Origin of the sequence: Roseibium aggregatum IAM 12614 (genome assembly GCF_000168975.1) — a bacterium.
In the GTDB taxonomy this organism is placed as follows: domain Bacteria; phylum Pseudomonadota; class Alphaproteobacteria; order Rhizobiales; family Stappiaceae; genus Roseibium; species Roseibium aggregatum.
Genome location: NZ_AAUW01000003.1, coordinates 228155 through 338747 on the forward strand (window position 1 = coordinate 228155; position 110593 = coordinate 338747).

Annotated in this window: 105 protein-coding genes, 1 tRNA gene, 1 pseudogene and 1 riboswitch (1 of these 108 only partly in view); of the genes and pseudogenes, 53 read left to right on the forward strand and 54 right to left on the reverse strand. The window is 60.1% G+C overall.

What is annotated here, in order from left to right; genetic code table 11:
- The 3 genes in view from SIAM614_RS05550 to SIAM614_RS05560 are tightly spaced (at most 10 nt apart) and all read right to left on the reverse strand, a layout consistent with a single transcriptional unit that may run on beyond the window.
- Window positions 1-701, reverse strand: partial view of an MlaD family protein gene (locus tag SIAM614_RS05550; RefSeq protein WP_006932732.1) — the beginning only. The gene continues 1306 nt to the left of window position 1, outside the view; only the first 701 of its 2007 coding nucleotides appear in the window; its start codon is at window positions 699-701; its stop codon lies beyond the left edge, outside the window.
- A gap of 10 nt (window positions 702-711) precedes the next feature.
- Window positions 712-1521 (reverse strand): ABC transporter ATP-binding protein, encoded by an 810-nt coding sequence (locus SIAM614_RS05555; protein WP_040439320.1) that lies wholly within the window; start codon window positions 1519-1521, stop codon window positions 712-714.
- 7 nt (window positions 1522-1528) lie between these two features.
- A complete protein-coding gene (locus tag SIAM614_RS05560) occupies window positions 1529-2677 on the reverse strand; it encodes an ABC transporter permease (protein ID WP_006932734.1) in 1149 nt (382 codons plus the stop codon).
- 126 nt (window positions 2678-2803) lie between these two features.
- On the opposite strand from SIAM614_RS05560, the gene dgcN reads away from it, so the two are divergent.
- Both dgcN and dgcA read left to right on the forward strand, forming a co-directional pair.
- Complete coding sequence (gene dgcN, locus SIAM614_RS05565) at window positions 2804-3817, forward strand: N-acetyltransferase DgcN (protein WP_006932735.1); 1014 nt, start codon at window positions 2804-2806, stop codon at window positions 3815-3817.
- Window positions 3814-4797: an N-acetyl-D-Glu racemase DgcA gene (dgcA, locus tag SIAM614_RS05570; protein WP_006932736.1), complete on the forward strand. Its 984-nt coding sequence runs from the start codon at window positions 3814-3816 to the stop codon at window positions 4795-4797. Before dgcN ends, dgcA begins: the two co-directional genes overlap by 4 nt.
- A 134-nt stretch (window positions 4798-4931) precedes the next feature.
- On the opposite strand, the gene SIAM614_RS05575 is transcribed toward dgcA, so the two are convergent.
- Window positions 4932-6116: an MFS transporter gene (locus tag SIAM614_RS05575; RefSeq protein ID WP_006932737.1), complete on the reverse strand. Its 1185-nt coding sequence runs from the start codon at window positions 6114-6116 to the stop codon at window positions 4932-4934.
- A 119-nt stretch (window positions 6117-6235) separates the two neighbouring features.
- Between SIAM614_RS05575 and SIAM614_RS30450 the strand changes: the two genes are divergently transcribed.
- Window positions 6236-7366 (forward strand): protein phosphatase CheZ, encoded by a 1131-nt coding sequence (locus SIAM614_RS30450; protein WP_006932738.1) that lies wholly within the window; start codon window positions 6236-6238, stop codon window positions 7364-7366.
- Window positions 7367-7761: 395 nt separating this feature from the next.
- Here SIAM614_RS30450 and SIAM614_RS05585 read toward each other — a convergent pair whose 3' ends face one another.
- The 4 genes from SIAM614_RS05585 to SIAM614_RS05600 form a co-directional block, all read right to left on the reverse strand.
- Window positions 7762-9096, reverse strand: coding sequence for a globin-coupled sensor protein (locus tag SIAM614_RS05585; protein WP_040439321.1), 1335 nt, complete (start codon window positions 9094-9096; stop codon window positions 7762-7764).
- Window positions 9097-9504: 408 nt separating this feature from the next.
- A complete protein-coding gene (locus tag SIAM614_RS05590; protein ID WP_040439322.1) occupies window positions 9505-10485 on the reverse strand; it encodes a threonine ammonia-lyase in 981 nt (326 codons plus the stop codon).
- Window positions 10486-10728: 243 nt separating this feature from the next.
- On the reverse strand, window positions 10729-11778 hold the full coding sequence (locus SIAM614_RS05595; protein ID WP_040439323.1) for a glycosyltransferase family 4 protein: 1050 nt from the start codon (window positions 11776-11778) through the stop codon (window positions 10729-10731).
- On the reverse strand, window positions 11775-12578 hold the full coding sequence (locus SIAM614_RS05600) for a UDP-2,3-diacylglucosamine diphosphatase (protein WP_040439324.1): 804 nt from the start codon (window positions 12576-12578) through the stop codon (window positions 11775-11777). The genes SIAM614_RS05595 and SIAM614_RS05600 overlap by 4 nt, the downstream gene beginning before the upstream one ends.
- 283 nt (window positions 12579-12861) lie before the next feature.
- On the opposite strand from SIAM614_RS05600, the gene SIAM614_RS05605 reads away from it, so the two are divergent.
- Window positions 12862-13641, forward strand: coding sequence for an SDR family oxidoreductase (locus SIAM614_RS05605; protein WP_006932746.1), 780 nt, complete (start codon window positions 12862-12864; stop codon window positions 13639-13641).
- 530 nt (window positions 13642-14171) lie between these two features.
- Here the strand turns inward: SIAM614_RS05605 and SIAM614_RS05610 are convergent.
- The 4 genes from SIAM614_RS05610 to SIAM614_RS05625 form a co-directional block, all read right to left on the reverse strand.
- A complete protein-coding gene (locus tag SIAM614_RS05610; RefSeq protein WP_324293994.1) occupies window positions 14172-15518 on the reverse strand; it encodes an OmpP1/FadL family transporter in 1347 nt (448 codons plus the stop codon).
- A 591-nt stretch (window positions 15519-16109) separates the two neighbouring features.
- The gene (locus tag SIAM614_RS05615; RefSeq protein WP_006932751.1) at window positions 16110-17216 is read right to left on the reverse strand and encodes a TRAP transporter substrate-binding protein; all 1107 of its coding nucleotides are present in this window, start codon (window positions 17214-17216) and stop codon (window positions 16110-16112) included.
- A 1-nt stretch (window position 17217) separates the two neighbouring features.
- A complete protein-coding gene (gene thiD / locus SIAM614_RS05620) occupies window positions 17218-18024 on the reverse strand; it encodes a bifunctional hydroxymethylpyrimidine kinase/phosphomethylpyrimidine kinase (RefSeq protein ID WP_006932753.1) in 807 nt (268 codons plus the stop codon).
- Window positions 18025-18060: 36 nt separating this feature from the next.
- Entirely contained in the window at window positions 18061-18834 is a 774-nt protein-coding gene (locus SIAM614_RS05625; RefSeq protein WP_050789327.1) for a hydroxyethylthiazole kinase, read from the reverse strand.
- A 68-nt stretch (window positions 18835-18902) separates the two neighbouring features.
- Window positions 18903-19013: riboswitch (TPP riboswitch) on the reverse strand.
- A 206-nt stretch (window positions 19014-19219) separates the two neighbouring features.
- Between SIAM614_RS05625 and SIAM614_RS05635 the strand changes: the two genes are divergently transcribed.
- Together SIAM614_RS05635 and SIAM614_RS05640 are read left to right on the forward strand one after the other, a co-directional pair.
- Window positions 19220-19456 (forward strand): Lrp/AsnC ligand binding domain-containing protein, encoded by a 237-nt coding sequence (locus SIAM614_RS05635; protein ID WP_040439407.1) that lies wholly within the window; start codon window positions 19220-19222, stop codon window positions 19454-19456.
- Between the two features lie 21 nt (window positions 19457-19477).
- On the forward strand, window positions 19478-19885 hold the full coding sequence (locus SIAM614_RS05640) for a hypothetical protein (protein WP_006932759.1): 408 nt from the start codon (window positions 19478-19480) through the stop codon (window positions 19883-19885).
- A gap of 234 nt (window positions 19886-20119) precedes the next feature.
- Here SIAM614_RS05640 and SIAM614_RS05645 read toward each other — a convergent pair whose 3' ends face one another.
- From SIAM614_RS05645 to SIAM614_RS05655, 3 genes are all read right to left on the reverse strand, one after another.
- A complete protein-coding gene (locus SIAM614_RS05645; RefSeq protein ID WP_229597945.1) occupies window positions 20120-21160 on the reverse strand; it encodes a DMT family transporter in 1041 nt (346 codons plus the stop codon).
- Window positions 21161-21391: 231 nt separating this feature from the next.
- Window positions 21392-22654 carry a peptide antibiotic transporter SbmA gene (gene sbmA, locus SIAM614_RS05650; protein ID WP_006932762.1) on the reverse strand — a complete coding sequence of 421 codons (1263 nt, stop codon included), beginning with the start codon at window positions 22652-22654 and terminating at the stop codon, window positions 21392-21394.
- Window positions 22655-22849: 195 nt separating this feature from the next.
- Window positions 22850-25147: a xanthine dehydrogenase family protein molybdopterin-binding subunit gene (locus SIAM614_RS05655; RefSeq protein WP_006932763.1), complete on the reverse strand. Its 2298-nt coding sequence runs from the start codon at window positions 25145-25147 to the stop codon at window positions 22850-22852.
- 466 nt (window positions 25148-25613) lie between these two features.
- On the opposite strand from SIAM614_RS05655, the gene SIAM614_RS05660 reads away from it, so the two are divergent.
- Window positions 25614-26558, forward strand: a complete 945-nt coding sequence (locus tag SIAM614_RS05660) for an IS110 family transposase (protein ID WP_006932765.1) — start codon at window positions 25614-25616, stop codon at window positions 26556-26558.
- Between the two features lie 312 nt (window positions 26559-26870).
- Here the strand turns inward: SIAM614_RS05660 and SIAM614_RS05670 are convergent, their stop codons facing one another.
- The 4 genes from SIAM614_RS05670 to SIAM614_RS05685 all read right to left on the reverse strand — a co-directional run bounded on the left by SIAM614_RS05670 (window position 26871) and on the right by SIAM614_RS05685 (window position 30199).
- Window positions 26871-27932: a succinylglutamate desuccinylase/aspartoacylase family protein gene (locus tag SIAM614_RS05670; protein ID WP_006932768.1), complete on the reverse strand. Its 1062-nt coding sequence runs from the start codon at window positions 27930-27932 to the stop codon at window positions 26871-26873.
- A complete protein-coding gene (rimK, locus tag SIAM614_RS05675) occupies window positions 27929-28834 on the reverse strand; it encodes a 30S ribosomal protein S6--L-glutamate ligase (protein ID WP_006932769.1) in 906 nt (301 codons plus the stop codon). Before rimK ends, SIAM614_RS05670 begins: the two co-directional genes overlap by 4 nt.
- A gap of 90 nt (window positions 28835-28924) precedes the next feature.
- On the reverse strand, window positions 28925-29398 hold the full coding sequence (locus SIAM614_RS05680) for an ATP-dependent zinc protease family protein (RefSeq protein WP_157139688.1): 474 nt from the start codon (window positions 29396-29398) through the stop codon (window positions 28925-28927).
- A 213-nt stretch (window positions 29399-29611) separates the two neighbouring features.
- Complete coding sequence (locus tag SIAM614_RS05685; protein ID WP_006932776.1) at window positions 29612-30199, reverse strand: VOC family protein; 588 nt, start codon at window positions 30197-30199, stop codon at window positions 29612-29614.
- 193 nt (window positions 30200-30392) lie between these two features.
- On the opposite strand from SIAM614_RS05685, the gene SIAM614_RS05690 reads away from it, so the two are divergent.
- Entirely contained in the window at window positions 30393-31367 is a 975-nt protein-coding gene (locus tag SIAM614_RS05690; RefSeq protein WP_208983903.1) for a DMT family transporter, read from the forward strand.
- Between the two features lie 29 nt (window positions 31368-31396).
- Here SIAM614_RS05690 and SIAM614_RS05695 read toward each other — a convergent pair whose 3' ends face one another.
- Window positions 31397-32035, reverse strand: coding sequence for a hypothetical protein (locus SIAM614_RS05695; protein ID WP_006932780.1), 639 nt, complete (start codon window positions 32033-32035; stop codon window positions 31397-31399).
- Window positions 32036-32172: 137 nt separating this feature from the next.
- Between SIAM614_RS05695 and SIAM614_RS05700 the strand changes: the two genes are divergently transcribed.
- Window positions 32173-32838 (forward strand): helix-turn-helix transcriptional regulator, encoded by a 666-nt coding sequence (locus SIAM614_RS05700; RefSeq protein WP_006932782.1) that lies wholly within the window; start codon window positions 32173-32175, stop codon window positions 32836-32838.
- A gap of 85 nt (window positions 32839-32923) precedes the next feature.
- Here the strand turns inward: SIAM614_RS05700 and SIAM614_RS05705 are convergent, their stop codons facing one another.
- Window positions 32924-34594, reverse strand: a complete 1671-nt coding sequence (locus SIAM614_RS05705) for a long-chain-fatty-acid--CoA ligase (protein ID WP_040439327.1) — start codon at window positions 34592-34594, stop codon at window positions 32924-32926.
- Between the two features lie 303 nt (window positions 34595-34897).
- Window positions 34898-36055 carry an AAA family ATPase gene (locus SIAM614_RS05710; protein ID WP_006932785.1) on the reverse strand — a complete coding sequence of 386 codons (1158 nt, stop codon included), beginning with the start codon at window positions 36053-36055 and terminating at the stop codon, window positions 34898-34900.
- Between SIAM614_RS05710 and SIAM614_RS31870 the strand changes: the two genes are divergently transcribed.
- Complete coding sequence (locus tag SIAM614_RS31870) at window positions 36045-36209, forward strand: hypothetical protein (RefSeq protein WP_157139689.1); 165 nt, start codon at window positions 36045-36047, stop codon at window positions 36207-36209. The genes SIAM614_RS05710 and SIAM614_RS31870 overlap by 11 nt on opposite strands.
- 77 nt (window positions 36210-36286) lie before the next feature.
- Window positions 36287-36820, forward strand: a complete 534-nt coding sequence (locus SIAM614_RS05715; RefSeq protein WP_006932786.1) for a hypothetical protein — start codon at window positions 36287-36289, stop codon at window positions 36818-36820.
- A 9-nt stretch (window positions 36821-36829) separates the two neighbouring features.
- Here the strand turns inward: SIAM614_RS05715 and ade are convergent, their stop codons facing one another.
- On the reverse strand, window positions 36830-38551 hold the full coding sequence (ade, locus tag SIAM614_RS05720) for an adenine deaminase (RefSeq protein ID WP_006932788.1): 1722 nt from the start codon (window positions 38549-38551) through the stop codon (window positions 36830-36832).
- Window positions 38552-38915: 364 nt separating this feature from the next.
- On the opposite strand from ade, the gene SIAM614_RS05725 reads away from it, so the two are divergent.
- The 8 genes from SIAM614_RS05725 to eda all read left to right on the forward strand — a co-directional run bounded on the left by SIAM614_RS05725 (window position 38916) and on the right by eda (window position 49610).
- The gene (locus tag SIAM614_RS05725) at window positions 38916-40238 is read left to right on the forward strand and encodes an ROK family transcriptional regulator (protein ID WP_040439329.1); all 1323 of its coding nucleotides are present in this window, start codon (window positions 38916-38918) and stop codon (window positions 40236-40238) included.
- 24 nt (window positions 40239-40262) lie between these two features.
- Entirely contained in the window at window positions 40263-41279 is a 1017-nt protein-coding gene (locus SIAM614_RS05730; protein WP_006932791.1) for a sugar ABC transporter substrate-binding protein, read from the forward strand.
- An 81-nt stretch (window positions 41280-41360) separates the two neighbouring features.
- Window positions 41361-42443: an ABC transporter permease gene (locus tag SIAM614_RS05735; protein WP_006932793.1), complete on the forward strand. Its 1083-nt coding sequence runs from the start codon at window positions 41361-41363 to the stop codon at window positions 42441-42443.
- A complete protein-coding gene (locus tag SIAM614_RS05740) occupies window positions 42419-43216 on the forward strand; it encodes an ATP-binding cassette domain-containing protein (RefSeq protein ID WP_006932794.1) in 798 nt (265 codons plus the stop codon). Before SIAM614_RS05735 ends, SIAM614_RS05740 begins: the two co-directional genes overlap by 25 nt.
- Before the next feature lie 1152 nt (window positions 43217-44368).
- The gene (locus SIAM614_RS05745) at window positions 44369-45316 is read left to right on the forward strand and encodes a carbohydrate kinase family protein (protein ID WP_006932795.1); all 948 of its coding nucleotides are present in this window, start codon (window positions 44369-44371) and stop codon (window positions 45314-45316) included.
- Window positions 45317-45414: 98 nt separating this feature from the next.
- Window positions 45415-46890, forward strand: a complete 1476-nt coding sequence (zwf, locus tag SIAM614_RS05750) for a glucose-6-phosphate dehydrogenase (RefSeq protein ID WP_006932796.1) — start codon at window positions 45415-45417, stop codon at window positions 46888-46890.
- A 139-nt stretch (window positions 46891-47029) separates the two neighbouring features.
- A complete protein-coding gene (edd, locus tag SIAM614_RS05755; protein ID WP_006932797.1) occupies window positions 47030-48850 on the forward strand; it encodes a phosphogluconate dehydratase in 1821 nt (606 codons plus the stop codon).
- A 121-nt stretch (window positions 48851-48971) separates the two neighbouring features.
- Window positions 48972-49610: a bifunctional 4-hydroxy-2-oxoglutarate aldolase/2-dehydro-3-deoxy-phosphogluconate aldolase gene (eda, locus tag SIAM614_RS05760; RefSeq protein WP_040439331.1), complete on the forward strand. Its 639-nt coding sequence runs from the start codon at window positions 48972-48974 to the stop codon at window positions 49608-49610.
- 99 nt (window positions 49611-49709) lie between these two features.
- On the opposite strand, the gene SIAM614_RS05765 is transcribed toward eda, so the two are convergent.
- From SIAM614_RS05765 to SIAM614_RS05775, 4 genes are all read right to left on the reverse strand, one after another.
- The gene (locus tag SIAM614_RS05765; protein ID WP_006932799.1) at window positions 49710-49907 is read right to left on the reverse strand and encodes a CsbD family protein; all 198 of its coding nucleotides are present in this window, start codon (window positions 49905-49907) and stop codon (window positions 49710-49712) included.
- Window positions 49908-50114: 207 nt separating this feature from the next.
- On the reverse strand, window positions 50115-50966 hold the full coding sequence (locus SIAM614_RS05770; protein ID WP_040439332.1) for a PRC-barrel domain-containing protein: 852 nt from the start codon (window positions 50964-50966) through the stop codon (window positions 50115-50117).
- A 25-nt stretch (window positions 50967-50991) separates the two neighbouring features.
- Entirely contained in the window at window positions 50992-51156 is a 165-nt protein-coding gene (locus SIAM614_RS31875) for a hypothetical protein (protein ID WP_157139691.1), read from the reverse strand.
- Between the two features lie 129 nt (window positions 51157-51285).
- Complete coding sequence (locus SIAM614_RS05775) at window positions 51286-51894, reverse strand: PilZ domain-containing protein (protein WP_157139692.1); 609 nt, start codon at window positions 51892-51894, stop codon at window positions 51286-51288.
- A 241-nt stretch (window positions 51895-52135) separates the two neighbouring features.
- On the opposite strand from SIAM614_RS05775, the gene SIAM614_RS05780 reads away from it, so the two are divergent.
- The 6 genes from SIAM614_RS05780 to SIAM614_RS05805 all read left to right on the forward strand — a co-directional run bounded on the left by SIAM614_RS05780 (window position 52136) and on the right by SIAM614_RS05805 (window position 56300).
- Complete coding sequence (locus tag SIAM614_RS05780) at window positions 52136-52927, forward strand: delta-class carbonic anhydrase (protein WP_006932802.1); 792 nt, start codon at window positions 52136-52138, stop codon at window positions 52925-52927.
- Between the two features lie 149 nt (window positions 52928-53076).
- Complete coding sequence (gene pgi, locus SIAM614_RS05785; protein ID WP_040439333.1) at window positions 53077-54699, forward strand: glucose-6-phosphate isomerase; 1623 nt, start codon at window positions 53077-53079, stop codon at window positions 54697-54699.
- A gap of 232 nt (window positions 54700-54931) precedes the next feature.
- Window positions 54932-55201: a glycine zipper domain-containing protein gene (locus tag SIAM614_RS05790; protein WP_023000610.1), complete on the forward strand. Its 270-nt coding sequence runs from the start codon at window positions 54932-54934 to the stop codon at window positions 55199-55201.
- A 50-nt stretch (window positions 55202-55251) separates the two neighbouring features.
- The gene (locus tag SIAM614_RS05795; RefSeq protein ID WP_006932811.1) at window positions 55252-55521 is read left to right on the forward strand and encodes a glycine zipper domain-containing protein; all 270 of its coding nucleotides are present in this window, start codon (window positions 55252-55254) and stop codon (window positions 55519-55521) included.
- 43 nt (window positions 55522-55564) lie between these two features.
- A complete protein-coding gene (locus SIAM614_RS05800; protein WP_006932813.1) occupies window positions 55565-55834 on the forward strand; it encodes a lipoprotein in 270 nt (89 codons plus the stop codon).
- Between the two features lie 193 nt (window positions 55835-56027).
- The gene (locus tag SIAM614_RS05805; protein WP_006932815.1) at window positions 56028-56300 is read left to right on the forward strand and encodes a glycine zipper domain-containing protein; all 273 of its coding nucleotides are present in this window, start codon (window positions 56028-56030) and stop codon (window positions 56298-56300) included.
- Between the two features lie 218 nt (window positions 56301-56518).
- Here the strand turns inward: SIAM614_RS05805 and ald are convergent, their stop codons facing one another.
- A complete protein-coding gene (ald, locus tag SIAM614_RS05810) occupies window positions 56519-57658 on the reverse strand; it encodes an alanine dehydrogenase (protein ID WP_006932817.1) in 1140 nt (379 codons plus the stop codon).
- A 182-nt stretch (window positions 57659-57840) separates the two neighbouring features.
- On the opposite strand from ald, the gene SIAM614_RS05815 reads away from it, so the two are divergent.
- Together SIAM614_RS05815 and SIAM614_RS05820 are read left to right on the forward strand one after the other, a co-directional pair.
- Window positions 57841-58311: an Lrp/AsnC family transcriptional regulator gene (locus tag SIAM614_RS05815; RefSeq protein WP_006932818.1), complete on the forward strand. Its 471-nt coding sequence runs from the start codon at window positions 57841-57843 to the stop codon at window positions 58309-58311.
- Window positions 58298-59335, forward strand: coding sequence for an SMP-30/gluconolactonase/LRE family protein (locus SIAM614_RS05820; RefSeq protein ID WP_006932820.1), 1038 nt, complete (start codon window positions 58298-58300; stop codon window positions 59333-59335). Before SIAM614_RS05815 ends, SIAM614_RS05820 begins: the two co-directional genes overlap by 14 nt.
- 263 nt (window positions 59336-59598) lie before the next feature.
- On the opposite strand, the gene SIAM614_RS05825 is transcribed toward SIAM614_RS05820, so the two are convergent.
- The 4 genes from SIAM614_RS05825 to trhO all read right to left on the reverse strand — a co-directional run bounded on the left by SIAM614_RS05825 (window position 59599) and on the right by trhO (window position 62709).
- The gene (locus SIAM614_RS05825; protein WP_006932822.1) at window positions 59599-60543 is read right to left on the reverse strand and encodes an IS110 family transposase; all 945 of its coding nucleotides are present in this window, start codon (window positions 60541-60543) and stop codon (window positions 59599-59601) included.
- 332 nt (window positions 60544-60875) lie between these two features.
- Window positions 60876-61106, reverse strand: coding sequence for a hypothetical protein (locus tag SIAM614_RS05830; RefSeq protein ID WP_006932823.1), 231 nt, complete (start codon window positions 61104-61106; stop codon window positions 60876-60878).
- Between the two features lie 82 nt (window positions 61107-61188).
- Window positions 61189-61776 (reverse strand): hypothetical protein, encoded by a 588-nt coding sequence (locus SIAM614_RS05835; RefSeq protein WP_006932824.1) that lies wholly within the window; start codon window positions 61774-61776, stop codon window positions 61189-61191.
- A 120-nt stretch (window positions 61777-61896) separates the two neighbouring features.
- Entirely contained in the window at window positions 61897-62709 is an 813-nt protein-coding gene (trhO, locus tag SIAM614_RS05840) for an oxygen-dependent tRNA uridine(34) hydroxylase TrhO (RefSeq protein WP_006932825.1), read from the reverse strand.
- A gap of 391 nt (window positions 62710-63100) precedes the next feature.
- Here trhO and SIAM614_RS05845 point away from each other — a divergent pair, with 391 nt between their 5' ends.
- The 3 genes from SIAM614_RS05845 to SIAM614_RS05855 all read left to right on the forward strand — a co-directional run bounded on the left by SIAM614_RS05845 (window position 63101) and on the right by SIAM614_RS05855 (window position 66342).
- Entirely contained in the window at window positions 63101-63628 is a 528-nt protein-coding gene (locus tag SIAM614_RS05845; protein ID WP_006932826.1) for a PAS domain-containing protein, read from the forward strand.
- On the forward strand, window positions 63603-64934 hold the full coding sequence (locus SIAM614_RS05850) for a methyl-accepting chemotaxis protein (protein WP_157139693.1): 1332 nt from the start codon (window positions 63603-63605) through the stop codon (window positions 64932-64934). The genes SIAM614_RS05845 and SIAM614_RS05850 overlap by 26 nt, the downstream gene beginning before the upstream one ends.
- A 133-nt stretch (window positions 64935-65067) precedes the next feature.
- A complete protein-coding gene (locus tag SIAM614_RS05855) occupies window positions 65068-66342 on the forward strand; it encodes a malonyl-CoA decarboxylase (protein ID WP_006932828.1) in 1275 nt (424 codons plus the stop codon).
- A 22-nt stretch (window positions 66343-66364) separates the two neighbouring features.
- Here SIAM614_RS05855 and SIAM614_RS05860 read toward each other — a convergent pair whose 3' ends face one another.
- Genes SIAM614_RS05860 through SIAM614_RS05870 form a run of 3 tightly spaced genes read right to left on the reverse strand, consistent with a single transcriptional unit; the run spans window position 66365 to window position 70044 of the window.
- Entirely contained in the window at window positions 66365-67348 is a 984-nt protein-coding gene (locus SIAM614_RS05860) for an FAD:protein FMN transferase (RefSeq protein ID WP_006932829.1), read from the reverse strand.
- A complete protein-coding gene (locus SIAM614_RS05865) occupies window positions 67348-69567 on the reverse strand; it encodes a PepSY domain-containing protein (RefSeq protein ID WP_006932830.1) in 2220 nt (739 codons plus the stop codon). The genes SIAM614_RS05860 and SIAM614_RS05865 overlap by 1 nt, the downstream gene beginning before the upstream one ends.
- Before the next feature lie 15 nt (window positions 69568-69582).
- The gene (locus tag SIAM614_RS05870) at window positions 69583-70044 is read right to left on the reverse strand and encodes a DUF2271 domain-containing protein (RefSeq protein WP_006932831.1); all 462 of its coding nucleotides are present in this window, start codon (window positions 70042-70044) and stop codon (window positions 69583-69585) included.
- Window positions 70045-70189: 145 nt separating this feature from the next.
- Between SIAM614_RS05870 and SIAM614_RS05875 the strand changes: the two genes are divergently transcribed.
- Both SIAM614_RS05875 and SIAM614_RS05880 read left to right on the forward strand, forming a co-directional pair.
- Complete coding sequence (locus tag SIAM614_RS05875) at window positions 70190-70846, forward strand: response regulator (protein WP_006932832.1); 657 nt, start codon at window positions 70190-70192, stop codon at window positions 70844-70846.
- The gene (locus SIAM614_RS05880; RefSeq protein ID WP_006932833.1) at window positions 70843-72207 is read left to right on the forward strand and encodes a sensor histidine kinase; all 1365 of its coding nucleotides are present in this window, start codon (window positions 70843-70845) and stop codon (window positions 72205-72207) included. The genes SIAM614_RS05875 and SIAM614_RS05880 overlap by 4 nt, the downstream gene beginning before the upstream one ends.
- Before the next feature lie 198 nt (window positions 72208-72405).
- On the opposite strand, the gene SIAM614_RS31880 is transcribed toward SIAM614_RS05880, so the two are convergent.
- Window positions 72406-73191, reverse strand: a complete 786-nt coding sequence (locus SIAM614_RS31880) for a hypothetical protein (RefSeq protein WP_157139694.1) — start codon at window positions 73189-73191, stop codon at window positions 72406-72408.
- Window positions 73169-73885, reverse strand: a complete 717-nt coding sequence (locus SIAM614_RS05890; RefSeq protein WP_006932835.1) for a hypothetical protein — start codon at window positions 73883-73885, stop codon at window positions 73169-73171. Before SIAM614_RS05890 ends, SIAM614_RS31880 begins: the two co-directional genes overlap by 23 nt.
- Before the next feature lie 696 nt (window positions 73886-74581).
- Between SIAM614_RS05890 and SIAM614_RS05895 the strand changes: the two genes are divergently transcribed.
- The gene (locus SIAM614_RS05895; RefSeq protein ID WP_006932836.1) at window positions 74582-74989 is read left to right on the forward strand and encodes a hypothetical protein; all 408 of its coding nucleotides are present in this window, start codon (window positions 74582-74584) and stop codon (window positions 74987-74989) included.
- Window positions 74990-75117: 128 nt separating this feature from the next.
- Here the strand turns inward: SIAM614_RS05895 and SIAM614_RS05900 are convergent.
- Window positions 75118-75193 (reverse strand) — tRNA-Lys (locus SIAM614_RS05900).
- A gap of 710 nt (window positions 75194-75903) precedes the next feature.
- Between SIAM614_RS05900 and SIAM614_RS05905 the strand changes: the two genes are divergently transcribed.
- The 3 genes from SIAM614_RS05905 to SIAM614_RS05915 all read left to right on the forward strand — a co-directional run bounded on the left by SIAM614_RS05905 (window position 75904) and on the right by SIAM614_RS05915 (window position 79318).
- Window positions 75904-77679, forward strand: a complete 1776-nt coding sequence (locus SIAM614_RS05905) for an acetolactate synthase 3 large subunit (protein WP_006932837.1) — start codon at window positions 75904-75906, stop codon at window positions 77677-77679.
- A 29-nt stretch (window positions 77680-77708) separates the two neighbouring features.
- Complete coding sequence (ilvN, locus tag SIAM614_RS05910; RefSeq protein WP_006932838.1) at window positions 77709-78281, forward strand: acetolactate synthase small subunit; 573 nt, start codon at window positions 77709-77711, stop codon at window positions 78279-78281.
- A 224-nt stretch (window positions 78282-78505) separates the two neighbouring features.
- Window positions 78506-79318, forward strand: a complete 813-nt coding sequence (locus SIAM614_RS05915) for an arylamine N-acetyltransferase family protein (protein WP_006932839.1) — start codon at window positions 78506-78508, stop codon at window positions 79316-79318.
- 62 nt (window positions 79319-79380) lie between these two features.
- Here SIAM614_RS05915 and SIAM614_RS05920 read toward each other — a convergent pair whose 3' ends face one another.
- Window positions 79381-80124: a hypothetical protein gene (locus SIAM614_RS05920; RefSeq protein WP_040439335.1), complete on the reverse strand. Its 744-nt coding sequence runs from the start codon at window positions 80122-80124 to the stop codon at window positions 79381-79383.
- A gap of 276 nt (window positions 80125-80400) precedes the next feature.
- Between SIAM614_RS05920 and serA the strand changes: the two genes are divergently transcribed.
- Complete coding sequence (gene serA, locus SIAM614_RS05925; RefSeq protein ID WP_006932841.1) at window positions 80401-81645, forward strand: phosphoglycerate dehydrogenase; 1245 nt, start codon at window positions 80401-80403, stop codon at window positions 81643-81645.
- An 84-nt stretch (window positions 81646-81729) separates the two neighbouring features.
- Here serA and SIAM614_RS05930 read toward each other — a convergent pair whose 3' ends face one another.
- Window positions 81730-82989, reverse strand: coding sequence for a GGDEF domain-containing protein (locus SIAM614_RS05930; protein ID WP_006932842.1), 1260 nt, complete (start codon window positions 82987-82989; stop codon window positions 81730-81732).
- 259 nt (window positions 82990-83248) lie between these two features.
- On the opposite strand from SIAM614_RS05930, the gene SIAM614_RS05935 reads away from it, so the two are divergent.
- The 6 genes from SIAM614_RS05935 to SIAM614_RS05960 all read left to right on the forward strand — a co-directional run bounded on the left by SIAM614_RS05935 (window position 83249) and on the right by SIAM614_RS05960 (window position 88181).
- A complete protein-coding gene (locus SIAM614_RS05935; protein WP_006932844.1) occupies window positions 83249-83713 on the forward strand; it encodes a thiol-disulfide oxidoreductase DCC family protein in 465 nt (154 codons plus the stop codon).
- Window positions 83706-85415 carry an SDR family oxidoreductase gene (locus SIAM614_RS05940; protein ID WP_006932845.1) on the forward strand — a complete coding sequence of 570 codons (1710 nt, stop codon included), beginning with the start codon at window positions 83706-83708 and terminating at the stop codon, window positions 85413-85415. The genes SIAM614_RS05935 and SIAM614_RS05940 overlap by 8 nt, the downstream gene beginning before the upstream one ends.
- A 118-nt stretch (window positions 85416-85533) precedes the next feature.
- Complete coding sequence (locus SIAM614_RS05945) at window positions 85534-86283, forward strand: pyridoxine 5'-phosphate synthase (RefSeq protein ID WP_006932846.1); 750 nt, start codon at window positions 85534-85536, stop codon at window positions 86281-86283.
- On the forward strand, window positions 86283-86867 hold the full coding sequence (locus tag SIAM614_RS05950) for an HD domain-containing protein (RefSeq protein WP_006932847.1): 585 nt from the start codon (window positions 86283-86285) through the stop codon (window positions 86865-86867). Before SIAM614_RS05945 ends, SIAM614_RS05950 begins: the two co-directional genes overlap by 1 nt.
- A 57-nt stretch (window positions 86868-86924) precedes the next feature.
- A complete protein-coding gene (locus tag SIAM614_RS05955; RefSeq protein ID WP_006932848.1) occupies window positions 86925-87548 on the forward strand; it encodes a LysE family translocator in 624 nt (207 codons plus the stop codon).
- A 90-nt stretch (window positions 87549-87638) separates the two neighbouring features.
- Window positions 87639-88181, forward strand: coding sequence for an NADPH-dependent FMN reductase (locus SIAM614_RS05960; protein ID WP_006932849.1), 543 nt, complete (start codon window positions 87639-87641; stop codon window positions 88179-88181).
- A gap of 24 nt (window positions 88182-88205) precedes the next feature.
- Here the strand turns inward: SIAM614_RS05960 and SIAM614_RS05965 are convergent, their stop codons facing one another.
- The 3 genes from SIAM614_RS05965 to SIAM614_RS05975 all read right to left on the reverse strand — a co-directional run bounded on the left by SIAM614_RS05965 (window position 88206) and on the right by SIAM614_RS05975 (window position 90740).
- Window positions 88206-88838: a DUF1826 domain-containing protein gene (locus SIAM614_RS05965; RefSeq protein ID WP_006932850.1), complete on the reverse strand. Its 633-nt coding sequence runs from the start codon at window positions 88836-88838 to the stop codon at window positions 88206-88208.
- Complete coding sequence (locus tag SIAM614_RS05970) at window positions 88835-90049, reverse strand: GTP-binding protein (RefSeq protein WP_006932851.1); 1215 nt, start codon at window positions 90047-90049, stop codon at window positions 88835-88837. Before SIAM614_RS05970 ends, SIAM614_RS05965 begins: the two co-directional genes overlap by 4 nt.
- Window positions 90050-90260: 211 nt before the next feature.
- Window positions 90261-90740, reverse strand: coding sequence for an Lrp/AsnC family transcriptional regulator (locus tag SIAM614_RS05975; RefSeq protein WP_040439337.1), 480 nt, complete (start codon window positions 90738-90740; stop codon window positions 90261-90263).
- Window positions 90741-90882: 142 nt separating this feature from the next.
- Here SIAM614_RS05975 and SIAM614_RS05980 point away from each other — a divergent pair, with 142 nt between their 5' ends.
- Complete coding sequence (locus SIAM614_RS05980; protein ID WP_006932853.1) at window positions 90883-91899, forward strand: 1-aminocyclopropane-1-carboxylate deaminase; 1017 nt, start codon at window positions 90883-90885, stop codon at window positions 91897-91899.
- Between the two features lie 73 nt (window positions 91900-91972).
- Here the strand turns inward: SIAM614_RS05980 and SIAM614_RS05985 are convergent, their stop codons facing one another.
- From SIAM614_RS05985 to SIAM614_RS06005, 5 genes are all read right to left on the reverse strand, one after another.
- Window positions 91973-92587, reverse strand: a complete 615-nt coding sequence (locus SIAM614_RS05985; protein WP_006932854.1) for an MliC family protein — start codon at window positions 92585-92587, stop codon at window positions 91973-91975.
- A gap of 172 nt (window positions 92588-92759) precedes the next feature.
- Window positions 92760-93557, reverse strand: a complete 798-nt coding sequence (locus SIAM614_RS05990) for a siderophore-interacting protein (protein WP_006932855.1) — start codon at window positions 93555-93557, stop codon at window positions 92760-92762.
- 233 nt (window positions 93558-93790) lie between these two features.
- Window positions 93791-94285, reverse strand: a complete 495-nt coding sequence (locus tag SIAM614_RS05995; protein ID WP_006932858.1) for a YHS domain-containing (seleno)protein — start codon at window positions 94283-94285, stop codon at window positions 93791-93793.
- Window positions 94286-94435: 150 nt separating this feature from the next.
- Window positions 94436-95044, reverse strand: a complete 609-nt coding sequence (locus SIAM614_RS30455) for a TetR-like C-terminal domain-containing protein (RefSeq protein WP_050789328.1) — start codon at window positions 95042-95044, stop codon at window positions 94436-94438.
- On the reverse strand, window positions 95037-95405 hold the full coding sequence (locus SIAM614_RS06005) for a darcynin family protein (RefSeq protein WP_006932861.1): 369 nt from the start codon (window positions 95403-95405) through the stop codon (window positions 95037-95039). Before SIAM614_RS06005 ends, SIAM614_RS30455 begins: the two co-directional genes overlap by 8 nt.
- A gap of 156 nt (window positions 95406-95561) precedes the next feature.
- Between SIAM614_RS06005 and gatC the strand changes: the two genes are divergently transcribed.
- From gatC to mdoH, 7 genes and pseudogenes are all read left to right on the forward strand, one after another.
- Window positions 95562-95849 (forward strand): Asp-tRNA(Asn)/Glu-tRNA(Gln) amidotransferase subunit GatC, encoded by a 288-nt coding sequence (gatC, locus tag SIAM614_RS06010; RefSeq protein ID WP_006932863.1) that lies wholly within the window; start codon window positions 95562-95564, stop codon window positions 95847-95849.
- A gap of 14 nt (window positions 95850-95863) precedes the next feature.
- Window positions 95864-96337 (forward strand): GNAT family N-acetyltransferase, encoded by a 474-nt coding sequence (locus SIAM614_RS06015; RefSeq protein WP_006932865.1) that lies wholly within the window; start codon window positions 95864-95866, stop codon window positions 96335-96337.
- 12 nt (window positions 96338-96349) lie between these two features.
- Window positions 96350-97834, forward strand: coding sequence for an Asp-tRNA(Asn)/Glu-tRNA(Gln) amidotransferase subunit GatA (gene gatA, locus SIAM614_RS06020; protein ID WP_006932867.1), 1485 nt, complete (start codon window positions 96350-96352; stop codon window positions 97832-97834).
- 444 nt (window positions 97835-98278) lie between these two features.
- Window positions 98279-99388: pseudogene (locus SIAM614_RS06025) on the forward strand (NAD(P)/FAD-dependent oxidoreductase).
- Between the two features lie 201 nt (window positions 99389-99589).
- Complete coding sequence (locus tag SIAM614_RS06030; RefSeq protein ID WP_040439339.1) at window positions 99590-101182, forward strand: glucan biosynthesis protein; 1593 nt, start codon at window positions 99590-99592, stop codon at window positions 101180-101182.
- On the forward strand, window positions 101179-101553 hold the full coding sequence (locus SIAM614_RS06035; RefSeq protein WP_006932877.1) for a hypothetical protein: 375 nt from the start codon (window positions 101179-101181) through the stop codon (window positions 101551-101553). The genes SIAM614_RS06030 and SIAM614_RS06035 overlap by 4 nt, the downstream gene beginning before the upstream one ends.
- A 1-nt stretch (window position 101554) precedes the next feature.
- Window positions 101555-103309, forward strand: coding sequence for a glucans biosynthesis glucosyltransferase MdoH (gene mdoH / locus SIAM614_RS06040; RefSeq protein ID WP_006932879.1), 1755 nt, complete (start codon window positions 101555-101557; stop codon window positions 103307-103309).
- 99 nt (window positions 103310-103408) lie between these two features.
- Here the strand turns inward: mdoH and SIAM614_RS06045 are convergent, their stop codons facing one another.
- From SIAM614_RS06045 to SIAM614_RS06060, 4 genes are all read right to left on the reverse strand, one after another.
- Window positions 103409-103759, reverse strand: coding sequence for a ribbon-helix-helix domain-containing protein (locus tag SIAM614_RS06045; RefSeq protein ID WP_006932881.1), 351 nt, complete (start codon window positions 103757-103759; stop codon window positions 103409-103411).
- A 250-nt stretch (window positions 103760-104009) separates the two neighbouring features.
- The gene (locus SIAM614_RS06050; protein ID WP_006932883.1) at window positions 104010-104603 is read right to left on the reverse strand and encodes a DJ-1/PfpI family protein; all 594 of its coding nucleotides are present in this window, start codon (window positions 104601-104603) and stop codon (window positions 104010-104012) included.
- A 554-nt stretch (window positions 104604-105157) separates the two neighbouring features.
- Window positions 105158-105928, reverse strand: coding sequence for a class II aldolase/adducin family protein (locus SIAM614_RS06055; protein ID WP_006932886.1), 771 nt, complete (start codon window positions 105926-105928; stop codon window positions 105158-105160).
- Complete coding sequence (locus SIAM614_RS06060) at window positions 105925-107055, reverse strand: TauD/TfdA family dioxygenase (RefSeq protein WP_006932887.1); 1131 nt, start codon at window positions 107053-107055, stop codon at window positions 105925-105927. The genes SIAM614_RS06055 and SIAM614_RS06060 overlap by 4 nt, the downstream gene beginning before the upstream one ends.
- Window positions 107056-107224: 169 nt before the next feature.
- Between SIAM614_RS06060 and SIAM614_RS06065 the strand changes: the two genes are divergently transcribed.
- Window positions 107225-108124: a LysR substrate-binding domain-containing protein gene (locus SIAM614_RS06065; protein WP_006932888.1), complete on the forward strand. Its 900-nt coding sequence runs from the start codon at window positions 107225-107227 to the stop codon at window positions 108122-108124.
- Between the two features lie 84 nt (window positions 108125-108208).
- Here the strand turns inward: SIAM614_RS06065 and SIAM614_RS06070 are convergent, their stop codons facing one another.
- Window positions 108209-109336 carry a transporter substrate-binding domain-containing protein gene (locus SIAM614_RS06070; protein ID WP_198137264.1) on the reverse strand — a complete coding sequence of 376 codons (1128 nt, stop codon included), beginning with the start codon at window positions 109334-109336 and terminating at the stop codon, window positions 108209-108211.
- A 221-nt stretch (window positions 109337-109557) separates the two neighbouring features.
- Window positions 109558-109998, reverse strand: coding sequence for a L,D-transpeptidase (locus tag SIAM614_RS06075; RefSeq protein WP_050789333.1), 441 nt, complete (start codon window positions 109996-109998; stop codon window positions 109558-109560).
- A 268-nt stretch (window positions 109999-110266) separates the two neighbouring features.
- Here SIAM614_RS06075 and SIAM614_RS06080 point away from each other — a divergent pair.
- Window positions 110267-110593 (forward strand): TetR/AcrR family transcriptional regulator (locus SIAM614_RS06080; protein ID WP_006932891.1); only part of this gene is annotated, 327 nt, incomplete at its 3' end.

A 110593-nucleotide genomic window follows, 5' to 3' on the forward strand; every position in this document is an offset into this window, starting at 1 on the left:
GGCACGGCGGCCAAAATGCGCTCGCCTTCCTGTACCAGCGTCTCAAGACGGGCGGACAGGCTGGAGAATGCCTCTGATGCCTTGCCGATGCTGGCCATGAAATCCTTCACGCCATCGGAATTGGCTGCCAGCGCAGCGGAAAACGTCTCGGCGTTGTTGACGATCTCGGTGATTGCCGGTCCGTTGTCCTTGAGCAGGTCATCGACCGTCTTCATGGTCGAATCCGCACGCTTCAGCACATCGCGCGCGCCATCGACGATATCGTCGAAGAAGGACCGTTCGGCATAGATAACCGGAATATTGTCCTCATCCTGATCTTCATTCGAGCTGAGCAGAAGAGGCGATTCGGACGATCCGCCGCTGAGATCGACATAAGCGACACCCGTCAGGCCGGTGAAATTCAGCGTTGCCTTGGTGTCCTCGCGCAAAGGCGTGGAGGGCTTGATGCCGATGGTCGCCACAACCTTGGTCGGATCGCCCGGCGCAAAGTCGAGCGATTTCACATCGCCCACCTTGATGCCGTTGAACAGCACCTGCCCGCCCACGGGAAGACCCGTTACAGGCCCGGGATAGACAATTTTCAGTTCAACATTCTGCCTGGAGTCCGCGGTAACGGCGAGCCAATACACAAAGCCGAACGCACCGATCAGGACTGCCACCATGAAGGCACCGATCAGGATATAGTTCGCGCGGGTTTCCATTCAGTCCAACCTATGCTCGGCGCAGGGCACGTTCACCCCTGAAGTAAGATTTAATCCAGGGATCATCATTTTTCATCATGTCGTCCATCGTTCCGATGGCCAGAACCCGCTTTTTCCCAAGAACAGCAATCCGATCGCAGATAGAATGCAGACTATCAAGATCATGGGTGACCATATAAACGGTCAGTCCGAGGGTCGAACTGAGATTTGCAATAAGCGAATCAAAGGCCGCCGCCCCGATCGGATCAAGTCCGGACGTCGGCTCGTCCAGAAACACCAAATCCGGGTCGAGTGCAAGGGCACGGGCCAGGCTGGCTCTTTTGATCATGCCCCCGGAAAGTTCTGACGGAAGCTTGTCGGCAGCATCTTGCGGCAAGCCGACAAGTTCCAGCTTCAAGGTTGCAAGCTCGTCCATCAACTGCGGAGAAAGCTTCAGGTGTTCCCGCATGGGAACCTGAATGTTCTGTTTGACCGACAGCGAGGAAAACAGCGCGCCCTGCTGAAAAAGCACGCCCCAGCGGCGCTCGATGGCCGTGCGCTCCTTCGCTGTTGCGGTCGACAGGTCGTGCCCGAACACCGAGATCTTTCCGGTTCGCCGCGGCGTCAGGCCCAGGATTGTGCGCATCAACACCGACTTGCCAGTCCCCGACCCGCCAACGAACCCCAACACCTCACCCCGGCGTACATCCAGGTCGAGATCCTGCAGGATGATCTTGGAACCGAACCCGACCGTGATATCGCGCACGGACAGGACGTTGTCCGAATCCTCTCCCGTCGAGGTGGTCTCTCTTTCAGGCGTGGCGCTTTGGCTCTGCGTCATCGGTTGGTCAAACTCCAATCGCGGCAAAGAAAATGGCGAAGAAACCATCCACCACGATGACAAGAAAAATGGCTTTCACCACCGACATGGTTGTATGGCGGCCAAGAGATTCGGATGAGCCTTCGACCTTCAATCCCTCCACACAGGCAATCAGGCCGACGATCAGCGCCATGAAAGGTGCCTTCACGAGGCCCACAACCAGCGTATTGATGGTGATGGCTGCCTGCAACTGGGTCAGAAAGGCGGCGGGCGGAATGTCCAGATACGCCCAGGTCACCATCCCCGATCCGAAAAGGGCTGCGAGGTCGGAAATGAAGGTGAGGATAGGCAGCGCAATCATCAGCGCCAGAATGCGCGGCAGCACCAGGACTTCGGTCACGCTGAGGCCGATCACGTGCAGCGCATCGACTTCCTCCTGCATCCGCATGGCCCCCAGTTCCGCCGTGAAGGCGGACCCCGAGCGGCCTGCCACCATGATGGCGGTCAGAATCACCCCGATTTCCCTGAGCACCAGGATGCCGGCAAGGTCGACCACGAAGATGTCGGCCCCGAATTGTCTGAGGTAGAAGCCGCCCTGCTGCGAGATGATGGCGCCGATGAGAAAACTCATCAGGGCGACGATCGGCACAGCGCCGATGCAGCTCCGGTCGAACTGAACCGCGATCGATATGCTGCGCAGCCGTTTGGGCTGCAGCAGAACCGTCGACAAAACCAGGCCGAGGGAGCCCAGAATATGCAGCATCGCCAGAGCGTCGTGATAAACATCGACCATCTGCCGGCCGGTGGCTTCCAGAAAGCCGGCAATGGAAAACCCGCCCGGATCCGGTTTCCAGCTTGGCGGATGGTGGTTCTCGATCTCTTCGAACAGGGTCTTTCGGACGGGGGAAACACCGGACAGGCCAACCTTGCGTCCCTCGAATTCCAAGCGCCCGCGCGTGCGATGGATCAGCCAGGCGCCGCTCGTGTCCAGGTGTTCGATCCTTGAAACATCAATGCAGGTGAGCCGTTTTTTGTCGAGGGTGAGGCCGTTCAGCTCTCTTTCGGCGTCGGCAATGGTGCTGACGGTCCAGTCACCGGAAAGGGCAAGGTACTGTTCATCAGGCCCATCCGCCTCCAGAGCCGATTTCGGCGCGATGTTTTTTTCCAAGAATGCCATTCCGGCTGGCTGCCCTCTTGCCGCTGGTTCACCATCCCCCGTATACCTGATGGAGAAGTTCAATACCAACCGTCATTCACCATGAAGTTGGTATCCCCCTCCAGCAGCCACTTGAAAGCTCTATCCATGGAAATTGCACGTCCTTACCTGTTGTTTCTCGGTGATGTTCCCGATGCCCTTGCCGCCAAGACCGCCATTGGCATTGTAGACTGGCGCAAGGACTGGTGCCTGGGCCAGGTCCGCATGCCGGGCTGCGCCGCCGACACCGGCCTCACCGACATGTCGATTGCACAGGGGGCGGAAGCCGGCGCCAAGACGTTCATCATCGGGGCCGTAAACGCCGGTGGACGTTTGCCGGAACATTGGGTCGAATCCGTCGTTGAAGCTCTCGACGCAGGTATGGACGTGGCCTCCGGCCTGCACGTGCGCCTTGCCAGTGTGCCGGCGATCAAGGAAGCCGCCGAGCGCAACGGCCGCCAGCTTCACGACGTGCGCCACAGCGACATGGCGTTTGCCACCGGCAAAGGCACCAAACGCGCAGGCAAGCGCATTCTGGCCGTCGGCACCGATTGCTCCGTCGGCAAGAAATACACCGCCCTTGCCATGGACAAGGCCATGAACGACCGCGGCTACTCCAGCACTTTCTGCGCCACCGGCCAGACCGGCGTGTTCATTTCCGGCCGCGGCGTCGCGCTCGACGCGGTGATTGCGGACTTCATTTCCGGTGCCGCCGAATGGATCTCGCCCGAGACCGATCCCGATCACTGGCAGATCATCGAGGGCCAGGGCTCGCTGTTCCACCCGTCCTTTGCCGGGGTCACGCTTGGCCTTCTGCACGGCTCCCAGCCGGACGGCTTCATCGTCTGCCACGAACCGACCCGCACCAAGATGCGCGGTGTCGAAACGCCGCTGCCGACGATCCAGCAGGTCATCGACATGACGATCGCCTGCGGCAAGCTGACCAATCCGGACATCCGCTGTGTCGGCATTGCGGTCAACACAACCGCACTCGATGACGACGAAGCCCTCGCGTATCTGGCCAAGATCGGCGAAAAGCATGGCCTGCCCGCAACCGATCCGGTGCGCTACGGCATGGAAACCATCGTCGACAAGGTTTCGGCCGAATTCGGTGCGCCATGAGCCTTGAGGTCAGCATCGAGGCACAACGCTTCGAAATCGCGGGAGGTTTCAGGATCTCCCGCGAGACCCGCACCCATGCCCAGGTCATCGTCGTTACCCTGAGCGACGGCACCGCGACCGGCCATGGCGAAAGCGTGCCCTATCCGCGTTACGGCGAATCGCTCGAAACCGTGCAGACTCAGATCGAGGAAATCGCGCCTCTTTTGAAAGACGGCCTCAACCGGGAACAGCTTCTTGAGGCTATGCCCGCGGGAGCCGCCCGCAACGCCGTCGACTGCGCCCTTTGGGATCTGGAAGCCAAGCGCACCGGAAGATCTGCGACAGACATCGCCGGTGTCGGACCGTTGAAACCCGTCACCACGGCCTTCACCATCAGTGTCGATACGCCGGACAAGATGGCTGAAAAGACGCGGGCCGCTGCTCATCGCCCGCTGTTGAAGATCAAGCTTGCGGGCCCCGGTGACGACGAGCGGATTGCCGCCGTGCGCCTTGCCGCCCCCGACAGCACCCTGATCGTCGACGCCAACGAAGCCTGGGACGAAAGCTGTTTCGAAACCAACATGGCCGCCTGTGAGGCTGCAGGCGTTGCCCTGATCGAGCAGCCGCTGCCATCGAAGAACGACGGTCTTCTGGCGGGGCTTGAAAGGCGTGTGGTGATCTGCGCCGACGAAAGTCTCCATCCGGGCAAGAGCATCGACGGACTGCGCGCGAAGTATGACGCGGTCAACATCAAGCTCGACAAGGCAGGCGGCCTGACGGCTGCACTGAAGCTTTTCGATGATGCGCGCGCCCAGGATCTGAAAGTCATGGTCGGCTGCATGCTTGGCACGTCTCTGGCCATGGCACCCGCAGTGCTGATAGCCCAGAAGGCGGATTTCGTCGATCTCGACGGGCCGCTGCTTCTGGCCGAAGACCGCTCGCCGGGCCTGAAGTTCGAAGGCAGCACCCTTTTCCCGCCTCAGCCGGAGCTGTGGGGGTAAGGTAAAAAGCCTGAATGAAAACGAAAAACGCCGGCTCCTGTGATCAGGACCGGCGTTTTTAGTGGCCTGCGTATCCCGAGTTTTAGAAGTGGCAACAATCTCGTTTCAGCGCAGATCGTCAGCTTATTTCAGTGTTACTCCGCCGCCATGCGCTTTCGCAGCATCGGCGTCATGGCCAGCGTCAGCAGGGTGCCTATTGCCGCGACCACCGACATCACGAAGAAGGGCCAGTCCGGATTGATCTCGTAAATGGCACCGGAAACGCTGAGACCGATCGCCATCTGGATGCCCACGGACGTTGCCAAAAGCCCCTGCCCCGTTCCCGCCCACCGGCTGGGCACGACCCGCGCAAGAATTGCCACAGCCCCCAGATGCGCCGCACCGAAAGAAAGGCCATGCAACGTCTGGAGGGCGGCCATGGCAGAAACCGTATCTGCGAAGGGAAACAGCAGCCACCGCACAGTGGCCGCCGCGCCGGCTGCCAGCAGGAAGAGCGGCGGATCGAACCGTTGCGCCAGCTTTCCGGCGACCGTGAACAGGGCGATTTCAGCCGCAACGCCTGTTGCCCACAACAGACCGATAGCAAAATCCGGAACGTCCATGGCCTGCCAATAAAGCGTGCCAAAGCCGTAGAAGGCAGAATGGCTCGCCTGGTAAAGGCCGAGCACCACCAGCAATGGCCAGAACCAGACGCTTTTGAAAGGCGTGTCCATGTCGTCGTCGTCAGATCCAGTTCCGGCTCCTGACGTGGCGCTCGCGTCACGCCGCTTTTGGCGGGGAAGCGACATGGCAACAGCTCCTGTTGCGAGCGAAGCCAGGCCCACGGCAACGACGATGAGCCAGGATGTGCCCTCTGCAGCCAGCGAACCTCCGACAATGCTGGCGACCACAAAACCGGCCGAACCCCACAGCCGCATGCGCGCATAATCGGCCCCGGTATTGCGCTGAACATCCAGCGCATAGGCATCGCTGAGCGGCACCACGGGTGCATTCATGACCATGTAGCCGATCACCGCGATGGACAGGAACACAAGCCCAAGGGGGAGAAAATACAGACCGATGAAGGTTGCCGCCGCCAAGGAGTAGATCAGGATCGACAGACGGCGCTGGCCGGTACGGTCGGAGAGATTCGACAGAAGCGGGCTTGCCGCGATCCGGGCAATGGTGCCTATCCCCAGAACAAATCCGATTTCGGCAGCCGTCAGCCCGCGAAAGCCGAGTACGACCGGAATAAACGGCAGAAACAGGCCAACGCCGAAGAAATGGCTGGCGAACAGGGCCGAGACACGGCTGCTGATGCTGGAACGGTCGAGCGACATGGGATACCGGGCGTGGAACCGCCCTAAAAGGATGTTAACGATTTCCGCCTTACCTTAGGGCGAAGTTGTCCGTGTTACGGCAATAAACGACCCTTAGGCAAGTTGAGAATCGCGTCCACATGAAAGCGGCAGCAGCACAGGAACAGCCGGAGCTGATCGGCGAAGCCGAATATCAGACTCTCGAACAGACCCTGATGGAGTCCGATCGCGGGCGCAGGTTCCTGAAAGAGTTCCTCAATCGCAACAAGACACCGGAAACCACCGAGATCCTGACTGCGATTGGTCGGCTTGAAAAAATGATGACCCGGCAACGCAAGGTGCCGGACCTCGACAAGATCCGACTCGACATTGCGGACATGCACGAGGCCATAGAGCGCACCAAGGCGGAGATTGCCAACATCAAGGCGGAAGGCGAGGAAAGCAACCGCTTTGTCGACGCCTCTCATGAACTCGATGCCATCGTCACCCAGACCGAAGGCGCGACCCAATCCATCCTGGAAGCCGCCGAGCAGATTCAGGAAAAGGCATGGGTCCTGCGCGAGAACGGTGCCGAGGATGCGGTCTGCGACGACATCGATGCCAAGGCGACCGAAATCTTCATGGCCTGCTCCTTCCAGGATCTGACCGGCCAGCGGACGAACAAGGTGGTCCAGGTGCTGCGCTACCTTGAAAGCCGCATCAACCTGATGATCAACATCTGGGGCATCGAGGAAATGGACGCCGACGCGACGGCCGGTCCTGTCGACAATCGCCCGGATGCTCATCTCCTGAACGGTCCGCAGCTTGCTGGCGGCGTTTCCCAGACCAACGTCGATGAGCTGATGTCCGTGAGCGACGATGTGTTCGACGCCGCGCTGAAGGAAACCGGCGTCGATGAGAGGGCGCCGGAAGCCCCAACCCATGCCAGCGCAGCAGACGTCGATGCCATCATGGCGACCGAGTCCGACGTCGATGACATTATGGCCGGCGGCGATGAGCCCATGGATGCGGCCGCCATCGACGACATGTTCGCCTCAGCCCCCGCGGCCGAGGAAGAAGAAGAAGACGAAACCGAACTCGCCGGTGCAGATCCGGACGCCACCCTGGACGAGGCTGCCATCGAACGCCTGTTCGACAGCGAAGTCGGCGATACCGCCGACGAAGCCGAAGCCGATGCGGAATGGGAACTGACCGAGGAAGTCGCCGAGGAAGATGGCGAAGACCCGCTGAAGCAGCTCTCCGAAGCAGAGCGTCAGGCCCTTTTCAACTAAGGCCGGATCTGACAGCAAATTCGAAAAAGGCGCCCACTGCGGCGCCTTTTTTGTGTCTTCGGCTATCCTTAGGCCCCGGCACGACCTTTTAAAGACTCAGGCAGGGAACCGGTGCCGAAGAGAAAAAGGTACGTGACCACAGGGATCACAGCCTCCCCGATCCGGCTCGCGCTGCGCTTGTCCGGGATGACGATGGAGGGGAAAACCATGGAGGCATCGCAGGTCCAAGTGCCGTCACTGCGCTCGTGTTGCTCCCCTTACGAGGTCATCCCGGACGCAGCAAAGCGGAGATCCGGGATCGGGGCACCGAGGCGTTTGGATTGAAGCCACCAAGTCCCGGCAAAAGGCCGGGACAAAAATCAGGTGGCGAACCGCAACGGAGTGCCGGCCAGGTGTCAGGGCCGGGAGTTTATCTTGGCGAAGAATTGTTCCGCCTGCTGGCCAAGCTGACCGGCCTGATCCCTCAACGCCGCCGACATGTCCTGAATGGTGACAACGGCCCCTTCGACATTTTCAACCGACCCGCGCACGGCAGTGATCTCGTCGGTAAAGGCCTGGGTGCCCTGCGCGGCGATCTGGACGTTGGAGGAAATTTCGGCGGTTGCCGCTGCCTGCTGTTCCACGGCCGATGCAATCCCGGTCGCGATTTCGGACAGTGCACCGATGATCGACGTGATGCCGTCGATATCCTGTACCGACTGCTTCGTGGCCTGCTGGATGCTGGCCACCTGTTCGGTGATTTCTTCCGTTGCCTTGGTGGTCTGGCTGGCAAGTTCCTTGACCTCGGCGGCAACGACCGCAAATCCGCGCCCCATTTCTCCGGCGCGGGCCGCCTCGATGGTGGCGTTCAATGCCAGCAGGTTGGTCTGTGCCGCAATTTCGGAGATAAGACCGATCACCGAACCGACCTGATCCGCAAAGCCGGCAAGCTTCGTGACGGAATCGTTGGTGCTGCGCGCGCCTGCCACGGCCTTGATAGCCATTTCGCGCGACTGCTCCGCCTGACGGCCGATCTCGAGGATCGACGCGGACATTTCCTCCGTTGCCGTCGCGCTGGATTGCACACCGCTCGCCGTCTCCGCGGAGGTATTATCCATCATGACCATTCGTTCGCCAATGGCGCCGGTTTCCCGGCGCAGACTGCCCGAAGATGCCTCAAGCTGTTCGGAGGCCGTGCCGAGAGTACCGACCGTACCGCCGAGCACATCCTGAAATTCCTGGATGGCTGCCTTCAGTTCGGTCTCGCGCCCGACCGCATCGGTCACCATTTTCTCGTGATAGGTGGAGATCGCCACATCCATGTCGAGCATGACCAGCTTCGTCATCACCTGCACTGCCTGCAAGCGCTTGCCTGAGGACATGAAGCGCTTCGTCAGGATCATCTCTGTGAGCTGTGTCAGGGCGAAGGAATAGCCACCGATGTACCAGCTTGGATCGAGACCGATCCGTTCATGGGTAAGGCCGATCTTCACCGCCCGTTCCTGATAGGCTTCATCGGGGCCCGTTGCGAAAAGGCCTTCCCAATGGCTCATCTGCGCTTTCACCAGGCGGGCCTGCTGATCGCCGACAAGCGCCGCCAGATGCGGAACGGTTTTCACATGCGTATAGAACTCGTCCAGAATCTTCGGCAAGGCATCCTTGATCGCCGGCCAGACGGACTGCGCCAGCGTCCGGTCCTCATCGGTGTAACGGAAAAACTTCAACCGATCTTTCAAGGTGTTAGTCTGCATGGATGCCCCTTGGAACAGCTCGGAGACGGCCGGGAAGCCGGCCTCATGAGCTGATCGCTTTACAGTTACCGGACCGCCGGGCCTTGCCAGTGAAAAGGCACGGGATCCCTACCCAATTCAGCGTGTGTCGCCCGGCCTCTTTCAAGCCTCTGCGGACTTTTAAAAGGCAAAAGACGGCGAACCGCGCCATGTTTGATGCATCGGGAACGCTGGCAATGACCAGATGATGAAAGGAGAAGACGCTGCAGCGTTGCTGGCAATGCCCACTGCAATTGGATCTTCGGCAATCCCGTTCACATCGTCCCGACGAAAATGCAAACAGACCGCCGCACCGGATGGGCTCTCCCACCCGGCGTCGGCAAGCCATGCTTGTAGACCCCGCTCTAGCGAATAGGCCCTAAGGGTGCGTTAACGGGACAGCGCCGTCATCAGCATTTGTGGATCTATGTTTCCGCCAGTCAGCACGATGCCTACGGTCTTGCCTCTGAAAGGCAGCTTTCCGGCCAGCAAGGCTGCCAGTGCAACAGCACCTCCCGGCTCCACGACAAGCTTCAATTCGGTAAAGGCGAAAGCCACCGCCGCCAGGGCTTCCTCATCGGTGACGGTCACGCCCTCGCCTGCGACGCGTTGCAGGATCGAGAAACCGATATCGCCCGGCGAATCAGACAGGAGCGCATCGCAGATGGACCCGGTCTTGACCGGGTTCGACAACCGCTCGCCCGCTTCCAGAGACCGCTTGTAATCGTCAAACAAGACCGGCTCAGCCGTATGAAAGACCGTCCCGGGCGATTTGCTTTCCAGGGCCAGTGCAATGCCGCTGGACAATCCACCGCCGCCTGTACAGGCCAGCACATCGTCCAGGTGAAGGCCCAGCGCTGCTGCTTGAGCAGCCATTTCCAGCCCGACAGTACCCTGCCCTGCGATCACACCGACATCGTTGTAGGGGTGGACAAATGTCGCTCCGGACTCGGAACACAGATCTCCAGCGATCGCATCGCGGTCTTCGGTCTCCCGGTCGTAGGTGATGACGGTCGCTCCGTAGCCGCGCGTCCGCTCCAGCTTGATCCTGGGAGCGTCGGACGGCATGACGATGGTTGCGGGCATACCCAGCAACTGCGCGCTTGCAGCAACGCCTTGAGCGTGATTTCCGGACGAACAGGCGACCACCCCCTTGGAGCGGTCTGCTTCCGGAATGAGGCTTAGGCGGTTGAAGGCGCCGCGAAACTTGAAAGAGCCGCTGCGTTGCAGATTTTCCGGTTTGAGGACAACGGTGGTCCCGGTCATCTCGTCGAGCAAGGGATGGCGCAGCAGCGGTGTTACCAGCGCCTCGGCACTGATCCGCTCCGCCGCAGCTTCCACATCCTCGATGGAAACCGTGTTACCAGCCATCTTCGAACCTGCTTCAGACACAGGCAGCGATTGCATATTCGTCATCGGAACTCGCTCTAAACGTCAAACAATTGCTCGCAGGCCCCGCCACAGCAGGGCACTGGGCAATGCCTCGGCCCATTTCAAGGCCGGGTTTCGATGCAAGTGTTTTCACAGGAAAGCGGGCAGTTCCAGCGGGAACTTGTCTTGGTGTCAATTTCGTGCACTGGTCCGCGCCGTGCCTTGGAACACCCGGTCAGCGGCCTATTCGGCGGCGCTTCCCTGCACTGAACGGCCGTTGAAAATGTCCTGTGCCTCGATGCAATTGTCCAGGAACTGACGAGCGCTGGCAGCCCAAGTGTAGTTCATGGCAATCGCCCGGCAATGGTCGCGCGGAATATCCAAGGCCGCTTCCGCTGCTTCGCGCAGGTCCTCGGACAGCACACCCGCTCCCGTATCGCTGATGACGTCGAGCGGGCCCATCACCGGGAAGGCGGCAACCGGTACGCCGCAGGCCAGTGCCTCCAGCATCACGTTGCCGAAGGTGTCGGTGAGGGACGGAAAGACGAAGACATCCGCGTCCGAGTAGTGTCTTGCGAGATCCTCGCCGACCTTCGACCCGGTGAAATGCACCGCCGGATACTCCCGGCGCAGATTGTCGAGCTGGGGGCCGTCCCCGACCACCACCTTCGATCCCGGCAGGTCGAGATCCAGAAACGCCTTGATGTTCTTTTCGATCGCAACCCGGCCGACATACATGAACACAGGGCGCGGCAGATCGGCAGGCAGCACGGAGCCCTCGTAGGGCTTGAACTGCTGTTCATCGACCCCACGCGACCAGCGCATGAGGTTGGTAAAACCTCGGTCGCGCAGATCCTGTTCCAGCGACCGCGTCGCAACCATGCAGCCGCAGCCGGAATTGTGAAACCGGCGCAGCCAGCTATAGGACCACGTCAGCGGAACCGGCAAACGAGCCGACACATATTCCGGAAACCGGGTGTGGTAGCTGGTGGTGAAGGGGCGCCTTGCCTTTTTGGCCACGCTTGCCGCCAGAAGGCCGAGCGGGCCTTCCGTTGCAATGTGAAGATGCTCGCAGCCGTAATCCTCGATCTTGCGACGCACGATGCCCCGGTGGGTCAGAGACAGGCGGATTTCCGGATAGGTCGGGCATGGCAAGGTGGTGAATTCCTGAGGGGACAGGAATTCGACCCGCACGCCGATCTTTTCCAGTTCCTCTGCCGTCCGCTCCAAAGAGCGAACCACTCCGTTTATCTGGGGATGCCAGGCATCCGTCACAATCAAAATGGAACTCATGCGGCGACCGGCGCTTCCTTGGCTTTCGCCGGCACGGCCTCCACCTGGGTACGGTCCACCCATCGGATCACCTCAAATGTTCCATCGTGGTGCTCGGCAACTGCAGTGCAGCTTTCCACCCAGTCACCCGTATTGATGTAGTGAATGCCATCCAGATCGCGATCCGCAGCATGGTGAATATGCCCGCAAATGACCCCATCGACACCCTGCCGGCGTGCCTCGTCGGACAGAGCCTCCTCGAAACGGCCGATGAAACTCACCGCATTCTTGACCTTGAGTTTGGCCCAGGCGGAAAGCGACCAGTAGGTCAGGCCAAGGCGGCGGCGCACCATGTTCACCCAGGTGTTGATACCGAGCGCGGTCACATAGGCCTTGTCGCCAAAGAACGCCAGCCACTTGGCATGGCGGATCACCACGTCGAACTGGTCGCCGTGAATGACCAGATAGCGTTTGCCGTTGGCTGCCTCGTGAACGATGCTGTCAGTCACTTCGACACCGCCAAAATGGGTACCGAGGAAACTGCGCAGAAACTCGTCGTGATTTCCCGGAATATAGATGATGCGCGCGCCCTTGCGCCCCTTGCGCAGGATCTTCTGCACAACGTCGTTGTGAAGCTGCGGCCAGTACCAGGACCGCCGCAAGCGCCAGCCATCAGCGATGTCACCGACCAGATAAATGGTCTCGGCTTCATTGTCCTTCAGAAAATCCAGCAGCATATCCGCCTGACAACCGCGCGTGCCGAGATGGACGTCGGAAATAAACAAGGCCCGGTAATGCCGCGATGCCTCAGCGGTAGACATAGCACTTCTCCAAATTTCCTTTGGAGCGCTATAGACGCGATTCAAGTATCACTATTATGACAAATGGCAGGACTTCCCCGACGGCGCCTGTTTTCAAGCTTGATGATTAACGCCGGAACTTACCGGGAAAAAGGCAACTCGCAGATCACCAGCCGGTTCGCCAATACTCTGCCGGGAGCCGGCTGACATTCTGCCTGCCTCCTCCAACGGCCTTATTGCCATTTGACAGCATCCGCTATTGCCAGCCACAAAGCCTATCCAAATTGCAGCAAGGAGATCGCTCATGGACCTCGGCCTCAAGGGCAAAAAGGCAATCATCTGTGCGTCGAGCCGCGGCCTCGGTAAGGGCTGCGCGCAAGCGCTGGCGGAAGCGGGCTGCGACATCGTCCTGAACGGTCGCAACGAAACGGTTCTGGAAGAAACCCGCTCGCAGCTTCAGAACCTCTACGGCGTGAGCGTTGCCGCTATCGCAGCCGATGTTTCCACCAGAGAAGGCCAGGAGGCGCTTCTGACCGCCTGCCCGAATCCGGACATTCTGGTCAACAACAATGGCGGCCCGCCCCGGCGTGACTATTCCGAGCTGGACCGTGAGGCGCTTCTGGAAGGTGTGGTGCAGAACTTCGTCACCCCTATCGAGCTCATCCAGGCGGTCGTTCCGGGAATGAAGGAACGCGGCTTCGGCCGGATCGTCAACATCACCTCGCTTTCGGTGAAAATGCCGATCGAAGGGCTCGATCTGTCCAGCGGAGCACGGGCGGGGCTCACTGCGTTCCTGGCTGGTGTCTGCCGTCAGCTTGCACCCCATGGTGTGACGGTCAACAACCTTCTGCCGGGCAAGATGGACACCGACCGGCTGAAGGGCGGCTTTGAGCGCGCCGCGCAGCAGAGCGGAAAAAGCCTCGAGGATGTTCGCGCGGCTCAGGCTGCTGAAATTCCGGCGAGACGTTTCGGCTCGGCCGAGGAATTCGGCCAGACCTGCGCTTTCCTGTGCTCCCGCCACGCCGGCTACATCACCGGCCAGAACATCCTGATGGATGGCGGGCTCTATCCGGCGGCATTCTAAGGGGCTGCCCAAACAAAAAAGGCCGGCGCGATTGCCCCGGCCTTTTTTCGTCATATCAGCGGGCCTCCTGACCTTCCCCGAACTCAGCCAGTCATTCGGGACACGGTGCAACGGAGATCTCAGTATCGCTGTGCCCAGTTCCACGAAAATGGGACGAACGACAGAACTCCTGCATTCGAAAGACCTTTGCCTCCCCGATCCCGGCTCTCGCTACGCTCGGCCGGGATGACTACACTGTGGAACGTCCTTGCTGAATGAACCTGAAACGTTCGTCTTGGCATTGGGACCGTTAGCTCCCCCTACCCCTCGGCTGGTCATCCCGGACGCAGCGCAGCGGAGATCCGGGATCGGGGAGCCGAACGCCTGTGCGAGGAACTTCTCAAAAAGACCTCTGCAATCAAGAAGGCTTCTGCATCACCTCCCTCACCTCTTGCGCCAGCCAGGCTGAATGAGAATGGAGAGTTTTTCTTCAAGCAAAAAGGCCGGAGCATATGCCCCGGCCTTGTTTCTATTTGTCAGCAAGCTTCCGCTCAGTAGGTATACCTGAGCGCAGCCGAGATGATGTTCACCTGGCTGTCGACCTTGCCGGTGTAGGTACCGATATTGGAATTGTAGTCCTGGTGGTTGCCCGAGATATCGATCTTGGTATCGGCCGGGATCAGGTGCGAGTAGCCGATGTCGAAGGCGAGATTTTCAGACGGAGACCAGGTCATACCGGCCGACAACCACAGACGGTCGTTATCCGGCAAACGTGTGGAACGAATGGCCTCGTCGATCGGCGAAAGCTCGTAACCAACACCTGCGCGCAAGGTAACCTGCTGATTCCAGTTGTATTCGCCGCCTACCGAGAAGAACCAACCGTCGTCATAGTTGAATTCGAGGTTGGGCAAACCGGTCGGGTTGGTCGTCGCCGTGCCACCATCGCTGCTCGGATGCACGGTCTTCAGGCGGGACCAGTTGGTCCATTCAACCGTACCGGCGATCTTGAAGGTATCGTTGATGCGGTGACTTGCCGAAAGGGTAACGGTTTCCGGCGTGACGACTGTCGCCTCGATACCCGCACGATTGCCTGAAAAGGATACCGGGGTCATGCCGGCAAAAAAGCGCCCGCCCGGATTGGTGTAGGAACCGTCGAGATTATTGGCCACTGCGGACCGGTAGCCGAGACCGATCTCGGTCCCCTCCCAAGGCCGCACGGTCAGACCGGCAGTGACGCCGATGCCATAGCCTTCTCCCTTGAACTCGGTCGTCGCCGCAGAGGTGGAGAACGGATAGGCCGATTTCAGCCGAACTTGCAGATACTGCGCCTGGACCCCGACACCGACAGCGAACATGTCGTTGATCTGATAGGCGATGGCCGGATTTACGTTGACCGAGAACACTTCGGACGACCGGGAATAATACTGGCCCGCCCAGTTCTGCTCCGGTTTTGTGCTGAGCCCGAACGGCGCGTTGACGGCAAGGCCGAACACCACTTGATCGTTGAAGCGGTAAGCTGTGTAGGTGGACGGTACCCAGGCATCCGATGCAATGTCGCCACTGCCTGCGGTGCTGGTCGTCGCACCATTGACGGTTGTCAGCGCTCCGGGTGTAAAGGTTCCGTCAATATCGGACTCAGGCATGATGAAAGAACTGTGCGATTCAACCGTGAGCCCTTTGCCCGCACCAATCAGCGTTGCCGGGTTCCAGAACATCGAGGAGATGGACTCACCCGTCGTTCCGTTCCCCGCGAAAGACATTCCCTGGTAATAGGCACTCTGTTCTCTCAGTGCGAACCCACCTGCGAACGCTGAACTCGCAACCATTGATAGAACTACGGCTGTAGAAGCAAGTAGAACTGATTTCTTGTTTACCCACGGCATTAAGTTTCCTCCCATCCCCTAGCCCCCGGATGTTCCATGACTACCGGAGACAGGATTTTAGGAGAATGCCGTTCGTTTCAACCGCATATTTACGTCAGTTCGGCGGACGGTTTTTCATGCTGCAATGCGAAATACGCACCAATTTTCGAAGGCAATGCTGGCGGAATGTTCAAAACACTTCAAAAAGGACAAGTTCAAAGTGTGTTCGTTATAGAACCGACACACTTTCGAACATTTGCCTAAAAAACAGGCAGTCAGAATGTCAGTTTCCGATAACGTAATTTAACGTTGAATCGTTGCGGCTTTGCCACAGATCTCGCAACGGAATGTGGATGGTTTGTAGGACAAATCCTTTGGTATTCCTTGGTAAAAACACCAATCAGCTTCCTAAACGGAAACCGAACTGACCGAATGCAGGCTCGCGATTGCCTGCCTCAAAAAGACATTTTGTCAGGAAGTTTTCCTGCGGATGGCACATTCGTTTCGCTTGGAAACAGTCCATTTCCGGTCCGCTGGTTTCAAAACACAAACCGGTCGGTTGCAACGGTTCGCAACAAGAGTAGCTGCGGAGTGCCAATATGCAGTCCGCAGCCGTGACACGCAGGTCTAACCGTCCCGGGCTTCCAGGAAACGGCGCATGGCAACGTCGCTCCAGGGAGCCAGACGAGCCCGGGCAGCCATGTGGCTGTCGTAGATGCTCTGGCTGAGCGCGTCCTTGCTCGCGAATTCCGCCAGCACCTCGGCCGAAGTCACGCGCAATGCGTCCAGAACGTCATCCGGATAGGGACGCACGATGACGCCGTCTTCTTCCTGCAACAGCTGCAGCGCGCCGGCATTCTCCCAATCGCTTTCGGCAAGCGAGCGGCCGTTTTCTGCCTTGCAGGCTTCCAAAACGATTGCGCCCAGATCTTCCGGCAGGCCTTCCAGCGCCACCTTGTTGAACAGCGCTTCGCCGGTGCCATTGGGCTCATGGAACCCGGGTGTATAATAGGATTTGGCAGCTTTCTGGAATCCCATTGCCCGGTCCGACCATGGCCCCAGGAATTCCGTTGCATCCAGCACGCCGCTATCCAGCGCCTGGAACAACTCACCTGGCGGCAGACTGATGGGCGTTGCCCCGAGCCTGCGCATCACCTCGCCGCCAAGACCCGGCATGCGGATCTTCAGCCCCTTGAGATCGTCCAGAGTGGTGATCTCGCGTTTGAACCAGCCCCCCATCTGGACGCCGGTGTTGCCGGCCATGACCGGGCGCAGTCCGAAGGGGGCATAAAGCTCATCCCAAAGCGCCTGACCGCCCCCCTGTTCGATCCAGGTGATGTGTTCATGTGGCAGCAGGCCGAAAGGGATCGCGGTGAAATAGACCGAGGCCGGGATCTTGCCCTGCCAGAAAAACGAGGCCGTATGCGCCATCTGCGCCGTGCCCGCGGAAACCGCCTCGAACACGCCCAGAGCCGGCACCAGTTCACCGGCGGCATAAAGCCAGACGCGCAGCCGGCCGCCGGACATCAGCTCGATCCTGTCCGCAATGCGCTGTGCGGTCATCCCGGGTCCCGGCAGGTTCTTCGGCCAGGAGGTCACCATTTTCCATTCCAGCGTCGCCTGCTCCTGCGCCAACGCTGGCGCGGCCAAGGCGCTGGCTCCGGCGGCTGCGGAAGCCCCCAGTAGTCCGCGCCGGCTGATCCGTCCGGCTTCGGTCTTTGGCTGATCGGTCATCTCACTTGCTCCAGAACGCGTGGAAATGATGGACGGGCCCGTGACCGCTACCTATGTGCAGGGTATCGGCGGCGGCGATTGCGGCCTGAATATAGGATTTGGCGGACCGCACGGCCGCTTCCATGTCCTGTCCCTTGGCGAGACCCGCGGCAATGGCTGATGACAACGTGCAGCCGGTGCCATGCGTGTTGTCGGTCTTGACCCGGTCGGACCGGAGCCAGATCGTATTGCCTTCACGGTCCAGCAGGAGGTCAGCACTTTGCTCGCCGGCCCCATGCCCGCCCTTGAGCAGAACCGCATTGGCTCCAAGGCCGAGCAGACGCTCGGCCTGTTCGTGCATCTGGGTTTCGTCAGCCGCAACATCGCCCTGCAACATGCGCGCGGCTTCATGCAGGTTCGGCGTCACGATGTCGGCCAGCGGCAGCAACAGGCTGATCAAGGTGTCCACGGCACTGTCCGCCAACAAGGGATCTCCGGACGCTGCCACCATCACCGGGTCGAGCACCAATGCCCCCGTCTCGAGCGTCTGCAACCCTTCCGCCACCGCCTCGATCGTATCGAAACGAGACAGCATGCCGATCTTGGTTGCCTTGACGGCCAGGTCGGAGAAAACTGCCGTCATCTGGGCTCGTATGAAGTCCGGCGGCACATCGTGAATGGCGCTGACACCAAGCGTGTTCTGCGCGGTCAGTGCCGCAATGACGCTCGCGCCATAGACACCATTGGCGGAAAAGGTCTTGAGATCCGCCTGAATACCGGCTCCGCCGCCGGAATCCGATCCTGCAATGGTTACCGCGATTGCGGTCATGAGAGCCTCCTGGAGAAGATGGACGACAAGCGCGCGTCAGCCGGTCTTGAGACGGGCTTCAATGTCGCGGTCGGTTAGGGAATAAAGCGCGTCGAGCAATTCCGGCACCAGACTGCCCGGTCCCGCCGCCCGGCTGGCGGCAATTTCACCGGCTATGTTGAAGACGGACAGTCCGCAGGCAGCTGCCAGCGCCCGGTCGTTTTCGACACTCAGGAAGGCCGCCAGAACCGCGCCCCCGGCGCAGCCGGTGGCCGTCACGCGGGACATCAGTGGATCGCCGTTGCGCAACAGAAAATCCTCGCCGCGGCTTTCGATCCTGTCTTCCGGTCCGGTGACGGCAAACACCGTTCCGGCCTCGATCAAGGCATCGACATCCGCCCGTTCCGGCAGAAGGGCGGCAAGTTCTTCCGAATTGAGCCGCACCAGATCCGGCTTCGAGCCCAACAGCTCACGCGCATAGGCGCAGCGCACGGGCGACCGGTTGACGAAAACCGGATCGACACAGATCGGCCGGCCAGCCTTTTTTGCGGCTTCCATCGCAAGCGGAATGGCCGCGCGGCGCTCCTCATCGAGCGTGCCGAGGTTCACCAGCAGCGCATCGGCTCCACCCGCGAAGGCGGCAACTTCCTCCCTTGCGATGGTCATGGAGGGGATGGCACCGAGCGCCAGCAGCACATTGGCGGTGAAGCTCTGCGCAACCGCATTGGTGATGGTGTGAACGCGCGGCGCTTTCTGCCGGACCCGCTCCAGAAGGGAGAAGACCAGATCGGCGCTGAGCGCCTGCGTGGATGCGGCGACGGACAAGCTCATGACGGCTCTCCTGTGAAAGAAAGCCCGTTGCCGGTCTTCCCGGTTGGACATGTTGTGGAAAATGGTGCGTGCATCATGATCTCAAATCCCTCCGCCGGTATCAGCCGGATCAGGTTCAAGGAGTTGGCAGGCGGCCTCTCAGCCCGGTCCTGGATGGCCGGGCACCCCCATGAGATGTTTGCACTGCTAACAAGGTGGCAGCGCGAATGCAAGACCCGGCCTGTACGGGGCGGCTACTCGGCAATTGACTGGCGCGGGGAGATGGGCGATGTCCTAGTCTGCTTTTGTGAATCTGTCGCCCGGCCTGTTTGGAAAACCGAATGGGCCGGTGAACGGTTCAGGTGACACGCTCACCCCCTTCAAACACCAACTGCCGGAGCATCCCATGGTACCGTTTTTCGTGATGATCAAATGCCAGTTGGGCAAGACCTATCAGGTTGCCGACGCAATCGCCGATGCGGAAATTGCGTCCGAAGTCTATTCCACCTCCGGCGATTACGATCTTCTGGTGAAATTCTATGTCGAGGATGGTTCGGACATCGGCCATTTCGTAAACGAGAAGGTCCATCCGATCGACGGCATTCAGGACACCAAAACCATCATAACCTTCAAAGCTTTCTAAGGTCAGATCCGGACAGTTTCCATGCAGCTTTTCAAATCCGCAGCCCTTTGCCTGAGCCTTGCTCTTGCCCCTCTCAGCACCACCGCATCCGCGCAAGGCATGCCGCCGGAGCAGATCAAGCAGATCCTGGATCTGACCAAGGCCAACTGGGTGTCTTTCCGAGACTGGCAGGGCCAGGAGCTGATCTATTTCACCCACCTGGAATCCTGGAAGTGCGGCATCGATTATGTCTTCTACGGACTGAACGACGACCCGATTGACCAGGAATGGCAGCTGGATGCCTGCGACCCCGACAACCCGAATGTCGTGCTCAAAGACAAGCCTTACCTGGAACTTCCCGCCGGTTCGGCCCAGTCGATCAACGTGCAGCTCATCTTCAAGGACGGCACCAAGAGCGCTGTTGAGCGGTTCGAGTACAAGCCGCAGTAAAGTCTACTGCGCGCGCCCCTCACCTCCGTCATTCCGGACAAGTGAGGCAAAGCCGAACGCCGATCCGGAATCCAGACATATTTCGCGCTTTATGCGCGGCAATATCTCAAAGAAAGAAGCGTTTGCTTCGCTCACACTGAAGTGCTGGATTCCGGATCGGCACGCAGCATCGCTGCGCATGTCCGGAATGACTGAGGAAAGGCGGCGTCGCCTGCCTTCTTGTCTCTCCCCCCCCTACGAACGCGAAGGCGAAGAGGCCCGGCGGGCTTTCGTCCGGTCCAGACCGAGCTTGTGTTCGCGATAGATGACGAAGATACCGGCGGCAATCACGATCAGAGCCCCCAGCACGACGGCAGGCAGCGGTGTTTCGTTGAACACCACCCAGCCGACAATGATCGCCCACAGCATGTTGACGTAGTCGAACGGGGCGATGGTGGAGGCATCCGCAAACCGGTAGCTCTGCGTGAGCAGGATCTGGCCGACACCGCCTGCCAGACCGATCAGCAGAAGCAGACCGGCCGTGGGCAGGTCCGGCACGATCCAGGCCTGCCCCGGCAGCAGAAATCCGAGCGGCAGGGTGAGCAGAGACAAAATGGAAGACATGCCTGCGAACCAGGTAACGATGGTCGACGTGCGTTCCGTCTCGCACAATTTGCGCACGGTAATCATGGCAAGCGCCGCGAAGCCCGCGCCGGTAAGTCCGATCAGGGCACCGATCATCGAATCGTTGTCCAGCCCTGCATCCCCCAGATGCGGCGACAGCACCACCAGAATGCCGACAAAACCGACACAAACTGCGCTCCAGCGGTAGACCCGAACCTTTTCGCCAAGGAGAAAGAACGCCAGCACCACCACGAAAAGCGGCGAGGCGAAGCCGATGGCCGTCGCATCCGGCAGGGGCAGCAGGGAAAGTGCGGTGAAGCCGCAGACCATCGCCGTCAGCCCGACGGACGCCCGGGTCAGATGCCCCAGCGGATTGGCCGTTCTGAAGGCGAGCCCCAGCTCCCGGCGCATGGCCACCATGATCAGCACCGGAAACAGCCCGAAGAAATTGCGCGCGAACACAAGTTCACCGATCGGCACCTGTTCGGCAGCGATCTTGAGCGCCGTTGCCATGACGAAAAACACCATGGTGGACGCAACTTTCAGGGTTATTCCGATAAGGGGGGCCTGCCGGGTCATCCCGGTGGGCGCCGGAGGTCCGGATAAACGGGACTTCTGGCTCAAGAACGCCATGACAACTTCCAGGCCCGGCTTTTCAAAGATAAATCCCACGGTGTACCGGTCCAAAAACCGTGGGAAGAACCAGTGCGACTGGCCCTTCGAGTGCAGCAGATCAAGAATTGTCCCGCGTACAGGGTGTGCGTAGGCGGGAAGGAGGTGAAGGGCCAACAGTATTTGAGCAAACGAGGCTTACGGCAAGCCCACTTGCAGGAAAATTGCCGCACGCTCAAAAGACCGGCGGCAATTCTTCACGTGTGAACGCTCCGTCCGCAGGCCTCAGCCTCAAAGCCGGGATTCTTTTTCCGCCACTAACCTTGCAAGTTCTTCCGGCGACATTCTCTCGTGCTCGGCAATCGAGACCTCAAAACCCTTCAGACGTTTGTAGATGGACAGAAGCTCGATGATCGTCGTCCAGGAATTGACCAAGTACTGGAACGAATTCGACACCTGGCCGAAGGCGGTCAGGATCTGTTGCAGGATGCCGTAGGTGATCGCGCCGGAGACAATGGTGGGTACAAGAATGAAATAGGTGAACAGGTTATCCGCCTGAAGATAGATGCCTCTGGCCAGATTGAAGTAGAGGTAGTGGCGGTATAGCCGGAAATAGTTCTTGCGAACGTTGGCAAACAGTTCCGTCAGCGTGATCGGCTGCGCCCTGTGCTCGTAGTCCTCTCCGTAGACCAGCTCCTTACGATAGGCCGCCTCGACGCGTTGGTTGTGAAACTCAAGCCCTGGCAGCTTGATACCGACAAGCGCCAGCAGACCCGTGCCGAACAGCGACCACAAGATCGCCGCCGTGAACAACGGAGCCGGAATGGCTCCGACGATCGGCAGCTCGGAGACATAACTCGACAGCGACAGCAACACGGGCAGGAAGGCGATCAACGTCATGACGGAGTCGATCATTGCGACCCCAAGCCCTTCCATGATCGCGGCAAAACGCATCGTATCTTCCTGGATACGCTGCGAGGCACCTTCGATGTGGCGAACCTTCGACCACTTTTCGACATAGTAATCGTTCATCGCCGTACGCCATCGGAAGACGTAGTGGCTCACGAAAAACCGGGTAAAGACATATAACACGACCTGAAACGCCACGATTTGCACGAACACAATCATGAGCGAATAGAAGTCCCAGGCCGTAACGCCTTTGTCGCCTGGCAACGCGTTCTGCAGCGTATCGCCGAACGGTCTGCGCCAGTTGTTGATGGCGACCGAAACCTGCACCGAATAATAGGTCGAGAAGATGATCGCGGACGATCCCCAGACGGACCAGATCTGCCAGCGATGGTTTCTGGCGAACATCCACCAGAAGCCGCCGAAGAGGACCGTGCAGATGAAATAATAGCAGTAAAACCAGATGAATTCTGGCGAAACGAAAAACCCTGGCCCAACAATTTCCTTGGGATCGGTTTCGGAAACGCCGAAGCCGAGCGGACCACTCAACTCATCTGCGAAACCGTACCAGAAAGCGACGGTCACAATGGTCCACAGCAAAGCCGAGGTAAAAAACAGCTTCGGTCTTGGAAAGAAGGATTGAAACACAGGCGACAGTCCTGTTCTTGGGGATCTACGATTCTCGCGCACCGATGAACAGCAAGATTGCGGCAAGAACCGGATTATTCATACGGTTATTTAAAAGAAACCACAGACACAATCACGAGACCCCGGCTTTACCGGCGTCAACTTCCACCCGGAAAGAATAAAGGCGCCTGGAAAGGGCGCCTTTTTCAGTCTTCGTTACTTTGCTGCCTGGATGGCTTCCCACACCCGCAACGGCGTTGCCGGCATGTCGACTATCTCGCTGACCCCTGCTCCATCCTTCAGGGCCTTCTGCACGGCATTCATGATCGACGCGCAGCCACCGATGGTACCGGCCTCGCCCGCGCCCTTGATGCCCATGGCATTGGTGGTCGAGGGAACGTTGCGGGTTTCGAAGTGAATGTCCGGCAGGTCGGCCGCGCGGATCATGCGGTAATCGAGCAGCGACGCCGTCAGAAGCTGTCCGTCTTCATCGTAGATCGTCTGCTCGCACAAGGCCTGGCTGAGTGCGGAGGCTGCTCCGCCGTGAACCTGACCGGCCAGAAGAAGCGGGTTCACCGTGACACCGAAATCATCGACGATCACATAGTTGACGATGGCAACGTCTCCCGTGTCCGGATCGATTTCCACTTCACACACATGGGTGCCGTTCGGATAGGTCGCTTCGGCCTGTTTGACCTCTTGGCGGGCCGTCAGCGTTTCGCCCGCGCCTGCCGCAATCTCCGCCAGCGTCACCTGCTGGTCGGTTCCGACCACACGAACCATGCCCCCGTCGAGTTCAAGATCTTCGATCCCGGCTTCCAGCCGGTCGGCAGCGAGTTCCTTCACCTTCTTCACCAGCGCAATGCCAGCATCGCGAACGGACGGCAGGCCGATGGGAATGGACCGGGACCCGCCCGTGCCGCCGCCCTTGCGCACCCGGTCGGTATCCCCCTGGATGACGGTGATGTCCTCGATGGTAATGCCGAACTGCTCAGCGATCACCTGGCTGTAGGCCGTCGCATGGCCCTGGCCGTTGGTCTGCGTGCCGATCAAAAGCGTCAGCGTGCCCTTGTCGTTGAGCTCCAGCGTGGCTTCCTCGCTGCCGGGGAAGGCGCACGCCTCGATATAGGAACAGATGCCGATCCCGCGATACTTGCCGTTCTTCGCGCTGTCGTCCTGCCGGGCCTTGAAGCCGTCCCAATCGGCAACTTCGAGAGCCTTCTGAAGGTGCCCGGAAAACTCGCCGGTGTCATACATGCGCCCTGTCTGGGTCGTGTAGGGCAGTTGCTCGGGCTTGATGAAGTTGCGTTTGCGGATTTCAACGGAGCCGAGGCCGGTTTCCTCACCCGCCTTCTCGATCAACCGTTCGATCAGATAGGCAGCTTCCGGGCGGCCGGCGCCGCGGAAGGCGTCGGTCGGCACAGTGTGCATGTAGACACCCTCGACCTTCGCGAAGACGGCCGGGATATCGTACAGGCCGGAGGTCATGGACGTTCCGACAAAAGGAATGAACGGGCCGAACTGATGCAGGTAGGCGCCCATGGCGGCCTTGACGTGCACCTTCAGACCCAGGATCCGACCGTCGGCATCCAGCGCCAGTTCCGCGTGGGAGACGTTGTCGCGGCCATGCGCATCGGTGACGAAGTGGTCCATGCGCTCCCCCGTCCAGCGCACCGGCCGGCCGAGTTCACGGGCCGCGATCATGCTCAGCGGATATTCGCGGTAGCAGAACATCTTGGTGCCGAAGCCGCCGCCCACTTCCGGCGTGATCACCTGCAGTTTTTCAGTCTCGAGATCCAGAATGCCGCAGATAATGTCGCGCAGTCCATGACCGCCCTGGGTTCCGACGGTCAGCTTGAAGCGCTCGCTTGCCGCATCGAATTCGGCAACGCAGCCGCGCAGCTCCATGTAGTTGGCGACGATCCGGTTGTTGACCACATCGATGGAGACGACCTTGTCTGCCTTGTCAAAGGCGGCATCGGTCTTGGCCTGATCGCCCTGCCCATAGGTAAAGGCGACATTGGTGCCGAATTCCGGCCAGACCTTCACGGCATCGGGAGCCAGAGCGGCTTCAATCCCGACCACCACTTCCAGCGGATCATAATCGATTTCCAGCATCTCGGCGGCATTTTTGGCCGCATTGACATCGTCAGCCACGATGAAGGCAATGGCATCGCCCACGTAACGCACTTCATCGGAACACAGCACCGGCTGGTCGGGCGCTTTGAAACTGGAGCCGTCGATCTGTTTCGGACGAGCCTGACAAGGCATCTTCCGGCCTTCGAGTTCAGTGCCGGTCAGCACCAGACGGACACCCTCCATCTCGCGAATCTCGTCCACATTCCCAAGGCTGATGCGCGCATGCGCCATGGCGGAGCGAACGACGACACCATGCAGGCACCCCTCCGGCATGTAATCGCCCGTATAGATGCCCTTGCCCGTAATGAGCGGCTCATCTTCCTTGCGGCGCAATGGGGCACCAACACCGAATTTCGGAGTGACCATCTGGTTCATGAATCTGGACCTGCTTTTTTTGGGAAGACTTTCCCTTGGGAAACATCCACGCGCCGGGAGCGCCGGTTTCCACCAACATAATGCCCGAAAGCCGACGTGGCCAGAGCTTTGGGCAACTCAGTTTCGTAGAAGTGTTTTTCCAGCCGAGCGACTGGTGCCGAGACGGGTTGCTCTACACCCGGTCCTCGCGGCTCAAGCGGGCGGGCCACAAGAGCATCCTTACCTTGAAAAGACGCAAATCATTGTCTCGCTGGATGGCGCGAATTCGGCACCTGCGGCCCATCCTTATCTGTTGAGATTTGATTAGATTGGTCTTGGGAGGGCCGGTTGCTGCCCTCCCAAGTGGGCCGGAGACCGTACCATCCTGGGTACTCGGCAAGTCCGTTCGAAGCCAGGTTCCCGGTCCACTTTCCAACTTATCCCGAATGGTTGCTCGCGCAAGAGTGCGTAGATAAGGCAGGGACAGATGGACGAGACCAAGCACTTTGTCGGAATTGACGTGTCGAAGGCAGCGCTGGATGTGCATGTTCTGCCAGTCGGCAAAAGCCAGCGGTTTCCCAATGATGGTGACGGCCATGCGGCTCTTGAGGGATGGTTGTCATCCCATCCAGTCGAGCGCGTGGTCCTTGAGGCGACGGGTGGCTATGAACGCAAGGCGGTGCAGGCGCTGCAGCAGCAGGGATACCATGTTTGTGTGGTCAATCCGGCCCGCCCCCGGGACTTTGCCAAGGCCGGTAGTCGGTTGGCCAAGACCGACCGGCTGGATGCAGCCGTTCTGGCCCACTATGCGCAGGTGTTTGATCCGCCGTCGGCTCCTCGTCCGGGCGACGTCGAGGCGAAGCTTGCGCGCTATGCCTCTGCTCGGGACAGCTTTGTTGCCGAGAAGACCCGGCTGCGCAATCAGCTCGGCCTCAATGACGATGCTGATCTGGAGCGCATGCACCGGGATATACTGGAGACGATAGAGGCCAAGCTTGCGGAATTGGACCGCATGATCCAGAGCTGCATTCGCGAAAAGGCCGAGTTGAGCCAGCGCTATGACCAGCTCAGGGCCGTTCCGGGCATCGGGCCGGTCGCCGCCGTCAGCCTCCTGGCGTTCCTGCCCGAACTGGGGCAGGTCTCGCGGCGGGCCATTGCTGCCCTGGTTGGCGTCGCGCCCTTCGCCAGAGACAGTGGCATGATGCGGGGGCAACGCAGGATCGCCGGCGGCAGGGCCAAGGTGCGCAAGATGCTGTTCATGGCAAGCCTGTCAGCGGCACGCCACAACCCCATCATCAAAACCTTCTACGAACGCCTCATCAAAGGTGGAACAGGCAAGAAACAGGCAATCATCGCCTGCTCCAGGAAACTCCTGACCATCCTCAACGCAATGGTCAGGGACAATAAGGAATGGCAGCCGATGAGCACCTAAAAACATGGTTGCTTCGAGACGGGCCTTTGGCCCTCCTCAGGATGAGGCGGTGGTTTGAGGAGACGTCGTCGGGTCAGGAAAGAGACATTCACCGAGCACCTCGAAGGCGCTCGTTGGAACAAGTACGGAGCGGTTGGCACCCTTCCCCTCAACCTCATCCTGAGGAGAACCGACAGGTTCGTCTCGAAGGACGGGCGGCAAACTCGGCGCATTTGGCCCATCCTTCAAGACAGCGCTAACGCGTTTCCTCAGGATGAGGCAGTGGTTAGAGAAGCCGCGGTTCGTCCGGAGAAACCCTGAACCCGAGCGCCTCTAGATAATCTCATCCTCGTCGAACAGCGGATCGGCTTCCAGTTGGGAAGCGAGGCTGTCGAGGGTGGTTTCCGCATCATAGCGTTCGTTGAACTCGGCGATGTGAAACAGCCCGTCCCCTTCGTTGACCACCGGCAGATTGGTTCTGCCGACGATCAGCCCGCCCTGCTCGGCCAGGACGTTCCGTTCCTTTTCGCCGAACGGATCCGACGTGATACCCAGTAGCATACCCGGTTCGACAACATCGCCGACCGATTTGAACGGCCGCAGCAGGCCGCCCGCGGGTGCGCGGACCCAGTAGCTCGACTTGCTGAGGATCGAACGTGCTTTCGGCCGCGTGATGCCTTTGGCGCCCAGCATCTTCAACGCGCGCATCACCCGCAAGACGCCGGACACCCCGGCCCGGATCGCCATTTCATCGAAGCGAAGGCCCTCGCCCGCCTCGAACACCAGCACATCCGTCCCCTTCAAATGGCCTGCCTGGCGCAAGGACCCGTCGCGGACTTTCGAGGTCAGGATGACCGGTGCGCCGAAGGCTTTCGCCAGCGCCAGCGTATCGGCCCTGGACGGCGACACGCGGATCTGCGGCAGGTTGGTCCGGTGAATGGCGGCCGAATGCAGGTCGATGCCATAGTCCGAGCGGTTGACGATTTCGCTCATGAACAGATACGCCAGCCGCCCGGCAAGCGAACCGCGCAGGCTGCCCGGGAACGAGCGGTTGAGGTCGCGCCGGTCAGGCAGGTAACGCGAATGGTTCAGAAAGCCGAACGCGTTGACGATCGGAATGACCATCAGCGTGCCCTTGAGCTTGTCGAGCTCCTGGATTTCAAGCTGCGGCGCCTTCAGGACCCGGCGGGCGATCTCCACGCCGATGACCTCATCGCCGTGAACCGCCGCACTTACGAACATCACCGGCCCCGGCTTGCTTCCGTGGAGGACATGCACGGACATCGTCACGGGCGTGTGGTCCGACAGCACGCTGACCGGAAGGTCGACCGTGCGTCGGGTTCCCGGGGCGATCTTGTGCTCGCCGATCTCGAAGGCTTTTACTTTTGTGCTCAACCGCGTCCCTTGGTCTTGGTTTTGCCAACCTGGGCATTCTTGGCGATAAAGTCGATGATCTTGCCGGCAACATCAATGCCTGTCGCCTTTTCCACACCCTCCAGACCGGGCGAGGAGTTGACCTCCATCACCACCGGACCATGGTTGGACCGCAGCATGTCGACACCGCAGACGTTCAGCCCCATGGTCTTTGCCGCGCGAATGGCGGTCGAACGTTCCTCGGGCGAAATCTTGATGGCCGCCGCACTGCCGCCGCGGTGCAGGTTGGAACGGAATTCGCCCTCGGCGCCCGTCCGCTTCATGGCGGCAATCACCTTGCCGCCAACCACAAGAGCGCGGATGTCGGTGCCGCCCGCTTCCTTGATGAACTCCTGCACAAGGATGTTCACGTTGGCTCCGCGAAACGCTTCGATGACCGACTTGGCAGACCGCTCCGTATCGGCCAGAACCACACCGATGCCCTGTGTGCCTTCCAGAAGCTTGATCACCACTGGCGCGCCACCCGCTGTCGCCAGCACTTCCTCGGTCATCTTCGGATCATGGGCAAAGGTCGTCACCGGCAGGCCGATCCCGTCACGGGCGAGCAACTGCATGGATCGCAGCTTGTCGCGCGACCGGCCGATGGCAACGGATTCATTCAGCGGATAAACACCCATCATCTCGAACTGGCGCAGAACCGCCAGGCCGTAGAAAGTGACAGACGCACCGATCCTCGGGATAACCGCATCGAAGCCGGTCAGCTTGCTGCCGTTGTAATAGATTTCCGGCCGCCGCGAGGCGATGTTCATGTAGCAGCGCAGTGTATTGATGATTTCCAGCTCGTGACCGCGCTCTTCGGCAGCGTCCTTCAGGCGCTTGTGCGAATAGAGCTCGGGATTCCGCGCCATCATAGCAATCTTCATTGGTTCAAGTCCCTCGGTCTCAGCCTCGTTCCAGCCGGTGTTGCGACACCGAATTTTCAGTGATTGTTGTTTGCCACGTAAACGCGTGGCTCAGTGTTTTGTTGCCAGGGCGGGCTTTCCCGCCAGAAATGACCGGCCCGCATGCACCAGCACGTTGTGCCGCCGGATCGCTGTCCGGCCGAGGATCATGTCGAACCCCATGTTCGACCTGTCCGCCAGAGACACATCCACATGCCAGTGATGTTTTCCAAGGTGAAGTAACGTCCGGATGACAATGCGTCGCTCGGGAACACCACTCGTGTTCTTGATGTTGCGCTCGTCTAGGACAGGAACCTCCGCACGGAAGTCGCTGTGATGACGCGAAGCAGGCACCCGGAAGCGTACCCAGGTCCGGCCGTCGCGTTCGAACACTTCCTGCTCTTCGGCATGGAGTGCAGATGTGCGGGCACCGGTATCGATCTTGGCACGCATATCGAAGACGCCCAGTTCGGGAAGGCTCACGATTTCACGCCAGCCGATGATATCGGCAGTGGCCAGGGGACGCCCCTTCTTAGCCATTGTCATTCAAAAAAACCCTGGGACCCCTTGCCGGGGCCTTTCCCAAACGACCTTGTTCATCGAGCATTGCATGGCCCGCCGGAGAGCGCAACTCAGGTTGCGGTCCGGCCTGGAAACAAGATTCCGGACGCAGCTCATCATCATGATTCACGCCGGCACGCAAGCGAATTTGCATGTGCTGAAAAAGAACTCCGCAAAGGCGTCGCGTCAGGTCGTCTTCTATTCTTTGTAGGGGTTCTTCGGACTCCGGTCGTCCGACAGGCTGCGCCTCGTCTCGCGCGTCAACTGCTCGATGGCATCGGCAAGGTGAACTTCCTGGATATTGTAGTCGCCGCGCGCCACGCGGATCTTGTGCGCCTCCAGCATGACCTCGCCCATCGCGACGCCTTCCGGCGGCACGAAGCGATAGCTGGCCAGTTCGATCAGCAGCCCGAGCGGGTCCCGGAAATAGATGGAATCCATGAAGCCGCGATCCTTCGGACCGCTGTGCGATATACCACGCGCATCAAGCCGCTCGGCGATCTGCCGGAAGGTCGCCTGCGACACGGCCAGCGCCAGATGATGGACACACCCCATGGTCTGCGGGGCCGGTTCCGGGTCCGGCTTTCGGTCTTCGCTGGTGAAGATCGTGATGAGGCGGCCATCGCCCGGATCGAAATAAAGGTGGCTCTGGTCGGCAGCGTCCAGATTGGGCTGTTCGAACACGAACGGCATTCCCAGGAGACCTTCCCAGAAATCGATGGACGTCTGCCTGTCTGCGCCCACAAGAGTGATGTGATGCACGCCCTGTGTCTGGATTTTTTCCATGAATTTCCTCCCGGTTCGGCGCAGTTTAATGGGCATCTGCGTGCAAAGGCAAACAGCCACCCTCTTTCCTTCTGCACGAAAAACGCTAAGCTTGTTTCAACTGCAACAAATAGCCTTATCCGAGTCTTGCCCGTGCCCCGGCCCCGAAGCGCCGCCGCATCCGCATGCCCTTCGGCAAGGATTCACGATGGACATGCCCACTCAAAAGCCGGAGCCTTCCGAGGCAACCGGCAACCGTCTTCAACGCAAGGTGACACGCCTGACGGAGAACCTCCCGTCAAACACTATCGGCGCACTCTGGATCCTTCTGGCCGCATTTCTGTTCTCGATCATGGTCACCCTCATCAAGCTGCTGGGCAAGGACCTGACGGTGTTCCAGATCCTGGTGATCCGCCAGGCCGTCATGCTGGCGATCGTTGCTCCTAAGATCCTCAGCGGCCTGCCGACCTCCCTGGTGACGAAGCGTCCCGGGCTGCAAATCACCCGTATCGTGTTCGCCACCACAGCCATGCTCTGCGGCTTCACGGCGGTCATCGAACTGCCTCTGGCCGATGCCACGGCCATCAGCTTCTCCAAGACATTCTTCCTGACGATCTTCGCCATCTGGTTTCTGGGTGAAACGGTCGGGGTGCACCGATGGGGCGCGACAATCGTCGGGTTTCTGGGGGTTGTGATGATGCTGCGCCCGCAAGGCGACGGGCTGGTCGACCCCTATGCGCTGCTCGCCATTGCAGGGGCGGCCTGCGCCGGCATGGTCATGATCGTCGTCCGTCTGCTGACGCGCACGGATCCCCCAGTCACCATCCTGACCTACCAGGCCTTCGGGGTCGGGCTGATCATGGTTATTCCAGCCGTGATGACGTGGCAGACCCCGACGCTGGAACAATGGGGGCTACTGATCTGTATCGGCATCATCTCCTGGGCCGCCCAGATGGCCAATATCCGAGCGTTTCGTGCAGGCGAAGCCACGGCCATCGCCTCCCTCGACTACACCCGGCTTCTCTACGCCACCATTTTCGGCGCTCTTGTGTTCCACCAGTGGCCCCGTGTGGAAACGCTGGCCGGGGCCGCCGTCATCATCGCCGCCTCGATCTACACGGTCCGCCGCGAGGCCAAACGCGGCCAGAAACTGGCCAGGGCCTCGGACGGACGCGGGTACAATAGCTGAAGGATCAGGCGACAAGTTAGCCTGCCGGCTCAGGCAAGCACGTGCCAGAAATCCAGATCGACGCTGTCAGGGTCAAACAGGTTCAAAAGCGGCGCGCAGGCCGCGTTCGAGACATAGCCTGCGCAGATCTCCCGGGCAGCGCCTTCCGTCTCGACAAGGCAGATCTCAGAATAGGTATCGTCCCCTGCCCGCGCCATCAGATGTGCCCGGACCTCCGGCAAGGCGGCAAGATACTCCTGCTCGATCCGTCTGGAAGCGGCCATCAGCGCCTCTTCAGAAAAGCTGCCATCCCTACTGGGACGAAACGTACCGAATTCGATTGCCGAAAATCCCTCTGGCACCGCGTCGAGGTCAAGCATCAGCCGGTTGAGGCACAGGCGGATGCTGCCGGGCTCCAGCAGTTCCATGAAAGCTCTGGAGCTTGCCGCCTGCATATGCGCCTCGGACATGGCTGCGAAACTGGCTTCGTCTCTTGCCAGAATTGCATCAGCATAGTCCCCTGTTGCATTGCCCAGAAAGCAGTGGAAGGCGATGCCCGGCTGGTTGCTCAGGAATTCCTTCTGCCACAGGCGGGCGGCAGCTATCAGCTCGGGCAGGCCGACGCCTGGTTTTGCTTCGTAACGGGCAAAGCCCATCACCTTCATCGGTCCCAGATCTTTTCGCAGCATGAGATGTCCTTTCGTGTTTCAGCTGCCCGCTCTATAGAAGGGACCAGAGACAGTTTCTGTCAGGGGGATATGGTCAAGATCTCTCCAAAGCGCCTTGTTGCAAGCGCCTTCAGAAACCGGCCGGAGACCAACTGCCCATGCGAACCATCAGGCTGTTTTCCATTCTGGATGCCCTGCGCAGCCGCAGGAGCGCGGTTCCGGCTGCGATGCTGGCCGACATGCTCGGCGTGACGGAACGCACGATCTATCGGGACATGGCCACATTGAAGGCCATGGGGGCTCCCATTCGCGGCGAAGGCGGGGTCGGCTACATTCTTGAACGCGGCTATTTCCTGCCACCGATGCAGTTCGATCCGAACGAGCTGGACGTCATCCTGCTTGGCATTCGCATGGTGAAGGCACGCGGTGATGCTGTCATGAGGGAAACGGCCGAACGGGTACTCGGCAAGCTCGGTGCGGTTCTTTCCGAGGGCGAGCGCTCGCTGAACCGTCCGCTGCTTGCCGTCGGCAAGGCTTCCTCTGCACTCGGTCAGGACGCCCTGTCACCGCTGCGCGATGCCATTCGCAAACGGCGCAAGGTGCAGCTGAGCTATGCCGACATGCAGGAGCGAGTCAGTGATCGCCTCACCCGCCCGCTGGGACTGACCGCCTTCGAAAGTGTCTGGGTGTTGACAGCCTGGTGCGAAATGCGCGGCGGCTTCCGCAATTTCCGTCTGGACCGCATCAGGAGCTACAAGGTGACAGAAACACGGTTTCCGATGGAACCTGGCAAGGAATTTCAGGACTATCTGAAGACGTTGTGAGGCAGACCCAGGCAAGCCACACGGACCTCGACTGGCGGAAGCGCCTTTTTTCAGAGCGCTTCCGGTGTTGTCAGGCAGCAAACGCTCAGGCGCTCTTGGCTTCCGCCTCAGCCCGTTTCCGGGCTTCCTCCTCGACCAGTTCCTTTTTCGACAATTTACCGACCATGGTTTTCGGCAGCTCGTCGCGGAACTCGAAGTCGCGAGGCAATTCGATGGCCGACAAATGGTCCTTCAGGAAGGTCTTCATGTCGTCGGCCGTCAGCGAGTGGCCTTCCTTCAGCTTGATGAAGGCTTTCGGGCTCTGCCCGCGATAGGCATCCGGCACGGCAATGACGATGGTCTCATCGACCGCCTCGTGCTGATAGATCGCTTCCTCGATGACGCGCGGATAGACATTGTAGCCTGAACACAGGATCAGATCCTTGATCCGGTCGACCAGATAGATGAAGCCGCCGTCGTCCAGATAGCCAACGTCGCCGGTATGCAGATAGCCGTCCCGGGTAATGGTTTCCGCGGTCGCGTCGTCCCGCTTCCAGTACCCCTTCATCACCTGGGGACCGTGTAGCAGCAACTCGCCTTTTTCCCCGGCCGGAACCTCGGTCTCGCGGTCTTCGATACTGACGAACCGGGCACTTGTTCCCGGCACCAGCCGGCCGATGGAGCCCGCCCGGCGGCTGTCATCCAGCGGATTGACCGCGGCAACGGGTGACGTTTCCGTCAGACCGTAGCCTTCCACAAGAATACAGCCGGTGATCTTTTCGAAGCTTTCCTTGACCTCAACCGGTAAGGGCGCCCCACCCGACAGGCAGATCCGTATGCTGGTCAGGTCGTAATTGGCAGTCATGGGTGAATTGTTGATGGCCGTATAGATCGTCGGCACACCCGGAAACAGGGTCACCTTCTTGCGCTTGACCGCATCCAGCAGGGACTTCAGGTCAAAGCGCGGCTGCAACACCATTTCCGCGCCCAGGATGATCGACAGGTTTTGCGCCACCGTCATCGCGAAAACGTGGAAGAACGGCAGCACGCACAGCATCTTTTCTTCGCCCGGCCGCGCCTTTTCGAAGACGCAGCGCATCTGCTCGATGTTGGCGGACAGGTTCCGATGCGTCAGCATGGCGCCCTTGGGAACGCCGGTGGTGCCACCCGTATACTGCAGCACGGCGACATCGTTGGTCGGGTCTATTTTGACCGGCTTCGGCTGGTCGCCCTTCTTCTGCAGGTCCTCGAAGCGGACATGCGCATCGTCACGGGGAATGTCGGCCAGTTCCTTGCGCTTGAACAGGCTGAACAGCACTTTCTTGATCGTCGGCAGACACCAGGCCATCGGGCAGACGATGATCTTGTCGAGCACGCGTTCCTTACGCACCTCCTCGACCTTGTCGTAGATCACCTTCAGATCCATGGTCACCATGATGCGCACATCCGCATCACGCGCCTGAAACGACAATTCGCGCTCCACATAAAGCGGATTGAAGTTGGCGACCGTGCCGCCGATCTTCAGAACCGCGAAGTAGAAGATGGTGTAATAGGGCGTGTTGGGCAGACAGAGGCCGACATGAACACCCGGGCCAACGCCCATTGCCTGCAGTCCGGCGGCCGTTCTGTCGACGAGTGCACCGATTTCGGCATAGCTCCACGTCTTGCCCATGAAATCACAGGCCGGACGGGCGCCATATTGCGCAACGGTCGTCTCGAGATACTCGTGTACTGGACGAGGCTTAAACGCCGCGTTCCACTCCTCCGCAGTCGTCATTACGTTCTCCAACGCGTTTTGTCGCTTCACTGCGCGGACGGGCCTTCATCCTGAAATTTCGCGATCGGGATACCATCCAGGGCGCGAAAAGGTCCTCCTCCAGGGCCCGGCCACCAACGAGGCGCCACCTCTTTGGGTCTTTCCTGACATGACGCAACCTTCCGTTCACGTCAACTCGCGACGTAACGACACCTGGTCATTTTTTGCGCGCGAAGAACCATACGGTTAAGATAAGCCTGCTGAGGAAATTGGCAATAGAGCCGTCAAATCAAAAACTTATCAAGGCCGTCACCGGAAGGCGGTTTATCTCTTCGGCCAGCTCCACCGGGGTGTATCGACACTATCCACAACCGTCTCGCCAAGGTCCTTGCGTAGATTGTAGCGCATGCAGCCTGCTTCCGCCGACAGCTCGGACACCAGTTCTTCCGCATGGGAAACGACGATCACCTGCGTCTTTTCCGCGGCCCGCGCGATCAGCCGGGCGAGAGGTTGCAGCAATGCCGGATGGAGACTTGTCTCAGGCTCGTTCAGCACCACCAGAGGTGCCGGGCGCGGCGATAACAACGCCGCAGTCAACAACAGATACCGAAGCGTGCCGTCAGACAGTTCGCTGGCCCGCAGCTCCCGCAACAGACCCTTCTGCTGCATCAGCAATTCAAAATAGCCGTCATTGACCGATATCCGGATGGAAGCTCCTGGAAAAGCATCGTCGATTGCCTCTTCCAGTGCGCGCTCGTCGCCAATTTCCAGGATGGTCTGGAGAGCGGCTGCCAGATCCCCACCATCCCCGCTCAAAACAGGTGTCCGTGTCCCGATCTTGGGGAACCGCGCGGGAGCGTCCCTGTCGGTGCGCAGATGATCATAAAAACGCCAGGCGCGCATGCGTTCGCGCAGGACCAGAAGTTCCAGCCCGTCGTTCGGATCGGCGGCATGGGTCATCATGCTGTCGAAGCGGGCAAGGTTCTGGAAAACCGGTATGCGTTGCCCCTGGGCATTGAGAACCCGTACCGTCGGGCCGTTTCTGGCTGCAATCTCGTTCGAGCGGGACAAGGCTTCGCCGGCCCACAGGGCCTCGGCCTTGATTTCCGGATCCATGGAAAACAGCGAACGCCCGGCATCAGCCGGCAGACCGAGATCTATCGCATAGCCGTAGTCCTCATCGGCAAAGCCCAGCTTCAGACTGACCATGCCCTTGCGCACGGTTCCCTGAACCGGCACCTCGCCCTGTTTCATGGCGCGGGAGAAAGCTTCCGGGCCGGCCCAGAGCGTCGAATTAAGGCCACCTTCTGCCGCCAGCGAGGCTATCGCCTGGCCTTGCGAGACTTCCGCCAGCAAACGGATCGACCGGTAAAGGCTCGATTTGCCGCTGCCGTTCGCACCCGTCACCAGAGTGATTCGGTCGAGCGGCAAGACGATGTCGCGCAGCGAGCGGTATCCGGAAACGGCAAGAGTGAGGATCATCGTCCAAAGACCTGTTTCTGCGTTCCTGATCCACCAGTTCGAACTTGTTGACGTCGAAGACGCCGAAATTGGTGATCTTCAGGTGCGTATTGACCGTCAGCGGCAGGAAGGGGACGTGCGCATTCCGAAAGCTGGAGCGAGCCAGGCCCATTGATTTTTGTCTTGAGGAATTGCGTCATGCTACTTCTAGATGCATATCCTGGTGCAATGCTCGAATGAAAGGTGTTGCCTTTGTATAACCCGAAAGAAGCGGTCGAAGACAGCCACGCGCTTAACCTGGCCATCCTGTTTTTTGCGGCCTGCGCTGTCGCGATCACAATTTATTTCCACCACGACAGCGGCTTGAAGTACTGGCTTTTAAAAGGCTTTGGCGAAACCACCCCCGGCAAGGTTGTCGTCATTATCGACGACAGGGACGATGGTTCGAGGCATCTTCGTTCCAATAGCCGGAACACTTTAAAGAACATCACAGCCTGGCAAGATGAAAGAATCGTCGTTGAAATCAAGCCTGAGGACGCACCGGTTGAAACTCTGAATTTCAGGATAAAGCCTCAGGAGCTCATCCGAGAGACAGACGGGGCTCTGAACGTCACTTATTTGCCGCTCAATCCGAAGATTGCCTATCCCACCCGCAGTTTGGACAGGTTCTCTCTCGACAGCCAGATCCTGCTCTGGTCCCTTGTTGCCGGAGCTATCCTCTTGGTCCTTGCGTTGCGAGCCGCACGGAAGTGGGCACGTTTTCGAACAGGATTGCACCGGTACTGAAGGCGCGCATCAACTCCCCTGATCGATCAGTTCGAACTTGTTGACATCGAAGACGCCAAAATCGGTGATCTTCAGATGCGGAATGACCGGCAACGGCAGGAAGGCGACCTGAAGGAACGGTTCGGCCAGCGTGCAGCCGAGATCCTTGGCGGCGGCGCGCAGGTGCTCCAGCTCCTCCTTCACCGTTTCGAACGGTTCGAGGCTCATCAGTCCCGCCAGCGGCAGGGCGAGCTCGGCCTTCACCCCGCCCTTGTCGGCAACCGCAAATCCGCCCTTCATGGCGATCACCCGGTTGACCGCGTGGGCCATGGCTTCCTCGTCCGCGCCAACCACGCAGATGTTGTGGCTGTCATGGCCGACGGACGAAGCAATTGCGCCCTGTTTCATGCCGAAACCATTGACGAACCCGAGGCCGATGTTGCCCGTGCCCTTGTGCCGTTCGACGACGGCGACCTTCAGCACATCCTGGTCAAGATCGGCCAGCGTCTTGCCGCCGGTCACCGGCAGGGTGCGTTTAAGGTGTTCGGTGATGATCCTGCCCGGCACCACGCCGATGACGTCGGCCTCGCTGTTGCGCGCCGGAACGTCGAACTTTGACGCGGTGACCTCGCCGACATGCACGCTGTCGAGGCCAACCGGCGGGACGATGGTTCTTCTTGCAAAGGCCGCGTCCGTCGCCTGAACGCCGCCGCAGATCACTTGCGCCACGCGGCAATCGGCAAAGTCGCTCAATAGCACGATGTCTGCGCGCTTGCCCGGCGCGATCACGCCCTTGTCTTTCAGGCCGAAGGCATTGGCCGCCGACCAGCTTGCGGCCCGATAGGCATCAAGCGGACGAATGCCCTTGGCGATCAGGCGGCGGATCATGCTGTCGAGATGGCCCTCTTCGGCGATATCCAGCGGGTTGCGGTCGTCCGTGCATAACGCGACGAACGCGGAAACATCCGGTGTCAGGATCGGGGCCAGCGCTTCCAGGTCCTTTGAGACGGAGCCTTCGCGCATCAGGATCGTCATGCCCTTGGCGAGCTTTTCCAGCGCCTCATCCGCGGAAGTTGCCTCATGATCGGTGCGAATGCCTGCGGCCAGATAACCGTTGAGGCCGATGCCCTGAAGCAGAGGCGCATGGCCGTCGATATGGCCGTCCTGAAAGGCGGCAAGCTTTGCCAGCACCTTGGGATCGCGCGCAAGCACACCTGGAAAATTCATGAATTCCGCAAGGCCGATCACACTTGGATGATCGCGGAACGGCAGCAGGTCCTCGATTTCCAGACAGGCCCCCGCTGTTTCGAAAGCCGTTGCAGGAACGCAGGACGACAGGTTGACCCTGAGGTCCATCACCGTTTCCAGCGAACTGTCCAGGAAATAGCGTATCCCTTCGGCACCCAGCACATTTGCGATCTCATGCGGATCGCAAATGGCGGTGGTGACACCGTGCGGCAGCACGCAGCGGTCAAACTCGAACGGTGTGACCAGAGACGATTCCACATGAAGATGCGTGTCGATGAAGCCGGGAACGGCGGTCAGTCCGCTGCCGTCGATGGTCTCCGCTGCCTCATACTGCCCGTGCGTGCCGACAATCCTGTCACCGACGATCGCAATATCCGTTTCGACCGTAGATCCGTCGACAACGCTGAACAGGCTAACATTTTTTATCACCAGATCGGCAGGGCGCTCCCCTGCTCCAGCGGCAATCGCCCGTTCCAGAAACGCTTCGTCGTGTGTGGCCGGCATTTATTGTCTCCGATTCTCGTCCATCCCCGACAATACGGATGTTGAACGCTCCGGCAACGATTTCGCGAAGCTGTGGTAGGATGTCCCTGCCCGAAAGAGCAGGAAAGCCAATGGCCATCCGCCGCCGAGCCCGAGTTGGCAGCAGAAAACTGCCGTTACGAGACTTTCTGCAAATTTGTTACCGGGGCAGGTCAAATTTTTTCGTGTTATTGCGCAGCAACTTACCGCGCCACGATACGGAAAACGTGCACTGCAAAACAAATAGCGATTGACAGCAGCGTCAATTGAACGAATAATTTCATCACACTTAGTTATTATGATGCCGCCGACAAGAGCAGGCAGTTCCTGGGGAGGAGCAACACCGGTGGAGGACACGCGTAAAAGCGGCCGTGGTTCGAATTCCGCGCAATTGCGCCGGTATAACGAGCGCATCGTACTTCAGATCCTTCGGCGGGCCGGCGAAGCATCCAAGGCGGAACTCGCCCGTGCGGTGCAGCTCACCAACGCCGCCATTGGCGCCATCATCCAGAATCTCATCGAGGAAGGGCTGATTGTCGAAGCGGGCAAGCGCCACGATGGCAGCCGCGGACAACCGGCCACCATCCTCCGGCTCGCGCCGCGAGGCGCCTATTCCTTCGGCGTGCGACTGGACCGTACCAACATGGAAACGGTGCTGATGGATTTTTCCGGCCAGCTCATCGGACGCCGGCTGCACGACATGATCCTGCCGGCTCCCGAGCAGGCGCTGGAAATCCTGAAGGACGATCTGGAAATTCTGCGTCAGAACCTGAGTGAGGAAGACCAATCCCGCATCACCGGCATCGGCCTGGCACAACCCTTCAACCTCGGCGCCTGGCTGCATGAACTCGGCCTGCCCCAGGCCGACTTCATGAAGTGGGAAGATTTCGATCTTGCCGAAGCCCTTGAGCAAGCCACCGGCCTGCCCGTGTTCAGCGAGAATGACGGCACGGCGGCGGCTGTGGCCGAACTCTTTTACGGGCTGGGCCGGCAAAACGACAATTTCGTCTATCTGTTCCTCGGACCGGCAATTGGCGGCGGCCTGATCCTGAAAGGGGATGTCGTGAGGGGCGTGTCCGGCAATGCTGGCGACGTCGCCATGATCCCCGTTCCGCCGAGCACGCTGTCGACAGCTCCCAAGGCGCGCAATTCCTGGGACCTGCTGCTGACGCGCGCCTCGCTGGTGGCTCTCGCCCGGCACATGTCGCCGACGGATTTCGCGAAACTCAATCGCTCCGACATTCAGCATGCAGTGGAAACCGGTGACCCGAAATACACCGAATGGCTGGAAGACTGCGCCGAGGCGCTCGCGCTTGCCCTGCGCTCGGCCTACGCGCTTCTGGATGTTCCGCTGGTCGTTCTCGACAGCGACCTCGGCGGTCCCTTCCCGGAAAGCTTCCGCACTGCGCTGAGAAAGGCCGTCGAAAAGGCCGCGCCGGAGAAACGGCTATCACCAGACATCGAAATCGGCAGCTTTGGCCATGACGCTGGCGCTATCGGCGCTGCCAGCCTGCCGCAATTCTTCAATTTCTCGCCCAGGGCAGCAATCCTGACCGGCGGGAAAGACACCGGACCCGCCGGGGCTGGCAGCTCGGAAGATCGAGCCAGCTTTCCGGCACGGGCAGCACGGTTGGGGTCACATCTGGCCACACCCAACCGTTCAACCTGAATTGGCCAGGGAGGAAAAACGCAAATGATCCGCAAACTACTCGCGACCGGTTCCGTTCTCGCTGCCATGGCTGCCGCTCCGGCAGCCGCAGCAGATGTCTCGGCCTGCCTCATCACCAAGACGGACACCAACCCGTTCTTCGTGAAAATGAAGGAAGGCGCCACCGCCAAGGCCGAGGAACTCGGCATCGAGCTGAAGTCCTTCGCAGGCAAGGTCGACGGCGATCACGAAACCCAGGTGGCAGCTATTGAAACCTGCATTGCCGACGGTGCCAAGGGCATCCTGCTGACCGCATCCGACACGTCGTCCATCGTGCCCGCTGTCAAGCAGGCCCGCGACGCCGGCCTTCTGGTGATTGCACTCGATACGCCGCTCGATCCCATCGACGCAGCCGACGCGACCTTCGCCACCGACAACTTCAAGGCGGGTGAGCTGATCGGCCAATGGGCCGCGGCCAGCCTGGGTGACGAGGCTGCCAATGCCAAGATCGCCATGCTCGACCTCGGCATCAGCCAGCCGACCGTCGGCGTGCTGCGCGACCAGGGCTTCCTGCAGGGCTTCGGCATCGAACTAGGCGACCCGAACAAATGGGGTGACGAAACCGATCCGCGCATCGTCGGCAACGACGTGACCGCAGGCAACGAGGAAGGCGGCCGCAAGGCCATGGAAAACCTGCTTGCCAAGGATCCGATGGTCAACGTGGTCTACACGATCAACGAACCGGCAGCAGCCGGCGCTTACGAAGCGTTGAAGTCGATCGGCCGCGAAAACGACGTGCTGATCGTCTCTGTCGACGGTGGCTGCCCGGGCGTTCAGAACGTCAAGGACGGTGTCATCGGCGCAACCTCCCAGCAGTATCCGCTGCTGATGGCTTCCCTCGGCATCGAGGCCATCAAGGCCTGGGCCGACAATGGCACCAAGCCGGCGCCGACCGAAGGCAAGGATTTCTTCGACACCGGTGTCGCCCTCGTGACCGACAAGCCGGTTGAAGGCGTCGAATCCATCGACACCGCCAAGGGTATGGATCTCTGCTGGGGCTAAGGCACCTCCACGCAAGACCAAAAGGGGCATGGGCAACCTTGCCCCTTTTTTCAAAACCGGCGTAGAGAAGGTTAAACGGGCATGACCTTAGAAAGCAAACCGGCAAAGGGGCCGGCGAATTATGAATCCGCGGTAGCCTCCGGACCGCAGGCCGTCGCCTCATTCGATGACCAACGTCATGGGATCGGGCACAAAATTCAGCACACGCTGCACCAGACCCCATCACTGGTTCCGCTGATCGTGCTGGTAATCTCCCTTGTCGTTTTCGGGCTTTTGCTCGGATCGAAACTGTTCTCCCCCTTCGCGCTGACGCTGATCCTGCAGCAGGTCCAGATCGTCGGCATCGTGGCGGCAGCTCAGAGCATCGTTATCCTGACTGCCGGCATCGACCTCTCGGTCGGCGCCATCATGGTGCTGTCCTCCGTCGTCATGGGGCAGTTCACCTTCCGCTACGGTCTGCCGGTGGAGATATCCATCGTCTGTGGCCTGATCTGCGGCACCTTGTGCGGCTATCTCAACGGCTTCCTTGTCGCCATCGTCAAGCTGCCGCCCTTCATCGTGACACTCGGCATGTGGCAGATCGTTCTGGCCACCAACTTCCTGTACTCGGCCAACGAAACCATCCGCTCGCAGGAAATTGCCGAGGTCGCGCCACTGCTTCAGTTCTTCGGAAACAAGGTCAATGTGGGCGGGGCCATCTTCACCTACGGTGTCATCTTCATGGTGGTTCTGGTGATGGTTCTGGCCTACGCGCTGCGACAGACGGCCTGGGGCCGGCATGTCTACGCCGTCGGCGACGATCCGGAGGCGGCACAGCTTTCAGGCGTTCAGGTGAAGAAGGTGCTGATTTCGGTCTACATGCTGTCCGGCCTCATCTGCGCCTTTGCCGGCTGGGCCATGATCGGCCGCATCGGTTCGGTCTCTCCGACCACCGGCCAGCTCGCCAACATCGAATCCATCACGGCTGTGGTGATCGGCGGCATCTCGCTCTTCGGCGGTCGCGGCTCCGTCCTCGGCACCCTGTTCGGTGCGCTCATCGTCGGCGTGTTCACGCTCAGCCTTCGCCTGCTCGGCGCGGATGCCCAGTGGACCTATCTGCTGATCGGCATTCTCATCATCGGTGCGGTCGCGATCGACCAATGGATCAGAAAGGTATCTGTGTGATGGAACCTGTCCTGCAAGCACGTAAACTGGTCAAGCGCTACGGCCGTGTCGTGGCCATGGACCGGGCCGATTTCGAACTCTATCCCGGCGAGATCCTCGCCGTGATCGGGGACAACGGGGCCGGCAAGTCCACCCTGATCAAGGCGCTCAGCGGCGCGGTGCAACCGGACGGCGGAGAAATCCTGCTGGATGGCAAGCCCGTTCATTTCACCTCGCCCATCGACGCCCGCGAAGCCGGGATCGAGACGGTCTACCAGACCCTGGCCATGTCCCCTGCCCTGTCGATCACCGACAACATGTTCATGGGCCGCGAGATAAAGAAACCCGGCTTCCGGGGCACCTGGCTGCGCCAGCTGGACCGCAAGAAGATGGAAGAGATCGCCCGCGAGAAGCTGAACGAACTGGGGCTCCTGACCATTCAGAACATCAACCAGGCCGTCGAAACCCTTTCCGGCGGTCAGCGCCAGGGGGTGGCCGTGGCAAGGGCGGCCGCCTTCGGGTCCAAGGTCGTGATCATGGACGAACCGACCGCCGCTCTCGGCGTCAAGGAAAGCCGGCGCGTTCTGGAGCTGATCAAGGACGTCAGGGCAAGGGGCTTGCCCATCGTGCTGATCAGTCACAACATGCCCCATGTGTTCGAGGTCGCCGACCGTATCCACATCCATCGCCTGGGCAGTCGTGCCTGTGTCATCAAACCGTCGGACTTTACCATGTCCGATGCGGTAGCGATCATGACCGGAGCCATGGACCCGCCCGACAGCATGGCGGCTTAAGGTTGGAACGAAAAACGGACGGCACCTTTATCCGGCGCCGCGCACACGGGACCTCATCCTGAGGAGAACCGACAGGTTCGTCTCGAAGGATGGGCGGCAAGTTCAGCGCCTGTGGCCCATCCTTCGAGACGGGCCCCTGGCCCTCCTCAGGATGAGGTGGTGGATTGGTGAGCCGCTGTGGGGTCAGAGAAGACACATTCAACGAGGGCCGTTGGCGAGCCTCGTTGGAACCATTAAGGGAACGGGAGACACCGGGTTCAGCCCCCTCCCACCCACACTCTCATCCTGAGGAGAACCGAGAGGTTCGTCTCGAAGGATGGGCGGCAAATTCAGCGTCTGTGGCCCATCCTTCGAGACGGGCCCTGGCCCTCCTCAGGATGAGGTGGTGGATTGGTGAGCCGCTGTGGGGTCAGAGAAGACACATTCAACGAGGGCCGTTGGCGAGCCTCGTTGGAACCATTAAGGGAACGGGAGACACCGGGTTCAGCCCCCTCCCACCCACACTCTCATCCTGAGGAGAACCGAAAGGTTCGTCTCGAAGGATGGGCGGCAAATTCAGCGCCTGTGGCCCATCCTTCGAGACGGGCCCTGGCCCTCCTCAGGATGAGGCGGTGGATTGGTAAGCCGCTGCGGGGTCGAAGACGAGACATTCAACGAGCGCCATTGGCGACCTCGTTGGAACAAGAAAGAAGCGGACGGCACCTTTATCCGGCGCCGCCCACCCAAACCCTCATCCTGAGGAGAACCGACAGGTTCGTCTCGAAGGATGGGCGTCAAGTTCAGCGCCTGCGGCCCATCCTTCGAGACAGGCCCTGTCCCTCCTCAGGATGAGGTGGTGGATTGGTGAGCCGCTGCGGGGTCGAAGACGAGACATTCAACGAGCGCCATCGGCGGCTTCGTTGGAACAAGAAAGAAGCGGACGGCACCTTTATCCGGCGCCGCCCACCCAACCCCTCATCCTGAGGAGAACCGACAGGTTCGTCTCGAAGGATGGGCGGCAAAATCAGCGCCTGTGGCCCATACTTCGAAACGGGCCACAGGCCATCCTCAGGATGTGGGGGGTGGTTTGAACGACCGCTGCCGGGAATGATAGACAGTCACAAACCTGCCGCTGGAGCAGGTCCTGACAAACGACAAAAGACCGGAACACATATGTTTTTGATTTGCGGTGAAGCGCTGTTCGACCTCTTTGGGGAAGCCGGTTCAGGCGACAGTGTTTCCTTCGATGCCCGTATCGGCGGATCGCCCTTCAACGTGGCCATGGGGCTGGCGCGCCTTGAAGAGGACGCCGGCTTTTTCGGTGGCATCTCAAGGGATGCGCTTGGCGAGCGTCTGGTCCAGAAGCTCCGCAGTGAAGGTGTTTCCGAACGCTATATCCTGCGGACCGACTACCTGACCACACTGAGCCTCGTCCAGAAGGACGAACACGGCTCTCCGGCCTATACGTTCTACGGTGAAAACGCAGCCGACCGAATGGTGACAGTGGACGACCTGCCCGATTTCGACGAACCGCCGCTGTTTCTGCACATCGGCTCCTACACCGCGCTTGTCGAGCCTGTTTCGGATGCCTTCAAGGCATTGATCGAACGTGAACGCGCCCATACGCTGATCTCCTTCGACCCGAACATCCGCCCGACCGTGGTGCCGGACATGGCGCTCTGGCGCCGCAACACCGAAAGTCTTGTGCCGTTGACGGACGTCGTCAAAGTCTCCGACGAAGACCTTGCGCTCATCGCGCCGGGCGAACCTGTCGAGACCATTGCGCGTTCCTGGCTCGGCATGGGTGCGTCGCTGGTGATCGTCACCCGTGGCGGCGATGGTGCGACCGCATTTGCCAAGGGCGTTGAAGTCAGCCGTCCGGGCGTCAAGGTTGCGGTTGAAGACACGGTCGGCGCGGGCGACACCTTTCAGGCGTCCCTCCTTGCCGGACTGAAGCATCTGGGCGCAACCAGCCGCGACTCTCTTGCGGCCCTTGACGCCGGCCAGCTAAATCGTCTTCTTGATTTCGCCGTCGGGGCTGCGGCCATAACCTGCTCCCGGCGCGGAGCCGATCTGCCGCGCAGGAGCGAACTGGAAAAAGAATGGTCGGCCCTGAAATGAGGGGCTGACAAGAGAATTAAATCGATTTAAAAGGCAGTCGAAAACGGTCCTGGCTGGTGCGGCCAATCGGACTGGCAGCTGTGAGAAGGGATGTGTTTATGGCGGTACGCGTCATTGAAGTTGAAGAATTCGACCTCGTCGTTTTCGGAGCCTCCGGAGACCTTGCCCATCGCAAGCTTCTGCCTGCCCTTTACCACCGTGATGCGGACGGCCAGATGCCGGACAATGCCCGCATCATCTGCAGCGCCCGGCGGGACTATTCAGACGACGATTATCGCGACTATGCCAAGGCAGCGCTGGAAGAACACGTCAAGGATCTGGAAGACGAGCATCTGCAGCAGTTCCTGAAGCGCCTGCGCTACGTCAAGATCGACATTGCCACGGGTGAAGGCTTCGAGGACCTGAGAACAGTTCTGGATGAACGCCCCGACGTCATCCGCGCCTTCTATCTTGCTGTCGGTCCGGACCTCTTCGGCACGATCTGCGAGAACCTCGGCCGCATCGGTGTCGTCAACGACCATTCCCGCGTTGTCATGGAAAAGCCCATCGGCAAGGACGGCGCATCTGCCAGGGCACTCAACGACACTGTCGGTGCCGTCTTCAACGAAGATCAGATTTTCCGTATCGACCACTACCTCGGCAAGGAGACGGTGCAGAACCTGATGGCCCTGCGCTTCGCCAATGCCCTGTTCGAGCCCCTTTGGAACGCGGCCCATATCGACCATGTCCAGATCACCGTGGCCGAGTCGCTCGGCACCGGTGGCCGCGCCGGTTACTACGACACGGCGGGCGCGCTGCGTGACATGGTGCAGAACCACATTCTGCAGTTGCTTTGCCTGGTGGCAATGGAGCCGCCGGAGAGCATGAACGCCGACAGCGTGCGCGACGAAAAGCTGAAGGTCCTGAAGGCGCTTGCGCCGATCGAGGAGCAGAGCATCGACAAGCTGACCGTACGCGGCCAGTACCGTGCGGGCGCTTCCGCCGGCGGCGCGGTTCCAGGGTATCTGGAAGAACTCGGCAATACCGAAAGCCGCACGGAAACCTTCGTTGCCCTGAAGGCGGAAATCGCCAACTGGCGGTGGGCGGGCGTGCCCTTCTATCTGCGCACCGGCAAGCGCCTGGCGCAGCGGGTATCGGAAATTGTCGTCCAGTTCCGCCCGATCCCCCATTCGATCTTCGACGCGGAAGCCGGCGCCATCACCGCCAACCGGCTGATCATCCGCCTGCAGCCGGATGAAGGCGTGCAGATGCAGATCATGATCAAGGACCCTGGCCCCGGTGGCATGCGTTTGCGCCAGGTCCCGCTCGACATGAGTTTTGCCGAAGCCTTCAAGGTCCGCAACCCGGATGCCTACGAACGCCTGATCATGGACGTCATCCGTGGCAACCAGACCCTGTTCATGCGCCGCGACGAAGTCGACGCCGCCTGGGCATGGATCGATCCCATCCAGGCCGCATGGGCAGCCTCCAAGGAAACGCCGAAAGGCTACACCGCCGGCACCTGGGGCCCGTCCGCCTCTATCGCGCTGGTGGAGCGCGATGGCCGCACCTGGGCCGAAGACGACGGCACCTGACACCTCTCGCGCAAGGCCCGGCCTTGCGCGTTTCCGGCCTCTTAAATCGATTAGAGAGCGGCGTGTCTGCCGCAATGCCCTATGTTACCGGACATAGACCCAGCCAGGCCGCGGCGCGGCTAGCAAAGGATTTGAAACGATGACCATCCAGGATCGCATTGGCGACGTCACCGAACGGATCGTCAAACGCAGTCACGACAGCCGCTCAAGATATCTGGACCGGATCGGCAAGGCGGCCGAAAAGGGTCCCCAGCGCTCGCGCCTGTCCTGTGGCAACCTTGCGCACGGCTTTGCCGCCTGTGGCCTGTCCGACAAGCAAGCTCTTTCCGGCGACGTGGTGCCGAACCTCGGCATCATCACCTCCTACAACGACATGCTGTCGGCCCATCAGCCCTATGAAACCTACCCGGCCCTGATCCGCGAAGCCGCCCATGACGTCGGCGCGGTCGCGCAGGTGGCCGGGGGTGTTCCAGCCATGTGTGACGGTGTCACCCAGGGCCAGGACGGCATGGAACTGTCCCTGTTTTCCCGCGATGTGATCGCAATGGCCGCCGCCGTCGGCCTGTCGCACCAGATGTTCGATGCCGCGGTCTTTCTCGGCATCTGCGACAAGATCGTACCCGGCCTTGCGATCGCCGCCCTCTCCTTCGGCCATCTGCCGGCCGTATTCGTCCCGGCCGGCCCGATGCCGACCGGCATCTCCAACGACGAGAAGTCGAAGATCCGCCAGCTCTATGCCGAAGGCAAGGTCGGCCGCGATGCCCTTCTGGAAAGTGAATCCCGTGCCTACCATTCGCCGGGCACCTGCACCTTCTACGGCACGGCCAATTCCAACCAGATGCTGATGGAGATCATGGGCCTGCATATGCCGGGCGCATCCTTCGTCAATCCGGGCACACCGCTGCGCGACGCCCTGACCCGGGAAGCTGCCAAACGCGCTATCGCGATTTCCGCGCTCGGCAACGAGTTCACGCCGGCAGGGGAAGTCATCAGCGAAAAGGCGATCGTCAACGGCGTCGTCGGCCTGCACGCAACTGGCGGGTCCACCAACCACACCATGCATCTGGTGGCAATTGCAGCAGCTGCCGGCATCAAGCTGACCTGGGACGATATTTCCGACCTGTCCGACGTCGTGCCGCTTCTCGCCCGCGTCTATCCGAACGGCAAGGCCGACGTGAACCACTTCCAGGCCGCTGGTGGCCTCGCCTTCCTGATCCGCGAACTGTTGGGCGAAGGCTATCTGCACCGGGATGTGAAGACCGTCTACGGCACCGACCTGTCGGGCTACACCGTGGAAGCGAAACTCGATGCCGACGGCAACGTCCGCCGTGAGGAAGTGCCTGAGGCATCCGGGGATGAGACGGTGCTGGCACCCGTCTCCAAGGCCTTCCAGCCGACCGGCGGGCTGAAGATGCTGACCGGCAACATGGGCAAGGCTGTCATCAAGATCTCGGCGGTTGCCAAGGAACGTCACATCATCGAGGCCCCTGCCCGCGTCTTCCACGACCAGAACGACTTCCTGACCGCCTTCAACAACAAGGAACTGACCGGAGACGTTGCTGCCGTGGTCCGGTTCCAGGGCCCGAAGGCCATCGGCATGCCCGAGCTGCACAAGCTGACGCCGTGCCTTGGCATCCTGCAGGACCGCGGCCACAAGGTCGCCCTGATCACCGACGGCCGCATGTCCGGTGCGTCCGGCAAGGTGCCGGCGGCAATCCACGTGACCCCGGAAGCGGCTGCCGGAGGCCCCATCGCCCGGATCCGCGACGGCGACATGATCCGCGTCGATGCCGTCGCCGGAACGCTGGAAGTGCTGGTTGATGAAGCCGAATTCAACGCCCGGCCGCTGGCCGAAGCGGATCTGAGCGAGAGCCACTTCGGCACCGGCCGGGACCTGTTCGCCGCCTTCCGCAGTGCTGTCGGCACGGCCGACACTGGCGCACATGTGTTCGGTGAGTAAGGATCAGGCCCAGACCGGTGAGATGACCGGACCGGCCAGGTGAATTTGGCACGATAGATTTTGCGATCCGCTTCGGCTGTGGCAGATGCAGGCGCGACAAGAAAGAGATTTTGGAGGCGACATGGCCCAGGACATTGAAAAGATCGAGAAGGTAATGTGCGCGGCACCGGTGATCCCGGTGCTGATCGTGGAAGATCCCAAGAAGGCCGTTCCCATGGCCGAGGCGCTTGTGCGCGGCGGCCTTCCGGCCATCGAGATCACGCTGCGCACGGCTCATGCCCTGGAAGCGATCAACGCCGTCAACGAACACGTGGAAGGCGCAATTGTCGGCGCCGGGACTGTGCTGGACGGCAAGCAATATGACGCCGCCGTTTCTGCCGGTGCCCGCTTCATCGTCTCGCCTGGCGCGACCGCAAACCTCCTGGATGCCGCCGACCAGCACAGCGTGCCGCTGCTTCCGGGCGCAGCGACCGCTTCGGAAGTCATGTTCCTGCTGGAGCGCGGCTATGAGCGGTTGAAATTCTTCCCGGCCGAACAGGCAGGCGGCGCGTCTTATCTCAAGTCCCTGTCCTCGCCTCTGGCCGCGGCCAAGTTCTGCCCCACAGGCGGCGTCAGCCTCGACAAGGCTCCGGACTATCTGAAACTGCCGAACGTTCTCTGCGTTGGCGGTTCCTGGATTGCGGATGCCAAGGCAATTGCAGCGGACGACTGGTCCGGGATCGAAGCACGCGCAAAGGCAGCAGCGGCGCTCAAGATCTGAATAGCGAGCAGTCTCCGGGCAGCAGGCGGCCGGAATGCCGTTTACAAACGAAAAGAGCCGGGCGACAGATCGCCCGGCTCTTTTTCATCTGTACGACGATTAGTGGCGGCTTGCCCACTCATCGACTTCGCGCTCTGCTTCTTCGCGCGACTTGCCGTAGAGCTCCTGGATCTTGCCGGCAAGCTGATCGCGATTGCCTTCGATCCGGTCCAGATCGTCTTTGGTAAGCTTGCCCCACTGTTCCTGGGCCTTACCTTTAACCTGTTTCCAGTTGCCTTCGATGATATCCCAATTCATGTCGCTTCTCCTTTGATGAGCCGCCGGTCAAATGGTTTCCACTTGCTCCGGTCGGTTGTTGCGGGGCTGCAGGGTCTCAACGTCCTGACAGCGGCATTCGAACCACCTGTCCGGAAGTGCCTCCGCATCAGCCCCGGTTGGGAAATCGCCTGTTTGGGCGATTGGCCTGGCTGCATGAACGGATTGCCCAGGCAGCCAGGGCTTGGATTATTGAGCCGCTTCGTAAGTCGGCAGCGCTTCAAGCTGCTCCTTGGTGGCACCCACGTAGATACGCAGGTCGTCGCCGCTATCTTCACGGATGATCTGCAGTTCGTCGAACGTCATGGCGACCGGCTTTTCGCCGATACCCAGGAAGCCGCCGATGTCCATGACCACCTTCTGGATCTGACCGTCTTCGGAGATCACGAGCTGGTCGATTTCGCCGATGTCTTCGTCATTGGCGTCATAGACACTCGCTTCCTGAAGATCTTCCGCAGTCAGTTCGGAAATGACAGCTTCCTTGTAGCCTTCGCGCTCAACGTCTGCACGCGGCAGCATCGGGCGGCTTGCAGCACTGCCTTCGGCGTTCGAGTCGGCCATTTTGGTGGCTTCAGAAGGTTCTGAAGAACGGTTCGGGTTTTCATAGGCTTCGGCGCTGGTCAGAACGTCCTTGTTGGCGTTGACCACCAGGAAGAAGCTCTCGGCGTCATCCTGCTCGCGAACCACCTTGAGCTGATCCATCGGCAGGGCGATATCCTTCTCGCCAATTCCGATGAAGCCGCCGACACCCAGAACGACTGCCTTCACCGAGCCGTCGAAGCTGAGGATGACATCATCGACTTCGCCGATGTCGTCCCATTCCTTTTCTTCATCGGCCCGCGCCTGATACTCGTCGCTGAACCGGTCGTAGTTCTCCTCGACAGAGTAGATACGCATGCCGATCAGATCGGAAGCAAGAAATTCGCTGGTAGCGGCTGCATCCGTATACTTGTATGTTTGCAGCGCTTTTACTTGTTCAGCCGCGTAAATTGATGTTGTCAGCATCAAGGACATAGCGGTAGCGGTGATAATCCGTTTCATAATGTTATATCCTCTCACATTTATTTCACACGCCAGCAACATCAGTATTTCTGTTGATGAGACAGTTACTGTGAGAACCACCGAGCACAAAAGAAGTTCCGGTCAAAAAACTATTTTTTAAAAAATCGAGCATCCCCTTTGCAAACGCCAGTGGATCATGCACGGCACTCCGCTGGAGACCGGCGCTCAAGATACAGCTTCTCCATTTGGGGTCAGATATTCGCTCCGCAGGGCACTCGTTTGCAGGCAAGTGAGATGGAAAGCCCTGGTGAGAGAACGCCCAGGTCAGGCTGACAAGATCAGGTCAGGTCAGGTCAGGTCAGGCGTCCTGCTGCTCTTCCGAGTCCACGTCGGTATCGTCGTCGCTCTCGCCGTCCTCGTCATCCTGCTCGAGCGTCCTGTCCCACAGAAGACGCAACCCGGCCGAGGTGTCGTTGCGCCACGCAAATTCGGCAACAACCGCCCTGTCGAATTTCCTCATCGTCAGCAGCACTTCCTCGGGAAGCGCCGTCAATCCCTTGGCGGTTATCCGGCAACCGTTCTTGCCTGCATCGACAATCGTGCCACTGATTTCCGTAATTCCGTCGAAGTCTGCGATCTTGACCGGAATGCTGACGTTGTTCCGCTTTTCCCGGCGCTTGTCCGAAACGGATGTTTCGTTCTTGGAGAAGACGACCGCCGCGTCACTGCCTTTTACGGACGTAACATGGGCCTTGAAAAGCTTTGCCGCGTCCTTGGGACGGATACCGATATTTTTATAGAGTTCGCCGATGTCCGGCGAGGTCAACCGAAAACCCCATTCGCTGACATTTGACGCAACGGCGTTGATCACCGACAGATTGTCGAAATCAACCACGAGGACTTCTTCCTCGGCATCCGGTTGATCGAGCAGATGGGCCAAACCATGTAATTTGTTCTCGGAACTCATAGATTCGGTTTACCTTCAGGAAACTTTCATTTCACTTAAAACAATGCCGTTTCCAGGTTAAATTGGCGCTGTTTTCCGCCAGGTTTTCACATAGTGGCTTTCACCGCCCAGGCAACATGAGCAAATTTTCCTATTGGCGAGCGCATCAAAAGCGCGCTTAGGTAGTCCACGCCCATTCGTGCAGCTCTTTTGCCATGGGCGCCCCTCGACCTGCCTTGCCCCCCTTACGCAGGAGTTTCCCATGGCAAAACTTATCGGACTGGCATTTGCGGCTGCCGCAAGCATTGGTTTTCTGGCGCAAGCACATGCAGAAGAATTGTGCCAGGGCTTCGGCCCTCAAACGCCACGCGACATCACCCAGACCGCCGGGTTGAACACATCCTCGGTCTCGATTGCACCGTCCGCCGACAAATTGAACCTGTGCAACATCCACACGCACACGAATGCCGAACACAAAGGCCCAGGCTTTACCGTTTTTGCCGGTGACGGCGAACATGGCGGCTATCAGTGTAATGAAACCGCCGAGCTGACTGAGGCCGAGCTGAAGGCACCTGCCAGCTCAGCCTTCAAGGGAGTGAAGCCCGGCGACACGATTGAAGTCCACTGGGTCTACACTTCCTGCAACGCCACACCCGGCAAGGGCCTCGGCTCCTGCCTGAGTGATGCCTGCGCCAACCCGCAGCTTCGGGTCGAAGCGCAGGTCTTCCTGGTGGTGAACGATGCAGACGCCCTGAATTTTCTCGACTTCGCCTACGACGGTAACATCGTGAATGGCCTGCACCAGCCCAAGGCCCTGCCGGAGGGAACGGGCACACCCGTCACCTTCATCGGGTCGACGACAGGCCCCAGCTACACACAGTCAACCTGTTCTCCGCTGCAAGTGACCTGGAGCGTGAAACCGCAATGTGCCAAGCTGGATATCAACTCGCTCAACGCCTGGGCGGAACAAGGCAATGTCTTCAAGGAAGACTATTCCCACGGCGTCCGCCAACTGGTCACCGCGCCTGAATTGCTGGCCCCGATCGCCAACTGACCGGCCCTCCGCCGCCGGCAACCTCCTCTGCGTTTCCGGCGGCGCCTGCTCCAGAATTTCCTCTCCCGCTCGATGGATGGGTATGTTAATGGATGCCCTGCGCAACGGGCGCGTAACCAGGCCGCTAAATCGATTTAAGAGGATTGTTCATGGCGCTAGAAGCAGCATTTGAGGCTCTCAACCAGCACGCGGAACAATTGGAAGGCACATCTCTTCGGCAACTCTTTGCAGCCGACCCCGCTCGGTTCGAGACGTTCTCCGCCAAAACAGACGACCTGTTGCTCGACTACTCCAAGTCCCGGATCGACGCCAAGGCGCTCGACCTGCTCATCGGCCTTGCTCGCGCCGCAGATGTGGAAGGCAAACGTGCGGCCATGTTTGCCGGCGAAAAGATCAATGGCACCGAACAGCGGGCCGTTCTGCACACGGCCCTGCGCAACCAGTCCGACCAGCCGGTACTGGTCGACGGTGAAGATGTGATGCCCGATGTGCGGGCGGTTCTGGCGGCCATGGCCGATTTTGCCGAAGCCGTCCGCTCCGGCGACCTGACGTCTTCCACCGGCGATGCGTTCACCGATGTCGTTAACATCGGCATTGGCGGCTCGGATCTCGGGCCGGTCATGACCACCATTGCCCTGAGCCCTTACCATGACGGCCCCGAGCTGCACTACGTCTCGAACGTCGACGGCGCCCATATTGCCGATACGCTGGAAAAACTCGACCCGGCCACGACGCTGATCATCGTCGCCTCCAAGACCTTCACCACTATCGAAACCATGACGAACGCGCAGACCGCGCGCAAATGGATCGCCGGCGCACTTGGGGAAGACGCTGTCGGCGACCACTTCGCCGCCGTTTCGACGGCGCTCGACAAGGTCGCAGCCTTCGGCATCGATGAGAGCCGCGTCTTCGGTTTCTGGGACTGGGTCGGCGGGCGCTATTCCGTCTGGTCGGCCATCGGTCTACCCCTGATGATCGCCATCGGACCGGATGCCTTCACAGACTTCCTGTCCGGCGCCCACGCGATGGACACCCACTTCGCAGAAACCCCGCTTGAGCAGAACCTGCCGGTACTGATGGCTTTGGTCGGCGTCTGGAACCGCGATGTGCTGGGCTATTCCACCCGCGCCGTCCTACCCTACGACCAGCGCCTGTCGCGCCTGCCTGCCTATCTGCAGCAGCTCGACATGGAATCGAACGGCAAGCGCGTGAAGCTGGACGGCAGCCCCGTGACGCAGGAAACCGGACCGCTTGTCTGGGGTGAACCCGGCACCAATGGTCAGCATGCGTTTTACCAGCTGCTGCATCAGGGCACGACCGTCATACCCTGTGAATTTCTGATCGCCGCAAACGGCCATGAGGAAGACCTGAAGCACCATCATGATCTTCTGGTCGCAAACTGTCTGGCCCAGTCCGAAGCCCTGATGCTGGGCCGGACGCTTGAAGAGGCAAAGGCCCTGCTCAGCGCGTCCGGTATGGCTTCAAGCGAAGTGGACCGTCTGGCACCGCACAAGGTCTTTCCGGGCGACAGGCCGTCGATAACCCTGGTCTACGACCAGTTGACGCCCTTCGCGCTCGGCCGCCTGATCGCCCTTTACGAACACCGGGTTTTCGTCGAAGGCGCCATCTGGGGAATCAACTCGTTCGACCAGTGGGGCGTGGAATTGGGCAAGGAGCTGGCCACCGCTCTACTGCCGATGGTCAAGGGCGAAGTCTCCGCGGAATCCAAGGACGCCTCCACCAAAGGCTTGCTTGCCGCCCTGAAAAGTTGATTTGGGAACCAGACATTCGTTTACGCGTTAAAAGGTGAGGCGATCTCGTCATAATTTTGCCCAAGCGACCCTATCTGGTTCACATCGTTGAAGAACTCTTCTTGCGATTCACGATAAAGAAGGGCTTGCTGTCGCAAACAGAGATTGCCCCAACGTGCAAAGCAGCTTAGGCTTGGAAAGATTTTATACATTCGACCCGCCGTGGATGCGGTCCGAGAGGGAGACTGATTTCATGAAAAAACTCGTTCTGCTCGCAGCAGTTGGCCTTGCCCTGGCGGGCTGCCAATCGGATAGCCAGCGCGACCGAGCCCTCGTAGGCGGCGGTCTTGGCGCGGCAACCGGTGCAGCAATCGGTGCTGCGGCAACCGGCGATGTCGGCGGTGCGCTGGTTGGTGGTGCAATCGGTGCGGCCGGTGGTGCCATCGTTGGCAGCGCGACGACACCGAAGAACTGCGTCGCTTACGACCGCTACGGCAATCCATACCGGGTCGCTTGCCCGTAACAGAGAGCGATCCTTTTTCGTTTCGGTACGATACCGTTGGGAAGAAAACTATGAAGAAACTCCTTCTGATTGCCGCTTCGGCCGCATTTCTGGCAGGGTGTCAGTCTGACAGTCAAAGAGACCGTGCGCTGGTTGGCGGTGGTCTCGGCGCGGCAACCGGTGCCGTGATCGGTGCCGCCGCCGGTAACGGCGTCGGCCCGGCACTCGCCGGTGCGGCAATCGGTGCAGCAGGCGGTGCCATCGTCGGGTCTGCAACGACGCCCAAGAACTGCGTCGCCTATGACCGGTATGGCAACCCGTATCGCGTCGCCTGCCCCTGATCTCAATTGACCTGAGCCAGTCAGGTCTTCACAGGTTTACGAAATGAAAAAGATCCTGCTGGTGGCCCTCGCAGCCGCTGCCCTTGCTGGTTGTCAATCGAGCAGCCAGAGAGACCGTGCGCTGGTTGGCGGCGGCCTTGGTGCCGCAACCGGTGCCATTGTCGGCGCTGCTGCCGGTGCCGGTGCTGCTCCGGTTCTTGCTGGCGCCGCCATCGGTGCCGCAGGTGGTGCCGTGATCGGCGCTGCGACCACCCCAAAGAACTGCGTGGCACACGACCGCTATGGCAACCCATATCGAGTCGCCTGCCCGTAACGTCTGCAGTTCCCTTGCCTTACTGCAGACGGGAGCGACCACACTTTGCGACTGATACCGGCCATGCCCGTGATTTCAAGGGCATGGCCGTTTTGCTTTCATGATCTGCCTTGGATAAACCCGCCTTGGTAAGAAACTGTTAACCATAGATCGCCACCCTTACCGGACGCATTTTTTCGCCAAGGGGTTCTGGATGAGATCTGTCCTTGCAGCCGCAAGTCTCGCCATTGTGCTGACAGGCTGCGCCAACACCGAAAGTCAACGGGACAGAATGCTGATCGGGGCAGGTCTCGGCGCAGCAACCGGAGCCACGATTGGCGCAGTTGCCGGTTCGACAGTGAATGCGACCCTTGCCGGCGCCGCGCTCGGTGCCGTCGGAGGTGGCCTTATCGGCGTCGTCACTACCCCGCGCAACTGCATAGCCACGGATGAACAGGGCACGCCCTACAAGGTGCGCTGCCCGTAAGCAGCCTCTGCGCCTGACAAACAGGTCAATTTCGCGCGCCATCCCTGCGAAGGCAGGGAGCCGGCAACTCGGCTGAGCTGCGTGTTTTTCCAACTCAACCCGCGCAGAGGACCGATCTTGGTCTTGCCGCCAACGCGTCGCACCGGAACGGCAACGTGAAAGCAAAAAAGCCGGCCCAGAGGACCGGCTTTTCTCATGTTCTGAAGCGAAAGCTTCTATCAGGCAGCCGCACTTTCCTTGGCCTGCTCAAGAGCAACCTTCGGATCGACATAGGCATAGCCGAGAGCGGTTGCGACCGCTTCACAGGTCACCTGGCCGCCGATGACGTTGAGGCCTGGCAGGAAGTGCGGATCGTCGAGCAGCGCCTTCTTCGCGCCCTTGTCGGCCAGCGCCAGGGCAAACGGCAGCGTTGCGTTGTTCAGGGCGTAGGTGGAGGTTTTCGGCACCGCACCCGGCATGTTGGCGACGCAATAGTGAACGACTTCATCGATGATGTAGGTCGGCTCGGAATGCGTCGTTGCCTTGGACGTTTCGAAGCAGCCACCCTGGTCGATGGCGACATCCACGAGAACCGAGCCCGGCTTCATGCGGCTGACCAGTTCGCGCGAGACCAGCTTCGGCGCGGCGGCACCGGCCACCAGCACGGCCCCAATGACCATGTCGGCTTCCAGTACATGCTTTTCCAGCGCAGCCTTGGTTGAATAGACGGTCTTCAGAGCCGGACCGAATGTCTGGGAAAGATTGCCCAGAACAGTGGTGGACCGGTCAAGAACGGTGACATCCGCCCCCAGGCCGAGCGCCATGGTGATGGCATGCGAACCGACCACACCGCCGCCGATCACGACAACCTTGGCCGGTTCCACACCCGGTACACCGCCCACAAGCGTGCCGGAGCCGCCCTGCGCCTTTTCCAGCGCCTTTGCACCGGCAATCACCGACAGGCGGCCGGCAACCTGGGACATCGGCACCAGAAGCGGCAGACCGCCACGGGCATCGACAACGGTTTCATATGCAATGCAGGTCGCACCGGATTTCACCAGATCGGCGGTCTGTTCCGCGTCCGGTGCCAGGTGCAGGTAAGTGAAGAGAATGTGGTCCGGACGCAGCATGGCGCGCTCGACGGCCTGCGGTTCCTTGACCTTCACGATCATGTTGGCCGCATCGAAGACTTCCTTGGCGGTTGCCAGGATCTTCGCGCCTGCCGCTTCGTAATCGGCGTCGCTGGCACCGATGCCGACACCGGCGTTGGTTTCAACGACAACTTCGTGGCCGTGCGCCACCATTTCGACAACGCTGTTCGGGGTCAGACCGACCCGGTATTCATGGTTCTTGATTTCTTTCGGCACACCAATGCGCATAACTCGTCTCCTCTGGAAGCTTTATTGATTGGCGCGGATTCTACCGCTTTTTTTGTCGAATGTGCTTGCGTTCCAGGGGGCTGCAGTTCAAATTTGCGCAATAACCTTGCGTCAGATCATTTGTTCTTCAAATAATCTGCAATCTTTTATCCTCAACCTCGCATTATGTGCGGTGCAGCAAAATGAAACTCGACCGTCTCGACCAGAAGATCCTCAACGTGCTGCAAAGCGACGGCCGCATTGCCAATGCGGATCTGGCGGAAAAGGTGGGCCTGTCGCAATCTGCCTGCCTGCGGCGCATGCGCGCGCTGGAGGAATCCGGCGTCATCGAGAAATATGTCGCGTTGCTGGACCAGAAGAAGCTTGGCCGGCACATGGACGTTTTCGTGGAAATCTCTCTCACCAGCCAATCCAAGGAAACGCTGGAGAATTTCGAACGCGCCGTTGCTCGCTCCGGAGAGATCATGGAGTGTTTCCTGATGGCAGGCGATGCCGACTATATCCTGCGCCTCTCGGCCCGGGATCCGATCGACTTCGAACGCATCCACCGCGATCACCTTGCCCAGCTTCCGGGCGTCCTCAGAATGAAATCCTCCTTCGCCATCCGGCCGATCGTCAGACGCACCGCGATTCCCCTGAATGGCGAAATTTGAACGCTCCTGCCCGCCGGTCCACAGCCAAACCACACGCATTTCCGCCATTGTTTCCAGCGTCTCGACGCAGCCAACGCTGGCGGGTATAGTCCGCATCCATTCAAGTGCCTGGCTTTTCAAGGAACCCGCTCCGGTGACACATACGATCACCCGTTTCATCAATACGACTTACCAGCTTGCCGAATGTCCCACCTGGGACGACAGACTGAACCGCTTGCTCTGGGCCGACATTCAGGGCCGCTCCATCCAGTCGATGGATTGGGCCAACCGCGAGATCACCACCTGGCATTTCGACAATGAGGTCGGCTCCTTCGGCCTGACTGACGATGACCGGCTGATCGTCAGCGTCTGGGACAAGGTCGTCCTGTTCGATCCTGCTAGCGGTTCGAGCGAGCTTCTGGCCGAAGTGCAGGCGGACGAGCCGCGCACACGGCTGAACGATGGCAAGGTCGGACCGGACGGAGCCTTCTGGGTCGGCACCATGGACACCAGCTCCCCGCGCGAGCCGATTGCGGGCCTCTACCGGGTAGACGGCAGTGGCGACGTTGCCGAGATCCGGGACGAGTTGCAATGTTCCAACGGCCTCGCCTGGACGCCGGACGGCACCTACATGTACCACTCCGATACTTCCCCCGGCTGGATCGAATGCTACGGCTTCGATCCGCAGACCGGTGCGCTCGGCTCGAAGATGCTTTACGCCCAGCAAACCAACGACACCGGGCGCCCGGATGGCGCGGCGGTGGATATCGAAGGCAATTACTGGAGTGCTGGCGTTTCCGCTGGTGTCCTCAACTGCTTCGGCCCGGATGGTGATCTGCTGCAGGCCATCAAGCTGCCGGTCGACAAGCCGACCATGCCTTGCTTCTGCGGCCCGGACCTCGACCACCTGATCGTCACCAGCATCAAGCAGCCCGCAGACCCGACCGCCATCGAACCCGACACGCTGTCCGGTGGTCTGTTCCTGGTGGAAGGTCACGGCAAGACCGGCCTGAAGACCTACCGGTTCAAGACGGCGCGCGGCTGAGAAATCGCGGAGCGCTGTCTCTAGGGACAGGCAGCATGCTCCGGTGTTGTGGCACATCCTTCGAGACGGGCCTGCCGGCCCTCCTCAGGATGAGGAGGAGGGAGCGGCTCGGGTCGGACTTTGGGGCACAGTTTCCGCCGCCGTTGCTTCGATTTACCGCCCTACCCATCGCATAACCCCATCCATCACGCAGGCATGCCTCTCAGCCCCCACCCGCCTCATCCTGAGGAAGCGCGGAGCGCTGTCTCGAAGCAACCATGTTTTTAGGTGCTCATCGGCTGCCATTCCCTATTGTCCCTGACCATTGCGTTGAGGATGGTCAGGAGCTTCCGGGAGCAGGCGATGATTGCCTGTTTCTTGCCCGTCCCACCTTTGATGAGGCGTTCGTAGAAGGTTTTGATGATGGGGTTGTGGCGTGCCGCTGACAGGCTTGCCATGAACAGCATCCTGCGCACCTTGGCCCTGCCGCCGGCGATCCTGCGTTGCCCCCGCATCATGCCACTGTCTCTGGCGAAGGGCGCGACGCCAACCAGGGCAGCAATGGCCCGCCGCGAGACCTGCCCCAGTTCGGGCAGGAACGCCAGGAGGCTGACGGCGGCGACCGGCCCGATGCCCGGAACGGCCCTGAGCTGGTCATAGCGCTGGCTCACCTCGGCCTTTTCGCGAATGCAGCTCTGGATCATGCGGTCCAATTCCGCAAGCTTGGCCTCTATCGTCTCCAGTATATCCCGGTGCATGCGCTCCAGATCAGCATCGTCATTGAGGCCGAGCTGATTGCGCAGCCGGGTCTTCTCGGCAACAAAGCTGTCCCGAGCAGAGGCATAGCGCGCAAGCTTCGCCTCGACGTCGCCCGGACGAGGAGCCGACGGCGGATCAAACACCTGCGCATAGTGGGCCAGAACGGCTGCATCCAGCCGGTCGGTCTTGGCCAACCGACTACCGGCCTTGGCAAAGTCCCGGGGGCGGGCCGGATTGACCACACAAACATGGTACCCCTGCTGCTGCAGCGCCTGCACCGCCTTGCGTTCATAGCCACCCGTCGCCTCAAGGACCACGCTCTCGACTGGATGGGATGACAACCATCCCTCAAGAGCCGCATGGCCGTCACCATCATTGGGAAACCGCTGGCTTTTGCCGACTGGCAGAACATGCACATCCAGCGCTGCCTTCGACACGTCAATTCCGACAAAGTGCTTGGTCTCGTCCATCTGTCCCTGCCTTATCTACGCACTCTTGCGCGAGCAACCATTCGGGATAAGTTGGAAAGTGGACCGGGAACCTGGCTTCGAACGGACTTGCCGAGTACCCAGGATGGTACGGTCTCCGGCCCACTTGGGAGGGCAGCAACCGGCCCTCCCAAGACCAATCTAATCAAATCTCAACAGATAAGGATGGCCGCACATTCCAGAACAAGGGGCCAATCCTTCGAGACGGACCTGAACGGTCCTCCTCGGGATGAGGTGGAGTAGGTGGCCCGGCATTGGTGAATTGGTGGGAAGGGTTGCGACCAGGCTTCAGAGTACTGCCTCAACCCGGGCAGCTATTCAGCATCATTGGGAGGCTGGCAGTCCCTGAGGGCTTCAATGATCTGTTCCGCGTTCACCCCAGGAACCTGGATCTTCGTTTCCCCGTAAAGGTGAACGACGGCAACGTCCCCTTTGGTGGTTTGCTCATTGAAGATGCGCACCGACTGGTTCTCGGGAATGAGCACGGCCATGGAGCCGTCCTCCATGCTGAGCAGGATGGAAGACGCAATCAATGTGCAAATCATGTTTCAGCCCCACAACTGGTCAGGTAACCGGCTTTCAACCTGTTCCGGAAAACGGACGGATAACCGATCTTGACCCAGCCACCTAGTAGCGGCAACCCCGGACCCTGACGGGCTTCCACACTGTCTGGGCCGGCTGAACCAGAACCCGGCGGCTGACCGTCTGGTAGACTGCGGGTTTCTGTACCCGGTAGCTGGTGGCTGGCTGGACCAGAACCTTTTCCTTCACCGAACTGTAGATAGCCGGCTGGCGCACCGCAACCCGGGAGGCTGACTGCACGAGAACCTTCTGGCTGACAGTTCGATAAACGGCAGGGTTTTGCACCTTGCACAGGATGTTGCGGCCGTTGATGACCCGGTATTCCCAGCCGATGCTGGCAGGCTGCACCAGAACCCGGCTCTGCCGCGTCTGATAGACGGCAGGTGATGTGCGATAGCTGACCCGTTCGGGCTGCACCAGCACGCGCCGGGCCTGATAGCCGTAGACAGCAGGTTTCTGCACCACGTAGCTGGACGCCGGCTCCACGAGAACCCGTTCGTTGACCGTCCTGTAGACGGCCGGCACTGTTGCCTGTTCATAGCAGGATAATGCGGTTCCCCCTGCCAGCACGGACGTGCTGACCAACGGGGCGACGATCAGCGCGGCAAGCGCGCTCCAGTAGCTGTGACGCATGTACTTTCCCCCAGTCTGGTGCAGGAAAACACCTGCAACCTTGACTTTAGGGAAGTTCCACAAGGGGTTAAAGCTAAAAAGTTAATATCCGTTAAGAAACGCGCTGGCGCCAAGTCAGCCTCAGGCTTCTTTTTCCGTCTCGGCACGGGCACTTTTTTCGTAGTCGGTGTCTTCGTTGATAATGTGGCGGGCTTCTTCCGGCACCCACTCTCCCCAACGCGGCTGAAGCTCGTGGTCGACGGACACCCTGTCATCGAAGACGAAACATTCACCCTTCCAGAGGCTGTCGGCCTCGGGCACCTTTTCCAGATAGTTCAGAATGCCGCCTTCCAGGTGGTAGACTTCCTCAAAGCCGTTCTTCAGCATCCAGGCCGTCGCCTTTTCGCAGCGGATGCCGCCGGTGCAGAACATGGCCACCTTCGGCTTCTTCTGCAATTCGTCTTCGCCTTCCACCCAGGCTGGAAACTCGCGGAACGACTGGGTTTTCGGATTGAGTGCCCGCTCGAAAGTGCCAAAGGCAAATTCGTAGTCGTTGCGCGTGTCGATGACGACAACGTCCGGATCGGAGATCAGCGCGTTCCAGTCCTCCGGCTTGACGTATTCACCGACAATTTCGTTTGGATCGATCCCATCGACCGCAAGCCGAACGATCTCCTGCTTCAGCCTCACCTTCATGCGCTTGAAGACATGACGATGGGTCCAGGCTTCCTTGTGGTTCAGCCCTGCAAGACGCGGATCAGACCGCAGATGCGCCAGCACCTCGCGCACGCCGGCCTCCGGTCCGCAGATGGTGCCGTTGATGCCCTCGCCTGCAAGCAACAGGCTGCCGCGCACATCGCGCGCCTCGCAAAAGGCCTTCAACGGGCTGCGCATGGCCTCGAAGTCATCGAGCGGCGTGAACATATAAAGGGCGGCAACGAGAAATTCGTTCATGGGGCTTGTTCTGTTTCTTGAAGGACGCCGGATCCCAGGGTGCGGACCCCAGGGGCAAAAGCCCTCGCCCGGCTATTGGCGCCCTCTATACAGCCTAAGGGGCCTGTCTGGAAAGTCCGCAGTTTCTCGGACCCGTGGCTCGGCGAAACGAAGATCAGAAAAAACTCAGCCGATAAACTCTTGAAGTGACCGTAAAGTCACCCCAAACGTTTCCAGACCGGCACGGCATTTCATCACTCGAAAGCTTGCCACACGGAAAGATGACATCGCGAGAAATACGTATGAATTCATATGGTTAAAAAAGGACCTTCATTCGCATTCATTTAAGGATCATTAAGCACACAACCGTACCCTTCACCCAGAATTGCCAAGTGGAACAGGCGCACCAAGGATGACCCAGTACAAGGTCACCCCGACGGGGGTGGAACGGTTCTTTTCCGAACGGGACCTGATCGTCTCGAAAACGGATACGCGCGGGCGGATCACCTATGCCAACGACATCTTCCGGGATATCGCCGGGTTCGACGGCAAGGCCCTCGAGAACGCACCGCACAGCCTCATTCGCCACCCGGACATGCCCCGGTGTGTCTTCAAGCTGCTTTGGGACACCATAGAGGCAGGCGGAGAGATCTTCGCCTATGTGGTCAACATGTCTGCCAACGGCGATCACTACTGGGTGCTGGCCCACGTCACACCGTCCTACGACGAGAGCGGCAAGATTATCGGCTATCACTCCAACCGCCGCGTGCCGAACCGGCGCATTGTCGATGACATCATCACCCCGCTTTATGCCCAGCTCAGGCAGACAGAACAGCAGGCGAACAATCGAAAGACCGGCATGCAGGCCGGACACGATCAGCTTGTATCGATCCTTCAATCGAAAGGCGTGAGCTATGACGAGCTCATTCACACTCTTTAACGCAGCGCTCGCCTGCGGTGCCTCGATGACTGCCGGTGCGGCGGCCGTGGTCTGCGCCTTGCTTGGCCTGACGGCGGCAACTGTGGTGTGCGGCGGCCTCGTGATGCTTGCCATGCTGTTTGCGCTTACCGCCGTGCAGCGGACCCGGCGGGGCCTCACAGCTGCGACCGAAGTCTGCAGCCAGGTCGGCTGGGGCAACTTCGAGGCGCGTGCCAGGGATTACACCGAAGCCGGTGAAGTTCGCGACCTGATGACCGCCATGAACCACATGATCGACCGGACGGATGCCTTTCTGCGCGAAGCCGCAGCTTCGATGACCGCGATCGAGAACAACCAGTATTACCGCCGCATCCAGCCCGGTGGCCTCAATGGCAGCTATCTGCAGAATGCGAAGATCATGAATACGGCCATCGAGACGATCAAGGGCCGTGTCGGTGCCTTCCGCCAGTCGACCGACTCCTTCGAAAGCCAGATCAGCCAGATTGCGCAGAGCCTGATGGCCTCCGCCGAACAGATGACCGGAACGGCGGAAGAAATGGAAACCTCCGCCGTTTCCAATTCCGAAGTCGTGACAGCCATTGCAGACGCGGCCGACCTGACGGCGGAAAACGTGAACGCAGCGGCCTCCGCCGCCGATCACCTGTCGACCACCGCCAGCGAGATCAGCGGCCAGATCGAGCGGTCCATCGAGATCGCCCGCGCTGCCGTCGCCCAGGTCACGCAAGGCCAGGAAAAGGCAAACAGCCTGCGCACGTCCGCCGAAGCGATCGGCGAGATCATCAGCCTGATTTCTTCCATCGCCGACCAGACCAACCTGCTGGCGCTGAACGCGACCATTGAGGCCGCGCGGGCGGGTGAAATGGGTAAGGGCTTTGCCGTGGTTGCCGCCGAGGTCAAGGAACTGGCAACGCAGACGGCCAAGGCGACACAGGAGATCACCCAGTCGCTGGAAGAAGTCGACGCGGCCAGCCGCGATACGGCGCAGTCTTTCGACACGATTTCCAAAACCATTACGGAAATCGAATCGATCACCACGATGATTTCCACCGCCTCGGTGAAGCAGGCCGAGGCGACGCAAGCCATTCAGGAAAACGTCACCAACACCGTTGCCTGCACCAACAGAGTCACCGGCATTGTCGACGGTGTCGCCCAGAACGCGGCAACCACCCACGCGGCCTCCAAGACTGTGCTCAGTTCAGCTGAAAGCATGTCTTCCAACGCCGGGCAGCTCACCGAAGCGGTGACAGCCTTCTTCAAATCGCTGAAAAAAGGCCCGCTCGACCAGCAGGACAGCGAAGCCGCCTGACGGCGCCGCCGTCACCTGCAGACGCCGCGGGCGATGACGCCCGGGTTGCCTCTTTTGGGGAATTGGGTCGGCGCTGCGAACAACCTATCTTCAGGACAGAGCCCACCCCTCACCGGATGTTCTGGAGACCCCTATGACCATTCTCGGCGATCTGCTGTCGACCATCTTCGAGCGCCGCTACCGTACGGCAGCGCCCGACCGGCGTGACAACCGGCCGACGGAGGATCTCGTTGCCGCCCTTGCCGGCACGGCCGGCGAAGTCACGGTCGTCGCCGCCGCCAGCACGCTCCTGCAACGGTTTCAGGAAATGGAGGACAGCGAGAAGCTGCAGCTCTTCCGTCACCTCGCCCACGACATGAACATCGATCCGGGAGCCGTGCGCACCGCACTGGACGCTTACGAGGCCACCCCGAACCGGAAAACCTACACTGCCTTCATGGCCGCGGTTGAGCCCAAGCGCCAGGAATTGATCCGCCGGCTGAACCAGATCCCCGGCGCCACCGAGCAACTGGTGCGCATGCGCGCCGATCTCTTGCGCCTCGGCGGCACCGATCCGGAACTGCAGGCGCTCGACCAGGACTTCCGGCATCTGTTCATTTCCTGGTTCAACAGGGGCTTTCTGGTGCTTCGGCCGATCAGTTGGGAAAGCCCGGCGCACATCCTGGAAAAGATCATCGCCTATGAGGCCGTACACGAAATCACCAGTTGGGAAGACCTGCGCAGCCGTCTTGCACCTGGCGACCGAAGGTGTTTCGCCTTCTTTCACCCGTCCATGCCCGACGAACCGCTGATCTTCGTGGAAGTTGCGCTGACGGCCGACATCCCAGGCTCGATCCAGGATCTTCTGGCGGGCGACCGGGAACCGATCACGGCGGCCACGGCGCGCACCGCCGTGTTCTATTCCATTTCCAACTGCCAGGATGGGCTGGCCCGTATCTCCTTCGGCAACTCGCTGATCAAGCAGGTGGCCGCAGACCTTTCGGCAGAGCTGCCGAACCTGAAGACGTTTGTCACCCTGTCACCGATCCCGGGATTGACGAAGTGGCTGTCTGCCGAAGGCATTGCCTATGAAGACGCGGACCCGAAGCTGCTGCGCACCCTCGCCGCGCATTATCTTTTGTCGGCCCGCCGCGAGGATGGGCAGCCGGCTGACCCGGTGGCGCGCTTTCATCTTGGCAACGGAGCCCAGGTGCATGCGGTTCATGCGGATGCCGATACTTCGGCAAAGGGCATTGCCCAATCTGCCGGCGTAATGGTGAATTACCTCTACGACCTCGGCAAGGTTGCCCAGAACCATGATCGCTACGCCGCCGCGCGGGAGATCGCAGCCTCTTCGGATATCAAGGCCCTGGACGCAGGCGCAAAGAAACTGGATCTGCGCCCCAAGCAAACTGAACAGCAGGCCTGATCCGGTCCAGCCTTTCCTCGCATCAGGCAGCCAGCAGCTCCGGATCCGTTGCCAGGACGTCCACCGCTCCAAGGGGCGTGCGCACCACGAAAATGGCGTCGAGACCGGCGTGCTGTGCGTGTGCCAGCGCTTTTTCGCAGCCCATGACCATATAGGCCGTTGCCCATGCGTCGGCCGTCATGCAGCTCTCGGCAATCACCGAGACGGACAGAAGTTCATTTTTGACCGGCGCTCCCGATTGCGGGTTCATCGTGTGCGAGACCGTGCGGCCACCGGCGTTCCGGATCTTGCGATAGGTGCCGGAGGTCGCGATGGCGACATCGGAAACTTCGAGCCTCAGCGCCTCGCGGCGAACATCCGCTTCTGGCGCTTCCAAGGCCACCTGCCAGCCACTGCCACCGGCCTTGCGCCCGCTGGCCCGTAACTCGCCATCGATGCTGACCAGATGGTTCGGCAAGCCCCAGCGATGCATCACCTGGCTGAGGCAATCGACCCCGTAGCCCTTGGCGATGCCGCAAAGGTCCAGCCGGCAGGTCGCCGGACGGCGCAAACGCCGGTTTTTCCGGTCGAATTCCACCTCCCGCCTGCGGCTATTCCAGTCGCCTTGCAACTGTTTGGCCTTGCTCAGGTCCGGGGCGTCCGTTTCCGGTCCGAATCCCCATGCGGACACGAGGTCGCCGACGAACGGATCGAATGCCCCCTCGGACTCCACGCATGTCAGAAGCGCAGCCTCACAGACCTCGAAAGTTTCGTCCGGCAGATCGATCCAGCTTGCCGGCTCCATGCGATTGATTTCACACAGGATCGAATCCGCTTTCCAGGGCGACATCTGCTCATCCACACGGTCGACCGCTTCTTGAAGCTCCCGCTGCAGGGCTTCGGCGTCGAAGTCTAACTCGGAATAAAAGACCACCGAATAGCGGGTTCCCATGGTTTTTCCGCTGATGACATGCCGTCCGGGAACTGAATTGGACGGGATTGCCGGAGTGCCGAGCATCTGAAACATCAATAGACATCCTCCTGATAACGACCGTCTGCCCGCAGTTTCTGAACCGTCAGGCCAAGCGGGCCCAATACATCGTCAAGCGCCTTGCTCACGCCCTCGGCCATGCTGGTGCCGCCACAAATCATGATGTCAGCGCCTTGCCGGACCATCCGGCGCAGCTCCTCCGCATTGGCGCGCAAAGCGTCCTGCACATAGGCGCCGCCCGGAACACGGGAAAAGCTATAGCTGACGTTCCGAACCCGGCCGGATTTTCTGAAAGTGTCGATCTCTTCCCGGTAAAGCTGATCGGACTGCGGATCCCGGCTTCCGGCGAACAGATAGGCAGGTTTGAGAGCGTCATTTGCCCGCACCATGCCGACCAGTGGCGCAACACCCGTGCCTGCTCCGATGAGGATGACTGGAGCCTTGCCCCTGGGCATGTTGAAGCGTGCATTCGGCTGGATAAAGCCAGCTATCCGGTCGCAGGGACCTAGATCGCACAATTGCCCGGAGCACAATCCGCCCGGATGCTTGCTGACCGCGATTTCAAGGAAACCGTCGCTGGCGCTCGAGGCGAGCGAGTAAAAGCGGGGCAAGTCGGATCCCTTCGGCAGGATGCCGATCAGGTCGCCAGCCTTGAAGGACGGCCCTCCTGCGCGGGAAAGACCGAACCTGCCGGGCTTGGTCTGCACCGCGCGAAATCTCAGGATGGATTTCGGCGTCTGATAAGCCTGGCCGAAGTCCTTGCGGGCAACACATTCCCATTCCTTCAGACCCGGCAGATCTGCCGTGTGCTCCACATGAAGGTCGATGCTGATCGCCTTGCCCAGATCGTGGCTCCAGGCGGCGAATTGCTGCGTTGACTGCCGGTCGACCGTGGCCATCGGCAACAACTCTGCGACGCCCATATGTTTCAGAGCTCCCTCGACTTGTCTGGCATAGGCGCAAAACGCCGGGAAGCTTCGATCGCCGAACCCGACGACACTGACAGCCAGATCCGTCTGACAGCTGAACCCCGCTAGACGCGACAGAAAGCGGGAAGCAGACGCAGGTGCGTCACCGTCCCCATAAGTCGCGGCAAGGACGATCAACCGCCTGGCAGAGGGATAGGAGCCGGCAAGATCGTTCATCGCCCCGGTATGGACCACCATCCCCTGCGCCTTCAACGCCGCATGAAGGCTGCGGGCAAAGCCCCAGGTGGAATTGCCTTCGCTGCCAACCAGGATGACAGTGTCCGCCCGTCCGGCAGATACATTACCGGCAATACGAACACTGCGCCGCACGCGGCGAACCCATGTCGCCATGCCCGAGACGAAGAGCACCGGCACACTGAGCCCGGCAATTCCCAGCACAAGCGCATAACCCCAGGCCCCCTGCCCCGTGTGAAGCGTATAGGCGAGCTGATAAAGGCTTTCCGCAGGCGTGTTGGCACTGAAACTCAGAAAGTCACCAGTTGCCTGGTCGATGAAGCCCGACCCTTGAGCGACCGTCAGGCCAAAGACATCAAGGGCATCGCCCTTTGCCGGAAAGACCAGTTCGCGAAGATCCGCAATGTCCACCTTTTGCAGCGCCGGCATGTCGGCAACGGCAAGGACCGGCCCACCGGAGGATTCGGCAAATGACAGGAAGCTGTCCTCAACCGGTGCACCGATCAGCCCGAAAGACGTCAGGGACATGAACAGCCCCGTAACAGCAAGGATGCCCAGCCCGGCAACGGCAATCCGGCCGGCTTCAACATGAAGACGCTGAGCAAATGTGCCGCTCGACGGTTTCAGGAGCTTGCGCCAGCCGCCGCTCCGCGTCACCAGAAGCAGGACACCGCCGACAGACAGCAGGATCATGACAGCCGCACCGATACCAGTCGCAATCCGCCCGGTTTCACCAGCAAACAGCGAGCGGTGCAGTTCGGTAACCGTCTGGAAAAACGCTGAAGGCTGATAGGCTCCAAGGCTCGCACCCGTCGCCGGATTGACCAGGTCTGCCGCAAAGCCGTCAGCATCTGCGTGATAGACAACGACCTGCCCACTTGCCCTGCGCACGATCTTCTGCGGATCGCTGAAATGCGCAACGACCCCGCTCGCAAGCGACGCGACCGTCGTGTCCTCGGCGACGGTCTGGCCAACAGGCTGGGAAAAGCGTGCCACGGCTGGTTCCAGTGAAAGAACAGCGCCAGAAATGGCCATGACTGTCACGAGAACGCCCGCAAGCAGCGTCGGCCATGTGTGAAGGATCCTGAGCATGGGCGGTAACCTCCGTTACATCTTGACCGACAGCTTGCCAACGAAGCCGGATCCGCCAGCACTGGCACCATTGACCAGCGGCACGGCGGCATCGTGTGGCCGGTCCCCCCAGTCTTCGACCGCGGAATCGACGACAACCTGGTAACCGGCATTGATGAGCGCATCGGCGATATTGGCCCGGACCGTCAGCGAACGTCCGCTGCCGACGCTGGGCCCGGTCAGGCCGTCAATCGATCCGCCGGTGCTGGAAACGCCGCGCGCCCAGCCTTTCAGGTGGCGGTAGTATTTCGACTTCCTTCCGGCGACCCAGAGGGTCTGCTGGAACTGGCCAGCTCCGTCGACCAGATAGACGGCCAGATAGGCGCCCGGACCGCCATAGGACTTCATGTCGACGGTCACATTGACGTCCTTGGCCATCGCGGTGGCGGGCATCACCAGGGCCGTTGAAAGCAGCAGAGCGCAGGCGATATTCTTCATGGCGAGTTGATCCTCGTTGCGTTAGACGCCACAAGAAGACGGGATCAAACTGACAGGCACCTGAAGCCAACCCGGAAATCCGTTCAGGCTGGTGTCAGGTTTCCATGTCAGGTGCGCCTGTCGGATGCCTAAACGGGAGAGCGCCTTGCGCGTATTACTGATCGAGGACGATGCCATTCTGGGCGAAGCGATCCACGACCATGTGGTCATGCAGGGCCACGGTGTTGACTGGGTCAAACGCCTTGACGAAGCCGCGCTTGCCCTCGACGCCGTGCCCTATGAACTGATCCTGCTCGACCTGAACCTGCCGGACGGGCTCGGCCTGAATTTCCTGAAGACGCTGCGCCGTGGCGGCAACCAGGTGCCGGTCATTATCGTGACGGCTCAGGACCAGGTGGCCATGCGCATCGAAGGCCTCGACAGCGGTGCGGACGATTATCTGGTCAAGCCGTTTGATCTTGCCGAACTGCGGGCCCGGCTTTCCGCCGTTGCCCGCCGCTATGCCGGCGCGCCCAATCCCGAAACGACACTTGGCGACATCACCCTGGATCTGACCCGCAAGAGCGCCGAACGGGCCGGCAAGCCGGTGGACTTGACCTCTCGTGAATGGGCCGTTCTGGAACGCTTGCTGCGTCACCGCGGCGGCATCGTCTCGAAATCCGATATCGAGGAAAGCCTCTACGCCTTCGGTGCGGAAGTCGAAAGCAACACTGTGGAAGTTTACGTCAGCCGCCTGCGCAAGAAGATCGGTGCCGATGCCGTCACCACCGTGCGCGGGCTCGGCTACAAGGCCGGCGCATGAGACGGACGCCTTCGATAACTTTCCAGCTGGCCCTGCTGCTTGGCGTCTCGACACTGCTGCTCTGGCTGGGCGCCGCCGCCATTGCCGCGCTCGTGCTGAAGCACGAGTTGACGGAAACCTTCGATGACACCCTGCGTCAAAGTGCGCTGCGCCTTCTGCCGCTTGCCGTCCATGACCTGCGCGAAAAGGAAGACCACGAGGAGCGGGAAGAATTTCGCGTCCCGGGTTTTGACGGGTTCGAGACGGAAAATTTCGGCTACCTCATTCGCGACAAGCGAGGCCGGACCCGGCTGGTCTCCGGCAACATGCCCCCTGAAAGCGCCTTTCTCGACCCGATCCCTAGCGGGTTTTTCGAAGTGGACGGCAGACGCGCCCTGTCGTTGCGCGAACGCAAGCGGGGCTACAGCATTGTGCTGGTGGAAACCGGTGATCACCGAAAGACAGTCCTGATGGACGCTGCGGGGGCCCTGCTCCTGCCGCTCGCGGCCCTGCTGCCGTTGATTGGCCTCGGCATCTGGCTGACCGTTCGGATCGCCATGCGGCCGGTTGAACGCCTGCGCCGCGAAATCGCCGAGCGCGGTCACACCAATCTCGAGGGGATCGACATCGAAGGGCATCCGAAGGAACTGGTCCCGATTGCCAACGAGGTTGCCAGCCTGCTCGGTCGATTGCGGTCTGCACTTGATGCGGAGCGTGCATTTTCCGCCATGAGCGCCCATGAATTGCGAACCCCGATTGCCGGTGCTCTTGCCCAGGTGCAACAGCTTTCCGAAGAACTTGCGAACCTGCCGCATCGCGCCAGGGCACAATCGGTAGAAGCTGCGCTGAAGAACCTGTCGGCGCTTTCGGAGAACCTCCTCCGTCTCGCCCGTCTGGAAGCGGGCTTTGCTCGGGCCGATCGGGAAACAGACCTCATGCCGATTCTGAAGTTCCTTCTGCGTGATGCGCAAGATGTGAGCCTTTCGATCCATCCGAACGCCGATCTCACCATCGCGATCAATCCGGATGCTTTCAGCATCGTGATCTCGAACCTCCTTGAGAATGCTCGCCGGCACGGCGGCGATGAGGCCCTCATCTCCGTAACCGCAGGGCCAGGCAAGAAGCTTACCGTTGCCAATACAGGCACGGTTGTGGCGGCTGAAACCCTTCGAAAGCTTGGCGAGAAATTCGTCCGGGGCGAAACACAGGCACGTGGAACCGGCCTCGGACTCGCGCTGGTAAAGACGATTGCCGACCAGACCGGCGGCACACTGACGCTGGCCTCCCCGCGGCACGGTCACGCAGACGGTTTCGAGGTGATCTTGTCCTGGCCGGCGTCTTCCGCAGGGTCAATCCACAAGTTAAAGGGGGCCAGATCATAGGCTCCCCGGTTCACTTCTAAGGGAAGTTGAAGAAGAATACTCGCCTGCCGCGAATTTGTTTGATAATCTGAGATTGGCGAGAGGAGATCCTTGCTATCCCGGATTGAAGCGGCCTCTGCACACTTGGGGACGCCCGGAGACCATTGCCGGTAAAAAAGCCGGCAACCTCCAGGCGCGCAGACCGCTCATGGGACCTCGTCACGCCAGAAATTGTCTGAAAGGCAAAACAAAGAATGACATGCGATGACAAGGCGGCAGGGATGAGCGAAGATCAATACACCAAAGAGCAGCTCGAATTCCTGGAAATATTTGAAATTGCAGCAAGATACGACTGTCTGTTTCTGCTGGATTTCCATTGCTTCGATCTGTTCGATCACGACCAGACAAGCCTGCTGAGCGACGGCGAACGTTCCCAGTTGGCGGCAGCGGCAAGATATGACATCTATGCTGAAGCCATTCAGAAAGGATTTCTACCGAAATCCAGTCCCTTCGGAGGCGTCCATGAGCAACAACGCTTTTGTTGAGCCCCTTTCCTTCTCGCTGATCGAAAATGGATTGGCGGGAGAGAAAACGCAGTTTCTGTTCAGGACCTGGCGCGACAACGAAGGCATTATCGCGCAGGACAGCCAGATGACGCGGCTGAGCCAATACCTGCTCATGACCTTGCCGAGCGCTGAGCCGGGTGACGTGCCGCCGCTGACCTTTGCGGGCAAACACAGCACTTTCCGCCGGTTCTTTCCGCATGCGCTTGAGCCGGAAACGCCGCGTCCGCCGACCAGTTTCCTGCCGTCGGTCTACCGTCAGGGCGTAGCCGATGCCTATCAGATCGTCATGAACGGCGAACCCTGGTTCGACATTCAACGCACGGGCAACAGGCTGGGGGACGGTATTCCGGACATGACGTTGCAGAGGCTGCTGGTAAAGTTCCGCACCAGTGCCGGCTTCACGCGGATTTTCTGTCTCATGACTTTGCTTGAAGTCCACTCGCGATCCTATCAATCAGATCGCACACATCATCAGCCGAGTTCGCAACAAAAATCAGATTGGCATCCAGCGTACCAGGCAAGGGTTCAACCCAGTTCAATGCATGGAAATGTGCCCGGGTGAAGCCGCAGTCGCGCCAGAAGCCATCCATGAAATTGAAGCCCTGCACCCAGCCGTAATAAAAACCGGCACCCCACTCGTCCAGGGCCTCGATCTGCGCCATCTGGTTGAGCAGGCCGCCGAGCTTTGAGCCGCGCCACTCCTTGGCGACTTCCGTTCCCCCCAGATAGACCACATCGCCGGTAATCCGCCGGCCGACGCGCGGCTGCTTGTCGCTCAAGACAACCTTGCCGCCTTCCGCGTTCGGATAGCAGCGGTGAAAATACTTGCGCCAGAAGTCTGTCAGCGTCATCGGATAGGCCATCCTGTCGAAGCGCGCGCACACGCGCCCGACCATCCGGTCCTCCTCGTCCACCAGCGCCAGCCAGAACGCCTGAGAGGGCGTATAGGTGTTGAGGCTCGGGGTGAAATGCCCTTCCAACCGCTTCAGACCGCTGGCGGCCGCCATCGCCTCGACAACATCGAAATCCGACCCGCGGCGCAGCGTCAGCCCCAGGCGTTGAAACTCCCTGTCTATAACGCCCCAGGCACGCTTGAGCTGTGCCTTGTCCAACTCGAAATCCAGTTTATGCATGGATGTCCTGTCTGATGTCGCCCTTCATCCGCATCCCGCGAACAGCCGCCGCGCCAAACGCGGCAAACACCTTGTTTGCTGCCAGGGTGTGGCCCCATAAATGAAGACGAAATGGCGTGAGAAATGGCGAAACCGCGTTAGGAACGGTGCGCGGAGCGGGCTTTATGCCCGGTCACGCATGCTGACGACACGCGGTGAAGCCATTTCCACCTCCTTCGGATTTGACCGGATTGATCTTCCTCAGCGTTGCGAAAGCTTGAAAATGAGCCACATTTCCTGCGCTTTCGCTCCTTGACGAAGCCCAATCCGCCTCAAACCATTTCATCTTCATTTATGTGTCCACACCCTAGATTAGATAGGCACCGATTTTCCCTGCTTGGCAGCACGTTAAGTTGTCTGCCAAGGCGGTCAAACAAGAAAAAATATCAAGGTTAAAACTTGCGGGTACCGTCTTGAAAGACCGGTAGTTTTCAACCGGAGATTCACCGCTTCCAAGAATACCGGTTATCCACTGCACTGCAAATGCCGCTCCGCCTGGCTGGCATTCGCCCCGCTTGAGCCGATCTCGAAGGCTCCGGATTCGCTTTTATATACACATCCTTTGATCAAGTTGTCCGCCTCACCGTAGGCAAATATAATGCCGGCGTTACTGCGCGATAACTTACTGATTTATATTGTTCTTGATTGGAGAGTGCTATGATGAAGCAAATCTTCCTGCTTGCTGCCGTATGCGCAATTTCAACTGCCTCAATCGCCAAAGATCTTCCTGCGTCAGCCAAGCCGATGACGGAGGCGGAACGGATCGAAGTCTTGTCCGGCAAAAAGATCGAGGGAATCTTTTACGGAAAAAACGGCAAGAAGGCCGGAGACTGGATTGTTGAGTGGAACGACAACGGCGACAAGATCGCGGTCGTCACCGTGACCGGCAAAAAGCCGGCGAAGAAAACACTGAAATGGGAAGTGAAAGACGGCCAGCTCTGTGAACAGGGCTTCCGGGACGAGACAATGGTCTGCGGCCACGCAAACAACTACTTCAAGGACGGCAACACCTGTTTCACGACCATGAAGGATTCGAAGTTCATCACAAACGAATTTCCGTGCTGACAGCAGCTACAAGGCAATAACTTTCGTGGCCGTCGACCGGCGGCCACAGATATCGACAAAATGCGCAATGAGAAGCACGGCGCGCAATCACGACGCACCTGAATTTTCAGATTTTCAAAGGAAGAAAATGGTGGGTGAGTGGGGGCTCGAACCCCAGACCCGCTGATTAAGAGTCAGCTGCTCTACCAACTGAGCTACACACCCAAAGCGACAGGGCCGCGAGAACCGCGCGGCACGTCGGATGGCGGGTGTATATAGTGCGTCGCCCTTTCGCGCAACGGTTTTTATGACAATTTTTTATCATGGCAGCGTCATGGCAAATGCAGCCTCGGAAAAATCCGGCATCACCGGAAGGAAACCTCATGAACGAGGCCCGAAAGGCAACTTTCAGAAACATCTGCGATCTTTTGCGCAATTTTCGAAATTAAGGCTTGACCGGTCATATCCACCTCACTAGGGTGCGGCGCATCAAGACCGGGGCAGACGTGACGGGATTGAGCCAGCCTGTTGACGCCGCTTTCATTTCGGTTTCTCTCAGGTCGGTGGGACATTCCCGGCTCCGGGAGGTTTCTGATAAACGTCAATCCAGGCCTGACGGCCTGCAGCATCAAAGGACCGGGACGACATGGCTATGTCGCTCATTCTAGTAGTAGTAGGAAAGCGCGCCTCCGCGGCGGGATGAACCCCGTACGGACAGGATGGCGCGCGACCAAGGCTCCCAAAGGGGCCTTTTTTTGTACCCGCCTCCTGACTTCGCCTTTTCTACCTCTGCCCGGATCTTTGACGCCGCATGCGTCGGGCCAGACAGACAGTGTTGAATCAGTCCGCGCCCAATCGGGTACGGATTGACAGAAGAACAAACAGTTATGTGAGCCAAAGCCTGACGAACAGGCGAGAATGCAAGGACGAAACGAATGACACGGGAAATGACCGGCGCCGAAATGGTCATCCAGGCGCTGAAAGACCAGGGAGTTGACACGATCTTCGGCTACCCGGGCGGTGCAGTGCTTCCCATTTACGACGAGATCATTCAGCAGGAAGGTCTGGAGCATATTCTCGTACGGCACGAACAGGGTGCAGGCCATGCCGCTGAAGGCTATGCCCGCTCCACCGGCAAGCCCGGTGTTGCCCTGGTCACTTCCGGCCCCGGCGCCACCAACATGGTGACCGCGCTGACCGACGCGATGCTGGATTCCATTCCGCTTGTCTGCATTTCCGGCCAGGTGCCGACCCATCTGATCGGCAACGATGCGTTTCAGGAATGCGACACGGTCGGCATCACCCGCCCCTGCACCAAGCACAACTGGCTGGTGCGCGACGTCGATGACCTGCCGCGCATCCTGCACGAAGCCTTCTATGTCGCCACCTCCGGCCGTCCGGGCCCGGTTGTCGTCGACATTCCGAAGGACGTTCAGTTCGCGACCGGCACCTATCAGGGACCGACGCCGAATCCGGCCGCCGCGCACAAGAGCTACCGTCCGCAATTGAAAGGCGATCCCGCCGGCATCCGCATGGCCGCCGAAATGATGGCCGCCGCCAAGAGGCCGGTTCTCTATACCGGTGGCGGCGTAATCAATTCCGGCCCGCAGGCCTGCCAGTTACTGCGCGAACTGGTGTCGCTGACCGGTTTCCCGATCACCTCCACCCTGATGGGCCTCGGTGCCTATCCGGCCTCTGGTGACAACTGGCTCGGCATGCTGGGCATGCATGGCACCTACGAAGCCAACATGACCATGCACGACTGCGATCTGATGATCTGCATCGGGGCCCGCTTCGACGACCGCATCACCGGCCGGACTGACGCCTTCTCGCCGAATTCCAAGAAGGTCCACATCGACATCGATCCGTCTTCCATCAACAAGACGATCAATGTCGACCTGCCGATCATCGGCGATGTCGCCCATGTTCTGGAAGACCTGGTACGGATCTGGCGGTCTTCGTCGCTGAAGTCCGACGCCAAGGCCATGAAGGACTGGTGGACACAGATCGATCAGTGGCGGGCCCGCAACTCGCTGGCCTACAAGCCGAACAACGATGTCATCATGCCGCAGTATGCGATCCAGCGGCTCTATGAACTGACCAAGCACCGCAAGACCTTCATTTCCACGGAAGTCGGTCAGCACCAGATGTGGGCGGCCCAGTTCTATGGCTTTGAGGAGCCGAACCACTGGCTCACCTCCGGTGGCCTCGGCACCATGGGGTACGGCCTGCCGGCCGCCATCGGCGCTCAGGTTGCCCACCGCGACGCGCTGTGCGTGGACATTGCCGGCGATGCATCGATCCTGATGAACATTCAGGAAATGTCGACCGCCGTTCAGTTCGGCCTGCCGGTCAAGGTGTTCATTCTGAACAACCAGTACATGGGCATGGTGCGCCAGTGGCAGCAACTGCTGCACGGCAACCGCCTGTCCCATTCCTACACCGACAGCCTGCCGGACTTCGTCAAGCTGGCCGATGCCTATGGCGGGGTTGGGTTCCGGGTCGAGAAGCCCGGAGATCTGGACGGAGCCATCGAAGAGATGATCGCCGTCGACAAGCCGGTGCTGTTCGACTGCCGCGTCGCCAATCTGACCAACTGTTTCCCGATGATCCCCTCGGGCAAGGCACATAACGAAATGCTGCTGCCGGATGAAGCCAACGACGAAGCTGTCGCCAACGCCATCAGTGCCGAAGGCAAGTCGCTCGTTTGAGGTGAAGAAGGCAAAAGGACTTTAAGACAATGAACGCACAGAATGTTGATGCGCCTTCCGCCTACTTCCTGGCTGAAGTCAGCAATGAAATCGAAACCCATACCCTATCGCTCCTCGTCGACAACGAGCCGGGTGTCCTTGCCCGCGTGATCGGCCTGTTCTCCGGCCGCGGCTACAACATCGACAGCCTGACCGTCTCGGAGACCGAGCACGAGAAGCACCTGTCCCGCATCACCATCGTGACCACCGGTACGCCGATGATCATCGAGCAGATCCGCCACCAGCTTGACCGGTTGGTGCCGGTCCACCGGGTGACGGATCTGACTGTCCGGGCCAAGCACGCCAATCAGGACAAGCCGCTGGAGCGTGAACTCGCCCTGGTCAAGGTGGCAGGCACCGGTGAAAAGCGCCTGGAGGCCCTGCGCCTTGCAGATGCCTTCCGCACCACCGTGATCGACGCGACGACGGAACACTTCGTCTTCGAGATCACCGGGCGGACCTCCAAGATCGAGCAGTTCATCTCGATCATGAAACCGCTTGGCCTTGTCGAAGTCTCCCGCACCGGCGTCGCCGCCGTTCAACGCGGACCGGAAGGCCTTTAAGAGATCGAATTCTGATCACCTGGCCCGCCGCACCCTGTGCGGCGGGCTTTTTGTTTTCTCGTTGATGTTGAGGCACGGCACACTTCAGGCCCGGGACGCTTCCGAAACGCCATCATCCCGCTTACTAACGCTGAACAGTCTTGCTCCCGGCAACGTGTTTCTTGGCAACAGCGGCAAGTTTGCCTACATGCAACGAACACCTGAAGACCGGACAGAGCCTGCCCATGCCCTTCGACCTCAACACCTATCTGGACCGCATTGCCCTGGAGACATGCCCGGCGACCCTCGACGGCTTGCGAAGCCTGCAGGCAGCCCAGATCAGCGCTATCCCGTTTGAAAACGTCCTGCCTTTTCTCGGCAAGGTTCCGGACCTTGACCGGGAAAGCCTCTGGCAAAAACTCGTACAAAACCGCTGTGGCGGTTACTGCTTCGAGCTGAATTCCCTGCTCGGCGACGCACTGGCAGCCGTCGGTTTTTCTTCCCGGCAGATTCTGGCGCGGGTGCGCATGGGGGCAGCGGAAGGCGGAGCCCGTTCCCATCTTGCCTTTGTCGTGACCGTCAACGGCACCGAATGGCTGGTCGATGCCGGCTTCGGCGGGCAGGCCCCGGCCGAGCCGGTACGCATTTCCGAGGAAGACCAGCAGATCCGCGATCAGGTCTACCGGATCCGCTTTGAAGTCACGTCAGGGGAGCATGTGCTGGAACGACAGACCGAGGAGGGCTGGTTTGCGCTTTACGGCTTTGACCGGGTCGACGTCCGCCCTGCCGACATCGAAGCATCCAATTTCCTGTGCGCTGCCTCGCCCAGGCAATCCTTTGCCGGCAGCATGAAGTTCTACCGGCTGACGGATCGCGGCTTCATCAGCTTCCTGGACGGCAGGGCCCGGTTTGTCGGCGGCGGCAACAAGCGGGAGTGGCTGATCGAAGAAGCGGAAGACCTTGGCCGTTTCATGCGCAACGACCTTGGCCTCGGATATGACGACGACACGGTCCACGCCATTGCCCTGCGATTGAAGGATCTGCGCCGTTTCGAATGAATTGGGGGCAACAGAACCACAATACCAAGAGGCCTGCGGCATTTCCACAGGCCTCGCCTTCCCTAAAGCTTGCTCTCGATATTGATCGTCAGCGTCTTGCGCAGCGGTGCATCGTCCGGTCCGATCATCGGCGCGACGTGGTGCCAGGAATTGTAGGTCTTCACGAACAGGACACACTGGTTTTCCTCGAACGGGAAGGTCTTCAGTGTCTCGACCTGATCGAGCGGCATGGCCTTGTTGACGTGGTTGAAAACCTTGGTCCGGTCCTTGGGCAGACAAACCGCCGTGCCGCCGCCCCATGCGTGATCCCAGGAGCCCGGCTCCATCATCGAGAGAACGAGTGTGATCAATTTGTGCGGAGCGTCGGTGTGCGGAAGGATCTGTCCGCCATTGGCGGGCATCATCGAGAACTCGAACCGCGCGCTCACTTCGGTCTTGCGCCGGATGCGGCTCAAGACACTTGCCTTCCGCTGGCCGTCCTTGGAAATGACTTTCAGCCGCCGAAGGCCAAGGTCGACATTGTTGGCTGACAGCATATCCAGAACATTATCTATGAACTCTTCAGACTTCACATGGTCGTAGAACGCCTTCCAGGCCCGCGATCCGGAAAGGAACGCGTAATAGTTTTCCGGGTTGTTGATATCGGACAAGGAGTATTTGTGTCCGAGATTCGGCATGTATTTGAACAGAGCCTTGTCCGGATAGCTTTTGACGAGTTCCCGATAGGTATCGGACGGCAAAACGTCTTTTACATAGCAGACAGGATAAGGCTCATAATCAAAATGAGGCCCGTTCAATTTCAACATGGATCGGGGTACCTGCTCTCGCTTGGTATTGGATTTCAGTCAAGCAGCCGGTTGGAGATCCGGCCAAAACGCGCCCCCCGGTGGTTGTGTGGCACAGGCTACAACCTGTCAGCAACCTGTTTTCTCAACACCGGAGTGACAAAACGCGCGTGGGGCGGCATGCGTTCCATCGGAACGTCACCCTAGACGCGACGTGAACGAGCGCGTATACGACACGCGCGCTGTTAGCGCCCTCCCGGCGCGATTCAAACCAATCAGACCAAAAGGCATTTCGCCATGATTCACGGTCTCTCCCGGCCGAAAAACCAGATCCGCTGGCTGCTGCTGGAAGGCATTTCGCCGACCGCGCGCGCGGTTCTTGAAAAACACGGTTATAACAACGTGGAAATCCTGTCCGGTGCCCTGGAAAAGGACGCGTTGATTGACAAGTTGCAGGGCGTGCAGATGCTCGGCATCCGCTCCCGCACCCAGGTGACCGAAGAGGTTCTGGATGCAGCCAAGAGCCTTGTGGCCGTCGGTTGCTTTTCCGTCGGCACCAACCAGGTCGACCTCAAAGGCGCGCTGACACGCGGGATCCCGGTGTTCAATGCCCCCTTCTCCAACACGAGATCCGTGGCCGAGCTGACCGTCGCCGAAATCGTCATGCTGATGCGCGGCATCTTCCCCAAGTCCACCGCCGCCCATGAAGGCCGCTGGATGAAAAGCGCTGCCGGTTCTCACGAAGTCCGCGGCAAGACGCTCGGTATTGTCGGCTACGGCAACATCGGCACGCAATTGTCGAACCTGGCCGAAGCCATGGGCCTTCGGGTGATCTATTTCGATCTGGTCGACAAGCTGCAGCACGGCAACGTGATGCCGTCCGAGAGCCTCGACGGGCTGCTGGCGGAATCCGACGTTGTGTCCCTGCATGTTCCCGACACGCCGGAAACGCGCAACATGTTCGGCGCAGATCAGATTTCGAAGATGAAAAAGGGCGCGTTCCTGATCAACAACGCCCGCGGCAAGGTTGTCGATATCGACGCTCTGGCCGCTGCGCTGAAATCGGGCCATCTGGCCGGCGCGGCTATCGACGTGTTCCCGGTCGAACCGAAGTCCAACAAGGACGAGTTCCTGTCGCCGCTGCGCGGTCTCGACAACGTCATCCTGACACCGCATGTGGGCGGCTCGACGGAAGAAGCACAGGACCGGATTGGCGAGGAAGTCTCCAAGCGGCTGGTGGAGTATTCCGATGTCGGCTCCACCATCGGTTCCGTTTCCTTCCCGCAGGTACAACTGTCCAAGGGCACGGAAGCAACGCGCTTCATCCAGGTGCATCACAACGCCCCCGGCGCCATGCGCACGCTGAACGACCTCTTCACCCGGCATAATCTCAACATCTGTGCCCAGTACCTGCAGTCCCATCTGGACATCGGTTACGTGGTGCTGGATGTCGACAGCCCGGTGGAAGATCCGGTCAGCATTCTGGAAGAGATCCGCAGCCTGCCCAACACCATCCGGGCACGACTGCTCAACCGGGTCTGATCGCCCGGCCTTCAGAAACGACAAAAGCCCTGGAGCGTTTCCAGGGCTTTTTCTTTTTCAAATGCTTTGGCCTAGCAGATTGGTCTAATCCACCGTGACAGGACTGAAGACCCGGTTGCGGCCCTGTTTCTTGGCTTCATAGAGCCTCAGGTCCGCCTGCCGGAACAAGGCTTCCATGGTGACACCGTCTTGCGGCGCGCTGGCCAGACCGATGCTGACCGTCACCTTTTCCGGAAGATAGATCTTGCTGAAGCGCTCGATTGTCTTGCGCAGACGCTCAGCCAGGGTAGTCGCGCCCTCCACCGGAAGTTTCTCGCACAACAGCACGAATTCCTCACCGCCAACCCTGTAGAGATGGTCGTCGGTGCGCAGATTGTCGGCCAGAAGCCGGGCGACTGTCTTCAGGATCTCGTCACCCGCCTGGTGGCCATGCCGGTCGTTCACCTGCTTGAAATGGTCGATGTCGATCACCAGCAGCGACAAGGGCCGCTTTTCCTCAATGTTCTTAGCCAGGATCTTGGGCGCCTTCTGGTCGTACTGGCTGCGGTGCAGGGCGCCGGTCAGATGGTCGCGAATGGAGGCTTCCAGGAGCTTGTGATAGCGCTCCCGGTAGGTCAACACCTGAAACACATCCTTGAAGGACCGGTTGGTGAGCCAACTGCTCTCGTCGTCGAAGTACTTCAGATAGAGGATGAACAGCGCCGTATAGACCAGCACCGCCACCAGCTTCGCCACCCAGCCGCCGATGAACACATGCCAGGGCGCACCGGAGACATAGTGTAGCGCCAGGAAAAACCCGGCCTGATCGAAGGTCAGCACCGCCGCGCCGCAGATCAGGAATCGCAGGCCCAGGTGACGTCCGCCCCAATTGCCGATCCGTTCGTAAAGAACGATGATCGCGATTGCATCAATGAACAGCAAGACGGTGCCCCAGACCATCAGCAATCCCATTTCGTCGATAAAGGCGAAATCCGGGTTGCGGCCGTCCGTAACGGAGATCGTCTCGTGGTTCCGCAGGATCATCACCAGCGCGACGATCAGGAAATTACCGATCAGGAGCCCATAAATGGGCTGACGCACGACCAGCGCATCTTCCCGGATATAGAGCAAGAGGATCATCAGAAGCTTGCCGGAAAAAAGCACCGTCGATCCCGGGGAGACGATGCCGAACGGCAGCTCAATGTAGAAAACACTGGCGAGATAGGTTTCCAGGAAGTGCATCACGCCAAGGGCGCACATGAACACGCCAATACCGATCACCTGACGCGCCCTCAGCAGGCTCATCATGACGGTAAAATAAACGGCTGCCTGGGCGAAGAGGAGGAGCGCGTTGGTTATGGCCATGAATTATCCGGTACTTTTCTCGTTCGGAGTTCTCGATGTATGCATTGATTCTCGTCCTGATCGACACCGAAATCGGCTTCAACCTGGAACGCAATCGTCAGATTCGGGGCCCCCTTTCGGCTTGTCTTAGAGGAATCGGCAGGACCTGAAAACCTCGTCGTAATACTGTAGTGCGACCTTGTGCGGGTTCGCCAAAGCCTTCTGCCCATGCGTAAATCTCTAGTCGAAACCCGACGTTGCCTGCGAAAGCACCAAGACAATGGACCCCATAACAAGCCACAGGCAGTCCCCTCCCGCCATTGCGGACCGACTCGTTAATCTGCCTGACAATCTGCCCGACAATCTGATTGTCTTCGATGGCATCTGCGTTCTGTGTTCCGGCTTTGCCCGCTTCGTCGCAAGGCATGACCGGACGGTTGGCTATCGGTTTGTCGACGCACACTCGGAAATAGGACAGGCACTTTACCGGCTTCACGGGCTCGACCCGCAGAAGATGGAAACCAACATCGTCATCCGTCATGGCCGGGCCTACACCAAAATGGCTTCCTTCACCGCAACGATGAGAAGCCTCGGCTGGCCCTGGAAAGCTCTGACGATCCTGGAACTTCTGCCGCGCAGTTTCTCAGACTGGACGTATGACAGGATCGCTGGAAACCGCTATCGCCTCGGCCGACGCGCCTGCCCTCTGCCCTCCGCAGCCCTGAGGGAGCGGCTCCTTGGCTGAGCCTTCTTCCAGGAAGCGGATCGTCATTCTCGGCGGCTATGGCGTTTTCGGCGGCAAGCTGGCCGAAGCTCTGCTGAGGCATGAGCATCTGGAGGTAATCGTTGCAGGCCGCAGTCTGCAAAAGGCCGAAGCTTTCTGTCGCCACCATGGCGGCACTGCCGCCGTTCTGGATCGAACTTCACCGGATTTCGCGGCGCCCCTTCGGGCCCTTCGCCCCTTCGTGACCATTGATGCCGCCGGACCGTTTCAGGCCTACCGGACAGCCCCCTATGCCGTTGCAGAAGCCGCGCTGGCCGCCGGCAGCCATTATCTCGACCTCTCCGACGACGCCGGCTTCACCAGCGGCATTGCCATACTCGACGAGAAGGCACGCGCAGCCGGACTGAGCGTGCTGTCAGGCGTATCCAGCGTACCGGCCCTCTCCTCGGTTGCCGTCGAAGCTCTTCGGGAGGATTTCTCCCAGGTCGACCTGATCGAAAGTGCGATCCTGCCCGGCAACCGAGCCCCACGTGGCCTCTCCGTCATCGAAGCGATCCTGGCGCAAGCCGGGCAGCCTGTTGCGGTCTACCGCGATGGCAGGTGGGTACAAGTCATCGGCTGGTCCGGCCTCTCCCGGCGCCGGATAGGCCCTGAAGGCAGCAGCGGTCTTGCAAGGCGCTGGTCAAGCTTTATCGGCGCACCTGATCTGGCCCTTTTTCCCGATGCCTATCACGCCCGAACCGTGCTCTTCCGGGCAGGACTTGAACTGCCCCTGCTGCATCTGGGCCTCTGGGGGCTTTCCTGGCTGGTTCGGCTTCGTCTTGTCAGGTCCCTTGAGGCGGCAGCGCCACTGCTTCGAACCGCCGCCGGATGGTTCGAACGGTTCGGTTCCGACCGCGGCGGGATGGAAGTCCGGGTTGCAGGCCTTGGCAGGGACGGTATGCCTTTGGCCGCAAGCTGGACGCTGATCGCAGAAGCTGGCGACGGCCCACATATTCCGGCCGTTCCGGGCGCTATCATGTGCAGGCACTTGTGTGAAGGCGATGTTCTCCCGGGCGCACGGCCCTGCCTGGGGGAATTTTCCCTGTCAGACGTCAAGGACGCCACCGCGCATCTGAACGTCCACACGTATAGGGCAACACAGTCTGCACCGGTCCTGTTTCAAAAGGCACTCGGGGCCACCTTCAACGCACTGCCCGCACCAATCCGGGCCCTTCACACGGTGCACGACCGCAGTCAATGGGCGGGCGAAGCAAGGGTCACCCGCGGCACCTCCCGGCTTGGCCAGTTGCTCTGCCGCATTGTCGGCTTCCCGCCCGCAGCCGATGCGACGCCGGTGACGGTGACCATCGAACGGCAGGACGGGAAGGAACGCTGGCTGCGCAACTTCGGTGGCAAGACCTTCCGGTCCGTGCTCAGCCTGTCTGGAGCACCTGGATCCGGTGTGGTTCAGGAACGGTTCGGGCCAACCGCGTTCAACATCCACCTGAACCTGAAAGACGGCGCCCTCGCCTATCCCGTTCGCAGCGGCAAGCTGTTTGGCCTTCCCTTGCCACGCTGGTTGCTGCCGGTGAGCGAAGCTGTCGAAGTCGCTCCGGACGGCACCTTCCGCTTCAACGTCGAAATCTCCCTGCCCGGCCTCGGGCGGATCGTGCGGTATCAGGGCTGGCTGAAACCGTCTCCAAGGCAATCCGCGTCGCAAAACCAAGGAAAAGAGCAATAAAAAACATTGTCTCTAGTGACAATTCCTCGTTTGACTTCAACGGCTTTTGACACAATCTTGCAATCCTGACCCAGTCTCTTAAAGCCAGATCAGAACCGCTTTCACCGGACTATCAACCATGCCTGCCGTTTCTCGCCTTTCCGTCAATGTCAACGCCATCGCCATGCTGCGCAACCGCCGTGATCTGCCCTGGCCAAGCGTGACCGGCCTGGCGGCCATCGCGATGGAAGCGGGCGCCAAGGGCATCACCGTCCATCCCCGTCCGGACGAACGGCATATCCGCAAGACGGACGTGTTCGAGCTTTCCGAGTTGATCGAGGACAGGTTCCCGAACAAGGAGCTTTGCCTGGAAGGCTACCCGGCCCCCGACTTCATGAAGCTGGTGGAGGACGCGCGCCCTGAACAGGTGCTGTTCGTGCCGGACGACCCGCAGCAGACGACCTCGGACCACGGCTGGGACTTTTCGAAAGACACCGGCGCCCTGGAAACGGCGATTGCCGCTGCCAAGGAATGGGCCGTCACGGTTTCTCTCTTCTGCGATCCGGATCCGGCCGCGCCCGAACACGCCGCAAGGCTCGGGGCCGAGCGCATCGAGATCTATACCGGGCCCTATGGCGCCTGCTACGACGACCCGGCACGCGCCGAGAAGGAACTCGACAAGATCGTCGCCACGGCGGAAGCCGCCAAGGCCTGCGGGCTTGGCGTCAATGCCGGGCACGATCTGACCGTTGAAAACATCCCTGCCCTGATGGCGCGCGCGCCCTTCATTCGGGAAATGTCGATCGGCCATGGTTTCACCGCCGATGCGCTGATCTACGGCTTTGCCGAAAGTGTCGCGCGCTTCCGCCGGGCCATGGGCGAGATCTGATGAACGGCACCTTGCAAAAGCAGGTCGCGTTTCTTCTGGAAACCGACAAGCTGAAGGAAGTGGTCCGGCTCAACCAGCTCACGTGCGGTGCCCGGCGCGAGACGACGGCCGAACACTGCTGGCACGTGATCCTGCAGACGCTGACCCTTGCCGAACATGCCCCGGCCGGCACCGACATCAGCCACGTCGTCAAGCTGCTCGCCGTACACGACCTTGTGGAGATCGATGCTGGCGACCATTGGGTCACCGACGACAACAGGGCCGGAATCAAGGATCTGGAGCAGGCCGCTGCCAGCCGGCTGTTTGCCCTGCTTCCAACCTCCCAGGGACTTGATTTCAAGGCCCTGTGGCTGGAATTTGAGGCCAATGAAACGCCGGAAGCCAAATTCGCCAATGCCATGGACGCCCTGCACCCGATGGTTTTGGTCTTTGCCTCTGGCCTGGACGATCCGACCCACGAGCCTATTTCCGCAGAAGCCTTGAGACTGACCAAGGAATCCCGTCTGTCGCCCTTCCCCGGTCTTTGGGACTTTGCCCAGGACCTGCTGAATCAGGCCGTGCGTGACGGCAAGCTCCTGCCCTGAAGCACCCCTGAAACACCTCTCCGGCTGCATTCCGCAGCCTATTTCTTGAGAACCGAAATGCCGATAGATCTTTGGCTCCTCTTCATTGCCGTCTCGCTTCTGCCTGCCGTCAGCCCCGGCCCGGCGGTCATGCTGGCCATTTCCAACACGCTCCGCTTCGGCCGCAACGCGACCCTTGCGTCGGCCGCGGGCAACGCCACCGGTCTGGTGATCCTGGGCTACGCCGTCGCCCTTGGCTTCGGCGCCCTGATGGCAGCCTCAGCCGTGGCCTTCACGGTGCTGAAGATTATTGGCGCCGCCTATCTGATCTTCATCGGCATCAAGATCTGGCGCGACAAGTCGGCCTTTCATGTGGAAGATGGCGTCCTGATCGCGCGCAAGAGCCCTAGAAAACTGTTTCTGGAAGCGCTGCTGGTGTCCATCACCAATCCGAAAGCCATTCTGGTCATCACCGCTCTGTTCCCGCAGTTCATGCGGGCCGACGGCATAGATCTCATGGAGATCTCGGTGCTGTCCTTCACCTATGCCGCCCTGTGTTTCGCCAACCATGCCGCGATTGCCTATGCAGGCGGCCATATGCGCCGCTTCCTGACCTCCGCAAAACGGATGCTCTGGGTGCGTCGGGTCACAGGCACGCTCTTTGTCGGCTTCGGTGCGGCCCTGGCAGCCGCCAGCCGGTAAACCGGAACACGCAAGAAGGCGTTCGGGGGATCACGCGAAGGGGCGAATCCGATAGGCTCGCCTCTCGACACCCTCAGCCGGACCGATCCCTTGCCTTTCAGGATCCTTACATTTTGCGGCAGTCTTCGTGCCGCATCGTCCAATCTGGCCCTGCTGAGCGCAGCAGAACAACTGGCGCCCGACGGGCTCGTTCTCAACCGCTATGACCGCATCGGCGATCTGCCGCATTTCGTGCCGGATCTGGATATTACAGACCGCCTGCCGGAAATCGTCATCGAGCTGCGCGAACAGGTTGCACGCGCCGACGGGCTGCTGTTCGCCGTGCCGGAATACATGCATGCACTGCCTGGCAGCTTCAAAAACACTCTCGACTGGATGGTTGGCTGTCAGAAGTTTCCCGGCAAGCCGGTCGCCCTTGCCCACGTCACCTCCCGCCACGCCTTTGCCCCGGTTCAGCTGGAAGAGATCCTCCGGACCATGTCTGCCGAAATCGTCAGCGAAGCCGGATTTTCGCTTGGCCTCACCAGCAATGCCATCACCCCAGAGATGATCTGTACGGATGCCTGCCTTGCCGCGATCGTCACGCGACACCTGGACCGATATCAAACCTGGCTAACGCGAGAGCGTGGCTGAGTCCCCTTCGGAAATGCAGCCCGCCTAGTCTGCCGGATCGATCACCAGAAGAAGCCGCGGGCCACCTGCCGGGGTTGCGGCCGGAGACCGGTGCAAGAGAGCGGTTCTTTCGCCGCAAGACCATTGCCGGCCGCGAAAAACGGCAACGCCTCCAGGCGGCACCTGACGGATGCGGCCAGTCTCCTCGGCAACATTTTCCGGAACATATTCCGTTCCCGGCCCGCGATAGGTGCACAACAACCGGGCGCGAACATTGTCCTGGTGGAACTTCGGACACATCACGTCTTCCGAAACATCCAGCCGCAATCGCAGCAGACGCACTGTCAGCGTCTTTGCCAGCATCAGGGCAAGTGCCCCGACATCACTTGCCAGCATATCCCTCTCCTGACACGCAGGAAGTCCATGGCTCTCGCAAGCCGACCTGACAGCCACCTCTGCCAGATGCACAGGCACCACCGTGCGCAGTTCCGGCAGGTTGTCTTTCGGCAAGGCATTCATCCACCTCTGAAATTCGGGATCCGGCGTTCGCCGCCAGATAGCGGCGGCGATGCCCGGATCGCAAATGTCAGCGAGGATGTCCGGATCCCGGCCGATAATCACATCCCGCGCGGCAGGCCCGTTCGAAAAGGCGTCCACCTTCGGTTCCAGCGCTGTCATGCTGCGCGGTCCGCATGGCGGAAGGCAGGAAAGGGATCCGGCAGTTGCGCAAAGGCCGATAGATCGTTCCCCGCGTTTTCGCCGATCAGGCACGCGTCGAGCCGGCTTTTCAGAAGCGGCCAGTCGATGCCCGCACCGATGAAGACAATTTCCTGCCGACGGTCGCCAAACGGCTCGACCCAGAGCGACTTCGCATAGGCTCGGGCGCGGTCGTCATCCGGCCAACGCTCCTTCGGCACCGACGCCCACCAGGTGCCAAGCGGACTGATGCTGGAGAGCGCCCCGGCCAACGAGAACTCGATCACCCACTGCGGTCGGCTGCCGATCCAGAAATGGCCCTTGGCGCGGATCACGCCCGGTAACTGCCCGTTGAGCAGCTCATGGATCTTTTCCGGATCGAATGGCCGCCGTGCCCGGTAGACGTAGGAGGCAACGCCATATTCCTCGGTTTCGGGAATGTGGTCGGCAAAGCCGTAAAGCTCCTTGGCCCACATCGGGTGTTCATGAGCCTTGTCAAAATTGAAGAGTCCCGTGTTCAGGATGTCGGAAGGCGAGACTTCCGAGTAGTCGGTCTCGATGATCTTCGCATCCGCGTTGAGACTGCGGATGATCTTGCGCGCTGCATCCACCTGCCCGGCCGACGCGGCGCCCACCTTGTTGAGAACCACCACATCGGCAAACTCTATCTGGTCCGTCAGGAGATGCACCAGCGTGCGTTCGTCCTCCTCGCCCAGCGTCTCGCCCCGATCGCTCAGGAAATCATGGCTGGAGTAATCCTTCAGTAGATTGACCGCATCGACCACCGTCACCATCGTGTCGAGCCTTGCCACATCGGCGAGGCTATCGCCGGCTTCGTCTCGGAATTCGAAGGTCGCTGCCACCGGCAACGGTTCGGATATTCCCGTTGATTCAATAAGCAGGTAGTCGAACCGCCCTTCACCAGCCAGGCGGCGAACCTCGTTCAGCAGATCGTCGCGCAAGGTGCAGCAGATGCAGCCGTTGGACATCTCGACAAGCGTTTCCTCGGTCTTGCTCAACTCCGCACCGCCAGCCCGTACCAGGTCTGCGTCGATATTCACCTCCGACATGTCGTTGACGATTACAGCCACCTTCAACCCGGAACGGTTGTTGAGAATGCGATTGAGCAAGGTGGTTTTTCCCGCTCCAAGGAACCCGGACAGAACGGTTACAGGCAGGCGTCGATCGGACATAAGGCCTCCAGCAAGTTTGATATGTTATGTTATTACATATCAAGTCTGTACTTTATTGCCGGTGACCAAGGCAACCGTTTTTTGAACTAGGCGATCGATGCTAACTGGCGGCAGGACAATGGAAGGGAATTCCAGGCAGCAGATCCGGGGCGTTCATCAGTTCCCGGGTCTGCGAGGCGGGCAACCAGGCGACCAGGAGAGCCGAAATATTTCAGAATGGCAGTGGCGCATTGTCCGTCACTTCTTTCATGACGAAGAACGTACGGGTCTGGCGCACGCCCGGCAGCGCGATCAGTTTTTCGCCGTGCAGCTTGTTGAAGTCCGTCATGTCCCGCGTGCGGATCTTCAGGAAATAATCAAAGTCGCCCGCCACCAGATGGCAGTCGAGAACGAAGTCCGCCTTGCGAACGACCTCTTCGAACTCCGCAAAACTTTGTGGCGTCGACCGGTCCAGCACAACCCCCACGATGACAAGGGCCGACCTGTCGACCTTTTGCGGATCGACGTGAGCGTGCACACCTTGAATGAAGCCCTCGTCGAACAGGCGCTGTGTCCGCCTGTGACACGTGGCCGGGCTGACGTTCACCAGCCCCGCTAGTTCGGCATTACTGAGACGGCCATCCTGCTGCAGCAGCTTCAGAATTTTGCGGTCGATCCTGTCCAGCTCATCAGCCATGAAAGATTCTTTCATTTTTTCGGCATTTGTTCGATCAATTTTCAATTATTAACCACTTAGACTTATCAATAACAGAAAAAATTGACCGAAATTCGAGAGCACCTTTCTGAAATTTTCTGCAACTCTCAATGGATCATCAATCTATCCGGTGCGCTCCATGAATCTCAGCAAGTTTGAACGTTACCCCCTCACCTTCGGTCCGACACCGATCGAACACCTGCCCCGGCTTTCCGAAGCGCTTGGCGGCAAGGTCGACATTTATGCAAAGCGGGACGACTGCAATTCCGGCCTTGCCTTTGGCGGCAACAAGCTGCGCAAGCTGGAATATATCGTGCCCGATGCCATCGCTTCCGGCGCCGACACGCTGGTGTCCATCGGCGGTGTCCAGTCCAACCACACTCGCATGGTCGCGGCGACCGCTGCCAAGATCGGCATGAAATGCGTCGTGGTGCAGGAAAAGTGGGTACCTCACTATGATGCCGTCTACGACCGGGTCGGCAACATTCTGCTGACCCGCCTGATGGGCGCGGATTCCCGCCTGGTCGAAGACGGCTTCGACATCGGCATCCGCCAGAGTTGGGAAGACGCCATGCAGTCCGTGCGCGACGCAGGCGGCACGCCTTACGGCATTCCCGCCGGTGCGTCCGTGCACAAGTACGGCGGCCTTGGCTATGTGCGCTTTGCCGAGGAAGTGAAGCAGCAGGAAGAAGAGCTTGGCTTTACCTTCGACTACATCATCGTCTGCGTGGTCACCGGCTCAACCCAGGCCGGAATGATCGTTGGCTTCGCCGACCAGAACCGGGCCGACCGCGTGATCGGCATCGATGCCTCCGGCACGGTGGACCAGACGCGTGCACAGGTCCGTCAGATCGTCGACAACACAGCCTCCCTGGTGGAGCTTGGCCGCGCGGTGCGGGACGACGAGATCGTGATCAATCCCGATTACGCCTACCCGGCCTATGGCGTTCCGTCTGAAGAGACCAACGACGCCATCCGGCTTGCCGCCAAGACCGAGGCAATGATCACCGACCCGGTCTATGAGGGCAAATCCATGCAAGGCATGATCGACCTGGTCAAGCTGGGCAAAATTCCAGCCGGGTCGAAGGTGCTCTACGCACATCTGGGCGGCGCGCCTGCCCTCAACGGCTACAGCTACTACTACAAGGACGGCTGATCCCGGTCAGACCGGCCGTTGCGCGATCGCACCGGCCGGTTCCCGCGGCCTGACAGGCCCATCCCAAGGCCTGTCAGCTGCGCGCCTTGCAGTCGAAAGACGTGCCCTGCGGCCATTCGACCATGGCCTCGTCTCCCTTGCTCCAGAACAGAATGCCGAAGTCCCCCTCGTAGCGTGCGCCGGATCCGCTTGGGCCCTGCACCACAATCTCCGTCGTGTCGCCGCGTTCCAGCCGGGCAGACGGTGGCTCCGTGTCGAAAAACGTCGCGACGATCTCGTCGGCCGGATTATCGTTGCAGGTGTAAAAGACCGGGGCCTGTCCCTTGATCAGTTGATAGCGCGCGGTCAGCTCCGCGATCCGCCGTTCATAGGCCGAGCGGACGCAGGAGAGTTCGTCGTCGCTCTTCCAGCAGTCGTCGCGCCCCTTCACCCAGCCGCGCTGATAGGCCTTCAGCGTGTTGAGCTCTTCTTCCGCGCCCGCATCCAGCGACTTCACGACGCCGACCGCGCCTTCATAGACATCCGCCAGTTTCTGATCCAGCGCTCCCAGATCGTCGTTCGAACAGACCAGCTTTTCAGCCGAACTTTCCGCTTTCGCGCAATCGAAGGCCGGACCGGCAGCCCAGGCCGCCGGCACAAAGCCAACCGCAGCAACAAAGAGACCAAGACCAACTGTCAAACCACGCATGAGACCACCTCCCGAAAGACCTGTAGCAACAGATCTAAGGGATCTCAGGTTGATGGCAAGGTTGGGATGGACGATAGCTGTGCACCAACACGCTTCACCGGATGGTTTCCAGCTCCTTCCGGTTGGAACGGCGCCCAACCGGTGAAGCGTGCGCTTTTCCGGCGAAGGGGCCTCAGGCGGCTTCCGCCCGTTTGAGCTGCTGGTGCTCGTCCTCGACAAGTCCGATTTTCCAGTAGCCGGAGATGTAGGTGTCTGCCTTGGGGACTTTCCGCTCGTTGTGAAGGTAATCCCGAAGCGCCCGAATGACGGAGCTTTCACCTGCAATGCAGGTCTGGATGGTTCCGGCAGGCCATTCCAGGGACTTCACAAGGTCAACCTGCGCAGTTGACGGCACATGTGGACGCTCCTGGATCAACCACCTGATTTCAACGCCTTCAGGGGCTGCAATGTCGCGCCGGTCTTCTTCCGTAGGCACTTCAAACAGCACAAGCCCTCTTGCATCGCGGGGCATTGCTTCAAGCGTCGCTTCGACAACCGGCATCGCTGAAAGGTCCGCTGCCAGCAGATACCAGTCGGCATGAAACTCGGTGATCTTCGGCTGGCTGGGGCCCATAAAGCCCAGGAAGTCGCCTTCCGCGGCTTGCTGAGCCCAGCGCGTTGCCGGGCCTTCGTCGCCGTGCGCAACAAAATCGATATCGAGTTCGAGCGCCTCCTTGCGGAAGGATCGAACGGTATAGGTGCGAACCGGATGAACACGTTCGGATGGTCCGTCTGGTCCAAAATACGCTTCAAAGGCCTCTCGGCTTTCACCGTCGCGCGGCAGCAGCAACTTGCAGTTCGCACCCTCGTGGCCTTCCGGAAAGCCCTCCAGTTCGGGACCTGCAAAGGTGACACGGATGAGATTGGGGCTGAGGTAGCGCGTCGTCTTGACGGTTAGAAAGCGGGGCTTGCGTTTCGGTGGAGTGGCCAAGGGGCACCTCATAAATCTTGAGTAATAATCTCAAGATTTAACATCACCGAAAGCCGATTTAAAGATCCACCTTTTGGAAAAGTCTTTCCGCGCCCTCAGGAGAGGCTTCACGCCTCCCCAATCCCGCCCCCGCTCCGTGTTTTGCCGGAATGACGATGAGAAGTTGGTTTTCCTGCAAAGAGGCCTGAGCCCGCCGGCTGGCGGGTTTGCCGCTGAAAACTGCAACCCCCGCGTCACTCGCGGATGATCGGTTCTTTCAGGTCGCCCGGGTTCTTGTCCTTGATGATGTCCCAGTTAAGGGTCGCCTTACGGATATAGCCCGGCACATCTTCCTCGAACCGTTCCTGAACCTTCAGGGAGTTGTTCAGGTAAAGCTTGCCGTCCACAATGGACCAGGCTTCCGGCACCACCGGCACCTTGAATCCCATGGCCGCACCGAAGGCACAGAAACCGCCGTATTGCGGGGCATATTTCGCCGGGTCGGCAAGGAATTTGTCGCGGTTTTCGGCAGACGAGAACTTCCAGGTGACGTCGTCATATTCCGCGGTGAATTCGTCGGAGCCGGCAACCGGTTTTCCGGCCGTGAAATAGGCCACCGGATCGGTTCCGCCAATTGCGGCCCCGCCTTTGGTGAAGGTGGTGATCTCGTCGGCGGAAGCAGTAAAGGCAGCAGCGGAGAAGAGCGCGGTCAGTCCCAGCAGAACGGATTTGGACGTATAGAGCGTCATGTGCGTCTCCAATGGAGTGTGAAATGGCATAATGACGTGGAGCCTTACGTTCCACGCGAAAAACCATGTCTTCTGCTGCAGAAATTGGCCAATCACCCTTGTTCACAGAGCCGCTAACGGCGGGCGAGAAAAACGTGATGGTGAGCCGCTTCACAATCCCGGGAGGCCTGGAAGCTCCTGACGCGGTGCCGGTTCACGTGGCGCCACCAGCCCCAGCACCAGATAGATGGCTGTCTCGATGTCCCTCGTCTCGATCCTGATATTGCGGATCAGCAGGCGGAAATAGATGAGCCCGAGGAGAAGATCGATCCGCGCTTCCATGTCAGCTTCGAACGGGGTCGCGATGAAGATCTGGCGCAGGACCAGACGCCGGGCAGCCTCTGCCTCATCCAGAACGCCGGCGAGATCCGGCCTGCCGCGATAGGGCACCAGTGCGCGAACCGCCGCGCCCAGCGCTGTATCCTGCAAGGCCGCAACGGTGTTGGACAGACACTGCCGCAGATCCTCCGCGACGCTGCCTCGCTGGGGCGGCGCCGGATTGACCCTGGCAAGAGCCGCCTCGACAGCGGCTGCAATCAGCGCGCCCTTGTCTGCATAGCGCCGATAGACCGCCTGCTTGCTGGTGCGCGCTCGTGCGGCAATGGCGGCAATCGTGGTTTTCTCGTAGCCGTTCTCGGCCAGTTCCATCAACGTGGCCTCCAGAAGCGCCTTGCTGACCCGCTCCTCCTGTGGCCGGCCGGCCGTACTGTCTTCAGGCACCGGCAGCCTCTTCAAGGGCAGCTTCATAATCCTGGAACCCGTTCTCGATGCCGGTCGTCACGTTGACGATCCGGGCATAGGGTTTGGAGAAGATCACGGTGTCGCGCAGTTCCTCCCACAGGTGGTGATAGGCGCGCATGTCGGAAAACCGGCAAATTGCGAAATCGGAAAAGCCGCCCGCCAGCGCATCTGCGTCGAACCATTCGAAGACAACCTTCGGATGGCGTGCCAGGATTTCGCCGATCTGACCGGCAATCTCTCCCCGCTCCTGGCGGCTGAGCGCCAGCCATGCCGGCTCGAATGCCAGATAGACGACTGCTGCCATCGACAATGGACGGATGGTTTCGGAGGACTGGGTCATGCACTCATCCCTATTTCGGTTACCACTGGTACCGATTTATTCCGAAATCACCGGCAACGCAAGCCCGCACACTTGCGTTCGGCGCGCTGTCGCAGCAAGAAGAGCCCAAGCCTTGAGCGGACATCCGCTTCGGGCACCAGTAACGACGAGGAACACATGTCTGTTGATACCGATACGGTGAAACGCGTTGCCCGCCTGGCACGCATCAAGGTGAGCGAAGAAGACGCGACCCGCATGACCGGCGAACTGAACGCCATTCTCGGCTTTGTCGAACAGCTGGACGAAGTCGACATTTCCGGCGTCGAACCGCTGACCTCCGTGGTCGAGCAGACCATGAAAAAGCGCGCCGACGGCGTGACCGACGGCAACAAGGCCGACGACATCACCCTGAATGCACCGGCTTCCGAAGATCACTTCTTCATGGTGCCGAAAGTCGTCGAATAAGCGGCCCACCCCGGATGACCGCACCCGTTCCAGCTATCGCCATCGAAACGCCCCTGTCTGCAGACATGGGCGAGATGATTGCCGAGCTGAACGCCCTGCTGCTGACGCTGAGCCCGCCCGAGGCCTGCTATCACATGACGGCCGAAGAGATGGCCGGCGAGGCAACGACCGTCTTCGTCGCCCGGATCGACGGCAAGGCAGCTGCATGCGGCGCCCTGCACCGGCACGCTGACGGCGTTGCCGAAGTCAAGCGCATGTACACCAGACCGGCCTATCAGGGCCTCGGCCTGGGAGGCAGCATTCTGGACCGGATCATTGCGCAGGCAACCCGGGAGGGCCATTCCAGGCTCGTGCTGGAAACCGGCGACAAACACCCGGCAGCCTGGCGCGTCTATGAACGTGCGGGCTTCAGCCGCTGCGGCCCGGTGCTCGATTATCCCGACAGTCCCTATTCCATCTTCTATTCCCGGTCCCTCGTGACCGCCTGAGAGTTCAAATCCATGACCGATCTGACCAAACTGACCATTGCCGAGGCCCGTGAAGGCCTGAAGAACAAGGACTACACGTCCCTGGAACTGACCGATGCCTTCATCAGGAACATCGAGACAGCCAACGAAAAACTGAACGCCTATGTGACCGTGACCGCCGACAAGGCGCGCGACATGGCAAAGGCCTCCGACGCCAAGCTCGCCAAGGGTGAAGGCGGTGCGCTGGAAGGCATTCCGCTCGGCATCAAGGACCTGTTTGCTACAAAGGGCGTGCACACCCAGGCGTGCAGCCACATTCTGGATGGCTTCAAGCCGGCGTACGAATCCACCGTCACGTCCAACCTGTGGGCCGACGGTGCCGTCATGCTCGGCAAACTGAACATGGACGAGTTCGCCATGGGCTCTTCCAACGAAACTTCCTACTACGGCCCCGTGATCAACCCGTGGCGCAAGAAGGGCTCCAACCAGGATCTGGTTCCCGGTGGGTCTTCCGGCGGATCGGCTGCCGCCGTTGCCGCCCGCATGTGCATGGGTGCCACCGCCACCGATACCGGCGGCTCCATCCGTCAGCCGGCCGCGTTCACCGGCACCGTCGGCATCAAGCCGACCTATGGCCGTTGCTCGCGCTGGGGCGTCGTCGCCTTTGCCTCCTCGCTCGACCAGGCCGGCCCGATCGCCCACACCGTGCGTGACAGCGCCATCATGCTGAAGTCGATGGCCTCCGTCGACGCCAAGGACACCACTTCGGTGGATCTGCCCGTGCCGGATTATGAAGCTGCCATCGGCAAGTCGGTAAAGGGTCTGAAGATCGGCATTCCGGCAGAATATCGCCTGGAGGGTATGCCCGCTGACATTGAAGCCCTGTGGCAGAAGGGTATCGACTGGCTGAAGGATGCCGGCGCAGAAATCGTCGACATCGCGATGCCACACACCAAATACGCCCTGCCGGCCTATTACATCGTGGCACCGGCGGAGGCGTCCTCGAACCTTGCCCGTTATGACGGCGTGCGCTATGGCCTGCGCGTTCCTGGCAAGGACATCGTTGAGATGTACGAGAACACCCGCGCCGCAGGCTTCGGCGAAGAGGTCAAGCGCCGTATCCTGATCGGCACCTACGTTCTGTCTGCCGGGTACTACGATGCCTATTACCTGAAAGCCCAGAAGGTTCGCACGCTCATCAAGCGCGACTTCGACCTTGCCTGGGAAAACGGTGTCGACACCATCCTGACCCCGGCAACCCCGTCGGCCGCATTCGGTGTTGCCGACCAGGACCTTCATTCCGATCCGGTGAAAATGTACCTCAACGACATTTTCACCGTGACCGTGAACATGGCCGGTCTTCCGGGCATTTCCGTTCCGGCCGGCCTCGACAACAATGGCCTGCCGCTCGGCCTGCAGCTCATCGGCAAACCGTTCGACGAGAGCACGCTGTTCCAGGTCGGCCAGGTCATCGAAGACGCCGCAGGCTCCTTCGCACCGGAAGCCTGGTGGAGCTGATCCCGTTTGTTGATATGCGCCCCGGACCGTTCATCGGCCCGGGGCTGCACACCTGATTTTCTCCGGTCCGTCACCGCCTGACCATGACATCGCTGCCGCTTTGTGCCGGCAGTCCCTTCAAGAACATTTTCAGGTTGCAAACTGGAGTGGAGCAAACATCCCTCCACCGTTATGCCATGGCTCGACCATGGCAGCCATGCCGCACCTATCGATTTAATTCACCGATGCTCGTTGCTCCGCACCCGAACGGGATAGATTGCCGGGTCGAGGCGGCAATGACGGGAAAAGAATTATGAGTTTCAATCCAGGGCAGAGCCGACGTTTGTTGATTTGAGTTCCTTGCCCTTGTGCCCACCCGCAACTCCAGCATCGACGTCTGGGCCAAGCCGTGGCATGACGGGCCAACAAAGAAACGAACGCACGACCAGGATAACCTGCAACACCATGCATGACCTTGAAACCATCGTCATCGGCGCTGGCGCCGTCGGGCTTGCGATTGCGCGTGCACAGGCTTTGACCGGTCGTGAGGTGATGGTTCTGGAGCAGCACGGCCTCATCGGATCGGAGACCAGCGCCCGCAATTAGGAAGTCATCCATGCAGGCATCTATTACCCGGCAGGCAGTCTGAAGGCCCGTCTGTGCGTCAAAGGCAAGGAGCAGCTTTACCGGTTTTGCGCCGAGAACGGCGTCGGTTTCGAGCGCATTGGCAAACTGATCGTTGCGTCCAATAACGATCAACTGGAGCAACTTGAGTCAATCCGGCGCAAAGCCGCGGAAAACGGCGTTTCAGATCTCGTGTTTGTGGACAGGGACAGCCTGAAACGCTCCGAACCGGACCTTGCCTGCACCGGCGCCCTGCAGTCTCCCTCCACCGGCATTGTCGACAGTCACGGGTTCATGCTCGCTCTTCAGGGCGGGCTGGAAGCAAACGGCGGCCAGGTTGTGCTGAACACCAGGGTCGCACGGCTGGAACTCCTGGAACAGGGCGGGTACCGGGTACATGCCGAGACGGACGGGGCCGACACCTACGCCCTTACCTGCAAGGAGCTGATCCTTTCGGCGGGCCACGGCGCGCCTCAATTGGCGTCTGCGCTGGAAGGTGCCAACCCTCCTGCCGCCTATCTTGCAAAGGGCAGCTATTTCAAACTTCAGGGCAAGGCACCGTTTTCCAGGCTCATCTACCCCGTGCCGGAGCCCGGCGGGCTCGGTGTTCACCTGACGCTCGACCTGCAGCACCAGGCGCGCTTCGGACCGGATGTGGAATGGGTGGAGACGATGGACTACCGGGTCGACCCGGCCCGCGGTGAACGTTTCTACGCTGCCATCCGCCGCTATTGGCCGGACCTTGCCGACGGTGTGCTGGTGCCCGACTATTCCGGCATCCGGCCCAAGATATCCGGCCCCGGGGAACTCGCCGCAGACTTCCGCATTGACGGCCCTGCGCACCACGGACTTGAAGGCCTGGTCGCCCTTTACGGAATCGAATCCCCCGGCCTGACTTCGGCAATGGCAATTGCTGATTATGTAGCCGAAATGATTGCAACCGAATCCTAGGTTGCATCTTTTTCCGATTAATTTTGAAACCAACCCGCAGTTTGGGCGTTTGAAAAACAACCAAACAGGCGTACGATGCTGCGCTGCACAGGAATGCCATTTTTTGGACCGTATTTCTCCATAAAATTGCTTCAGTGCGCGTGCTCATTCAACAAACGAACCACAAAGAACACTTTAATTTCAACAAGGTGACCAATCGTCGTGATCAATCGACGCACGTTTTTATCGGCAACGGCCCTTGCGGCCGGCGCATTGGCAAGCGCGAATCTGCGCGCTGCATTCGCTGCAGAGAATACCGCACCTGCACAATCGGGCGGATCCTTTGCGGCGGGCGAAGAATTCGACTTTGCGGCACTCGTCGAGCGGATGAAGGAAAAGGCAGGCAACGCCTTTAGCCCCAATGTCCAGGCCCTGCCCGAGATTCTCGCCAAGCTCGATTATGACCAGCATCGGGCCATACGCTTCAATCCCGAAAGGTCGGTCTGGAAAGACACCCGCAGCAACTATCAACTGCAAGCCTTCCACCCGGGCTGGCTCTACAAGGAGCCGGTGGAACTTTACGAGATTGTCGACGGCAAGATCAGCGAGCTGCACTTCACCGGCGCGGATTTCGAATACCGTGAGCCGCTGGATCCGGAGAAGTTCAAGGATGTGGACCTGCCGGGCATCGCCGGATTCCGCCTGCACCACCCGCTGAACACGCCGGAATATTTCGACGAATTGGCGGTGTTCCTGGGGGCAAGCTATTTCCGGGCGCTCGGCAAGGGCAACGTCTACGGCCTGTCCGCACGCGGACTTGCGATAGACACCGCCATCGCCGGACCGGAGGAGTTCCCACGCTTCACGAAGTTCTATCTTGAACGTCCGACGGACGGCGCCGCTGAAATGCGGCTTTATGCGGAGCTTGAAAGCGAGCGCGTCGCTGGCGCCTACCAGTTCACCATCAAACCGGGCATCAACACGGTGATGGAAGTCGACGCGCGCATCTTCCTGCGCGACGATGTCGAACGTCTCGGCATCGCACCGCTGACGTCCATGTATCTGTTCGGCGAGAACGATCGCACGACCTTCGACGACTACCGTCCGGAAGTTCACGACAACGACGGCCTGCTGATCCTGCGCCAGAACGGACAGCGCCTGTGGCGCCCGGCCCGTAATCCGGAGAAGCTTGCCCTCTCGTTCTTCAACGAAGAGAACCCGGCCGGCTTCGGCCTGCTGCAGCGGGACCGGGATTTCGATCATTACCAGGATACGGAAGCAAAATATCAGCGCCGTCCGTCACTCTGGATCGAGCCGGTCAACGACTGGGGCAAAGGCCAGGTCATGCTGGCGGAGATCCCGGCCGAAAAAGAGATCTACGACAACCTCGTCGCCTGCTGGGTTCCGGAAAACGGCGCCAAGGCAGGCTCCGAGCACCGTTTCGCCTATCGGGTGATCTGGGGCCGGGAACCGGAACCGGGCACTGAGCTGGCACAGGTGATCGCGACCAGCACAGGGCATGGTGGCGCGGCCGCCTCCGATCCGGATCCGAAACTGCGCAAATTCGTCGTGGAATTTGCCGGTGGCAATCTGGCTGACATGGGGGCGGACGCTCCTCTGACGGCAAGACTGACGCTGCAGAACGGCAAGGTGGAACACCAGTTCGTCCAGCGTCTGGAAAGCGGCAGTTGGCGTGCCGTGCTCGATATCGCGCGGGACGATCAGGAAATACCGGTGGAGTTCATCCTCGCCCTGCAACTGGATGGGGCGGATGTAACGGAAACCTGGATGTATCAGTGGAGTGGGAACAGATGACACAGCATGTGAGTATCGATCATCAGACGGCCACTACGGCCGCCCTTTTCGCCGACAGCGATCTGCTTGACGAAATCCGGTCTGTCCTGAAGCGCCCAGACCTTGGTGACGACGTGCTCTTGTCCGCTCTCGCCAGCTCGCCTGCAGCCCGGCATGGTATCAACCACGTCACCGCCATGCCGCAGGACCGGGAGACCTTCATCAGGACCTTGCCGGTGCCAGCCCCCCGCCATGGGCTGGAAATGCCGCAGCATGATCTCAACCCGCCGCTGGCCGTTCGTTTTGCGCCGCTCGTTGCCCTGTGGCATCGGGCCTTGCAGCCCTTGGCTCCGCAGTTGAAGCGCGTTCCGGTTCCAGCCAAGGATCGCTGACATGAAGAAGGCCGGCCCCGAAGCCTGGTCGACGGCCTTTCGGCGGCTGGCCATGGCAGTGATCGCCCTGTGCCTGACCACAGGGGCATCCTACATGTTTGCCATCGTTGTCCAGTCGGACGGGTTCGACTGGCTGGACATCATCCGCATCGCGCTCATGGCAGTCGCCTCGTTCTGGCTGGCCTGGGGTGGATGCATAGCCCTCTTCGGCATCCTGTTTCCGCCCGAGGAAAGATCGACGGGCGTCAATCTTCCGGAAGGCCGCACCGCCATTCTCCTGCCGATCTACAACGAAGCCACCGGACCGGTGTTCGCCCGCCTGGAGGCCATCATGAAATCGGTTGCCGCCCTGCCTGCGGCAGACCGGTTCGATTTCTTCGTCCTGTCCGACACCACCAAAGACGACGTCGGCGAGGCGGAGCAGCGCGCCTACCAACAGTTGCTCGTTCGCCAGAATGCCGGCGGCCGCCTGTTCTACCGGCGGCGTGAGCAGAACATCGGCCGCAAAGCGGGCAATATCGCCGATTTCCTGACGACGTCCGGTGGTGCCTACGAATATATGCTGGTGCTTGATGCCGACAGCCTGATGGACGGAAAGACCATTCTGGAGATGGTCCGGCGCATGGAAGCCGATCCGCGCCTCGGTTTGCTGCAATCGCTGCCGCAGATCATCGGGCTTTCCACCTTGTTCGGCCGCCTGTTGCAATTCGCGACCGGTCTCTACGGCCCTTATTTCGCGCGCGGACTCGCAGCGGTTCAGGGTGAGGAAGGAACCTTCTGGGGTCATAACGCCCTGATCCGCACCCGCGCTTTTGCTGCCGCCTGCGGCATGGCCCCCCTCACCGGCAAACCGCCCTTCGGCGGTCATATCCTAAGCCATGACACCGTCGAAGCCGCGCTACTGGCACGGGATGGCTGGAAGGTTCATCTCGATCCGGACCTCACCGGGTCATACGAGGAAGCGCCGGCCAATATGGTCGACTACGCCAAGCGCGACCGGCGCTGGTGCCAGGGCAATCTGCAGCACAGCCGCATTCTGGCGGCCCCCCGTTTCCGTTTCTGGAGCCGGATTTCGATCCTGCAAGGTGTTTTCGCCTATCTTGCCTCGCCGATCTGGTGCGTCTTCCTGCTGGCAAGCCTTGCCGCTCCGCTGGTGGCGCCGCCCCCCGTCTATTTCGACGGGCACTCTCCCTTCCCGGTCTTTCCCCATCCGGAAACGACGACAGCGCTTGCCCTGCTGTTCGGTCTGGTGGCACTGCTCATCCTGCCAAAGCTCCTGCTGGTGGCACGGGCGCTCCTTGGCGGCAATTCGGCGGACTTTGGCGGCCCTGTGCGCCTCCTGATCAGCTTCTTACTGGAAATCCTGCTGACCTCGATCCTTGCGCCGATCCACATGATGTTTCACTGCCGTTCGGTGTTTCAGGTACTGACGGGGGCCGACAGCGGCTGGCCGACAGCCGATCGGGATGACGGGTCCCTGCCGATCTCGGCGGCGTTTTCCGCCACGTGGTGGATGAGCATTGCAGGCGCCGGCGCCATCGCCTTCTCGCACAGCTATGCGCCGGAAATGTTCTACTGGCTGCTGCCTGTTGCTCTGCCGCTGGTGGTCGCACCCTTGCTGGTCTGGATGACCGCCTCGGTGATGTTGGGCAAGGTGACGAAAAAACTGGGCCTCTTCCAGGTTCCGACAGAAGCTGCCCCGGTAGAGGTTGCCGAAGACATGCGGCTTGCGCTTTCACAGAAAGCCGCAGCCTGAACAAGCGTTTCACCAGGTTCCAAAACCTATCTTTCCATCGTCGTTCCGGCTGGCCGGGATGACGATGGAAAAAAGACTGCGCTCACTCCGCCGCTTGCCTCAGTGCATACGGCCGGTCTCGGCTTCCAGAATGCCGTCTGCATCAAGGCCTGCAATCGGCAGGCGCTTGTCGGTCGGCACATCGCCGGACAATTGCAGCGCCAGATAGCGGCCGCAGCACACCCGCAGAAAACTCGTGAAGTTCCCGAGGTCGTGTCCCGCGTCGATGCTTTCATGATGAAGCTTGGTGATCAGTTGCACCACATTCATGCCGTCCCGTCCGGCAATCTCGTCCAGAACCTTCCAGAAGAAAGTTTCCAGCCGCACCGATGTCACCATGCCATCGATGCGCAACGACTTTGTCGTGCTTTCCCAAAGCGTGGAATCTGCTTCGATGAAGAGTTTGCACATGATGCTTCCTCCGGTTCGTCAGGGGACAAGCGAAGACCCCGAAACTTCGCAAGGCGCGCCAACGTCCGTTGCTCGGCCATAGCCTAGCCCCCTTCTCTCTTTTGAGAAAGAGGTCAGACATGGCATGACCAGCGCCCCCCCCGGGAGCTTGCAGCGCCGTCCTTCCAGACAGCGCTCTGGCGCTTTCTCAAAACGAAAACAGGGGGAGAATTGGCGGTGCGGCCCAATCGACTGGCCCGCACCTTTTGCCTTAGGCAGCCATGGAGCCGGCGGCTGCGCCGCTCAGAACCGCATGGAACTGCGACAGCCATGCCGGATGGGCCGGCCAGGCCGGAGCGGTGACAAGGTTGCCGTCGGTCACGGCACCGTCAATGGCAATATCGGCATAGGTGGCACCGGCAAGTTCCACCTCCGGACGGCAGGCCGGATAGGCCGATACGGTGCGGCCCTCGATGACCTTGGCAGCGGTCAGGATCTGCGCTCCGTGGCAGATTGCGGCAACCGGCTTGTCCGCATCCATGAAATGCTTCACGGCATCGAGAACAGCCGCGTCAAGCCGCAGATATTCCGGGGCCCGGCCACCCGGGATTACCAGGGCATCGTAGCTGGCAACGTCAACCTCGGCGAAAGTGGCATTCAGCGTGAAGTTATGGCCGCGTTTTTCGGAATAGGTCTGGTCGCCTTCGAAATCGTGGATGCAGGTGGCAACCGTGTCGCCCGCCTTCTTGCCGGGGCAAACCGCGTCGACCGTATATCCCATGGCCAGCAGCGTCTGAAACGGCACCATGGTCTCGTAATCTTCGGTGAAATCACCCGTGATCATCAGGATCTTCTTCGCACTCATGCTTCGTCCTCCAGCGTGGCAAATAGCGATGAAGGAAGGCTAGCAGGCAGCAGGCTCCAACGGGTATTAGGTCGCTACTACAGGGCGAATTTCTGCTGTTTCGGCGGCCCATGGCAGGAACGTTTGTCCGGCCGTCAATCCGGACAAGTGAGGCGGAAGCCGAACGCTGATCCCGAACCCGGACATAACTTGCGGCAAAGCCGCTCCTGCTCAAAATTGGAGAGATGACCCATGACTAGGAGCTCGCTGAAGCTCGCGCTGACATCTGGATTCCGGCTCACGCGATGCCGCCATGCACCCCGCTGTCCGGAATGACGGCGAGCTGCTGCCTCCGATGTCAGCCGAACGATTGCAGCGAGATCCCGGGCCACTCATTTTCAGAGAGATCATTGAGTTGGAGCACATTTATCCAATCCACTCACAGGCCTCAGCAATGTGCCTTGCGAGGGGGCCCCGGGTCTCGCGTCGCTCGCCCGGGCGACATCGAGAGTGGCGCTGAACGCATTTCGCCTCCCCAGACTGGAGAGGCGAAAGCATGTCGAAATGTGCAGGTATCAGTCCCGATAATCCGGCTCGCTCCGGTCGAGATCACGCTTCCAGTAGTCGAAATGGGCATAGCCCATGCCGACATAGGGTTCCCATTCGGCGGCCGTCTTGGCGGCCAGATTGTCCGACATGACAGCAAGTGGCTGGCCAGTGGCATAGGCTTTCAGCAGCGTTTCTGCGGCGCGTTCGAAGAAATAGAGATGCTCGAAGGCTTCGGCGACGGTGACGGCAGAGATCGAAACCCCGTGATTGCCCATCACCAGAACAGGCTTTTCGCCCAGCGTTTCGGCAATCCGCCGGCCCTCCTCCGCCTCGTCGGCCATGCCGCCGAAGCCGAGATCGACCGCGACCTTGCCGAAGAAGCGGGCCGTGTTCAGATCGATCGGCTTCATCGACGGATCCTGCAACGTCGCCAGTGCCGTGGCATTGGGCGGATGGCAGTGAAACAGCACCCGCGCCTTGGGATTGGCCCGGTGAACCGTGCCGTGAATGCACCAGGCGGACGGGTCCGGCGCATTTTCGCTCGCCATCACCGTGTCGTCATTGGCATCGAGCAGCAGAAGGTCGCTGGCCCGGATTTCCGCGAAATGGCGCCACTTCGGGTTCATCAGGAACTTCGACCCGTCGTCGGAAACCGCCGCACTGAAATGATTGCCGACGGATTCGCTCCAGCCGAATTTCACAGCCAGACGGAAGACGGCTGCGAGATCCTCACGCAGGGCCTGTTCGCTTTGCCGGTCCGGGTCCGCCCCGAAGCGTACGTCCGTCACAACACTCATTTGAACCGTCCTTCCCCGGACAGGATCCGGTAAGTGGAGCGCAGTTCGCCCCGGTCGGTGTAGCAGCCGCGCAGGTGCCGTTCGCCACTGGTTGCCGAATAGGCGGCCCGGCCATGCACGATGCGGTGATTGTCGAAGACGATACATTCACCCGCATTCAGACGGAACTGCATCAGATACTTCTTGTCCCGCATCATCCGGCCGAAGCGGCAGAATGCCGGATAGTAGCGGTCCAGCTCATGCTGCGGCATGTCGAAGATATCGGCATGGTGCTGGCTGATCGTGACACCGGAGATATTGCCGTGTTCATCCAGCTCGATTACCCGCTGGCGGGAGCGCATGTCGAAGGTGTCATGCTCGCAGAAATAGGGCACGTCCACGTTGACCAGAAGGTCAAAGTCTTCAGGATAGGCCTTGCGGAAATCTTCCGCGACCGCCAGCCCGTCGACAAAGATGCTGTTGCCGCCTTCCACCGTATTGGCCCGGCAGTGCAGGAACTGCACGCCCGGCGCCAGATCCTCGTCCGGCAGATCCGTGTGGAGCGGCAGCGCCTTGGAGGTAAAGGCAAGGTTGGTCGGTTTGATGTGGGTTTTGACCTCGAACGTCAAGCCGAAGTAGCTCGGTCGCACGTAACCGATGAGGCCGGCGGTATCGGTGAGCGCTTCATCCGTATCCGGCAGACCGGTCAGGAGCGCAACACCGTCGGTCAGCATCGCCTTGGCCCAGTCGCGCCGGCGCCCGGTATCTTCCATGACCTCGTCATAGGAAAAACGCGCCATCTTGGCGTAGTGATCGCCATACCAGGGTTCACGCGGCAGGTTCGCGATGTCCGGCCGTTTTTCGCCGGCGGAGTAAGCCGAGAGCAGCGACAGCGGCAGACGGGAGACGTCGTTGGTGCCGGCCCAGGCGATTTCCAGATCACCGCCGACGATGGCCGCGGAAGCTGCCCTCGGCGCTTCATCCAGAGCGAAGATGTCGTTGACCCGCTCCCGGGTTTCCGGATCGAAGGAACTCGGGCAATTGTCGCGCAGCCAGTAGTAATTGAAGTAGGCGGTTTGTCCGTTGCTCAGCGGTACATCGAGCCCCTTTTCCTGAAGCAATACACCCGCATCACCTGTTCCAAGCATTAGATCCGTCCTTCTAAGTTTAGTTCAACGGCCCTTCAGATGCCTTGCGCGCATCACTGAAAGGCCCAGCGTTCCAAATAGCTTTCATGAAGTTGCTCTTGCGCTACCGATTTGAAAAGGCGATAAAATCGAAACTTAAATTAAGCATTCACTTAACTTGGATGGACACATGCTTCGGCTTCCTCCGCTCAGGCTGCTCACCGTTTTCGAGACGGTTCAACGCGCTGGTGGCACCAAGGCCGCGGCGGCTGAACTCAATGTGTCCATGTCGGCGGTCAGCCAGGCGTTGCGCCAACTGGAAGAGCATATCGGCGCCGCCCTGATCGACCGCAGCACGCGCCCCTCGGGCCTTACGGAAGCCGGCGAAATCCTGCTGAAGGCTGTTATCGAGAACACGGAACGGCTGAGTGAAGCGCTGAACGACATCCGCGCGCTCACCGACCCGGCCGGTGCCTCCGTCACCGTTGCATGCACCATCGGCTTTGCCACCTACTGGCTGATGCCGCGTCTGGAGGCCTTTTACATCGACCATCCGGACATCGCGGTGAACGTTCACACCACGCAGCAGGAGGTGCCCCGGCTTGGTCAGGGTACGGATATCGCCATGCGCTACGGTGACGGCCGCTGGGACGATGGCACGGTGGATCTTCTGTTCCGGGAAACCGTGGAGCCCGTCTGCTCCCCGTCCCTGGCCGAACGGATAAGGAGCGACGACGGCAACCTTGGCACCGCCTTTCTGATCCATGTGGACACCAGCGATCGGCGCTGGCTCTCCTGGCCGGACTATCTTGCGCGCACGCACCAGAAAGCGGCAGGCTCCGCCAAGGGACTAAGGTTCTCCAACTATGTCCAGGCCACCCAGGCAGCCATCTCCGGACACGGTGTCATGCTCGGCTGGCGCTCGATCACCGGCGATCAGGTCGAAAAAGGCCTGCTGGTTTCTGCCGGTCTGCCGCGACTTCAGCCGGACAACGCCTATCACGCCGTGCTGTCGCACCAAAGCCGGAACCGGGAAACGGCAGCCGTGGTCGTCGACTGGTTGAGGGCTGCCGCGCAGCCGCAGGTCTAGGTGTGTACCCGCAGCTAAAGACGGAAGCATCTGACCGGACTGGTTCTCCTCACACCATTTCGTCTCCAATGTACGGGTCCGCCCCTAGCGCTCATCGCCAAAGTAGCGCACGCGCAGGTCCTCGATCAGATTGGTTTCATGCGCCGTGAGCAGTTCCAGGGTCAGCGGCCTTGTCCAGCGGCTGCCATGGGCGACGGCAAAACCGTATTTGTCCGGCTCGAAGATCGGCCCCACCACGTCGACATTCGCCCGCGGGTGATTGTGGGCGTAATACTCAAGGACGGGAGCATCGCCGACAACGGCATCGACGTCACCGTTGCTCAGGGCGGAAACAGCACTCTCGATATCGTCATAGGACCGGACGGACCAACCAGCTTCTTCGGCAAACTCTTCGGCCACGCTCCCGGTGAAGACACCCACGCTCTTGCCTGGCAGGTCCGCAACGCCGTTGATCTGATTTGTTAGCGAAAGGGTGGTCATGACACTGGTCACCGACGAAGTGACATACGCCATCACTGCAATGCCGCAGACCAGCCACAGCGCTTGCCAGATACGCCCCGGCCAGCCAAAGAGGTTCTTGCGCGAGGGGGCCTTGCCCGATGTCACCACCGACATGACCGCATAGAAACTCTCCGATGCGCCTTCCGGCCAGCCGCGGGGAAAATTCTTGTCAAAGCGCCGGTCGAACAACGTCATCAGAGCCGTGGCGATAACAATCACGAGCGCCAGCCAGCCATAGGCTTTCAGATAACCGGATTCACTCAGCCCGGTGATGATCTCGCTGAAGCTCGCGCCCTGACTGTCCGGAACGAGAATGCGCAGGCCCGCATCAAACCAGGGCTGGGTAAAGTCGACCCTGTCCGCACGCTTGCGAGTGATCGTCAGGTTGGTAACGGCGATACCGATGGACTTGTCTGCGGTCGCATCCACGAGACTGCGGATAGTGGGAAACACCTCGTATTCAAACGGAATGTCGTTTTTGTGCGCCAGCGCTTCCCACAAGTCGATCGCCATTCCGGAATAGACGCCTGGCTCTTCCTCCATGACGAAAGGTGGACTGATGTAGAGACCCACTGTCACCGGGTTGATCGGCAGCGGCGTATCACCGCCCTCGTCCGCCGTCTGGCCCATCGCCGGTACGGTGAGGAAAATGAACAGACACAACAGGAGGATACTAGAGAGACGTTGACGGGACTTGGAGCAGGCGGTCATGGCTGCCTCCGCTTGGCACATCGGGAATCATGCAGAAGATGTCCAAAAAGGTAAGCCGCCCCGCAGGAGGCATGCAACCTGTGACCGAAGGAAATCGGCGTCAGAACAGCCGCAGGTAGGAAAATGCAACCCGCACTGCCACCTGCCTTGAAGCCTTTTGCCCGGCTCAAGCGCGGTGCGGCGCGGCGCGTTCCAGTAGGCCGTTGCGGGAAAGCCCGCAGCTACCGTGTAATAACGATCCTCGTTTCGGCACGGCCAACCTTGCGCACCAGGTTATAAAGATGAGCGGCGTTCTTGGGATGAAGCCGGACGCAGCCGTGCGAGGCAGGACGCCCCAATCGCTTGAGGTCGGTAGTCCCGTGAATGGCATAGCCACCCAGGAAGAAGATCGAATAGGGCATCGGCGCCCAGTTGTATTTGCGCGAATGCCAATCGCGTTCCAGCCGGGTCGGCCGCCAGCTTCCAGTCGGTGTACGATAGCCCTTGCGTGCGGTTGAAACGGGCCATTTGTTTCGCAAACGGCCATCGACGTAAAGATAAAGCTGCTGTTCGGATAGATCGATCTTGGCTGTCACCCGCGGCGCCGCACTTGCGCCGACAGCGGACAAGACAAGAAAGACCAGCAACAACGGCCCGATAACGAGTTTTCTGATCGTCAACATTTCAAAACCATCCAGCAAAAATAAAACAACAAACTTCAATACAAAAATCTAATCCGCATTTTCTTCCCGAAGCAAGCTGGACCTGAAGTAAGCGTAAATTTCTACTCCACCGACGCTTTTGAGCGCGTATTCAAGAGCCCTACCCAGGCACGAGAGCTCGCCGAAAAGGTGTAAAATTACGCTTGACCTGCCCTCTTGCCGATGCCATAACCACACCCGAACCGTACCGTACGGTTCCCTACAGTTCATCAACGACCCGACCAGACAAATGCCAGCAACCGCCTACGATATTGCCACCTCCCGCCCGGATGCAGCGCCCGAATTTTCGCCGCGCCAGCAGGTGGTGCTGCAACACGCGCTGACGCTGCTGGTCGAGGGCGGCGAGAAAGCGCTGACGACGGCAGGTCTTGCCCGCACGGCAAGCTGCTCCAAGGAAAGCCTCTACAAGTGGTTCGGCGACCGGGACGGCCTGCTGGCTGCCGTCGTTGCCTTTCAGGCGAGCCAGGTTCAGTTTCCCTCCGAGGCCGGCGCCACGGCAGACGCGGCAACGTTTCGGGCGCATGTGACCGCCTTTGTCGAAGCCCTGCTGGGTGTC

Bases quoted from the DNA above. Each gene is read 5' to 3' on its own strand.
- SIAM614_RS05950 (WP_006932847.1), top strand. From the start codon at position 86,283: ATGAACGGCACCTTGCAAAAGCAGGTCGCGTTTCTTCTGGAAACCGAC.
- SIAM614_RS06015 (WP_006932865.1), top strand. From the start codon at position 95,864: ATGACCGCACCCGTTCCAGCTATCGCCATCGAAACGCCCCTGTCTGCA.
- SIAM614_RS05800 (WP_006932813.1), top strand. From the start codon at position 55,565: ATGAAAAAGATCCTGCTGGTGGCCCTCGCAGCCGCTGCCCTTGCTGGT.
- pgi (WP_040439333.1), top strand. From the start codon at position 53,077: ATGGCGCTAGAAGCAGCATTTGAGGCTCTCAACCAGCACGCGGAACAA.
- SIAM614_RS05930 (WP_006932842.1), bottom strand. From the start codon at position 82,989: ATGGCCATAACCAACGCGCTCCTCCTCTTCGCCCAGGCAGCCGTTTAT.
- SIAM614_RS05585 (WP_040439321.1), bottom strand. From the start codon at position 9,096: ATGCAGACTAACACCTTGAAAGATCGGTTGAAGTTTTTCCGTTACACC.
- SIAM614_RS05595 (WP_040439323.1), bottom strand. From the start codon at position 11,778: ATGAGTTCCATTTTGATTGTGACGGATGCCTGGCATCCCCAGATAAAC.
- SIAM614_RS06045 (WP_006932881.1), bottom strand. From the start codon at position 103,759: ATGTGCAAACTCTTCATCGAAGCAGATTCCACGCTTTGGGAAAGCACG.
- dgcA (WP_006932736.1), top strand. From the start codon at position 3,814: ATGAGCCTTGAGGTCAGCATCGAGGCACAACGCTTCGAAATCGCGGGA.
- SIAM614_RS05860 (WP_006932829.1), bottom strand. From the start codon at position 67,348: ATGTTTCAGATGCTCGGCACTCCGGCAATCCCGTCCAATTCAGTTCCC.
- SIAM614_RS05700 (WP_006932782.1), top strand. From the start codon at position 32,173: ATGCGAACCATCAGGCTGTTTTCCATTCTGGATGCCCTGCGCAGCCGC.
- SIAM614_RS06035 (WP_006932877.1), top strand. From the start codon at position 101,179: ATGACACAGCATGTGAGTATCGATCATCAGACGGCCACTACGGCCGCC.
- SIAM614_RS05735 (WP_006932793.1), top strand. From the start codon at position 41,361: ATGACCTTAGAAAGCAAACCGGCAAAGGGGCCGGCGAATTATGAATCC.
- SIAM614_RS05895 (WP_006932836.1), top strand. From the start codon at position 74,582: ATGATGAAGCAAATCTTCCTGCTTGCTGCCGTATGCGCAATTTCAACT.
- SIAM614_RS05575 (WP_006932737.1), bottom strand. From the start codon at position 6,116: ATGTCGCTCGACCGTTCCAGCATCAGCAGCCGTGTCTCGGCCCTGTTC.
- SIAM614_RS05660 (WP_006932765.1), top strand. From the start codon at position 25,614: ATGGACGAGACCAAGCACTTTGTCGGAATTGACGTGTCGAAGGCAGCG.
- trhO (WP_006932825.1), bottom strand. From the start codon at position 62,709: ATGAACGAATTTCTCGTTGCCGCCCTTTATATGTTCACGCCGCTCGAT.
- SIAM614_RS06065 (WP_006932888.1), top strand. From the start codon at position 107,225: ATGCTTCGGCTTCCTCCGCTCAGGCTGCTCACCGTTTTCGAGACGGTT.
- SIAM614_RS05955 (WP_006932848.1), top strand. From the start codon at position 86,925: ATGCCGATAGATCTTTGGCTCCTCTTCATTGCCGTCTCGCTTCTGCCT.
- eda (WP_040439331.1), top strand. From the start codon at position 48,972: ATGGCCCAGGACATTGAAAAGATCGAGAAGGTAATGTGCGCGGCACCG.
- SIAM614_RS06005 (WP_006932861.1), bottom strand. From the start codon at position 95,405: ATGACCCAGTCCTCCGAAACCATCCGTCCATTGTCGATGGCAGCAGTC.
- SIAM614_RS05980 (WP_006932853.1), top strand. From the start codon at position 90,883: ATGAATCTCAGCAAGTTTGAACGTTACCCCCTCACCTTCGGTCCGACA.
- SIAM614_RS05745 (WP_006932795.1), top strand. From the start codon at position 44,369: ATGTTTTTGATTTGCGGTGAAGCGCTGTTCGACCTCTTTGGGGAAGCC.
- SIAM614_RS05855 (WP_006932828.1), top strand. From the start codon at position 65,068: ATGACCATTCTCGGCGATCTGCTGTCGACCATCTTCGAGCGCCGCTAC.
- SIAM614_RS05970 (WP_006932851.1), bottom strand. From the start codon at position 90,049: ATGTCCGATCGACGCCTGCCTGTAACCGTTCTGTCCGGGTTCCTTGGA.
- SIAM614_RS05625 (WP_050789327.1), bottom strand. From the start codon at position 18,834: ATGAGCTTGTCCGTCGCCGCATCCACGCAGGCGCTCAGCGCCGATCTG.
- mdoH (WP_006932879.1), top strand. From the start codon at position 101,555: ATGAAGAAGGCCGGCCCCGAAGCCTGGTCGACGGCCTTTCGGCGGCTG.
- SIAM614_RS05935 (WP_006932844.1), top strand. From the start codon at position 83,249: ATGGACCCCATAACAAGCCACAGGCAGTCCCCTCCCGCCATTGCGGAC.
- SIAM614_RS05795 (WP_006932811.1), top strand. From the start codon at position 55,252: ATGAAGAAACTCCTTCTGATTGCCGCTTCGGCCGCATTTCTGGCAGGG.
- SIAM614_RS05945 (WP_006932846.1), top strand. From the start codon at position 85,534: ATGCCTGCCGTTTCTCGCCTTTCCGTCAATGTCAACGCCATCGCCATG.
- SIAM614_RS06050 (WP_006932883.1), bottom strand. From the start codon at position 104,603: ATGAGTGCGAAGAAGATCCTGATGATCACGGGTGATTTCACCGAAGAT.
- SIAM614_RS05655 (WP_006932763.1), bottom strand. From the start codon at position 25,147: ATGAACCAGATGGTCACTCCGAAATTCGGTGTTGGTGCCCCATTGCGC.
- SIAM614_RS05780 (WP_006932802.1), top strand. From the start codon at position 52,136: ATGGCAAAACTTATCGGACTGGCATTTGCGGCTGCCGCAAGCATTGGT.
- SIAM614_RS05615 (WP_006932751.1), bottom strand. From the start codon at position 17,216: ATGACCGATCAGCCAAAGACCGAAGCCGGACGGATCAGCCGGCGCGGA.
- gatC (WP_006932863.1), top strand. From the start codon at position 95,562: ATGTCTGTTGATACCGATACGGTGAAACGCGTTGCCCGCCTGGCACGC.
- dgcN (WP_006932735.1), top strand. From the start codon at position 2,804: ATGGAAATTGCACGTCCTTACCTGTTGTTTCTCGGTGATGTTCCCGAT.
- SIAM614_RS05600 (WP_040439324.1), bottom strand. From the start codon at position 12,578: ATGTCTACCGCTGAGGCATCGCGGCATTACCGGGCCTTGTTTATTTCC.
- SIAM614_RS30450 (WP_006932738.1), top strand. From the start codon at position 6,236: ATGAAAGCGGCAGCAGCACAGGAACAGCCGGAGCTGATCGGCGAAGCC.
- SIAM614_RS05590 (WP_040439322.1), bottom strand. From the start codon at position 10,485: ATGGCTGGTAACACGGTTTCCATCGAGGATGTGGAAGCTGCGGCGGAG.
- SIAM614_RS06055 (WP_006932886.1), bottom strand. From the start codon at position 105,928: ATGAGTGTTGTGACGGACGTACGCTTCGGGGCGGACCCGGACCGGCAA.
- SIAM614_RS06060 (WP_006932887.1), bottom strand. From the start codon at position 107,055: ATGCTTGGAACAGGTGATGCGGGTGTATTGCTTCAGGAAAAGGGGCTC.
- SIAM614_RS05730 (WP_006932791.1), top strand. From the start codon at position 40,263: ATGATCCGCAAACTACTCGCGACCGGTTCCGTTCTCGCTGCCATGGCT.
- edd (WP_006932797.1), top strand. From the start codon at position 47,030: ATGACCATCCAGGATCGCATTGGCGACGTCACCGAACGGATCGTCAAA.
- zwf (WP_006932796.1), top strand. From the start codon at position 45,415: ATGGCGGTACGCGTCATTGAAGTTGAAGAATTCGACCTCGTCGTTTTC.
- ilvN (WP_006932838.1), top strand. From the start codon at position 77,709: ATGAACGCACAGAATGTTGATGCGCCTTCCGCCTACTTCCTGGCTGAA.
- SIAM614_RS05880 (WP_006932833.1), top strand. From the start codon at position 70,843: ATGAGACGGACGCCTTCGATAACTTTCCAGCTGGCCCTGCTGCTTGGC.
- SIAM614_RS05610 (WP_324293994.1), bottom strand. From the start codon at position 15,518: ATGGGAGGAAACTTAATGCCGTGGGTAAACAAGAAATCAGTTCTACTT.
- SIAM614_RS05555 (WP_040439320.1), bottom strand. From the start codon at position 1,521: ATGACGCAGAGCCAAAGCGCCACGCCTGAAAGAGAGACCACCTCGACG.
- SIAM614_RS05870 (WP_006932831.1), bottom strand. From the start codon at position 70,044: ATGAAGAATATCGCCTGCGCTCTGCTGCTTTCAACGGCCCTGGTGATG.
- SIAM614_RS05560 (WP_006932734.1), bottom strand. From the start codon at position 2,677: ATGGCATTCTTGGAAAAAAACATCGCGCCGAAATCGGCTCTGGAGGCG.
- SIAM614_RS05710 (WP_006932785.1), bottom strand. From the start codon at position 36,055: ATGATCCTCACTCTTGCCGTTTCCGGATACCGCTCGCTGCGCGACATC.
- SIAM614_RS05680 (WP_157139688.1), bottom strand. From the start codon at position 29,398: ATGACAATGGCTAAGAAGGGGCGTCCCCTGGCCACTGCCGATATCATC.
- serA (WP_006932841.1), top strand. From the start codon at position 80,401: ATGATTCACGGTCTCTCCCGGCCGAAAAACCAGATCCGCTGGCTGCTG.
- SIAM614_RS06070 (WP_198137264.1), bottom strand. From the start codon at position 109,336: ATGACCGCCTGCTCCAAGTCCCGTCAACGTCTCTCTAGTATCCTCCTG.
- SIAM614_RS05975 (WP_040439337.1), bottom strand. From the start codon at position 90,740: ATGAAAGAATCTTTCATGGCTGATGAGCTGGACAGGATCGACCGCAAA.
- rimK (WP_006932769.1), bottom strand. From the start codon at position 28,834: ATGAAGATTGCTATGATGGCGCGGAATCCCGAGCTCTATTCGCACAAG.
- ade (WP_006932788.1), bottom strand. From the start codon at position 38,551: ATGCCGGCCACACACGACGAAGCGTTTCTGGAACGGGCGATTGCCGCT.
- thiD (WP_006932753.1), bottom strand. From the start codon at position 18,024: ATGACCGCAATCGCGGTAACCATTGCAGGATCGGATTCCGGCGGCGGA.
- SIAM614_RS05890 (WP_006932835.1), bottom strand. From the start codon at position 73,885: ATGCATAAACTGGATTTCGAGTTGGACAAGGCACAGCTCAAGCGTGCC.
- SIAM614_RS05905 (WP_006932837.1), top strand. From the start codon at position 75,904: ATGACACGGGAAATGACCGGCGCCGAAATGGTCATCCAGGCGCTGAAA.
- SIAM614_RS05820 (WP_006932820.1), top strand. From the start codon at position 58,298: ATGGCGAAATTTGAACGCTCCTGCCCGCCGGTCCACAGCCAAACCACA.
- ald (WP_006932817.1), bottom strand. From the start codon at position 57,658: ATGCGCATTGGTGTGCCGAAAGAAATCAAGAACCATGAATACCGGGTC.
- SIAM614_RS05740 (WP_006932794.1), top strand. From the start codon at position 42,419: ATGGATCAGAAAGGTATCTGTGTGATGGAACCTGTCCTGCAAGCACGT.
- SIAM614_RS05985 (WP_006932854.1), bottom strand. From the start codon at position 92,587: ATGCGTGGTTTGACAGTTGGTCTTGGTCTCTTTGTTGCTGCGGTTGGC.
- SIAM614_RS05815 (WP_006932818.1), top strand. From the start codon at position 57,841: ATGAAACTCGACCGTCTCGACCAGAAGATCCTCAACGTGCTGCAAAGC.
- SIAM614_RS05605 (WP_006932746.1), top strand. From the start codon at position 12,862: ATGGACCTCGGCCTCAAGGGCAAAAAGGCAATCATCTGTGCGTCGAGC.
- SIAM614_RS05965 (WP_006932850.1), bottom strand. From the start codon at position 88,838: ATGACAGCGCTGGAACCGAAGGTGGACGCCTTTTCGAACGGGCCTGCC.
- SIAM614_RS05835 (WP_006932824.1), bottom strand. From the start codon at position 61,776: ATGCGTCACAGCTACTGGAGCGCGCTTGCCGCGCTGATCGTCGCCCCG.
- SIAM614_RS05845 (WP_006932826.1), top strand. From the start codon at position 63,101: ATGACCCAGTACAAGGTCACCCCGACGGGGGTGGAACGGTTCTTTTCC.
- SIAM614_RS05690 (WP_208983903.1), top strand. From the start codon at position 30,393: ATGCCCACTCAAAAGCCGGAGCCTTCCGAGGCAACCGGCAACCGTCTT.
- SIAM614_RS05705 (WP_040439327.1), bottom strand. From the start codon at position 34,594: ATGACGACTGCGGAGGAGTGGAACGCGGCGTTTAAGCCTCGTCCAGTA.
- SIAM614_RS05995 (WP_006932858.1), bottom strand. From the start codon at position 94,285: ATGACGCTCTATACGTCCAAATCCGTTCTGCTGGGACTGACCGCGCTC.
- SIAM614_RS05770 (WP_040439332.1), bottom strand. From the start codon at position 50,966: ATGAAACGGATTATCACCGCTACCGCTATGTCCTTGATGCTGACAACA.
- SIAM614_RS05695 (WP_006932780.1), bottom strand. From the start codon at position 32,035: ATGCTGCGAAAAGATCTGGGACCGATGAAGGTGATGGGCTTTGCCCGT.
- SIAM614_RS06075 (WP_050789333.1), bottom strand. From the start codon at position 109,998: ATGTTGACGATCAGAAAACTCGTTATCGGGCCGTTGTTGCTGGTCTTT.
- SIAM614_RS05805 (WP_006932815.1), top strand. From the start codon at position 56,028: ATGAGATCTGTCCTTGCAGCCGCAAGTCTCGCCATTGTGCTGACAGGC.
- SIAM614_RS05775 (WP_157139692.1), bottom strand. From the start codon at position 51,894: ATGAGTTCCGAGAACAAATTACATGGTTTGGCCCATCTGCTCGATCAA.
- SIAM614_RS05790 (WP_023000610.1), top strand. From the start codon at position 54,932: ATGAAAAAACTCGTTCTGCTCGCAGCAGTTGGCCTTGCCCTGGCGGGC.
- SIAM614_RS05685 (WP_006932776.1), bottom strand. From the start codon at position 30,199: ATGGAAAAAATCCAGACACAGGGCGTGCATCACATCACTCTTGTGGGC.
- SIAM614_RS05830 (WP_006932823.1), bottom strand. From the start codon at position 61,106: ATGATTTGCACATTGATTGCGTCTTCCATCCTGCTCAGCATGGAGGAC.
- SIAM614_RS05920 (WP_040439335.1), bottom strand. From the start codon at position 80,124: ATGTTGAAATTGAACGGGCCTCATTTTGATTATGAGCCTTATCCTGTC.
- SIAM614_RS05865 (WP_006932830.1), bottom strand. From the start codon at position 69,567: ATGCTCAGGATCCTTCACACATGGCCGACGCTGCTTGCGGGCGTTCTC.
- SIAM614_RS05765 (WP_006932799.1), bottom strand. From the start codon at position 49,907: ATGAATTGGGATATCATCGAAGGCAACTGGAAACAGGTTAAAGGTAAG.
- SIAM614_RS05825 (WP_006932822.1), bottom strand. From the start codon at position 60,543: ATGGACGAGACCAAGCACTTTGTCGGAATTGACGTGTCGAAGGCAGCG.
- SIAM614_RS05850 (WP_157139693.1), top strand. From the start codon at position 63,603: ATGACGAGCTCATTCACACTCTTTAACGCAGCGCTCGCCTGCGGTGCC.
- SIAM614_RS05635 (WP_040439407.1), top strand. From the start codon at position 19,220: ATGGTACCGTTTTTCGTGATGATCAAATGCCAGTTGGGCAAGACCTAT.
- SIAM614_RS05640 (WP_006932759.1), top strand. From the start codon at position 19,478: ATGCAGCTTTTCAAATCCGCAGCCCTTTGCCTGAGCCTTGCTCTTGCC.
- gatA (WP_006932867.1), top strand. From the start codon at position 96,350: ATGACCGATCTGACCAAACTGACCATTGCCGAGGCCCGTGAAGGCCTG.
- SIAM614_RS05915 (WP_006932839.1), top strand. From the start codon at position 78,506: ATGCCCTTCGACCTCAACACCTATCTGGACCGCATTGCCCTGGAGACA.